The organism is Kocuria sp. cx-455 (assembly GCF_057707085.1).
The window spans coordinates 57,672-173,014 of sequence record NZ_JBYIPM010000002.1 but is presented as its reverse complement, the minus strand read 5'-3'; the positions used below and the strand labels follow the sequence as shown (position 1 = coordinate 173,014).

102 protein-coding genes, 2 tRNA genes and 2 riboswitches (2 of these 106 cut by a window edge) are annotated in these 115,343 nt (G+C 65.3%); of the genes, 72 read left to right on the top strand and 32 right to left on the bottom strand.

The genetic code is table 11. The features are described from left to right. Nucleotides 1-163 carry the 5' portion of a sugar transferase gene (locus tag AC3ENJ_RS04640; RefSeq protein ID WP_223841989.1) on the bottom strand. It extends 1,316 nt beyond the left edge of the window, so the window shows 163 of its 1,479 coding nt (coding positions 1-163); it begins with the start codon at nt 161-163; its stop codon lies off the left edge, out of view. A gap of 443 nt (nt 164-606) precedes the next feature. Here AC3ENJ_RS04640 and AC3ENJ_RS04635 point away from each other — a divergent pair, with 443 nt between their 5' ends. The 4 genes from AC3ENJ_RS04635 (at nt 607) to sufU (ending at nt 3,956) form a co-directional block, all read left to right on the top strand. Continuing rightward, nucleotides 607-1,236, top strand: a complete 630-nt coding sequence (locus tag AC3ENJ_RS04635) for a 50S ribosomal protein L25/general stress protein Ctc (protein WP_431813242.1) — start codon at nt 607-609, stop codon at nt 1,234-1,236. Between the two features lie 195 nt (nt 1,237-1,431). Further along, complete coding sequence (gene pth, locus AC3ENJ_RS04630; protein WP_431813241.1) at nt 1,432-2,016, top strand: aminoacyl-tRNA hydrolase; 585 nt, start codon at nt 1,432-1,434, stop codon at nt 2,014-2,016. 174 nt (nt 2,017-2,190) lie between these two features. Beyond that, nucleotides 2,191-3,486: an aminotransferase class V-fold PLP-dependent enzyme gene (locus tag AC3ENJ_RS04625; protein WP_431813240.1), complete on the top strand. Its 1,296-nt coding sequence runs from the start codon at nt 2,191-2,193 to the stop codon at nt 3,484-3,486. Next, entirely contained in the window at nt 3,483-3,956 is a 474-nt protein-coding gene (sufU, locus tag AC3ENJ_RS04620) for a Fe-S cluster assembly sulfur transfer protein SufU (RefSeq protein WP_431813239.1), read from the top strand. The genes AC3ENJ_RS04625 and sufU overlap by 4 nt, the downstream gene beginning before the upstream one ends. Here the strand turns inward: sufU and nhaA are convergent. Continuing rightward, nucleotides 3,953-5,233, bottom strand: a complete 1,281-nt coding sequence (nhaA, locus tag AC3ENJ_RS04615; RefSeq protein WP_308495886.1) for a Na+/H+ antiporter NhaA — start codon at nt 5,231-5,233, stop codon at nt 3,953-3,955. The two genes, sufU and nhaA, sit on opposite strands and share 4 nt — an antisense overlap. A 122-nt stretch (nt 5,234-5,355) precedes the next feature. Then, complete coding sequence (locus tag AC3ENJ_RS04610) at nt 5,356-5,853, bottom strand: DUF2505 domain-containing protein (protein ID WP_190807447.1); 498 nt, start codon at nt 5,851-5,853, stop codon at nt 5,356-5,358. 279 nt (nt 5,854-6,132) lie between these two features. Between AC3ENJ_RS04610 and AC3ENJ_RS04605 the strand changes: the two genes are divergently transcribed. The 3 genes from AC3ENJ_RS04605 (at nt 6,133) to AC3ENJ_RS04595 (ending at nt 9,163) form a co-directional block, all read left to right on the top strand. Beyond that, complete coding sequence (locus AC3ENJ_RS04605; protein WP_431813238.1) at nt 6,133-7,164, top strand: glycosyltransferase family 2 protein; 1,032 nt, start codon at nt 6,133-6,135, stop codon at nt 7,162-7,164. Nucleotides 7,165-7,298: 134 nt separating this feature from the next. Beyond that, a complete protein-coding gene (gene cobA, locus AC3ENJ_RS04600) occupies nt 7,299-8,357 on the top strand; it encodes a uroporphyrinogen-III C-methyltransferase (RefSeq protein WP_431813237.1) in 1,059 nt (352 codons plus the stop codon). After that, a complete protein-coding gene (locus tag AC3ENJ_RS04595; RefSeq protein ID WP_431813236.1) occupies nt 8,354-9,163 on the top strand; it encodes a sirohydrochlorin chelatase in 810 nt (269 codons plus the stop codon). The genes cobA and AC3ENJ_RS04595 overlap by 4 nt, the downstream gene beginning before the upstream one ends. A 104-nt stretch (nt 9,164-9,267) precedes the next feature. On the opposite strand, the gene AC3ENJ_RS04590 is transcribed toward AC3ENJ_RS04595, so the two are convergent. Next, on the bottom strand, nt 9,268-10,092 hold the full coding sequence (locus AC3ENJ_RS04590) for a uroporphyrinogen-III synthase (RefSeq protein ID WP_190807451.1): 825 nt from the start codon (nt 10,090-10,092) through the stop codon (nt 9,268-9,270). Nucleotides 10,093-10,196: 104 nt separating this feature from the next. Here AC3ENJ_RS04590 and mfd point away from each other — a divergent pair, with 104 nt between their 5' ends. Then, a complete protein-coding gene (gene mfd, locus AC3ENJ_RS04585) occupies nt 10,197-13,913 on the top strand; it encodes a transcription-repair coupling factor (RefSeq protein ID WP_431813235.1) in 3,717 nt (1,238 codons plus the stop codon). On the opposite strand, the gene AC3ENJ_RS04580 is transcribed toward mfd, so the two are convergent. The 3 genes from AC3ENJ_RS04580 to AC3ENJ_RS04570 form a co-directional block, all read right to left on the bottom strand. Then, on the bottom strand, nt 13,904-14,128 hold the full coding sequence (locus AC3ENJ_RS04580; RefSeq protein ID WP_498957830.1) for a hypothetical protein: 225 nt from the start codon (nt 14,126-14,128) through the stop codon (nt 13,904-13,906). The genes mfd and AC3ENJ_RS04580 overlap by 10 nt on opposite strands. Before the next feature lie 314 nt (nt 14,129-14,442). After that, nucleotides 14,443-14,820, bottom strand: coding sequence for a hypothetical protein (locus AC3ENJ_RS04575; RefSeq protein ID WP_190781692.1), 378 nt, complete (start codon nt 14,818-14,820; stop codon nt 14,443-14,445). A 173-nt stretch (nt 14,821-14,993) separates the two neighbouring features. After that, nucleotides 14,994-15,812 (bottom strand): purine-nucleoside phosphorylase, encoded by an 819-nt coding sequence (locus tag AC3ENJ_RS04570; protein ID WP_431813233.1) that lies wholly within the window; start codon nt 15,810-15,812, stop codon nt 14,994-14,996. A 343-nt stretch (nt 15,813-16,155) separates the two neighbouring features. On the opposite strand from AC3ENJ_RS04570, the gene AC3ENJ_RS04565 reads away from it, so the two are divergent. Beyond that, nucleotides 16,156-17,580, top strand: a complete 1,425-nt coding sequence (locus AC3ENJ_RS04565) for an NAD(P)H-quinone dehydrogenase (protein WP_431813232.1) — start codon at nt 16,156-16,158, stop codon at nt 17,578-17,580. A gap of 92 nt (nt 17,581-17,672) precedes the next feature. On the opposite strand, the gene AC3ENJ_RS04560 is transcribed toward AC3ENJ_RS04565, so the two are convergent. The 11 genes from AC3ENJ_RS04560 to AC3ENJ_RS04510 form a co-directional block, all read right to left on the bottom strand. Then, entirely contained in the window at nt 17,673-19,091 is a 1,419-nt protein-coding gene (locus tag AC3ENJ_RS04560; RefSeq protein ID WP_190781689.1) for an MFS transporter, read from the bottom strand. Between the two features lie 199 nt (nt 19,092-19,290). Beyond that, nucleotides 19,291-21,111, bottom strand: a complete 1,821-nt coding sequence (locus tag AC3ENJ_RS04555; RefSeq protein WP_431813231.1) for an acetyl/propionyl/methylcrotonyl-CoA carboxylase subunit alpha — start codon at nt 21,109-21,111, stop codon at nt 19,291-19,293. A gap of 104 nt (nt 21,112-21,215) precedes the next feature. Further along, the gene (locus tag AC3ENJ_RS04550; RefSeq protein ID WP_190781688.1) at nt 21,216-21,854 is read right to left on the bottom strand and encodes a Maf family protein; all 639 of its coding nucleotides are present in this window, start codon (nt 21,852-21,854) and stop codon (nt 21,216-21,218) included. A gap of 448 nt (nt 21,855-22,302) precedes the next feature. Further along, on the bottom strand, nt 22,303-22,773 hold the full coding sequence (locus tag AC3ENJ_RS04545; RefSeq protein ID WP_190781687.1) for a DUF779 domain-containing protein: 471 nt from the start codon (nt 22,771-22,773) through the stop codon (nt 22,303-22,305). A gap of 27 nt (nt 22,774-22,800) precedes the next feature. Next, the gene (gene exaC, locus AC3ENJ_RS04540; RefSeq protein WP_431813230.1) at nt 22,801-24,324 is read right to left on the bottom strand and encodes an acetaldehyde dehydrogenase ExaC; all 1,524 of its coding nucleotides are present in this window, start codon (nt 24,322-24,324) and stop codon (nt 22,801-22,803) included. 132 nt (nt 24,325-24,456) lie between these two features. Continuing rightward, on the bottom strand, nt 24,457-25,899 hold the full coding sequence (locus AC3ENJ_RS04535) for a dicarboxylate/amino acid:cation symporter (RefSeq protein WP_431813229.1): 1,443 nt from the start codon (nt 25,897-25,899) through the stop codon (nt 24,457-24,459). A 114-nt stretch (nt 25,900-26,013) separates the two neighbouring features. After that, the gene (locus tag AC3ENJ_RS04530) at nt 26,014-27,750 is read right to left on the bottom strand and encodes a DUF885 domain-containing protein (protein ID WP_190807455.1); all 1,737 of its coding nucleotides are present in this window, start codon (nt 27,748-27,750) and stop codon (nt 26,014-26,016) included. A gap of 55 nt (nt 27,751-27,805) precedes the next feature. After that, the gene (locus AC3ENJ_RS04525; protein WP_431813228.1) at nt 27,806-28,897 is read right to left on the bottom strand and encodes a MauE/DoxX family redox-associated membrane protein; all 1,092 of its coding nucleotides are present in this window, start codon (nt 28,895-28,897) and stop codon (nt 27,806-27,808) included. A 37-nt stretch (nt 28,898-28,934) separates the two neighbouring features. Continuing rightward, entirely contained in the window at nt 28,935-29,210 is a 276-nt protein-coding gene (locus AC3ENJ_RS04520) for an acyl-CoA carboxylase subunit epsilon (RefSeq protein WP_431813227.1), read from the bottom strand. After that, nucleotides 29,207-30,790: an acyl-CoA carboxylase subunit beta gene (locus tag AC3ENJ_RS04515; protein ID WP_431813226.1), complete on the bottom strand. Its 1,584-nt coding sequence runs from the start codon at nt 30,788-30,790 to the stop codon at nt 29,207-29,209. Before AC3ENJ_RS04515 ends, AC3ENJ_RS04520 begins: the two co-directional genes overlap by 4 nt. A gap of 153 nt (nt 30,791-30,943) precedes the next feature. Further along, on the bottom strand, nt 30,944-31,228 hold the full coding sequence (locus tag AC3ENJ_RS04510; protein WP_431813225.1) for a YciI family protein: 285 nt from the start codon (nt 31,226-31,228) through the stop codon (nt 30,944-30,946). A 117-nt stretch (nt 31,229-31,345) separates the two neighbouring features. On the opposite strand from AC3ENJ_RS04510, the gene AC3ENJ_RS04505 reads away from it, so the two are divergent. The 4 genes from AC3ENJ_RS04505 to AC3ENJ_RS04490 are packed head-to-tail and all read left to right on the top strand — an operon-like array spanning nt 31,346 to nt 34,938. Beyond that, complete coding sequence (locus AC3ENJ_RS04505) at nt 31,346-32,281, top strand: biotin--[acetyl-CoA-carboxylase] ligase (protein WP_431813224.1); 936 nt, start codon at nt 31,346-31,348, stop codon at nt 32,279-32,281. Next, the gene (locus AC3ENJ_RS04500; protein WP_431813223.1) at nt 32,278-32,871 is read left to right on the top strand and encodes a hypothetical protein; all 594 of its coding nucleotides are present in this window, start codon (nt 32,278-32,280) and stop codon (nt 32,869-32,871) included. The genes AC3ENJ_RS04505 and AC3ENJ_RS04500 overlap by 4 nt, the downstream gene beginning before the upstream one ends. Next, nucleotides 32,864-34,024 carry an adenylate/guanylate cyclase domain-containing protein gene (locus AC3ENJ_RS04495; RefSeq protein WP_431813222.1) on the top strand — a complete coding sequence of 387 codons (1,161 nt, stop codon included), beginning with the start codon at nt 32,864-32,866 and terminating at the stop codon, nt 34,022-34,024. Before AC3ENJ_RS04500 ends, AC3ENJ_RS04495 begins: the two co-directional genes overlap by 8 nt. After that, on the top strand, nt 34,021-34,938 hold the full coding sequence (locus AC3ENJ_RS04490; RefSeq protein WP_431813221.1) for a PP2C family protein-serine/threonine phosphatase: 918 nt from the start codon (nt 34,021-34,023) through the stop codon (nt 34,936-34,938). The genes AC3ENJ_RS04495 and AC3ENJ_RS04490 overlap by 4 nt, the downstream gene beginning before the upstream one ends. 65 nt (nt 34,939-35,003) lie before the next feature. Here AC3ENJ_RS04490 and AC3ENJ_RS04485 read toward each other — a convergent pair whose 3' ends face one another. Then, the gene (locus tag AC3ENJ_RS04485; protein ID WP_431813220.1) at nt 35,004-37,115 is read right to left on the bottom strand and encodes an acyl-CoA dehydrogenase family protein; all 2,112 of its coding nucleotides are present in this window, start codon (nt 37,113-37,115) and stop codon (nt 35,004-35,006) included. Further along, on the bottom strand, nt 37,112-37,792 hold the full coding sequence (locus tag AC3ENJ_RS04480) for a TetR/AcrR family transcriptional regulator (protein ID WP_431813219.1): 681 nt from the start codon (nt 37,790-37,792) through the stop codon (nt 37,112-37,114). The genes AC3ENJ_RS04485 and AC3ENJ_RS04480 overlap by 4 nt, the downstream gene beginning before the upstream one ends. 72 nt (nt 37,793-37,864) lie before the next feature. On the opposite strand from AC3ENJ_RS04480, the gene AC3ENJ_RS04475 reads away from it, so the two are divergent. The 7 genes from AC3ENJ_RS04475 to AC3ENJ_RS04445 all read left to right on the top strand — a co-directional run bounded on the left by AC3ENJ_RS04475 (nt 37,865) and on the right by AC3ENJ_RS04445 (nt 47,392). After that, nucleotides 37,865-39,190 carry an acetyl-CoA C-acetyltransferase gene (locus tag AC3ENJ_RS04475; RefSeq protein ID WP_431813218.1) on the top strand — a complete coding sequence of 442 codons (1,326 nt, stop codon included), beginning with the start codon at nt 37,865-37,867 and terminating at the stop codon, nt 39,188-39,190. A 40-nt stretch (nt 39,191-39,230) separates the two neighbouring features. Further along, complete coding sequence (locus AC3ENJ_RS04470; RefSeq protein WP_431813217.1) at nt 39,231-40,613, top strand: 3-oxoacyl-ACP reductase; 1,383 nt, start codon at nt 39,231-39,233, stop codon at nt 40,611-40,613. A 4-nt stretch (nt 40,614-40,617) separates the two neighbouring features. Then, a complete protein-coding gene (locus AC3ENJ_RS04465) occupies nt 40,618-41,691 on the top strand; it encodes a MaoC family dehydratase (protein ID WP_431813216.1) in 1,074 nt (357 codons plus the stop codon). Between the two features lie 139 nt (nt 41,692-41,830). After that, on the top strand, nt 41,831-44,152 hold the full coding sequence (ligA, locus tag AC3ENJ_RS04460) for an NAD-dependent DNA ligase LigA (protein WP_431813215.1): 2,322 nt from the start codon (nt 41,831-41,833) through the stop codon (nt 44,150-44,152). Between the two features lie 4 nt (nt 44,153-44,156). Beyond that, nucleotides 44,157-45,011, top strand: coding sequence for an inositol monophosphatase family protein (locus AC3ENJ_RS04455; RefSeq protein ID WP_431813214.1), 855 nt, complete (start codon nt 44,157-44,159; stop codon nt 45,009-45,011). 423 nt (nt 45,012-45,434) lie between these two features. Continuing rightward, complete coding sequence (locus tag AC3ENJ_RS04450; protein WP_190807465.1) at nt 45,435-46,148, top strand: LysM peptidoglycan-binding domain-containing protein; 714 nt, start codon at nt 45,435-45,437, stop codon at nt 46,146-46,148. A gap of 137 nt (nt 46,149-46,285) precedes the next feature. Then, a complete protein-coding gene (locus AC3ENJ_RS04445; RefSeq protein ID WP_431813213.1) occupies nt 46,286-47,392 on the top strand; it encodes an NAD(P)/FAD-dependent oxidoreductase in 1,107 nt (368 codons plus the stop codon). Here the strand turns inward: AC3ENJ_RS04445 and AC3ENJ_RS04440 are convergent. Further along, the gene (locus tag AC3ENJ_RS04440) at nt 47,382-49,613 is read right to left on the bottom strand and encodes a S9 family peptidase (protein ID WP_431813212.1); all 2,232 of its coding nucleotides are present in this window, start codon (nt 49,611-49,613) and stop codon (nt 47,382-47,384) included. The genes AC3ENJ_RS04445 and AC3ENJ_RS04440 overlap by 11 nt on opposite strands. Before the next feature lie 26 nt (nt 49,614-49,639). On the opposite strand from AC3ENJ_RS04440, the gene AC3ENJ_RS04435 reads away from it, so the two are divergent. Continuing rightward, entirely contained in the window at nt 49,640-50,425 is a 786-nt protein-coding gene (locus AC3ENJ_RS04435) for a CPBP family intramembrane glutamic endopeptidase (RefSeq protein WP_431813211.1), read from the top strand. Between the two features lie 68 nt (nt 50,426-50,493). On the opposite strand, the gene AC3ENJ_RS04430 is transcribed toward AC3ENJ_RS04435, so the two are convergent. Further along, a complete protein-coding gene (locus AC3ENJ_RS04430) occupies nt 50,494-51,132 on the bottom strand; it encodes a VOC family protein (protein WP_190781668.1) in 639 nt (212 codons plus the stop codon). 115 nt (nt 51,133-51,247) lie between these two features. Next, nucleotides 51,248-51,366: riboswitch (SAM riboswitch) on the top strand. Nucleotides 51,367-51,444: 78 nt separating this feature from the next. On the opposite strand from AC3ENJ_RS04430, the gene AC3ENJ_RS04425 reads away from it, so the two are divergent. Together AC3ENJ_RS04425 and metX are read left to right on the top strand one after the other, a co-directional pair. After that, the gene (locus AC3ENJ_RS04425) at nt 51,445-52,839 is read left to right on the top strand and encodes a bifunctional o-acetylhomoserine/o-acetylserine sulfhydrylase (protein WP_431813210.1); all 1,395 of its coding nucleotides are present in this window, start codon (nt 51,445-51,447) and stop codon (nt 52,837-52,839) included. Continuing rightward, nucleotides 52,836-54,011, top strand: a complete 1,176-nt coding sequence (metX, locus tag AC3ENJ_RS04420) for a homoserine O-acetyltransferase MetX (RefSeq protein WP_431813209.1) — start codon at nt 52,836-52,838, stop codon at nt 54,009-54,011. Before AC3ENJ_RS04425 ends, metX begins: the two co-directional genes overlap by 4 nt. On the opposite strand, the gene AC3ENJ_RS04415 is transcribed toward metX, so the two are convergent. After that, complete coding sequence (locus AC3ENJ_RS04415) at nt 54,008-54,889, bottom strand: SGNH/GDSL hydrolase family protein (RefSeq protein ID WP_431813208.1); 882 nt, start codon at nt 54,887-54,889, stop codon at nt 54,008-54,010. The genes metX and AC3ENJ_RS04415 overlap by 4 nt on opposite strands. 77 nt (nt 54,890-54,966) lie before the next feature. Here AC3ENJ_RS04415 and AC3ENJ_RS04410 point away from each other — a divergent pair, with 77 nt between their 5' ends. Together AC3ENJ_RS04410 and AC3ENJ_RS04405 are read left to right on the top strand one after the other, a co-directional pair. Beyond that, nucleotides 54,967-55,611, top strand: a complete 645-nt coding sequence (locus tag AC3ENJ_RS04410) for an alpha/beta hydrolase (protein ID WP_431813207.1) — start codon at nt 54,967-54,969, stop codon at nt 55,609-55,611. 88 nt (nt 55,612-55,699) lie between these two features. Further along, nucleotides 55,700-56,740, top strand: coding sequence for a DMT family transporter (locus AC3ENJ_RS04405; protein ID WP_190781665.1), 1,041 nt, complete (start codon nt 55,700-55,702; stop codon nt 56,738-56,740). On the opposite strand, the gene AC3ENJ_RS04400 is transcribed toward AC3ENJ_RS04405, so the two are convergent. Then, nucleotides 56,706-56,966, bottom strand: coding sequence for an RNA-binding S4 domain-containing protein (locus AC3ENJ_RS04400; RefSeq protein ID WP_190781664.1), 261 nt, complete (start codon nt 56,964-56,966; stop codon nt 56,706-56,708). The two genes, AC3ENJ_RS04405 and AC3ENJ_RS04400, sit on opposite strands and share 35 nt — an antisense overlap. Before the next feature lie 135 nt (nt 56,967-57,101). On the opposite strand from AC3ENJ_RS04400, the gene AC3ENJ_RS04395 reads away from it, so the two are divergent. Both AC3ENJ_RS04395 and mmsB read left to right on the top strand, forming a co-directional pair. Next, nucleotides 57,102-58,598: a CoA-acylating methylmalonate-semialdehyde dehydrogenase gene (locus tag AC3ENJ_RS04395; RefSeq protein WP_431813206.1), complete on the top strand. Its 1,497-nt coding sequence runs from the start codon at nt 57,102-57,104 to the stop codon at nt 58,596-58,598. Nucleotides 58,599-58,639: 41 nt separating this feature from the next. After that, nucleotides 58,640-59,575 carry a 3-hydroxyisobutyrate dehydrogenase gene (gene mmsB / locus AC3ENJ_RS04390; protein WP_431813205.1) on the top strand — a complete coding sequence of 312 codons (936 nt, stop codon included), beginning with the start codon at nt 58,640-58,642 and terminating at the stop codon, nt 59,573-59,575. A gap of 19 nt (nt 59,576-59,594) precedes the next feature. Here the strand turns inward: mmsB and AC3ENJ_RS04385 are convergent, their stop codons facing one another. Together AC3ENJ_RS04385 and AC3ENJ_RS04380 are read right to left on the bottom strand one after the other, a co-directional pair. Next, complete coding sequence (locus AC3ENJ_RS04385; RefSeq protein ID WP_431813204.1) at nt 59,595-60,122, bottom strand: MarR family winged helix-turn-helix transcriptional regulator; 528 nt, start codon at nt 60,120-60,122, stop codon at nt 59,595-59,597. An 89-nt stretch (nt 60,123-60,211) separates the two neighbouring features. Continuing rightward, complete coding sequence (locus AC3ENJ_RS04380) at nt 60,212-61,960, bottom strand: AMP-binding protein (protein ID WP_431813203.1); 1,749 nt, start codon at nt 61,958-61,960, stop codon at nt 60,212-60,214. A 182-nt stretch (nt 61,961-62,142) separates the two neighbouring features. Between AC3ENJ_RS04380 and AC3ENJ_RS04375 the strand changes: the two genes are divergently transcribed. The 11 genes from AC3ENJ_RS04375 to AC3ENJ_RS04325 all read left to right on the top strand — a co-directional run bounded on the left by AC3ENJ_RS04375 (nt 62,143) and on the right by AC3ENJ_RS04325 (nt 76,055). Beyond that, nucleotides 62,143-63,336 (top strand): acyl-CoA dehydrogenase family protein, encoded by a 1,194-nt coding sequence (locus AC3ENJ_RS04375; protein WP_431813202.1) that lies wholly within the window; start codon nt 62,143-62,145, stop codon nt 63,334-63,336. Between the two features lie 235 nt (nt 63,337-63,571). Next, nucleotides 63,572-64,954, top strand: coding sequence for a glycine--tRNA ligase (locus AC3ENJ_RS04370; protein WP_190807476.1), 1,383 nt, complete (start codon nt 63,572-63,574; stop codon nt 64,952-64,954). Between the two features lie 7 nt (nt 64,955-64,961). Next, nucleotides 64,962-65,921, top strand: a complete 960-nt coding sequence (locus tag AC3ENJ_RS04365; protein WP_431813201.1) for a GNAT family N-acetyltransferase — start codon at nt 64,962-64,964, stop codon at nt 65,919-65,921. A gap of 96 nt (nt 65,922-66,017) precedes the next feature. Beyond that, entirely contained in the window at nt 66,018-67,415 is a 1,398-nt protein-coding gene (locus AC3ENJ_RS04360; RefSeq protein ID WP_431813200.1) for a sugar porter family MFS transporter, read from the top strand. A gap of 65 nt (nt 67,416-67,480) precedes the next feature. Beyond that, entirely contained in the window at nt 67,481-68,845 is a 1,365-nt protein-coding gene (locus tag AC3ENJ_RS04355; protein WP_431813199.1) for a galactokinase, read from the top strand. 120 nt (nt 68,846-68,965) lie between these two features. Next, complete coding sequence (locus tag AC3ENJ_RS04350; RefSeq protein WP_431813198.1) at nt 68,966-69,772, top strand: hypothetical protein; 807 nt, start codon at nt 68,966-68,968, stop codon at nt 69,770-69,772. A 14-nt stretch (nt 69,773-69,786) separates the two neighbouring features. Continuing rightward, nucleotides 69,787-70,977 carry a tRNA dihydrouridine synthase DusB gene (dusB, locus tag AC3ENJ_RS04345; protein WP_190781654.1) on the top strand — a complete coding sequence of 397 codons (1,191 nt, stop codon included), beginning with the start codon at nt 69,787-69,789 and terminating at the stop codon, nt 70,975-70,977. Between the two features lie 4 nt (nt 70,978-70,981). Continuing rightward, entirely contained in the window at nt 70,982-72,301 is a 1,320-nt protein-coding gene (locus AC3ENJ_RS04340) for a deoxyguanosinetriphosphate triphosphohydrolase (RefSeq protein ID WP_223841286.1), read from the top strand. Between the two features lie 92 nt (nt 72,302-72,393). After that, entirely contained in the window at nt 72,394-73,800 is a 1,407-nt protein-coding gene (locus tag AC3ENJ_RS04335; protein WP_190807480.1) for an MFS transporter, read from the top strand. A gap of 128 nt (nt 73,801-73,928) precedes the next feature. Further along, a complete protein-coding gene (gene dnaG, locus AC3ENJ_RS04330) occupies nt 73,929-75,899 on the top strand; it encodes a DNA primase (RefSeq protein ID WP_431813197.1) in 1,971 nt (656 codons plus the stop codon). Between the two features lie 80 nt (nt 75,900-75,979). Further along, nucleotides 75,980-76,055, top strand: a tRNA-Asn gene (locus AC3ENJ_RS04325). Nucleotides 76,056-76,200: 145 nt separating this feature from the next. On the opposite strand, the gene mptB is transcribed toward AC3ENJ_RS04325, so the two are convergent. Continuing rightward, nucleotides 76,201-77,811, bottom strand: a complete 1,611-nt coding sequence (gene mptB, locus AC3ENJ_RS04320) for a polyprenol phosphomannose-dependent alpha 1,6 mannosyltransferase MptB (protein WP_431813196.1) — start codon at nt 77,809-77,811, stop codon at nt 76,201-76,203. Nucleotides 77,812-78,117: 306 nt separating this feature from the next. Between mptB and AC3ENJ_RS04315 the strand changes: the two genes are divergently transcribed. From AC3ENJ_RS04315 to AC3ENJ_RS04290, 6 genes are all read left to right on the top strand, one after another. Next, on the top strand, nt 78,118-79,425 hold the full coding sequence (locus AC3ENJ_RS04315) for a glycosyltransferase 87 family protein (RefSeq protein WP_431813195.1): 1,308 nt from the start codon (nt 78,118-78,120) through the stop codon (nt 79,423-79,425). Nucleotides 79,426-79,486: 61 nt separating this feature from the next. Further along, entirely contained in the window at nt 79,487-80,713 is a 1,227-nt protein-coding gene (locus AC3ENJ_RS04310; protein WP_431813194.1) for a glycosyltransferase 87 family protein, read from the top strand. Nucleotides 80,714-80,924: 211 nt separating this feature from the next. After that, nucleotides 80,925-81,803 (top strand): phage holin family protein, encoded by an 879-nt coding sequence (locus AC3ENJ_RS04305; RefSeq protein WP_190781648.1) that lies wholly within the window; start codon nt 80,925-80,927, stop codon nt 81,801-81,803. Between the two features lie 208 nt (nt 81,804-82,011). Beyond that, complete coding sequence (locus tag AC3ENJ_RS04300) at nt 82,012-82,956, top strand: DMT family transporter (protein WP_498957826.1); 945 nt, start codon at nt 82,012-82,014, stop codon at nt 82,954-82,956. Beyond that, on the top strand, nt 82,946-84,133 hold the full coding sequence (locus AC3ENJ_RS04295; protein WP_431813192.1) for a glycosyltransferase: 1,188 nt from the start codon (nt 82,946-82,948) through the stop codon (nt 84,131-84,133). Before AC3ENJ_RS04300 ends, AC3ENJ_RS04295 begins: the two co-directional genes overlap by 11 nt. 69 nt (nt 84,134-84,202) lie before the next feature. After that, a tRNA-Ile gene (locus tag AC3ENJ_RS04290) sits at nt 84,203-84,276 on the top strand. 296 nt (nt 84,277-84,572) lie between these two features. On the opposite strand, the gene AC3ENJ_RS04285 is transcribed toward AC3ENJ_RS04290, so the two are convergent. After that, a complete protein-coding gene (locus AC3ENJ_RS04285; RefSeq protein ID WP_431813191.1) occupies nt 84,573-85,145 on the bottom strand; it encodes a M23 family metallopeptidase in 573 nt (190 codons plus the stop codon). A 342-nt stretch (nt 85,146-85,487) separates the two neighbouring features. Between AC3ENJ_RS04285 and rpsB the strand changes: the two genes are divergently transcribed. From rpsB to AC3ENJ_RS04195, 18 genes are all read left to right on the top strand, one after another. After that, entirely contained in the window at nt 85,488-86,378 is an 891-nt protein-coding gene (gene rpsB, locus AC3ENJ_RS04280; RefSeq protein WP_190781646.1) for a 30S ribosomal protein S2, read from the top strand. Nucleotides 86,379-86,492: 114 nt separating this feature from the next. After that, nucleotides 86,493-87,323 carry a translation elongation factor Ts gene (tsf, locus tag AC3ENJ_RS04275; RefSeq protein WP_190781645.1) on the top strand — a complete coding sequence of 277 codons (831 nt, stop codon included), beginning with the start codon at nt 86,493-86,495 and terminating at the stop codon, nt 87,321-87,323. Nucleotides 87,324-87,494: 171 nt separating this feature from the next. After that, nucleotides 87,495-88,268 (top strand): UMP kinase, encoded by a 774-nt coding sequence (pyrH, locus tag AC3ENJ_RS04270; RefSeq protein WP_223841283.1) that lies wholly within the window; start codon nt 87,495-87,497, stop codon nt 88,266-88,268. A 90-nt stretch (nt 88,269-88,358) separates the two neighbouring features. Beyond that, a complete protein-coding gene (gene frr, locus AC3ENJ_RS04265; RefSeq protein ID WP_190781644.1) occupies nt 88,359-88,916 on the top strand; it encodes a ribosome recycling factor in 558 nt (185 codons plus the stop codon). Further along, a complete protein-coding gene (locus AC3ENJ_RS04260; protein ID WP_431813190.1) occupies nt 88,916-89,905 on the top strand; it encodes a phosphatidate cytidylyltransferase in 990 nt (329 codons plus the stop codon). Before frr ends, AC3ENJ_RS04260 begins: the two co-directional genes overlap by 1 nt. A 60-nt stretch (nt 89,906-89,965) precedes the next feature. Then, nucleotides 89,966-90,682: a DivIVA domain-containing protein gene (locus AC3ENJ_RS04255; RefSeq protein ID WP_431813189.1), complete on the top strand. Its 717-nt coding sequence runs from the start codon at nt 89,966-89,968 to the stop codon at nt 90,680-90,682. Nucleotides 90,683-90,832: 150 nt separating this feature from the next. Further along, complete coding sequence (locus AC3ENJ_RS04250; protein WP_431813188.1) at nt 90,833-91,195, top strand: DUF485 domain-containing protein; 363 nt, start codon at nt 90,833-90,835, stop codon at nt 91,193-91,195. A gap of 2 nt (nt 91,196-91,197) precedes the next feature. Continuing rightward, nucleotides 91,198-92,841 (top strand): monocarboxylic acid transporter, encoded by a 1,644-nt coding sequence (locus tag AC3ENJ_RS04245; RefSeq protein WP_431813187.1) that lies wholly within the window; start codon nt 91,198-91,200, stop codon nt 92,839-92,841. Between the two features lie 117 nt (nt 92,842-92,958). Beyond that, nucleotides 92,959-93,228, top strand: a complete 270-nt coding sequence (locus AC3ENJ_RS04240) for a GlsB/YeaQ/YmgE family stress response membrane protein (protein ID WP_431813186.1) — start codon at nt 92,959-92,961, stop codon at nt 93,226-93,228. Nucleotides 93,229-93,318: 90 nt separating this feature from the next. After that, nucleotides 93,319-94,623 carry a 1-deoxy-D-xylulose-5-phosphate reductoisomerase gene (dxr, locus tag AC3ENJ_RS04235; protein ID WP_431813185.1) on the top strand — a complete coding sequence of 435 codons (1,305 nt, stop codon included), beginning with the start codon at nt 93,319-93,321 and terminating at the stop codon, nt 94,621-94,623. 32 nt (nt 94,624-94,655) lie between these two features. Continuing rightward, nucleotides 94,656-94,770: riboswitch (SAM riboswitch) on the top strand. 103 nt (nt 94,771-94,873) lie between these two features. Beyond that, a complete protein-coding gene (locus tag AC3ENJ_RS04230; RefSeq protein ID WP_190781638.1) occupies nt 94,874-95,758 on the top strand; it encodes a MetQ/NlpA family ABC transporter substrate-binding protein in 885 nt (294 codons plus the stop codon). Further along, nucleotides 95,755-96,807 carry a methionine ABC transporter ATP-binding protein gene (locus AC3ENJ_RS04225; protein WP_431813184.1) on the top strand — a complete coding sequence of 351 codons (1,053 nt, stop codon included), beginning with the start codon at nt 95,755-95,757 and terminating at the stop codon, nt 96,805-96,807. The genes AC3ENJ_RS04230 and AC3ENJ_RS04225 overlap by 4 nt, the downstream gene beginning before the upstream one ends. Continuing rightward, nucleotides 96,807-97,463, top strand: coding sequence for a methionine ABC transporter permease (locus AC3ENJ_RS04220; RefSeq protein WP_190781636.1), 657 nt, complete (start codon nt 96,807-96,809; stop codon nt 97,461-97,463). Before AC3ENJ_RS04225 ends, AC3ENJ_RS04220 begins: the two co-directional genes overlap by 1 nt. 179 nt (nt 97,464-97,642) lie before the next feature. Continuing rightward, a complete protein-coding gene (gene ispG, locus AC3ENJ_RS04215) occupies nt 97,643-98,809 on the top strand; it encodes a flavodoxin-dependent (E)-4-hydroxy-3-methylbut-2-enyl-diphosphate synthase (protein WP_190781635.1) in 1,167 nt (388 codons plus the stop codon). 11 nt (nt 98,810-98,820) lie between these two features. Beyond that, nucleotides 98,821-99,669 carry a GNAT family N-acetyltransferase gene (locus tag AC3ENJ_RS04210; protein WP_431813183.1) on the top strand — a complete coding sequence of 283 codons (849 nt, stop codon included), beginning with the start codon at nt 98,821-98,823 and terminating at the stop codon, nt 99,667-99,669. A 129-nt stretch (nt 99,670-99,798) separates the two neighbouring features. Further along, nucleotides 99,799-100,554, top strand: a complete 756-nt coding sequence (locus AC3ENJ_RS04205) for a hypothetical protein (RefSeq protein ID WP_431813182.1) — start codon at nt 99,799-99,801, stop codon at nt 100,552-100,554. Between the two features lie 100 nt (nt 100,555-100,654). Then, a complete protein-coding gene (locus AC3ENJ_RS04200; RefSeq protein ID WP_431813181.1) occupies nt 100,655-102,484 on the top strand; it encodes a proline--tRNA ligase in 1,830 nt (609 codons plus the stop codon). 27 nt (nt 102,485-102,511) lie between these two features. Beyond that, nucleotides 102,512-103,318, top strand: a complete 807-nt coding sequence (locus tag AC3ENJ_RS04195; protein WP_431813180.1) for a TSUP family transporter — start codon at nt 102,512-102,514, stop codon at nt 103,316-103,318. Here the strand turns inward: AC3ENJ_RS04195 and AC3ENJ_RS04190 are convergent. Next, complete coding sequence (locus AC3ENJ_RS04190; RefSeq protein WP_431813179.1) at nt 103,305-104,189, bottom strand: hypothetical protein; 885 nt, start codon at nt 104,187-104,189, stop codon at nt 103,305-103,307. The genes AC3ENJ_RS04195 and AC3ENJ_RS04190 overlap by 14 nt on opposite strands. A 64-nt stretch (nt 104,190-104,253) precedes the next feature. Here AC3ENJ_RS04190 and rimP point away from each other — a divergent pair, with 64 nt between their 5' ends. From rimP to AC3ENJ_RS04145, 9 genes are all read left to right on the top strand, one after another. Then, the gene (rimP, locus tag AC3ENJ_RS04185) at nt 104,254-104,745 is read left to right on the top strand and encodes a ribosome maturation factor RimP (RefSeq protein WP_190781629.1); all 492 of its coding nucleotides are present in this window, start codon (nt 104,254-104,256) and stop codon (nt 104,743-104,745) included. A gap of 136 nt (nt 104,746-104,881) precedes the next feature. Next, nucleotides 104,882-105,859, top strand: coding sequence for a transcription termination factor NusA (nusA, locus tag AC3ENJ_RS04180; RefSeq protein ID WP_190781628.1), 978 nt, complete (start codon nt 104,882-104,884; stop codon nt 105,857-105,859). A 132-nt stretch (nt 105,860-105,991) separates the two neighbouring features. Then, complete coding sequence (locus AC3ENJ_RS04175; protein ID WP_190781627.1) at nt 105,992-106,324, top strand: YlxR family protein; 333 nt, start codon at nt 105,992-105,994, stop codon at nt 106,322-106,324. Nucleotides 106,325-106,449: 125 nt separating this feature from the next. Continuing rightward, the gene (gene infB, locus AC3ENJ_RS04170; protein WP_190781626.1) at nt 106,450-109,344 is read left to right on the top strand and encodes a translation initiation factor IF-2; all 2,895 of its coding nucleotides are present in this window, start codon (nt 106,450-106,452) and stop codon (nt 109,342-109,344) included. A gap of 162 nt (nt 109,345-109,506) precedes the next feature. After that, nucleotides 109,507-109,971: a 30S ribosome-binding factor RbfA gene (gene rbfA, locus AC3ENJ_RS04165; RefSeq protein ID WP_190781625.1), complete on the top strand. Its 465-nt coding sequence runs from the start codon at nt 109,507-109,509 to the stop codon at nt 109,969-109,971. 5 nt (nt 109,972-109,976) lie between these two features. Next, a complete protein-coding gene (gene truB, locus AC3ENJ_RS04160) occupies nt 109,977-110,978 on the top strand; it encodes a tRNA pseudouridine(55) synthase TruB (RefSeq protein ID WP_431813178.1) in 1,002 nt (333 codons plus the stop codon). Continuing rightward, nucleotides 110,978-111,355, top strand: a complete 378-nt coding sequence (locus AC3ENJ_RS04155) for a hypothetical protein (protein ID WP_190781623.1) — start codon at nt 110,978-110,980, stop codon at nt 111,353-111,355. The genes truB and AC3ENJ_RS04155 overlap by 1 nt, the downstream gene beginning before the upstream one ends. A 43-nt stretch (nt 111,356-111,398) precedes the next feature. Continuing rightward, entirely contained in the window at nt 111,399-111,866 is a 468-nt protein-coding gene (locus tag AC3ENJ_RS04150) for a hypothetical protein (protein ID WP_190781622.1), read from the top strand. 42 nt (nt 111,867-111,908) lie between these two features. After that, entirely contained in the window at nt 111,909-112,922 is a 1,014-nt protein-coding gene (locus AC3ENJ_RS04145) for a bifunctional riboflavin kinase/FAD synthetase (protein ID WP_431813177.1), read from the top strand. An 18-nt stretch (nt 112,923-112,940) separates the two neighbouring features. Here the strand turns inward: AC3ENJ_RS04145 and AC3ENJ_RS04140 are convergent, their stop codons facing one another. From AC3ENJ_RS04140 to AC3ENJ_RS04130, 3 genes are read right to left on the bottom strand one after another with little or no spacing between them, the layout of a single operon-like run. Next, nucleotides 112,941-113,804, bottom strand: coding sequence for an aldo/keto reductase (locus tag AC3ENJ_RS04140; RefSeq protein WP_190781620.1), 864 nt, complete (start codon nt 113,802-113,804; stop codon nt 112,941-112,943). 12 nt (nt 113,805-113,816) lie between these two features. Next, entirely contained in the window at nt 113,817-114,590 is a 774-nt protein-coding gene (gene mtnN / locus AC3ENJ_RS04135; RefSeq protein ID WP_431813176.1) for a 5'-methylthioadenosine/S-adenosylhomocysteine nucleosidase, read from the bottom strand. Further along, nucleotides 114,587-115,045, bottom strand: coding sequence for an S-ribosylhomocysteine lyase (locus AC3ENJ_RS04130; protein ID WP_190781618.1), 459 nt, complete (start codon nt 115,043-115,045; stop codon nt 114,587-114,589). The genes mtnN and AC3ENJ_RS04130 overlap by 4 nt, the downstream gene beginning before the upstream one ends. Nucleotides 115,046-115,237: 192 nt before the next feature. Here AC3ENJ_RS04130 and rpsO point away from each other — a divergent pair, with 192 nt between their 5' ends. Then, on the top strand, nt 115,238-115,343 hold the 5' end (the start) of the coding sequence (gene rpsO, locus AC3ENJ_RS04125) for a 30S ribosomal protein S15 (protein WP_431813175.1). Its footprint extends 164 nt past the window's final position; the window shows 106 of its 270 coding nt (coding positions 1-106); its start codon is at nt 115,238-115,240; the stop codon falls past the right edge of the window.

Genomic DNA, 115,343 nt, shown 5'->3' with positions numbered 1-115,343 from the left:
GAATCAATTCGAGGGCCAGAAATCCGTCCCCCGAACCGAAACGAATCAATTGGCTCAGCGCCAACGCGACTGCCAGACCCATGGCATCGGATATCCGGAGAGTCTGCTGGTATTTCTCACGCCACAACGCTTGCGTGTGGCGCACCATTGGCCCCTTGTACATGATCGTCGGTCCCTCCCCCTGAAAACGATCGACGAGAGTGCGTGATGACCCGCACGGCGTCGGCACGGCCGTGATGTGAGGCGGCCGCACTATGGAACCTCCCCCGAGATTCACGTTCTCCACACTAGCGCGAAAACCGCGCGAAAAGCTTCTGTTTACGACCAATGGGTGCATAACGGGGGACGAAAATAGATTCGGCGACCGCCATAGCGCCACGTGCTATTCTGTGCAGGTTGCCAAGGCGAGGGGGCGGTTTATTTTGCTGCCCCGTTATCGACGACGGCTGGTGGGATCGTGAACTCCCCGGTTCCTCTTGAGGAACGGTGGACCGTGCGGTGCCGCACCACGTCGGTTTGCTGACCGGTTCAACGAATGGTGCGAGCGCCTTCCGGACGGTCAGTGTGGTGACGAAACCGATACCCCACGATCAAAGGAGTTCCACCATGGTGGATATCATCAATATCCCCGGTACCCTGCGCACCGAGTTCGGTAAGGGATATGCCCGCCGCGTGCGTCAGAACGACCAGATCCCCGCAGTGATTTACGGCCACGGTGCCGAGCCCCTGCACGTGATCCTGCCCGGGCACGACATGATGCTGGCTTCCCGTAACCCCAACGCCGTTCTCGAGATCAACGTTGACGGTGAGGGTCACTTGGCCATGATCAAGGAAGTTCAGCGTCACGCCGTCCGCCCCGAAATCCTGCACATCGACCTGCTGACCGTTCGTCGCGGCGAGCGCGTGGAGGTGGAGATCCCTGTTCACGTCGAGGGCGAGGTTGCCCCCACCGCTGTGCACAACGTGGAAGAGAACGTTCTGGTCATCGAGGCCGACGCACTGAAGGTGCCCGAGTCCGTTGTGGTCAACATCGAGGGCCTCGAGCCCGGTGAGCATGTTTACGCCAAGGACATCACGCTGCCCAGCGGCGTGACCCTGGTCTCCGAAGAGGAACTGCTCGTGATCAACGTGTCCGAGCCGGTTCAGCAGGATCTGGGCGAGGAGCCTGAGGAAGGCGAGGAGACCGCCGAGGGTGGGGAAGCCGCTGACGAGGCTTCCTCCGAGGACGCAGAGTAAGTACGCCCCCCGCGCCGCGCACTCGCTGGGCGGCGCGTGCACGTGTGTGAACGCGGCGGTAGGTACCCACGGGTGCCTGCCGCCGCATTTTCATGAGCGAAGATTGTGGAAGCGCACCGTGGAAACGGGGTGCTCCGTCTCGACACAAATGAGTGCAGTGCCAGGGGCGCTGCACCGAACCGAAGGAGGCCTTCCGTGGCTGATCGCACGTTGGTGGTGGGGCTGGGCAACCCCGGTGACCGTTATGCGGGAACACGACACAACGCCGGTGCCATGGTGTTGGCCGAACTGGCTCACCGCGCGGGGGCCAAAATGTCCGCCCATAAGACCCGAGCGGCGGTGGCGGAAACCCGGATGAGCCCCGGCGCTCCCAGACTGGTCCTGGCCCAGCCCATGAGTTACATGAACGCCTCCGGTGGGCCCGTGTCCTCATTGCTCAAGTACTACGATCTGGGCCTCGAGAACCTGGTGGTCGTCCACGACGAGATCGACCTTCCGTTCGGCACGGTCAAGCTCAAACGCGGCGGGGGTGAAGGCGGCCATAACGGGCTACGAGACATCACCAAGGCACTGGGCACCAAGGATTACATCCGCGTTCGCGTGGGTGTGGGTCGACCCCCGGGTCGTATGGACACCGCCGATTACGTGCTCAAGCGATTTTCCGGCGCCGAGGCCAAAGAACTGCCGCTGGTCATCAGTGACGCCGCGGACGCCGTGGAAATGCTGAGTAATAGGGGACTGACCGACACGCAACAACATTTCCACGCCAGGTTGTCCTGACACCCCGCAGAGTTCTCCCGCCCGGCCCGCGCCGGCCGGTGACACTGCGGGCCAGGCCCGTAGCTGCGGCGGGCTCAACACTGCGTAACCACCATTCGTCACCGCGCTCGCACAGGACTACGGTGGAGACGCCCTCAGCGTTCGTCAAGGAGCGAAAGCTCATAAGTAGGAGTCATGACCACAACCCCCCTGGACAACGAGCAGGTCTTGCAGCTGAAGCAGGATTTCCCGCTGCTCACCGAATCGCAGGTGGCGGGTCATCCGCTGGTGTACCTCGACACCGGTGCCACCTCCCAGGTGCCCCTGAGGGTCGCTGACGCGGAACGAGACTTCACCCTGCGCCATCGTGCAGCGGTCCACCGTGGCGCCCACACGCTGGCCGTCGAGGCCACGGATCTCTTCGAGGACGCACGGGCCACGATCGCAGGCTTCGTGGGTGCCGACCCTTATTCACTGGTCTGGACCTCCAATGCCACCGAGGGACTGAACCTGCTCAGTTACGCGATGTCCAACGCAACCGCGGGTTCCAATGGTTCCGAGAACGCGGAGCGGTTCCGCGTGGGGCCCGATGATGAGATCGTCACGACGCAGGCGGAGCACCACGCGAATTTGATCCCGTGGCAGGAACTGGCAGCCCGCACGGGTGCGAGCCTGCGCGTGGTCCCCGTGGACGAGTGCGGCCTGATCACGCCCCAGGCGGTTGCCGACACGGTCTCGGAGCGCACCAAGCTCGTGGCGTTCACGCACGTGTCCAACGTGACCGGCGCGATCACGGATGTTCAGGCCATCGTGGAGGAGGCCCAGAAGGTCGGCGCGCTCACGGTTCTCGATGCGTGCCAATCCGTACCGCACATGCCCATGGACTTTCCCGCGCTCGGCGTGGACTTCGCCGTGTTCTCCGCGCACAAAATGCTGGGCCCCACGGGCATCGGCGCGCTCTACGGTCGCCGCGAGCTGCTCAATGCGCTGCCCACGTTCCTCACCGGCGGCTCCATGATCACCAAGGTCACCACCGAGCACGCTCGATACCTGGACTCGCCCGTCCGCTTCGAGGCCGGTACCCAGCGCATCAGCCAGGCCGTCGCCTGGGCGGAGGCCGTGCGATACCTGCAGGCGATCGGCATGGACCGGATCGAGGCGTGGGAGGCCGAACTCGGCCGTCGGTTGGCACGGGGTGTCACCGAGATCGACGGCGTTCGTCTCCTCGGTCCCGAACCCGGGGTGGAGCGCGTGGGCCTGGTCAGCATCGACGTGGCAGGGGTTCACGCGCATGATGTGGGTCAGCTCCTGGATGTCGCGGGAATTGCCGTGCGGGTGGGTCACCACTGCGCCCAGCCGCTGCACCGCGAACTGGGCCTCACGGCCAGCACGCGGGCAAGCACGTATTTGTACAACACCACCGACGACGTCGATAGCTTCCTCAACGAGCTTTCGCGTGTTCGCGGCTACTTCCGGGCGGAGGGCGCATGAGCGCTGAATTGGACCAGCTGTACCAGACCATCATTTTGGAGCACTCGCACAAGCGCAGTGGCGAGGCGAGCCAGGACGTTTCATCGGCTGGTGAGCGCAGCGCAGTGTCGCATCAGTACAACCCCACGTGCGGTGATGAAATCACCGTGCGGGTGACGGTGACCGGTGGGGAGACCCCCACGGTGGAGGCCGTGGAATGGAACGGCGAGGGCTGCTCGATTTCCATGGCGGCGGCGTCGGTCTTAGCGGAAACGGCACCGGGAATGAGCCTGCCCGAGCTCGACACGTTGATCGAGCACTTCCGTGACATGCTGCGATCGCGCGGCCAGGTGGCTCCGGATGAAGAGATCCTAGGCGATGCCGCTGCCTTCGCGGGGGTGTCCAAGTTCGTGGCGCGCGTGAAGTGCGCGATGCTCAGCTGGGTGGCCGTCGAGGACGCCGTGAACCAGGCGGCGTCCAAGACCGTCTAGTTGTCGTAGACGTCCGGGTCCACGCCGTGGGCCCGGACCTTCTTGTACTTGGCGTTGCGGGTCAGCAGCATGGTGCCACCAATGACCGCGGCCAACATGGAGCCGAACAGAATACCCACCTTGGCGTGGTCGTTGTGGGGGCTGCCGATACCGAAACTCAGTTCGGCCACGAGCAGGGACACCGTGAAGCCGATACCGGCCACGAACGACATGCCGAACATGTCGGTCCAGGTGTAGTCCTTGTCCTTGACCGCTGGGCTGAACCGGTCCATGAGCCAGGCCGCGCCGAAAATCCCCACGGGCTTACCGATCAGCAGGCCGGCCACGATACCCAGGGCCACGGGATCCGTGGCCGCGGACTTGATGCCCTCGATGCCACCCACGGCGACGCCGGCGGAGAAGAACGCGAAAATGGGGATGACCAGGCCGTTGGACAGCGGGCGGAAACGATGCTCGAGAGCCGGGGCCAGGCCCATCTCGGGGTCCTCATGACGGATGACTCGGGGAGTGGTTTTCATGACGGGCACCATGAACCCCAGCAGCACACCGGCAATGGTGGCGTGCACGCCGGCTTCGTAGACGAACCACCACGTGGCCACCCCAAGGGGCAACAGGATCACCCAGGCGGCCCAGTGCTTGGCGATGAACCAGTTGGCGTACTTGTGGGTGAGTACCCAGAAGATCGCCAGCAGCACGGCGGCGCCACCCAGGAAGAGCACGCGCACGGAATCCGTGTACACGAAAGCAATGATGATGATCGCGATCAGGTCGTCGACCACGGCCAGGGTCAACAGGAAGGTGCGCATGGCAGTGGGCAGGGCCGAACCCACGACCGCCAGGACGGACACGGCGAATGCGATGTCCGTGGCGGTGGGAATGGCCCAGCCGTGCATGGCCGTGTCCTCCGCACCGGCCGCGATGTTGATGCCCAGGTAGATCAACGCGGGCATGATCACACCGCCCACGGCGGCAACCACGGGCAGCATGGCCTTACGAATGTTGCGCAGCTCACCATTGATGAATTCGGTCTTGAGTTCCAAACCCGTGAGGAAGAAGAACACCGCCAGCAGACCATCGGCGGCCCATTCGCCCACCGTGTGGTCGAATCCTGGAACTCCGATGCCCACGTGGGCGTCACGCACCCCGAAGTAGAAGTCACCCAGTGGCGAGTTGGCAAAGACCAGGGCGGCGACCATGGCGATCAGCAACAACAGGCCGCCCGTGGTGTCCTGCCGAAGGTAGGATCCTAGCTTGCCCGCGCGTGACGGATTGTTCACGGCCACATTCAATGCCAAACTCCATTCGATCTGCCGATGTCTCGGGTCATCATATAGCTTCGAAAATAGAACCCGGGGGGCCGCGTAAGTGCCCCCCGGGTGATCACGCGGTGCGTGAATATTTAGTTCTTGGCGATCCAGGACTCGGCGGCCCGGGCCTGCAGGGTCAAGGCCTTGCCGATGTAGGGCTCCGCGGCGGCGGCGATTTTCTTGCCGACCAGCGGAATGTTGGCCACCACGTCACCGGTCACATCGACCAGCGTCTCGTCGTGGGTGGACGTGAGGGTTTGAGTGGCATTGGCTCCCACGGGCAGCCCGTGTGCTTTGATCTCGGTGCGGGCGTTGCGGGAACCGTCAGCGGCCGGAGCGTCGTAGGTGTCCACCTGGTTGAGCTTGATGGCGCCCTTGACGAACTTCTGAACCACATCGGGCAGCTTGTCCGCGGACATGGTGCGCACGGTGGTCACGGTGAATGCCGTGTTGATGTCACCGGAAACCTCGAAGGACTCCAACTGCGTGCCCGCACGATCGCTCACGTGGCGCACGAAGGCCTCGTCCACAAAGGTGTTGAGCACGGTGTCCAGCGGGGCCTTGATGGTGGTGGAGGCGTTGACAGGCATGGTTCTCCTTGAAGTCGATGTACGCGAAACGCATTGTGGCCAGCGCAACCATCCTAGGCCCATGGCGGGTGCGGATCGCTGAGGACAACCACAAATGGGGCTGCCCGATCGCGACGGGGCAGCACATGACACGTGTCCCGTGTCCGATGAAACGTTGGATTTCCCGAATTCGTGCCCCAATGAGGGGACGTATCTCCGGGGGTCAACACGCGGGTGTGTTTCTAGACTGGACGAGAGGCGCGCAGGGGAGAGCGGGCCCGGATTTCAGGGGAGAACCACGTGGACAACAACACGGGCACAGAACTCGAACAACCGCTCATCAGCGTGGTGATTGCGGTGTACAACGGTCAGGACGCGGTGGGGCGGGCCATCAGCAGCGTGCTGCGGCAGACCCATCCGAACATCGAGGTGGTCATCGTGGACGATGGCTCCACGGACAACACGTCGCGGGTTCTGGAAGGCTACGAGGCGCTGGGTAGGGCCGGCCGCGAGATCCGTGTGCTGCGGCAGGAGCACACGGGCCGCGCCGTCGCGCGTAATACGGCTCTGGAGGTGGTGAGCGGGGATTTCATCACCTTCTTGGATGCGGAGGACACCTTGTTGCCGCACCACCTCGGCACCCTTTTGGGGCGCTACGAGGACGTGGCCACGAGTGAGAGTGGCTCCCGGACGGTGGTGTGCGCCAATGCCTTCCTGTGCACCGCGGGTGGGATCAATGCGGGGCGCCTGCGGTACCGGGAGAAACTGCCGGACGTCCGGCGGCAGCGGTCCGTGATCCTGGACCGCAACTTCGGGAGTCTTTACGGCTTGTTCCCACGGTATTTCTTCGCGGAGGTGGGGGTCTTCGACCCGGAGCAAGTCTGCGTGCAGACGTGGGAGTTGTGGCTGCGGGCCATTTATTCGGGCTGGCGTGTCGATCGCGTGGAGCAGGTTACCAGCATCACGTGGTGGTCAGAGGATTCCAAGCAAAAGCATCAAGAGTGTCTGGCGGCCGGCGAAGAGCGTGCCCTGCGTCAGACCCTGCGCCGATTCGACGGCAAACTCAGCACGAGGGAACGGGCCGCAGTGCAGCGGCGACTCAAGAACGGGTCTGCGCTCGTGGCGGCGTCGCAAGCTGCGCAGGCGCTGCGCGAGGGTCGCGGGGAGGACGCCAAAGAACACCTCAGGCGCACCGCTGAGATGATGCCCACGCAGCGCCGTGTGCGGATCAAGTCCGCGATCGCGAACTTGCCCGGTGGTACACGCTGGCTGGTCAACCGGCAACGCGCGGAGGATCGGTGCGTGGGGTACACCACGCATTTGCAGTGTTGAGCCGGGATTGTCACGCGAGGTAATGCTCACCGCCGCGGACCGCGTGGCCTCGGGCAACGACAGCTCCCACCGATAGCATCGACTCCGAACCGCCCCGGGTCCCCGGGGTCCAGCTTTGAATCCCGGGAGAGTCCATGCGCGCCAACGTCGACCTCGGCTATGCGACGGTGGCCCTGTTGGGGCCTCGGCGACTGACGCAGCGGCTGCGCGGAACATACCAGCGCGCAGCGGCCGGAGTGGTGGAGTTCGGCCGCCCGGACGATCTGTCGGAAGAGTCGCTGCGGGGGGTGGGCTTCGCGGTCGTGGCGTTCCCCGCGGCTGATGCGAACAGTCAGTCCAATGCCGACGCCGACGCCGGGTGGCACCGCGCCCTCGCGGCCGCCGGTGCGGCGTTGCCGGTGGCCGTCGAACGGGTTGCGGAGACCACGAGCGGCAGTATCACCTTGGTGGGCGGTGGCCCCGGTGACCCGGGCCTCATCACCGCGGCGGGCCTTGACGCGCTGGCGCACGCGGACGTGATTTTCGCGGACCGGTTGGCACCGGAGGTCACCCACGAGCTGGCACCGGGTGTGCGGGTGGTTCCCGTGGGAAAGCGTCCCGGCCACCACCCCGTTGCGCAGTCCGAGATCCAGGCCCAGATGATTCAGGCTGCACTCTCGGGGGAGACGGTGGTTCGTTTGAAGGGCGGTGACCCGTTCGTGTTCGGACGCGGGGGAGAAGAGCTGGTGGCCTGCCGTGAGGCGGGTGTGGACGTCCACGTGATCCCCGGCATCACCTCCGCGGTCGCGGTGCCGGAGCACGCCGGAATCCCGGTGACCTTTCGCGAACTCAGCCGATCCTTCACGGTGGTCTCAGGACACGACCCCCTGGGCGAGCGGGAGTTGGAGCACCTCGCGGGACTGTCCCGTTCCGGAGCGACCATCGTGCTCCTCATGGGTGTGGCCACCCTGCCCCAGACGGTTAGCGGCCTGACGCGACACGGCCTGGCCGGTGACACCCCATTGGCCGTGCTGGAGAAGGGTTTCAGCCCCGACGAACGCAACACGTTCACCACCCTCGCCACCGCAGTGGTGGACACCGCCGGCTGCGCCTCGCCCGCCGTCACGGTGATCGGTCCGGTCGTGGATGCGCTCACCCGAGGCACCCGGACGGGTCCGACCGGACCCGGTTCCGGGTCGGTAGCGCGGTCATGACCATCAGCAAAGGACACGCCGCACAGTCCGATGGTGAGGTGCCGGCCGCGGGCCGGCCCGTGCTACTGGCCTGCTCCCACGGCACGGGAAACGTCTCCGGACAAGCCGCCGTGGCGCACCTCGTCGCCGAGGTCCGTGCGGAGCTCGAACCGGTTCGCGTGATCGACACCTGGGTCGACGTCCAGGAACCGAGCCTGACGGATCGCACCCGCCAGCTGTCCGGCCAACCCGCCGTGATCGTCCCGCTGCTGCTTTCGGCCGGTTACCACGTGTACGTGGACATGGCCCGGGCGATCAAGGGGAACCCGCAGCACCGCGTGGCTGCGGCCCTCGGCCCGGATCCGCGGCTGTCCGTGATCATGGCCCGGCGTTTGAACGAGGCCCTGCGGGGGCACGGCGCAGAGCCGATCACCGAGGTCGACACCGTGATCATGGCCGCCGCCGGGTCCTCCGAACCTGATGCGGTGCGGGACTGCCGCGTCACGGCCGAGCACCTCGCGCACGAACTGGGCGTTCCCGTTCAGGTGGCCTTCCTTTCGGCGGCGAAACCCACGGTGCACGACGCGGTTGCTGAGGCTCGCAGGTCAGCAAAAGACTTGGCCGGTCGTCCAGCGAGTGCCAGAGGGGGCAAGCACGGCCGGGTGCTGGTGGCCACCTATCTTCTGGCCCCGGGGTTCTTCCACAACAAGACGGTGACAGCCGGAGCCGACATCACGGCCGCGCCTTTGCTACTGACCGACGCGCCCACCCCGCCCGAACTCACCGAGCTCGTGGTCGAGCACTACGAACAAGCCATTCAGGAATAGCCGGGCCGGGGACCTATCTGCTCAGGACCGAGCACGAAAGACGGCATCCCCGAACATGAGTAAACCTCAAGGGCGTGGCGCCCGGTGGCGCTCGCGTCCCACAACTAACTGGCGCGGGCGTGATCGCACACCGCGCGCACCATGGCACCCAGGCGGAAGCGCTCGGGCACCACGGCCAGGACATCGGCTTCTTCCAACGGCTGAACGCACACCGGGCCGATGGCTACCGCGGTGCAATGCCCCCCTCTCAGCGCACGCAAGAGCGATTCGTACGTCCCGGCGGCGCGGGCGGCGTCGAACAGCGCATCCACCGCGGGCGCGGCGGTGAATGTCACGTAGTCCACCTCCCCGGCGGCAATCGAGCGGGTCAGATCCGCCAACCGCGAGCCCTCATCCGCGGACGCCCATTGATACGGGGCCACGGTCATGACACGGAAGCCTGCCTCGGACAGCCGCGCGAGCTGTTCGTCATCGGTGATGCCGTGCACCTGCACGGCCACGGTCCCGCGTGCCTCCCGGGACAGCAAGGTGTCCACGAGTTCGCTGGTGCGCCCGGACCGGCCGACGTACTCGCACGGGATCTCCTGGGACTGCAACTGTCCCTTGGCCTTGGCCCCGCGGGCGTACACGGCGCTGTCGCGCAACAACTGCACCAGATCCTCGTGCAGGCCCACGGTCTCGGCCACGGTCAGCCAGCGTTTCAGCCCGTACCCCGTGGTGATGACCACGGTGTCCGGGCGGGTGGCGAGAATCTCGCGGGTGGCGGCCAGAACGGCGTCGTCCTGGTCCGTGGGAACCAGCTTGAGTGCCGGCGCGTGCACCACGCGGGCCCCCTGGCGTTCGAAGGCGCCGGCCTGTTCGTCGGCGCGGCGGTGCGCGGTGATGGCCACGGTGCGGCCGGTCAACGGTGCCTCTGCGTGAGCGTTCATGTCTCCAGCGTACGAGCTGAGCGTGTCCGTGGCGGCGAGTAGGCTGGGGCGCGTCCCTCACCGTCCGTGGGGATTTCGCCGTTCACACCAGGAGTACCCCGCACATGTCCCTGACCGGTTTGCACACCGCGCTCACCGAGGACCGCACGTTCGCCAACATCTTGGCGCAGGCAGCCCGCCCGCCGGCCGAACGTTCGAGCGAGACGATCATCAGCGCCCCGGACGGCCTCCGGGCGCCCGTTCTGGCGCAGATCGTGGCGGGTGTGAACAACGACGCCGCGGGCTCGCCCGCCCCCGTGACGTTCGTGGTCACCGCAACCGGTCGTGAGGCGGAGGACCTGCAGGCCGCCTTGGCCTCGTACATCCCGGCGGACCAGGTCGCGAACTTCCCGTCCTGGGAGACCCTGCCCCACGAACGACTCTCACCGCGCTCGGACACCGTTGGTCAGCGGTTGAGCGTTCTGCGGAAACTGGCGCACCCGGAATCCGCCGCGGCTCCGTTGCGAGTGATCGTGGCCCCGGTACGTTCCGTGCTGCAACCTGTGGTGGCCGGGCTGGGGGAGATGCAGCCCGTGACCCTGGTGGCCGGCGAAGAATACGCGTTCGACCAGCTCATCAAGGATCTGGCCGACGCGGCGTACTCCCGGGTGGACATGGTGACCAAGCGCGGCGAGTTCGCGGTGCGCGGTGGCATCATTGACGTTTTCCCGCCCACCGAGGACCACCCGGTGCGCCTGGAATTCTTCGGTGACGAACTGGACGAAATGCGCTGGTTCGCGGTGGCCGATCAGCGCACGGTGACCGGTACGGAACATCCCACCCGCATCGTGGCTTCACCCTGCCGCGAACTTCTGATCACCCCCACGGTCATGTCCCGGGCGGCCAAACTCAAGGACCAGCTGCCCGGCGGCCGCGAGATCCTGGAGCGCATTGCCGGCGGCCAGTACGTGGAGGGCATGGAATCCCTCGCCCCGCTGCTTGCGGATGACATGGTCCCGGTGCTGTCCCTGGTGCCCGAAGGCTCCATGACCGTGGTGATCGAACCCGAAAAGGTGCGCGCCCGCGCCCATGATCTGGTCGCAACCAACCAGGAATTCCTCATGGCCGCGTGGGAATCGGCCTCCGGCGGCAGCGACGCACCCCTGGACCTCAACACCGCGGTGGAGTCCGAGGACGGTCAGGAGCGCAGCCTGGCGGCGGGCTCCTTCCACGAGATCGCCGAGACCCGGCAACTCGCCCTGGATCGTTCGGTGGGCTGGTGGTCGATCACCGGGCTCAACGTGAACGCCGTGGGCGCGGGTGACATCGACGCCGATTCCACGGACGAAGAAGTCCGGCTGGCGGACACGGACGCGGACACACTCAACGTTGCGGCGCGCGAACCCACGCGCTTCTCCGGCGACGTCGAGGCCATGCTCCGGTTCTTGGCCGAGCGCATGAGCGAAGGCTGGCGGGTCGTGCTGGTCACCGACGGTCCCGGTCCGCTCGACCGACTCAGCGAACTCTTGCACGGCGCGCACATCCCGGCCGCTCGCTTCGACACCATTGACGAGGCGCCGGAGGCGGGGTTGGTGGAACTCACCACCGCCCGCGCGGGCAGGGGCTTCGTGTTCGAAGGCCCTCGCATCGCGCTGCTCACCGAGGCCGATGTCCTGGGGCGTTCCACCGCCTACACCACGCGTGACATGCGCAAACTGCCCCAGCGGCGGAAACGCAACCAGGTGGACCCCCTTACCCTGCAGAAGGGTGACTACGTGGTCCACGAACAACACGGCATCGGTCAGTTCATTGAACTCGTCCAGCGCCCGATTGCCGGTGCCATGATCACCCCGGGTCAGCCCAAACCCATGCGCGAGTACCTCGTGCTCGAGTACGCACCCTCCAAGCGCAACGGCCCGCGCGACCGACTGTTCGTTCCCACCGACCAGCTCGACCAGGTGAGCACGTACGTGGGCGGGGAAGCGCCGTCGTTGTCCAAGATGGGCGGCTCGGACTGGAACAAGACCAAGCGCAGCGCCAAGAGGGCCGTCAAGGAGATCGCCAATGAGCTGATTCGGTTGTACTCGGCGCGCATGGCGTCCAAGGGGCACCCTTTCGGTCCGGACACCCCGTGGCAGCGCGAGCTGGAGCAGGCGTTCCCGTACATCGAGACCCCGGACCAGTTGACCACGATCGACGAGGTCAAGGCGGACATGGAACGGCCCATTCCCATGGACCGTCTGATCTCCGGTGATGTGGGTTACGGCAAGACCGAGGTTGCGGTGCGTGCGGCGTTCAAGGCCGTGCAGGACGGTAAGCAAGTGGCCATCCTGGTGCCCACCACCCTGCTGGCCCAGCAGCACACCGAGACGTTCACCGAGCGGTTCTCCGGATTCCCGGTGCGCCTGGCCACACTGTCCCGCTTCCAGACCGCCAAGGAGTCCAAAGCGACCCTGGAGGGCCTGCGTTCCGGCGCCGTGGACGTGGTGATCGGCACCCACCGGCTGCTGAGCAAGGAAATGCAGTTCAAGAACCTGGGCCTGGTGATCATTGACGAGGAACAGCGCTTCGGTGTGGAGCACAAGGAGAAACTCAAGGCCATGCGCACGGACGTGGACGTGCTGGCGATGTCCGCCACGCCCATTCCCCGCACCCTGGAGATGTCCATGACGGGTATTCGTGAGACCTCCACGCTGGCCACCCCGCCGGAGGAACGCCACCCCGTGCTCACGTACGTGGGCCCGTACACACAGAAGCAGGTTTCGGCGGCCATCCGGCGTGAGCTGATGCGTGAAGGACAGGTGTTCTTCATCCACAACCGGGTCTCGTCCATCGACGCGCAGGCCAAGGAGCTCGCCGAACTCGTGCCCGAGGCGCGCATTGCCGTGGCCCACGGTCAGATGAGCGAGTCCCGACTGGAGCAGATCATCGTGGACTTCTGGGAAAAGAAGTTCGATGTGCTGGTGTGCACCACCATTGTGGAAACCGGTCTGGACATCGCCAACGCCAACACATTGATCGTGGACGGCGCCGACCGCTACGGCCTGTCGCAGCTGCATCAGCTGCGCGGTCGTGTGGGCCGCGGCCGGGAACGCGCCTACGCCTATTTCTTGTACCCGGCCGAGAAGCCGCTGAGCGAGACCGCGCTGGAGCGGCTCAAGGCCGTGGCCGCGCACAACGAACTTGGTTCGGGTATGCAGTTGGCCATGAAGGACCTGGAGATCCGCGGTGCGGGTAACCTGCTGGGCGGTGAACAGTCCGGGCACATCGCCGGAGTCGGTTTTGACATGTACCTGCGTCTCGTGGGTGAGGCCGTGGCCGAGTACCGCGGCGATCAGGACCAGGCGCCGTCGGAAATGAAGATCGAGCTGCCCGTCAACGCGCACTTGCCCCACGACTACGTGCCGGGGGAGCGGTTGCGCCTGGAGGCCTACCGCACCATTGCCAATGCCGCTTCGGAAGAGGCCGTGGTGGAGGCCGGCGAGGAACTTCAGGACCGTTACGGACCACTGCCCACCCCGGTCAAGAACCTGCTGGACGTGGCGCGGCTGCGCATTTTGGCTCGCGCCTCAGGGCTCTCGGACGTGGCCACCCAGGGCAACATGATCCGGTTCGCCCCGGCCGACCTGCCGGAGTCGCGGGAAATGCGGCTCAAGCGCATGTACCAGGGCGCGCAGATCAAGGCGATCCCGGGAACTGATCGACACATGGTGCTGATTCCCAAGCCCAAGACGGATCGGATCGGCGGCAAGGATCTCGTGGACGAGGCAATTTTGGCGTGGGCGCGAGAGGTATTGGACTCGATCTTCCCCGCGGCCCAGCAGGACAGCGGTCAGGACTGAGCTGCCGCCTGCGCCGGGTAGTGAACGGCAGCAAGACTGTGCGGTGCGGGTGCGGCGGTGGCCACCTGCGGGCGCGCATTGGCGACGTAGTGGAGCACCAGCGCGCCCAACGCCACCAGGATCAGCAGCGTCACCATGGTCGTCAATATCGTGGCGGCCCGCGAACCGTGTGGGTCGTGTGCCGCGCTTTGCCTGCGGATCGTATTTTCGCTCACTTGAATCTGCCCCATAACGTGTTCTCCCCGGGATGGTCCCCTCGCCGTCCCGGGTATTCACTATGCGCCTGAATGGGTGCAGGAGCCAGGGGAAAACGCGGAATGCGAGCCAAACCCGCGCAAGTGTGGACAACCGCGAGATGGATTTGTCCACCATTCGGCGGTGGGTTGGGCGGACCGTCTCGGCCTCTCTCCCCGGTGTCGCGACCGAGAGGGGGCGATGACACCGTTCGGGCGGCGGCACCGGCAGAAAAACCCGAGCATGCAAGAACCCCGCCACCGATATCCGGTGACGGGGTTCTTCGCCGTACAACCTAGTGGTTCACCTGTGCCTGGTTGGGCACATTGGGGCGCTGGGCCATCTCATGCGGTCCGCGGGGCAGATCCAGGGTAACATCGGTGCCGCCGGCGGAATGCTTGGCGGTGGATCCGGAGATCAACGCGGTAGGAACGAACAGGGCCACCCCGTACGCGATGATGCCCAACAGGAACAACCAGAAACTATTGGGGTAGCTGGAGAACAGTAAGAAGCTGGCCACGATGGTGATCATGCCGCCGCCGAACAGGATCAAGTTCTTGATCGTTTCGCCCTCACCCGAGTACGTGCGGGACTTCACCGAATGGCTTCCGGGCTCGGCCGAGCGACGAGTAGTCTCCTGCTCGTTGACGGAGGCTTCATCTCTTCTGACCATGAGTGCACCCTTTCAGACTGCAACCGCGCGGGGTAAATAAATTCTTCGACCAGTCTAGACGGTTGCTCGTCTCCTTGCTGACATTCCGTCAGTTACGGGACGTGTGCGCCGCCGCCGGCCGGGAGAAGGTCCCGACCGTCGACGGTGGCCGGCCCACAGTTCGCAGCGGTGCTTCAGAGCTTGGCCACAATGTCCGCGAGCAGGCGCGAGATGCGCGGGCCCGCTGCGGCGCCGGCTTCGAGGACTTCCTCGTGGGAGAGCGCGGTCTCGCTGATGCCGGCGGCGAGGTTGGTCACCAGGGACATACCGAAGACCTCCATGCAGGCGTGACGGGCAGCAATGGCTTCGAGTGCGGTGGACATGCCCACCAGGTCCGCGCCGAGAACCTTGGCCATCTGCACCTCCGCCGGGGTCTCGTAGTGCGGGCCGGGGAACTGCGCATAGACACCCTCGTCCAAGCTGGGATCGACCTGACGAGCAATCTCGCGGATGCGCCATGAATACAGATCGGTCAGGTCAACGAACGTGGCGCCCTCAAGCGGGGACGTGGCGGTGAGGTTGATGTGGTCGCTGATCAGTACCGGGGTACCGGGCTGCCACGCGGGATTCAAACCGCCGCAGCCATTGGTGAGGATTATGATCTCGCCACCAGCGGCGGAGGCGGTGCGCACACCGTGGGCCACGGCGCGCACGCCCTTTCCCTCGTAGAAGTGGGTGCGGGCACCGATCACCAGCGCGTGATCACCGCCGGCCAGTTTGATTGAGCGCAGCGTCCCCGCGTGGCCCTCCAACGCAGGACGGGAGAAACCGGGGATCTCCGTTGCGGGAATCTCATGTTCGATCTCACCGATGAGCTCGGCGGCCTCACCCCACCCGGAACCCAGGGTCAGGGCAATGCGATGATTCTCCACGCCGGTGCGCTCGCGGATAGCATCAGCGGCACGGCGGGCAATGTCAAAGGGATCGGCGGCAGCCGTTGCATTCTCAGTCACCCGCACCACTCTAGAACAGGGAGAAGAATTGCATGCCCGACCTTGACACCGGGGCCGTGATCCACGGTGCGTAAGTCACCGGGTGCACAGCCGAGGCAGAGATGCGCAGGGCCGAAACGCCGGTGGACATCCTGGGCAGAGATACGTAGAGAACAGGCCCCCGTGTCTGCGAACCTGCGCCTCAGATGTTCGCGGGAGGGTCGGAATCGGTCCCCGCCGCTACCTCGGCCACCCTCGTCACGGCGATATGAGCGCAACCGCGGAGCCGGGGTTCACCGTTAACCGTGGGGTCGAGGTCCCGTTCGCGCGTCTTCCCGGTTCAATTACTGCAACAATGGGAAGCGTGAATGTGCAGACTGAATTTGCGAATCCGAAACTCGTTGTCATTGGTGGCGGCCCGGGTGGGTACGAGGCTGCACTGGTGGCTGCGTCCCTGGGTGCCGAGGTCACGGTGATCGAACAGCAGGGCATGGGCGGCTCGGCGGTGCTGACCGACGTGGTCCCGTCCAAGACCCTGATTGCTTCTGCGGACACGATGAACCGGTTTGCGGAGGCCAAGGATCTGGGCGTCCACATTGTGGGTGGCTCCGAGGACGGTGACGAGATCAACCAACTCTCCGTGGATCTGGAAAAGGTCAACACCCGCCTGTTGCGCTTGGCGGCCACCCAGTCCCGCGACATCAAGCGCGGACTGGAACGTCAGAGTGTCCACCTGGTTAAGGGGCGTGGCCGATTGGCCGGCCCGAACACGGTGCACGTGGAGACGGAGGAAGGGCTGGAGTACGATCTCGAAGCCCAGTTCGTCCTGCTGGCCGTGGGCGCCTACCCGCGTGAGTTGGACACCGCCAAACCCGACGGTGAGCGGATCTTCAACTGGAAACAGGTCTACCAGATGCGGGAGATCCCGGAAAAGCTCATTGTGGTGGGCTCCGGTGTCACCGGTGCGGAGTTCGCGTCCGCGTACAACGGCTTGGGTTCGGACGTCACGTTGATTTCCTCCCGCGACCAGGTGCTCCCCGGTGAGGACTCCGATGCCGCAGCCGTGTTGGAGAACGTGTTCGAGCGCCGCGGATTGACGGTGCTGTCCCGTTCCCGTGCGGACACGGTGGAAAACACCGGCGACGGCGTTCTGGTCACCCTCGCCGACGGTCGTAAGGTCCAGGGTTCGCACTGTCTGTTGGCCGTGGGCTCCATTCCGCACACCACCGACCTTGGCCTCGAGGACGTGGGGGTGGCCACGAGCAAGTCCGGCCACATCGTGGTCGACGCCGTGTCCCGCACCACCGTGCCGGGCATCTACGCCGCCGGTGACTGCACCGGCGTGCTGCCGCTGGCTTCCGTGGCGGCCATGCAGGGCCGCATTGCCGTGGCTCACCAGTTGGGGGACGCCGTGCGCCCGATACGCACCGACCAGGTCGCCTCCAACATTTTCACCTCCCCGGAGATCGCATCCGTGGGCGTGGGCCAGAAGGAGGCGAAGACCGATCCGTCCGTGATCGAGTACGCCGCGCTTCAACTGGGCACCAATCCGCGCGCCAAGATGATGGCCGTGGACGACGGTTTCGTGAAGATCTTCGCCCGCCGCGGCACCGGCACCGTCATGGGAGGCGTGGTCGTGGGCCCGCGCGCGTCCGAGCTGATTTACCCGATCGCCCTGGCCGTGACCCACAACCTCAGCGTGGATGACCTCGCGGACACCTTTGCCGTGTACCCGTCCCTGTCCGGTTCCATCTCGGAGGCCGCTCGCCGGTTGCACGTGCACCACTGACCCACGACGGTACGACGTTGCTCCGGTGACCTTTCGCTCGAAAGGTCACCGGAGCGACGTCGTACGTGACGCACGGCGGAGCGGGTGGTCTGTTACTTCACAAGCTTGCGTCCCACGGTGTACATGTCCACGTGCTTGGTCTCCGGGGAGAACCACAGGGCGATCAGCGTGATGACCGCCGCGAAGGACAAGTACATGCCCACCGATCCCACACCGAAGTTCGCGTTGAGGACCACCGCGATGTACGGGGTGATGGCCGCGCCCAGGATGGAGGCCACGTTGTACGCAATCCCGGAGCCGGTGTAGCGCACGTTGGTGGGGAACAACTCGGGCAGGATGGCGGACATCGAACCAAAGGTCAGACCCATCAACGTCATGCCGAGCGCGAGGAAGAAGAGCACTCGGCCCATGGAGACGTCCTCACCGGTGCCCACGAGCGCCGGGTCCATGATCAGGCCGAAGCACAGGCCGAACACCACGATCGCGGCGGTGATCACGAGCTGTGAGGAACGGCGGCCGAATTTGTCGGCGAGCCACCCGGAGATCGGCACGGTGATCGCGAACAGCACCACGGCCAACAGCTGGATGACCAGGAAGTCGCGGTACTCGATACCCAGGCCACCGTTGCCCGGGGAGCCGATGCCGAAGGACAGCACCCACGCGGTCATGAGGTAGAACAACACGTAGGTGGCCAGCATGATGAAGGTGCCCTGAATGATCTGGACCCACGAGGTCTTGAACACCTCGGCCACGGGTGCCTTGACCTTTTCGCCTTGCTGCTCAGCCTTCGTGAAGACCGGGGTTTCCTCGAGCTTCATACGCACCCACAGGCCCAGCAGCACCATGACCACGGAGGCGATGAACGGGATGCGCCAGCCCCAGACCAGGAACGGGTGGTCACCCACGGCGTGATGCTCGGCGGTGCCGAACTGCATGACGATGGTCAGGATCAAGAAAAAGCCGTTGGCGAGGATGAAGCCGAACGGGGCGCCCAATTGGGGCCACATGGCGGCGCGGGCACGCTTGCCCTCTTCCGCGTACTCGGTGGCCAGCAACGAGGCGCCGGACCACTCGCCGCCCAAGCCCAGGCCCTGGCAGAAGCGCAGGATCGTCAGGATCAGGGGAGCCCAGATGCCGATGGAGTAGTACGTGGGGAGCAGGCCGATCAAGAATGTGGCGATGCCCATGGTCAGTAGCGCGCCGATCAGGGTGGCCTTGCGGCCGATCCTGTCGCCGTAGTGACCGAAGATCACCGAACCAATGGGGCGACCGAAGAACGCCGCGGCAAAGGTGGCCATGGAGGCCAGAAGCTTGGTGGTCTCGTCCTCGCCCGTGAAGAACAACGCGGGGAAGACGGCCACGGCGGCGGTCGCGTAGACGTAGAAGTCGTAGAACTCAATGGTGGTGCCCACCAGCGATGCCACGATCACGCGAGAGCGCGGGACGCGCTGCGCGAGTGGCTGATCCGATTCGGGTCGCTGGGAACCTGAGCCCGTCACGGTTGTAGACATGATGAATCCTCACAGGGGAAGGGGATGTGAATGATTCCACGCTAGACCTGACAGTCCACTAGGTGAATTCCGTCATCCACTATGTGAGACGGGTCCTTGACACGCAACCGTGGACGGAGCCCGGACGACCGGGTGTGCGTAAACCCGAAGAACGGCGGCACTCGCAGGCGTGCCGCCGTTCTTTCGCGTCGGGGAGGTCTCAGTCCGTGATGTTCGCCAGTACCGTCCCCGCGGAGACCGTGTCACCCGTGGCGGTCGTCAGATCCTTGATCACACCGGCCTTGTGGGCCGTGAGAGGCTGTTCCATCTTCATGGCCTCGAGCACCACGATCAGGTCGCCCTCTGCCACGGTGTCCCCGTTGGCCACCGCAATCTTGACAATGGTGCCCTGCATGGGCGAGGTCAGCGAATCACCGGAAGCACCCCGGGCCGCGGCGGAACCACCGCGGTTGGCGCGCGACTTGCGCTTGGGTTGCGGGCCGCCGGTGGTGGTGGCGCTACGCCCGGCGCCGGGCAATTGCGGCAGGGTGACTTCAAGCCGCTTGCCGCCCACCTCGACCACCACGGACTGACGTTCGGGTTCCTCCGCCGAGGGTTCGACGGGTGCTTCGTACGGCTGAATCTGGTTGTCGAACTCGGTTTCGATCCACCGGGTGTGCACCGAGAACGCGGTATCGCCCTCCGGGGCGAAAGCGGCATCGGCCACGACCGCGCGGTGGAAGGGGACGACCGTGGGCATGCCCTCGACCACGAGCTCGTCCAGGGCGCGGCGAGAGCGTTGCAACGCCTGTTCGCGGGTGGCGCCCGTGACAATCAGCTTGGCGAGCATGGAATCGAAGTTGCCGCCAATGGTTTCACCGGCCTCCACGCCGGTGTCCACGCGTACACCCGGACCCGTGGGCAGCGCGAACTTGGTCAGAGTGCCCGGTGCCGGCATGAAGTTACGGCCGGCGTCCTCGCCGTTGATGCGGAACTCGAAACTGTGGCCGCGCACCTGCGGGTCTTCGTAGCCGAGCTCCTCACCGCGTGCAATGCGGAACTGCTCCCGGACGAGGTCCAGCCCACTGACCTCCTCGGAGACCGGGTGCTCCACCTGCAATCGCGTATTGACCTCAAGGAAGGAAATGGTGCCGTCCTGACCGACCAGAAACTCGCACGTACCGGCACCCTGGTACTGAGCTTCCTGGAGGATGGCCTTGGAGGCCTCGTACAAGCGGTGGACCTGATCGTCGGAGAGAAAGGGCGCGGGAGCTTCTTCCACGAGCTTCTGATTGCGGCGCTGAAGTGAGCAATCACGAGTGGACACCACCACCACGTTGCCGTGGCCGTCCGCGAGGCACTGGGTTTCCACGTGCCGTGGGGCGTCCAGGAACCGTTCCACGAAGCACTCTCCGCGGCCGAAGGCGGCGGTGGCCTCGCGGACGGCGGAGTCGAAAAGTTCCGGGATGGCGTCGCGTTCGCGCACCACCTTGATGCCACGCCCGCCGCCGCCGAAGGCCGCCTTGATCGCGATCGGGAGCCCGTGCTCGTCCGCGAAGGCGAGTACCTCATCCGCGGAGTTCACGGGGTCGGCGGTGCCCGGAACCTGCGGAGCATTGACCTTTTCGGCGATGTGGCGGGCAGCCACCTTGTCGCCCAGCTTGGAAATGGCCGCCGGGGGAGGTCCGATCCACGTCATACCGGCATTGATCACGGCCATGGCGAAGTCCGAGTTCTCCGACAGGAAGCCGTACCCGGGATGGACGGCGTCGGCTCCGGCGCGAGCGGCGGCGTCGAGAATTTTATCGATCACGAGGTACGAATCGGCGGCCGTGGTGCCGCCCAGGGCGTAGGCCTCGTCCGCCATGCGCACATGCATGGCATCGCGATCGGTGTCCGCGTACACGGCCACGGAGGTGAGGCCTTCGTCGCGTGCGGCGCGGATGACGCGTACCGCGATTTCACCGCGGTTGGCCACCAAGACCTTGGTCATGGGGCGCATGTCAGCGGAGGCCTGCTGCTCCGTGGAGGTGATTGTCACGTAAATAGCTCCTTGTCGATACTCTCCAGCAGATTAGTGCCCCGTACTGGAGATCACCTAAGCGAGGGCCCGGGTGCGGGGTTGATCTGTAGGTCTTCCACAAATCATGACGTGGTGACCTGTGGTGTTGGCCGCCACCATTGGCTCGCAGTGATGCCGCGGGCGGCCAAGAGGCGGCGAAGTGTGGAGATGCTCAAACCGATCACGGCGTTGGGGTCTCCGGACACCCGGTCGATGAACATTGATCCGCGGCCGTCGAGAGTGAATGAGCCGGCGACCTGCAGGGGCTCGCCGGTGGCCACGTAATCGTCGATGTCCTCGCGGGACAGATGTGAAAAATAGACGTCCGCGGAGCTGACCTCGCCCTCACCGTGGGTTTCACCGTTGCGGCGATCCACCAACCAGTGGCCGGTGTGCAGGGTGCCCTTCTGTCCGCTCATGGCGGTGATGCGTTCAACCGCCAGATCCGCGGTGTAGGGCTTACCGTAGCTCTCGCCGTTGAGTTCGAAAACCGAGTCGCAGCCCAGAACCACGCGGTCCTCGGCGACCTCCAGGCTCGCCACCGCGTCCGCCTTGGCGCGGGCCAGTAGCAGTGCCGTGTCCGAGGGGCTCAGGGGCCCGTGCTCGGCGAGTGCGGCGTCCTCGTCCACGCGTGAGACCACGGTGTCGTACGGGAGGTGCGCGCGCGTCAGCAGTGCTGCGCGGGCAGGAGATTGCGAGGCCAGAATGAGAACGGGACGCATGGGTTTCAATATACGAGTCGATGGGCGAAGACCCAAAGGCGGTGACGCTTGCGGTAGCGCGGCCATGCTCAGGGCTCGTCCGGCGAATGTAACCAAATAGTTACTCTAGAAATCATTGACGTGTCATATCCCTGGGGTTACTCTTGAGTAACCCCGGCGATGACGGATGAAGTGCGCACTTGACGTTCTCGCTCGGGGCATCCCGGCGGTGGTTCATGTTTCAACACCGGGGAGGCGAAGCAAGGCCTGCACTGCCGGTTCACAGGGGGTGTGGGAGCGCGCGGAGAATACGGTGCCCAGCCGTCAAAAGCTGGCGCCACGTATCAGGGGACGCAAAGTAATCCCCGCGCGCTCCCGCGTGGACCTGTGATCGAGTGAGCGCCGACTCGGTTCCGGCATGTAACGAGTGGCCTCGCCGGTCTTGAACCGCGGGGGTCGTGCGCGGTGATTACGGGCTGGATTCACCCGGCGGAACAGTGCAGAGTTCGCTGCGCGTCAGAAACCGTTTGCCCGTGGGCGCCTCCAGGGAGAAGCCCCCGCCCCGACCCGCTATCGCATCGATGATGAGGCGCGTATGACGCCACACCTCGAATTGTTCGGTCGAGATCCAGAACTCCAGGGGACCCAACTCGCCACCGGACGGTGACGGCAACCGGGCTGTGCCCAGCAGCGCATCCGCGGCGCCCGTGCGGAATTCGCCGGCGGGAAAGCACATGGGGGATGAGCCGTCACAGCAGCCGCCCGATTGATGGAACATGAGCGGTCCGTGTTGATCCCATAGTTCTTGCAGTAAGGCCACGGCGGGTGCGGTGAAGCCCACCCGGGAGGCGGTTTCGCCGGGCACCCCCGGGGCGGTCTCAAGCACCACGTGGTTCTCAAGACCGCCCCGGTCCTGCGGTTCGATGGGGTGTGCGCTCATGGCACCTCACTATCTTTCGCTCAGGATTTAGAAAAAGCCCTGCGCAGTTTCGGTGTAGGACACCAGCAGGTTCTTGGTCTGCTGATAGTGGTCCAACATCATCAGGTGGTTCTCTCGTCCAATACCCGAGGACTTGTACCCGCCGAACGCCGAGTGGGCGGGGTAGTTGTGGTACTGATTCACCCACACACGGCCCGCCTGGATGGCGCGTCCGGCGCGATAAGCAATGTTGCCGCTGCGCGCCCACACGCCGGCACCCAGCCCATACAACGTGTCGTTGGCAACACCGATGGCCTCGTCGTAGGTGCCGAACTTGGCCACCGACAGCACGGGTCCGAAGATCTCTTCCTGGAAGACACGCATGTCGTTGGTGCCCTCGAACACGGTGGGCTGCACGTAAAAACCGCCCGCCAGGTCCCCGTCGAGTTCGGCGCGCTCACCGCCGATCAGCACCTTGGCACCCTCCTTCTTACCGATGTCCAGGTAGGAGAGGATCTTCTCGAGTTGGTCGGTGGATGCCTGGGCGCCGATCATGGTGTTCGTGTCCAGCGGGTTACCGGCTGTGATCTTGGAAACCCGATCGATACCGTCGGCCAGGAACTGGTCGTACATCGATTCCTGGACCAGCGCGCGGGAGGGGCACGTGCACACCTCTCCTTGGTTCAGCGCGAAGAACGCGAAGCCCTCCAGGGCCTTGTCGTAGAAGCCGTCCTGCTGCGCCGCGACGTCTTCGAAGAAGATATTGGGTGACTTGCCACCCAGCTCCAGCGTGACCGGAATGATGTTCTCAGAGGCGTACTGCATGATCAGGCGGCCGGTGGTGGTTTCACCCGTGAAGGCGATTTTGCGGATCCGCTTGTTGGATGCCAGGGGCTTGCCGCATTCTGCGCCGAAACCATTGACGATATTGACGACACCGGCGGGCACCAGATCTTGGATGAGCTCCATCAGCACCAGGATGGACGCGGGAGTCTGCTCCGCGGGCTTGAGCACCACACAGTTACCGGCGGCCAATGCGGGGGCGAGTTTCCACACGGCCATCAGGATCGGGAAGTTCCAGGGGATGATTTGACCCACCACACCCAGGGGCTCGTGGAAGTGATAGGCCACCGTGTTCTCGTCCAACTGCGACAGGCGGCCCTCTTGGGCGCGGATGGCTCCCGCGAAGTAGCGGAAATGGTCGATCGCGAGCGGGATATCGGCGTTGAGGCATTCACGAACGGGTTTGCCGTTGTCCCAGGTCTCCGCGACCGCAATGATTTCGAGGTTCTCTTCCATGCGGTCCGCGATCTTGTTCAGCAGCAACGCGCGCTCGGTGGGGGAGGTGGCATTCCACGACGGCGCCGCGGCCCAGGCGGCGTCCAAGGCGGCGTCGATGTCCTCGGCGGTACCGCGACCCACCTCGGTGAAGGGCTGTCCCGTAATGGGAGTGATGTCATCGAAGTACTGGCCCTTGACGGGTGCCACCCATTCACCGCCGATGAAGTGTTCGTAGCGGGGCTTGAACGTGACCTTGGCGCCATCTTTGCCGGGTTGTTGGTAAACCGTCATGGTGTGAATCTCCTACGTTCGTGTGGTGATGTAGGTCACAGCCTAATGGTTGCGCGGGGTCAAACAAGGAGCGGCACGGAATGTCCGTGCCGCTCCTTACCTGTGAGTTCGCGCCGGTTTTCGGGTTCCGGCTCAGTCCACGCGTTGCCCGTCACTGGGGCCCGACGGCGCATGGGCGTGCGAGCCCTCGCCGGTTCCGGTTCGGGCACCGACCGGGGACAGTTGCTGGTGGGTGTCCTCGTCCGTGAACGGCTCACCGGAACGCCGGGCGTTGTACAGGTCCATGTCGATGATGCCCTCACGCTTGGACACGATCGCGGCCACCAGGGCTTGACCGGTGACGTTGAGCGAGGTGCGGCCCATGTCCAGGATCGGGTCCACGGCCAGCAGCAGGCCTACGCCCTCGAGCGGCAGGCCCAGGGTGGAGAGAGTCAGCGTCAGCATGACGGTGGCGCCGGTGGTTCCTGCGGTCGCTGCCGAACCCAGCACGGACACCAGGGCGATCAGAACGAAGTGCATGGGCGTCAGCGGAACACCGTAGAACTGCGCCACGAAGATTGCTGCGACGGCCGGGTATATGGCCGCGCAACCGTCCATCTTGGTGGTGGCGCCCAGCGGGATGGCAAAGGACGCATAATGCCTGGGCACACCCAGGTTCCGTTCGCTCACGCGCTGGGTCAAAGGCATGGTCCCCAGGGACGATCGGGAGACGAAGCCCAGCTGCATGGCCGGCCACACGCCGGAGAAGAACTGCTTGATGGACAGGCCGTTGATCTTGATCAGGATGGGGTAGACCACGAAACCGACCAGGAGCAGACCTACATACACGGTGATCACAAAGCTGACCAGCGAGCCCATGGAGGTCCAGCCGTACTCGAACACCGCGCGCCCGATCAGACCCAGGGTGCCCAACGGCGCCAGACGAATGATCCACCACACGATCTTCTGCATGATCGCCAAGCCGGACTGCATGAAGGTCAGGAACGGTTCTGCGGCCTTGCCGACCTTGATCGCGGCAATACCCACTACGGCGGAGATCACCAGGATCTGCAGCACGTTGAAGTTCAGCGCCGTGGTCACGGTCTCAGCGTCGGGCATCTTGGAGGTTGCTTCCAAACCCAGGAAGTTCACCGGGATGATGCCTTGGAGGAACCCGAGCCACGAACCCTCGGTGCCCGTGTATTCACCGGGTTGTGCTTGGCCGGTACCCACGCCGGGCTGAATCACCACGCCCAGCACCATACCGATGGACACGGCGACCAGAGCCGTGATCGCAAACCACACCAGGGTCTTCCACGCGAGCCGTGCGGCGTTGGAGACGTCTCGGAGGTTGGCGATCGAGGCGATCACGGCGGTCACCACCAGGGGCACCACCGCCGCCTTCAACAGCGTGACGTAGCTGGCACCAATGGTGTCCAGCGTGGTCATCAACCAGTTGGGATTCTCCTCCGGATCGCCACCCATAGAAGCGGCCAGGGAGCCCAGGAGCACGCCCAGGATCAGGGCGATCAGGATCTGCCAGCCGAAGGAGGTCATCCATTTCGGTAGGCGCCGGGTATTTTCTGCGGAATTCATATCAGCAAGCGTAGAGCGGCGAATCCTAAAGCGCACGTGCCGCATGACGAAATGTTACGTCCCGAGGGACGTCGTGGTGCCGGATCGGAAAAAAACCCGCAAGAACACGCAGGACTAGAGCGTCATGGCGTATGCGAGTGTGTCCAACCCCACGGAACCCAGGCGCAATGCGCGGCTGTGAAAATTCTTGAGATCGAACCGCTCGCCTTCGCGCGCCTTCACGTTCCGACGCAGGTCCAGCCACAGTTCCTGGCCCAGTTTGTACGACGGCGCCTGGCCCGGCCAGCCCATGTAGCGCAGCCACTCGAAGCGCAGCACGGCGGGGTCCATGATCACGTTGTGGGTCAGGAAGTCCCACCCGTCCTGCGGGGACCACACCTCACCGGGGCGAGCGCCACCGAGCAGTTCACCCAGTTCCGCCGGCACCGTGTAGCCGCAGTGGAACCCGACATCGAAGATCACTCGTACCGTGCGCAGCCGCTGCGAATCGAGCATACCCATGCGGTCACCGGGGTCATCCAGGTATCCGAGTTCCGCCATGAGGCGCTCGGCGTACAGCGCCCAGCCTTCACCGTGACCCGACACCCAGATTCCCATGCGGCGCCAGTCGTTGAGTTCGCCCGCGTTGGCCAAGGCGGTCGCGCATTGCAGGTGGTGCCCGGGAACCCCTTCGTGGTACACGGTGGTGGTTTCCTCCCACGTGGCGTGGCGGTGGGTGCCCTCGGGGACCGACCACCACATACGCCCGGGGCGGGTGAAGTCACTACTGGGCGGTGTGTAGTAAATCCCGCCGTCCTGTGTGGGCGCGATCCTGCACTCCAGGTTGCGCATGGCGTCCGTGAACTCGAAGTGAGTCGTGGACAATTCGGACACGGCCCCATCGGCGAGCGCCTGCATCCAGCGCTGCAGGGCATCGGTGGAATCCAGGCGGCGGGCCGGATCGTCGTTGAGCGCGTTCATGGCCTCACGAATGGAAGAGCCCGGCAAGATTTCGTGAGCCACCAGACGTTGTTCCTGATCCAGCTGCCGCAACTGGTCGATGCCCCATTCGTACACCTCGCGAGGTTCGAGCGTGGCACCCAGGAATGACCGCAGGTGCAGGCGGTAGTCGTCCTCCCCGACGGGGTCGGACTCCCGAGCGGACGGGGCGAAATCTTCGTGGAACGAGCGCACCAGGGCCGAGTAGGACTCGCGGGCCCCGGTCACAGCCTGCTCCAAGGCGGGCCGCAGGTGTGCGGGAACGGATTCGTGGGTCAGGAGCGCGCCCAGGGGTCCCTTGAGTTCGGAGTAGGCCTCCGCTTGCGCACCGGCCTCCCGGATCTGGGTCATCGAGGCCATTTTGCCGAGCTCGACCGCCTCTCGCAGGCCCTCCGTGTAACTGCCCAGAGCGGGAGGCACGTGATGCAACCGCTCGACGATGTGCTCCCAGTCCTGCGCGCTGCCGGTGGGCATGTTGTCGAAGATTTCTCGCACCCACTGCACCGGCGAGGCAATGTTGTTGACGGGCGACACGTCCAGGTTCGCGCAGTGCAGATCCGCCTCAAGGTTCAGCTGATTACGCAGGGCGTGGATCGTGACCCGATCCACGTCATCCCGGGGTTGTGCTGTCTCCATGGCCCGGAGGGTTTCGGAGCGCAACTGCGCCCGGTCCGCTCGACCCCGGGGTCCGTAATCAGGGTAGGCGGGTCCGTAACCGGTGAGCCCGTTCAACGTGGCCGCCAGGGGATCCAACCTCATGGAGCGTTCGAAATGTCGGTTGGCCAGTTCGTCCACGTCGGTCGCGGGGCGGTGAACCGCTCCCAACGGGGGGAGTTCACGGGTCGAACGGTTGCCGGTTTGCTTGTCAGTCACGAGAAGCCACATTAGTCCCAGTCGGCGAGATGACAAGGTCGGACGCGAGTGGCGCTCACCCGCGGGGAGCCGTGTCGAAGCGCTCCAGCAATTCGTCCAGGATCTGGTCCACGGCCGCGCCGCCCGCTGCGGGATCGCCCGCCAGCAAGCCGTCCGCGCCCAGGACCACGGCCCACGGAGTGGAATCCATGTGGAATGAGCCGGCCAATGACCGGTCCGGGTCCACCAGGGCGTGGGTGCGCAGGGACTCGGGCAGAGCCCGGAGGGAACGTTCGTGGGAGACCACGGTGTGCAGCGCCACCGGACCCAGCTCATGGGGGATGTCCCGCAACCGGTGGATGACGATCGGACCCGGGTCACTGTCCGGGTCGACGTAGAACAGAGCCCGGGCCCGGGTGTGGGCCATGATGCGCAGAGAGACGCGCCGGCCCTGGCTGTCGAGGGCCCAGCCGAAGGGGATCGGCAGCCGCCCGTTATGCTCTGCCTCGGCAACCTCCTCACCCGGGTGAGTCGTGACGGTGGATCCCGCCACCTCGGCAGTGCGCAGCGGGGAGGTCGTGTCCCGCGTGCCGACGTGCCCCGGCAACGGCGCAAGAGTGTTCAGTTGATCCGCGCGCCATCCCTGCGCGGTCACGGTGCCCCTTTCCGCCCACACGATCACGCCGATGACCAGCAGCGGAACGGCCGCCGCCACCACGGTCCACCACGGCACCGGCAGGGCGGGCCCGGGGTAGAAACCCGTGCTCGTCGCGATGAAGGCGAGGGTGGCCAGGGCCACGAAGACCAGGTTACGAACAATGGTGCGCCAGGACAGGGGAGCCCGAGACAACGAACCGAAGCACCCGCAGGACGCCGGGTCACCCCGCCGCACACCGAGGCTCACGAACACCGTGAACGCGGCGAACAGCACCACGGTCGCGGCCGTGGCCGCCCACAGGATGATTCCGGAGCTCAGTAGCAGGGAGAATGCCAAGAGGATCTCGACCCAGGGAAGCGCGGTGCGCGCGGCCCGCGTGTTCACCATGGCGGGCAACGCCATCACGTTCAGGGCGCTCTCGTCGGTTGTGCGTGTGAGTAACTTGGCCACGCCACTGGCCAGTAGTAGAAGGGCCAGGCTCCACACCACGCTCGCGACAATGACACTCACGCCCATCATGATGCGGGGGGAATCATGAGACTCGCGGTCAGCTTTCAGGCCGTGTGCGGCGCCACGCACCCCATCCGGGGCGAAGTCTCATTCCCAGTCGCATGCGACGCGACTGCACTCGCGGCACGCGAACGGGAGTGGAGTGCGCATCGCCCGCGGCGGCGTCGTAGCTCACGAAGACCGCGGTGAGCGCAGCGAGTTCCTCGGCGGTCGGGTTGCCGTGCGTGACCGTGAAAAGGGGTTCGCGCTTGTCCTGGGGATCCAGGGACTCCAACCCGGACACCGCCTCACGGGCCTTGTACTGGGCGCTCACAGCGGAATGTTCCCGTGCTTCTTGGCGGGCATGGATGCACGCTTGTCGGCCAGACCGCGCAACGCCTTGATGATCTGGGTGCGGGTCTCGGACGGGATGATCACCGAATCCACGAACCCGAGCTCTGCGGCCTGATACGGGTTCAGCAGGTCCTCCTCGAACTTCTGGGCTAGGTCCGCGCGCAGAGCGGCGGTGTCCTCGTCGTTGTCCGCTGCGGCCTTGAGATCGCGGCGGTAGAGAATTTCCACCGCACCCTGGGCGCCCATCACCCCGATTTGAGCGGTGGGCCAGGCCAGGTTGATGTCCGCGCCCAGCTTTTTGGAACCCATCACGATGTATGCGCCACCGTAGGCCTTGCGCGTGATCAGGGTGACCAGGGGAACGGTCGCCTCCGCATACGCGTAGAGCAACTTGGCGCCGCGACGAATGATGCCGTTGAATTCCTGGTCCGTGCCCGGCAGGAAGCCGGGGACGTCCACGAAGGTCAGGATCGGAATGTTGAACGCATCGCAATGGCGCACGAACCGCGCGGCCTTCTCCGACGCCGCGATGTCAAGCGTGCCGGCGAACTGCATGGGCTGGTTGGCCACGATGCCCACCGTCTGACCCTCCACGCGGCCGTACCCGACCATCACGTTGGGTGCGTAGAGCTCCTGAATCTGCGTGAAGTGACCGTCGTCCACCACGGTCTCGATCACGGTGCGCATGTCGTAGGGCTGGTTGGCGGAGTCCGGAATGAGAGTGTCCAGACCCAGGTCTTCGTCGTCGATCTCCAGGATCTGGTCGTGCTCCATGCGCGGGGAGTCCTGCAGGTTGTTGCCCGGCAGGTATTCGAGGAGTTCATGGACGAAATCAAAGGCATCCTGCTCATCGGAGGCCAGGTAGGCCGCAGTGCCGGTGCGCTCGTTGTGGGAGCGGGCACCGCCCAGGGTCTCCATGTCCACTTCTTCACCGGTGACGGTCTTGATCACGTCCGGGCCGGTGATGAACATGTGGGAGGTCTTGTCCACCATGACCACGAAGTCCGTCAGTGCGGGGGAGTAGGCGGCGCCACCGGCGCACGGGCCCATGATCAGGGAGATCTGAGGCACCACCCCGGAGGAGCGCACATTCATGCGGAAGATGTCCGCGAACATCGCCAGTGAAGCCACGCCCTCCTGAATTCGTGCACCACCGCCGTCGTTGATACCGATCACGGGGCAGCCATTACGCAGGGCGAACTTTTGTACCTTGACGATCTTCTCGCCGTTGACCTGGGACAGTGAACCGCCGAAGACCCCGAAGTCCTGGGAGTACACGGCGACCAACCGGCCGTCCACGGTGCCGTAACCGGTCACCACGCCGTCACCCAGCAGCTTTTTCTTCTCCATGCCGAACATGGTGGAGTGGTGCACAGCCAGAGCGTCGAACTCCACGAAGGAGTCCACGTCCAGCAGCATCTCAATGCGTTCGCGGGCGGTGTTCTTACCGCGGGAATGCTGCTTCTCGACCGCCGCGTCACCGGCGGGCCGCTCGGACTTCTCACGGCGCTCGCGGAAATCGGCGATCTTGCCTGCGGTGGTGGTCAGGTCGTGGCTCATGGCACCTCGCGTTGTCTCGGTCCGGTACAGGGATGGGAGTACCGGGGGTCCCAGGTTCAGGACGTCACAAGTTTATTCTGCGGGGCGGCCCATGCCTTTGTAGGGGTCCCACAATCCCGTGACGGGTTCTTTCACGTAGTCATTGCCGGTCACTCATGACCACGTGCCGGTGTTGATGCTCCATTCACGCACGCTGTGGTCGGTCACGACCCCCGCAATGACCAGCGGATCCTCGGCCAGGATGGCTCGGACCTCGTCCGCGCTCTCGGCCGAAAAGACGAGTAGGGCACCGGCTGCGCCCTGGTCCGTGAAAGGTCCCGAGCCCATGACCTTGCCCTGTTGCGCCAACTCGCCCAGGTAGGCGCGGTGAGCGGGGCGGTGCTCGTTGAGGAGCTCCGTGGGGCCGCCGTAGGAGTAGGTCACTGCGAAAATACTCATGGTTGCCTTTCACCGGCACGATGTCGGGTTGCTTCCGTTCAGCTTATGCCCCGACAGCGGCGGTAGACATAAGCTGAGAAATAACGACATGTCCGTCCCCTCGAAGGAGCCACCCGCATGGACCCCACTGCCCTGGAACCGGCAGCGGATTTCCGCGCTGACCAGTTGCAGTCCTCGCTGGCGGACTCCGGATTCACCTCCGTGACCGTGTTGGACCAGGTCGACTCCACCAATCGGTGGCTCGCCGAGTTGGCGCCAGAGGCCGGGGGTGCGGAACTGAGTGCCGTGGTCACGGGTTTTCAAACCGCGGGTAAGGGTCGCCTGGACCGGCAATGGTTCACTCCGCCGGGTGTGGCGCTCACCTTCTCTGTGGCGTGCTCGCCCCACACCGCAGCGGGTGCACCCTGGCCCGTGGAATACGTACCGTGGCTGACGCTGATCATGGCGCACAGTGTCACGCATGTGGTGCGGAACCTCGTGGGTGTTCCCGCGGTGATCAAGTGGCCCAACGACGTTTTGGTGGACTCGCGCAAGGTCTGTGGTGTGTTGGCTTCGTTGGTCTCACCTCCGGACGGTTCCGCGCCCAGTGCGGTGGTGGGCGCGGGTTTGAACGTGAGCCAGCGTCACCTTCCGGTTCCCACCGCCACGTCGCTGCTCCTGGAAGCCGGTGACGCCGAGGCCGTACCCGGACGGCAGGCACTGCTCACCGAGATCCTGCGCGAGTTCGCCCGCTGCTATCACCGAGTGAGTGTTGACCCCGGTGCCGAACTCGGACCGGGCGGTGACGTGCGCGCTCTCCTCGAATCGGAAGTGGACACCCTGGGGCGCCGCGTGGCACTGCATCTGCCCGGCTCCACCGTGCCGGAACAGGCGGTGGCCGAGGGCCTGGGGACATCGGGCGAGTTGCTCGTGCGCGGCCACGACGGCGCCGCGCGCGCGTTGTCCGCCGGCGACGTCGTGCATGTGCGGCCTACACCCGGTGAGCCCCGAACCGCGGCCGAGCAACGCGCGATCCACGCGATCCGGGACGTCACCGCGGGTGACCGGGCATGAGAAGCAAGAACCGTCTGGTGCTCGGGTCGGGTGAGGAAACCATTGTCGCCACCAGGGCCCACCCCGTGAGACTGGTGGGGCCGGCCGTGATCGCGTGGGGCACAGTGTTGCTGTATTCGGCGCTGCACCGACTGCAGGACTTGATTTGGCGGCCCTCCGAAGCACCCTGGACCACCCTGCATTCGCTGGTGGGGTGGCTCATTACCCTTGCCGCGCTGTGGGTGGCGTACCGGTATGTGTTGCTGCCGGCGTGGCGTTGGTTGCGCACCGTGTTCGTCCTGACCAATCAGCGGCTGGCCCTGACCGGTCCGCCCGCCAAGGACGGCGTGGTGGCCCTGCCGTTGGGCGCGTTGCGCAGTGCACGCGTGGTGGCGCCCACCGGGGTGTTCGCCATGCTGACACGCGGAGTGGACCGTGGAACGGTCATTGCGGACTTCGGAGCACTGGGCGGCCTCAAACTGGCGGCCTGCCCGCAACCGGACGCCATGGTAGATCTGGTCCAACAGTCCGGACGGCGCGCTGGCAATTACAGTAGTTCTGGCACCAGCACATCACCGAGAAGCAGTTTTCAAGGAGGGCCGCGTGGCTGAAGACCCCAACGACCGCTCAGACCAGCCCGTGGTCGGTCCCCAGACCGAGCAGATCAACCTCAATCTCCACAACCCGGTGCAGTCCAATCTGTACGGGTCGGAGGAGTCCAAAGCGGCCGTCAAGAACCTCGATCAGCTCCTGCTGGGCTCCGAGCGCAACCTCAAACGCCGCGACACCGCACATGCCGCGGGGCTGTCCACGGCCTCAGCGCGGAAGATCTGGCGCGCCCTGGGGTTCCCCAATCTCAGCGATGACGAGGTGTACTTCACCCAGGAAGACGTCCGGGCGCTGCGGGTGGTCTCCGACCTGGTGCAGCGGGACAAACTGTCCGAGGAAGCGGCGCTGTCCCTGGCCCGCTCGGTTGCCCAGTTGTCCGACCGCATGGTCGTGTGGCAGATCGAGGCGCTCGTCGAGGACATGGTGGCTCACCAGGGCATGACGGACGCCCAGGCGCGGCGCGAACTGCTCCGCGTGCTTCCCGAGATGGTGGATCCGCTCAAGAAACTGCTCGACTATTCGTGGCGTCGACAATTGTCGGCCGCCGTGCAGCGGCTCGCGATGCGCGGGGAACGCGCCGACGGGTCCACGGAGAGTTTGGGCGAGCACGGTACGGACGTGGGCGGCTCGTCGCTTCCGCTGGCTCGCGGCGTGGGGTTCGCGGACCTGGTCTCCTATACCTCTCTGTCGCGGCAGATGAACGAGCGCACCCTGGCCAACCTGGTGCAGCGATTCGAGAAGCGCTGCGCGGAAATCATTTCCATGGGCGGGGGCCGGGTGATCAAGACCATTGGTGACGAGGTCATGTTCCTGTCTGAGACCCCGCAGGGCGGCGCCCAGATTTCCCTGGCGTTGTCGCGACTGATCAAGAACGACCCGCTCCTCCCGCAAGCCCGCGTGGCCTTCGTGTGGGGTCGCGTGTTGCCGCGGTTGGGTGACTTGTACGGGCCCACCGTGAATCTGGCTTCCCGGTTGGTGGCGCTGACCGATCCCGGCGGAGTGGTGGTGGACGCGTCCACGGCCTCCGTATTGACGAATGACAACCGGTTCGTCCTGACACCCCAGCCCTCTCGGAACGTGCGCGGTTTCGGTGACGTGCAGCCGGTGTCCCTGACTCAGGGCGAGGGCCCGCGACTGGAAGACGAGGACGAATGAGCAGCTCGCTGGCCATCCGATCGGGCGGTGTCACCGATCGAGGGCTGCGCAGGGAATCCAACGAGGACGCCCTGGTCGTCACCGACACCATGGTGGCCGTGGCGGACGGCATGGGGGGCCACGAGGCCGGTGAGGTCGCCAGTGCGTTGTGCGTGTCCACCCTCGGCTCGTCGGAGTTGTTCACGCTCGAGGACTTCATGGACTATCAGATCGTGGAGCCCGAACCCGGCTTGGACGTGTCCCGGTTCCGCGCGACGATCGACCGCCAGCTCAAGCTCGATCCCGACGTGCCCAATGAGGCCCTGGGCGCCGTGCACCGTTTGCGGTCCGTACTCTGGGAGGCCGATCAGGCGATTCAGGCCCAGTGCGGTACCCGCGCGGGAACGACCGTCACCGGCGCCTGGCTGGTGTGCATTGCGGGACAGTGGTTGTGGCTCATTTTCAACGTAGGGGACTCCCGCACGTACGAGCTGACCGGCCCGCCCGTGGGTGAGCGCCCCACCGATCCCGAACACCCCGTGGGCGTGGTCCAGTTGACCGTGGACCATTCCGAGGTCCAGTACCTGGTATCGATCGGTCAGCTCACCCCGGCTCAGGCGCTCGTTCATCCGCGGCGCAACGTGATCACCCGGGCGCTGGGCACCGGTCAGGTGTGGGAACCGGACGTCATTGTGATTCCGGCACGTCCGGGTCAGCGCTTGCTGATGTGCTCCGACGGTCTCACCGGTGAGCTCTCACCGGCGCACATCGCCCGGGTGCTTCACGCCGTGCACCATCCCAAGGAGGCCGCGGACGTCCTGTTGCAGGCGGCGCTGCGAACCGGAGGCAGGGACAACGTGACGTTGATCGTGGCGGATGTCCTCCAGGCGGACGATCCCCGGCTCACCACGGGCACCATCAATCACATCAACTAGTTTTCAGACTGCCGACGCCGCCCGCGCGAGTCTCGCGGGCGGCGTCGGCACGCGGACGGTTCGGCCTATGCGTGGTGACCCCGGGTTTCCGCCTTGGGGTCGCGGGCGGGTTTGGCCTCCTTAGCGGGGGCGTCGCCGCTGGCGCGCAGGCGGCGGAAGTACTCGTCCGCCTCCTGTTGACGCTCCTCTTCCACGGTTCCTGCGATCTCCGCGCGCAGCAGTTCTGCGCTCAGACCGAAGGAGTTCACGAGCTCCAGGGAGTAGGGGCGCAGCCGGGAGATCAACCGGTTCACGTAGCTCTGCAGGGCGCGGCCGCGGCGCATCGAGAGCCGACCGTAGGCCAGGTACCACCCCAGGTTCTCCTCGAGCAGGTGCAGCCCGAACAGGTCACGCAACCATGTGAGAACGCGCTTGGTGCCGGGATCCTGGATCTTCTCGAGCCCCTCGGTGAAGGCCTCCCACTGCAGCAACTGGGCGTGGGAGCGGGCGGCCTCGATCAGGCGATGTTGATTGTTGTTGAACACCTCCGCCTGGTCCGTTTTGGACTTGCGGGCCACGGCGCGCATTTCGTCCGCGACGTCCTCGATGATGGTTTCCACGCGGTCCATCAGCAAAGCGCGCTGGGCAGCGGGATCGCGCAGTGCGTTGACCGATTTGCGGGCGTCACCGGTGTCCGTGAAGGCTTGGGTGAGCTTGCGCAAACCGGAACGGTTGAAACCTGCCTCTGTGGCGCGATCGGCCACGTAGCGGGCCATCACACCCACGTCGGCATTCTTGAACTCATCCGAGTAATCGGCGAGCAGGCGCTTGGCCACCAGCTGCAGCAGAACCGTGTTGTCACCCTCGAAGGTCGCGTAGATATCGAGGTCCGCTCGCAACTGCGGGATGCGGTTCTTGGCCATGAACCCGGCGCCGCCGCACGCCTCACGGGCCTCCTGCAGGGTGGCCAGGGCGCTCCAGGTGGACATCGACTTGAAGGCGGCGGCCAGGGTCTCCAAATCCTGGCGGTTGCCGTCCGAGTCGTCCTCGCCGGAGAAGACCTCCTGGAACTTGTCGAGCAACTGCTGGTGGGCGAAGATCATCGCGTAGGTCTCCGCGATACGCGGGATCAATCGGCGTTGGTGCTGCTGGTAGTCCAGCAGGGTCTGCTCGCGGATGTCCGAGTCGGTGTTGAACTGACGGCGCTGTTCCGCGTACCGGACGGCAATGGTGAGCGCCATCTGGTTGGCCAGTGTCGCGGCACCGTCCAGGGACACACGCCCCTGCACCAGGGTGCCGATCATCGTGAAGAAACGGCGGCCCGGGGAGGCAATGGGGGAGGAGTAGTCACCGTTCTCATCCACGGCCCCGTACTTGTTGAGCAGGTTGCCGCGGGGCACGCGCACGTGTGTGAAGTGCAGGCGACCGTTGTCCACACCGTTGAGACCACCTTTGCGGCCGTCGTCCTCCCCGCCCACTCCGGGCAGGAACTCACCATTGTCGTCGCGGAGGGGAACGTACAGACAATGCACGCCGTGGTTGATGCCCTTGACGATCAGCTGTGCGAAGACCACGGCGGCCCTGCCGTGCACCGCCGCGTTGCCCAGGTAGTCCTTCCACGCGGCCTTGAACGGTGTGTGGATCTCGAACTCGTCGGTGTCGGGGAGGTACGTGGCGGTGGTGCCGATGGAGGCCACGTCGGAACCGTGTCCAATCTCCGTCATGGCGAACACGCCGGGAGTGTTGAGATTGAGGATGTCCGGGAGCCACTTGAGGTGGTGTTCCTTGGAACCCAGGTTGAGCACGGCCGAACCGAACAGGCCCCACTGCACGCCGGACTTGATCTGGAGGGACGGGTCGGCGAGCACGAGTTCCTCGAACGCGGAGACATTGGCGCCGGGGCTGTTGGAACCACCCAGGTACTCGGGCATGCCCGCCAGTGCCGTGCCGGCGTCGCGAAGGATTTTGACCTGCTCGAAGGTGAGCTCGCGCTGATCCTCGAACGTCACATTGTGGTTGCTGTGCAGGCGGGGATCCAGGGCGCGCTCGCGAGCGGTTTTGCGCGCCTCGGGCCAGCGGCCCAGTAGCACTTCGCCCAGACCGGCCACATCGATGTGGGTGGGCAGCGCGGCGTCCTCGGGGACCTGCGCCATTCGGTGGGTCGAGGGGTGGGTTTCGGGACGGGATGTGGTGGTCATTGTGACTCCTGAGGGGTTGTCCGGGAGGGATCGTCTTCCGCGGAGAATTCGGTGTAAGTGCCTGGCCGTAAGCCCTGAACGGCCCAGTCGGTAATGAGGCGACCCATGACGGTCCGGTCCGGTTTGTCGTCACCGTCGGGCAGGGCGAGCCAGGCTTCCCCGGCGCCCCGGACCATGCCCACGGTGGATGCCGCCCAGCACTGCAGCAGCGCCGTGGGCATTGCTTGTTCACCCCGGTGCCGAATGTGCTGGTCCATGAGTAGTTGGCACACGGAGTCCAGGAACTGCTCGATGGCTGAATCCCCGTCCGCCGGGGCGGTCACCACAAAGCGGTAGACGTCCGCGGAGGCATCCACGGACTTCAGGTACTCCTTCACCAGGGCGTACACCGTGGCCGCGAACGAGTCCGCCTCGTGGGCCGCGGCCACCATGCGGGTTCGCATGCGCGTCACGAAGTATTCACCCACGGCCGCTTGTACCCCGGACTTGTCCTTGAAATACCGGTAGAAAACGGACTTGGACGTCCCGCACGCGGTGGCGATCTCCTCCATGGAAATGCCGGCACCGTGGGTGGCCACCGCATCGCGTGCGGCGGTGATCAATTCAATGCGTCGTTTGGCGCGGTGGCGCTGCCACCGCGAATTTCGACCATCAATGTTCTTCGAGACCTGTTTCACGATACCGAGAGTATCAGCTACTGTGGGTTTCAGGTGATTCACACCACAAAATGACCGAGGAGCAGCTCTTTCATGGACAACAGCCAGCAGAACGCACAGCAGTCCCTTCGCCGTGCCGTAGTGGTCGCGGGTAACCGCATCCCGTTCGCTCGCGCGGGTGGTGCCTACGCGAGCGCCTCCAATCAGGACATGCTCACCGCCGCCATTGACGGGCTGGTGGCGCGCGCCGGAATCTCCGGCGAACGGCTGGGCGCGGTGGCCGGTGGTGCCGTGCTCAAACACTCCCGCGATTTCAACCTCACCCGCGAAGCCGTGCTGGGTTCCGCACTGGACCCCGCTACCCCGGCGTTCGATATTCAAATGGCCTGCGCAACCGGGATGGAAACCGTGAGCACCATTTCGAACAAAATCCGCACGGGTCAGATCGAGGCGGGTATCGCCGGTGGCGTGGACTCCGCCTCGGACGCCCCCATTGCCGTGAGCGAGGGGTTGCGCCGCGCGCTACTGCAACTGCAGCGCGCCAAGACCACCACCCAGAAGCTCAAGGCGCTCAAGAACCTCCGCCCCGGCGACCTGGTGCCTTCCGCCCCCACCACTGGCGAACCCCGCACCGGACTGAGCATGGGAGAGCACCAGGCGCTGACCACCCAGCAGTGGGACGTGAGCCGTGAGGATCAGGACCACATCGCGGCAGCTTCGCATCAGAACCTGGCCGCCGCCTACGATCGCGGATTCTTCGACGACCTGGTGACCCCGTTCAAGGGTGTGTCCAGGGAGAACAACATGCGCGCGGATTCCACCGTGGAGAAGCTGTCCACGCTGAAGCCCGTGTTCGGTAAGAAGCTCTCCGGCGAGGCCACCATGACCGCCGGTAACTCCACTCCGCTCACGGACGGCGCCTCCGCCGTATTGCTCACCAGCGAGGACTGGGCCGCCGAGCACCACCTGGCACCGCTGGCCGAGGTCGTCGATTCCGAGGCCGCCGCGGTGGATTTCGTCGGCGGCCACGAAGGCCTGCTCATGGCGCCGGCGTACGCCGTGCCCCGTTTGCTGGCCCGCCAGGGGGTGACCCTGCAGGACGTGGACCTCATCGAGATCCACGAGGCCTTTGCCTCCACCGTGCTGGCGATCATGGCCGCGTGGGAATCCGAGCAGTTCTGCCGCGACCGCCTGGGCCTGTCCGAGCCGGTGGGCACGGTGGACCGTTCCAAGCTCAACGTCAACGGTTCCTCACTCGCGGCCGGTCACCCGTTCGCGGCGACCGGTGGTCGCATCGTGGCCTCCACCGCCAAGGAACTGGCGGCCCGCGCCAAGGCCGAGGGCCGCCCGCAGACCGCGCTGATTTCGGTGTGCGCCGCCGGTGGTCAGGGCGTGGCCATGATCCTGCGTTCCGTCTAGGACGCAATCCCCGCAGATTCTCAATTGTCAGGAGCTTTGAGTGGCAGATACATATGTGGACCTGGTCAATTCCGGGTTGGGCAAGCAGGTCGCGAGCAAGCTGGGCCTCCCCAAACCGGCCAAGCTGCGTCGTTACCGCCCCGGTAGCGATTTCCCCGAGGGTTCCGTTCTCGTTCTGGGTAAGGGGCAGGCCGCCGACGCCGCCGCCCACGCGATGCTCGCGTGGAACCTCGATGTGCGCCGTCATGCCCAGGAAGTGGACCGCGTGGGAGCGGTGATCATCGACTACACCGGGCTCACCTCGCCCCGCGACCTGGGCAAGGTGGCGCTCGAACTGGCTTCCGTGCTGCGCAAGCTGCGCGCCGGCGGTCGGGTCATCACGATCTCGCGACCGGCCCCGGGAATCGGGACCGGGGCGGCGTCGGGAACCCCGGCCGGCGCGGAAGCTCAGGACCCGGCCGTGGCGGCGGCCCGCCAGGGTGTGGTGGGGTTTGTGCGCTCGGTCGCGCAGGAGATGCGCGGCGGTACCACCGCCAACGGCATCCTGGTGGCGGACGGCGTGTCCGCCGACGCGCCCTCCGTGGTGGGTGCACTGCGGTTCTTCCTCTCCGGGCGCAGCGCGTTCGTGGCCGGGCAGTTCCTCACGGTGACCGACGAGCGCGTTGACTCGACCGTGGACTGGGATCAGCCCGTGGCCGGCAAGGTCGCCGTGGTGACCGGAGCGGCCCGAGGCATTGGCGCGCAGATCGCCCGGACCCTGGCGCACGCCGGCGCCAAGGTGATCGTGGTGGACGTTCCCGCCGCGGGCGAGGCGCTCGCCCGGTTGGCCAATCAACTGCATGTGTCCGCCCTGCAGCTGGACGTCACGGACCCCGGGGCGGGGGAGAAGATCCTTGACCTGGCCGCCGAGCGTTACGGCACGCTGGACCTGCTGGTCCACAACGCGGGCATCACCCGGGACAAGATGCTCGCCAACATGGACCAGGGCAAGTGGGATTCCGTGATCGCCGTGAACGTCGAGTCGCAGTTGCGGATCACCCGGGCGGTCCTGGCCTCCGACATGATGGGGGAGCGCCCGCGCATCGTGTGCCTCGCATCGACCAGTGGTGTGGCCGGTAACCGCGGCCAAACCAACTATGCGGCGTCCAAGGCCGCAGTCATCGGTGCCGTTGCGGCCACGGCCCCTCTGATCGCCGAGAAGGGCGGCACCATCAACGCGGTGGCACCGGGCTTCATTGAATCCGAGATGACGGCCAAGATCCCCGCGGCCCGCCGCCAAATCTCACGTCGCCTCAACTCCCTGCAGCAGGGCGGCCTCCCGGAGGACGTCGCACAGACCATCACCTTTTTGCTGTCGGATGCAGCCGGCGGAATCAACGGCCAGACGCTGCGTGTCTGCGGCCAGAGCCTCGTGGGAGCGTAGCGCCATGACCCGTTCACCCGACCAGCTGCCCACCGTTCCCGAGCACTACGAACTCGTTGAACCCGCAGCCAAGCCGAACCTGGGCCTGCTCTACGCCACGGCCGGTGTCAGCGCCGCCGGGGGGGTCGCGAGCGACGCCGCCGCGCGCGCCCTGCCGGCGCTGCGCAAGTCACCGCTGGGCAAGGTGCTTCCCGGCTCCCTCCTCCACCGCGGCGGAGACCGGTTGCGCGCAAGCCTGGACCTTCCCCGGGTCGCCCATGTGGTCGAGGGTCTCGTGGTGGAGCCCGAATGGCATGAGAAATTCTGCCGCGTGGTGCACGCGAGACCCAGATCGCTGGCCCCGGGCTCCTCGGAGACCGCGGTGTTCTCCGGGGCCCTGCACTCCGTGGCGTTCCCCGTGGCCATGTCCGTGTTGACCCGCCAGGACTTCCCCCTGCCCGTCATGGGTATGGTCCACCTGACCAACACGGTGCAGCACGTGATGGACGTGGCCGTGGGTGAAGAACTCACCGCAACCGCCTGGACCGAAAACCTCCATTCGCACCGAGCCGGAACCGTGGTGGACGCCGTCGTCACCCTGACACGAACGGATGGGACCGTGGCGTGGGCCGGACGCTCCGGCTACCTCGCCAAGGGCCTGACCGCCGCCATAGCGGGGGAGGACGCACGGACCGGTGAGGACGAACCGATATCGTCGTCGCTCGGCGCGCCGTTCAACGCCCCGCAGCAGACCGCGCAGTGGTCCCTGCGGGCGGACACCGGCCGCCAGTACGCCGGGGTGAGCGGGGACTACAACCCGATTCACCTGTCGGGGGCCTCGGCCAAAGCCCTGGGTATGAAGGGCGCCATCGCCCACGGCATGTACACCGCCTCCCGCGCGCTCGCGGCCACCGCGGTGCCGGCCGAGGTGCCGTTCTCGTGGTCCGTGAAATTCGCCGCACCCGTTGTGTTGCCGGCCACCGTGTCCGTGTCCGTGCACGACCACGGCCGCCGCGAGCACTGGGAGAGCTCCCGGGTCATCGCCTGGGACCCCGAGCGCAACAGGCCCCACCTGGAACTGGCGGTCGAGCCGCTGTAGGGCTCGCGAGGCCCGTGTCGCCCGACCGGCGCAGGGCGGTGCGAGAGAGACGCGAATGGTCTCGATCGCACCGCCCTTTTCGCTGTGGGCCGGTCGATGTGCGCTGCAGCATGTCCGAGCCGTGGGACACAATGGTGGAGTGAGCGAGAACAAGGTGACGAAAACCCAGCAGGCCACCGATGCCTCCGGGCAGGACCTGAATCCGGACGAGCCCAGTGAGGCGCTGCGCGAGGAGTACGCGCAGCTGTCGGATCGCGTGCGAGAGGCGCGCACCGCCTACTACGTCAACGACCAGCCCGAGATCTCGGACGCCGAGTACGACGAGCTGTATCGCAAGCTCGAGGAGTTCGAGGCCCTGAACCCGCACCTCGTGGCCAATGATTCGCCCACGCAGGAAGTGGGCGGCGAGGTCTCCGCGGCCTTCGCACCGGTCAAGCACCTCGAGAAAATGTATTCGCTCGAGGACGTTTTCTCGACCGATGAACTCACCGCGTGGCTCACCCGAGCCGAGGCCCAGATCGGCGGACTTCCCGGCGCACCCGAGGTCGAGTGGCTGTCCGAGGTCAAGATCGACGGGCTGGCCGTGAACCTGCTCTACCGCAACGGTGATCTGGTGCGCGCGGCCACCCGCGGCGACGGCACCACGGGGGAAGACATCACCCACAACGTGGCGACCATCAAGGACATCCCCCAACGGCTCACCGGGGAGAACCTCCCGCAAGAGGTCGAGATCCGCGGTGAAGTGTTCATCTCCTCCAAGAACTTCCGCGCGCTCAACGAGCAGATCGTGGCGGAGGGCCGCGCGCCCTTCGCCAATCCCCGCAACGCCGCGGCGGGGTCCCTGAGACAAAAAGATCCCCAGGTCACCGCCCGCCGCCCGTTGTCGATGTTCGTGCACGGGATAGGCGCGGCAAAGGGTTTCGACGTGCAGAGCCAGTCCGAGGCCTACGACCTGCTGGCCTCCTGGGGTCTTCCGGTGAGCCCGTACTCCAGGGTTCTGGGCAGCATCGATCAGGTGCTGGAATTCATCGAAAAGTTCGGCAACAAGCGCCACGAGCTGTTGCATGAAATCGACGGCATTGTCATTAAAGTCAACAACCGCCGCACGCAGTTCCGGCTGGGCTACACCTCCCGCGTGCCGCGGTGGGCCGTGGCGTACAAGTACCCGCCGGAAGAGGTCAACACCAAGCTCCTGGACATCCGGGTGAACGTGGGGCGTACCGGCCGTGTGACGCCTTTCGGATTGATGGAGCCCGTGAAAGTGGCCGGCTCCACGGTGGAAATGGCCACCCTGCACAATCAGGACGTGGTCAGGGCCAAGGGTGTGCTCATCGGAGACACCGTGGTGCTGCGCAAGGCCGGTGACGTCATCCCCGAGATCGTGGGCCCCGTGGCCGCGCTGCGTGATGGCTGCGAACGCGAATTCGTGATGCCCACGCACTGCCCCAATTGCGGTACCGAACTCCGCCCGGCCAAAGAAGGGGACGTGGACATCCGGTGTCCCAATGCGCAGAGCTGCCCCGCTCAGCTGATGGAGCGGGTCGCCCACGCGGCCGGCCGAGGTGCTTTCGACATTGAAGCGCTGGGCTATGAAGCCGCCAAGGCCCTCACCCAGCCCGTGCCCCAGGACGCCTCCGATGGCACCGAGTTCTCCGAACCTCCCCTGCGGAATGAAGCACGGTTGTTCGATCTCACCGCGGCGGATCTCGAACATGTCCAGATCTGGCGTGAGTCCAAGCGCACGGTCACGGACAAGCAGTCGGGGGAGAAGACCCAAGAGGTCACGCTGCAACTGGTCCCCTACTTCTGGACCAAACCCACCAAGGCCAAGCCGAGCGTGCCCTCCAAAACCACCGAGCAAATGTTCGATGAACTGGAGAAGGCCAAGTCCAAGGAACTCTGGCGCGTGCTGGTGGCGTTGTCGATCCGCCATGTGGGCCCGACCGCCGCCCGCTCACTGGCCACGGCCTTCGGCTCCATGCAGGCCATTCGAGACGCCGATGAGGAGGTCCTCGCGGGCACCGACGGAGTGGGCCCGGTCATTGCCCGGGCGGTCAAGGAGTTCTTCGCGGAGCAGTGGCGCCGCAATGTGGTCGACACCTGGGCTCGGTCCGGAGTACGCATGGAGGACGAGATCGACGATTCCACACCGCGCACCCTTGAGGGCGTGACCGTGGTGGTCACGGGGTCCCTGGAGAATTACAGTCGCGACTCCGCCAAGGAGGCGATTCTGGTGCGCGGGGGTAAGGCCTCTGGGTCGGTGTCCAAGAAAACCGATTTCGTCGTGGCCGGCGAGAACGCCGGTTCCAAATTGGACAAGGCCGAGTCGCTGGGTGTTCCCGTCCTCGACGAGGCAGGATTCGAGCGGCTCTTGGCAGAGGGGCCGCCCATCGTGGACGAGCCGAGCGCCGATGGAGACAGCGACACCGAGAAGTCATCGACACAAACGCAGGAGAACTAGCCACATGGATCGTGTACTGGAGGGCCTGGGCCCGGACACCGCTGAACTCGAGGAGCTTCTGGAGACGGCGTTCCACGCGGCCGCCGCGGGCGCCGCAGTTCTGAGTAGGCGGGACGAGTCCGAGTTCGACGCCGTGAACAAGACGTCCGCGGGGGACTGGGTCACGGCCTTCGACGTGGCGGCGGAAAACGCCGTCGCGCAGGTGCTGCGCTCGGAGCGGCCCTCGGACGCCATTACGGGTGAGGAATCCGGCACGTTCGTTCCGGAGAACCGCTCCCGGGTGCGCTGGTCGGTTGACCCGTTGGACGGCACCACGAACTTCATCAGGGACATCGTGTACTACGCCACCTCGGTGGCCGCGTGTGATGACCAGGGCAACTGGCTCGTGGGCGTGGTGCACGCACCGGCCCTGGGGCGTATTTACTACGCGGTGCGTGGGATGGGGGCGTGGGTCCGTCGCGACGGCAAGGACAAGAGACTCACGGGCCCCGTGCCTGAACGCACCGGTGCCCTCTACGGAACCGGTTTCTCCTACGACCCCGTGATTCGCCGCGAACAGTTCGGTTCGTTCCTGGACACCATGGACCACTACACGGACATGCGCAGGCTCGGAGCAGCATCTCTGGATCTGTGCATGGTAGCCGAGGGAGCACTGGACGGTTACTCGGAGCGGGCACTGCACGAGCACGACTGGGCTGCGGGTGCCTTGATCGCAGAAGAAGCCGGCGCTCACGTGCAGCGTCCGGACCTGCCCGCACCCACCGCCCTGCGCGGCCCTGACCAGGACGAACGGGTATATGCGGACGATTACGAGCGCGTGCGCAGCACCACGATCATCGGGGCGTGCGCCCGCGCGTGATAGCCGCTCCGCGCCCCCGTTATCAAATCTCTATCATCCCGTTACATGTGCTTAACCGCACATCTTGTTGACCCCGTGTCGACGAATGTCATAGCGTGGCACGCGTTGTGCTCCTCAGTGGGGCACGGCCCGTGTCCCCCAAAGGGATGCACCAAAATTTTGGGAATGGATTTGGCATAACGAGAATTGTTACGCTATCGTTATCAACGACTTCCCCAAGGGACTCTCCGACGAGGGAGTCCGCAACGCTTGAGGCGGATACGATCTGCGCCCCAAGCCATGCTGGATGCTGCTGCAACACCGTACGTCGTCTACAGGGCAGCATTCCGTAGTTACTACCCCTGAATTCGACTTGTCATGGGTAGACGACGGCGCGAAGACACCCAGGGATGGGAACGAGCGTAGGTGGCCTAACGGAGCATGATGAAGACTTCGAACATGATTCGCCGTGGTGCTGCTGCTCTCGTGATCGGCGGTGCAGCCGTGGGTGCTATGGCCATGCCGGCCAACGCAGCTCCCGCATCGACCTGGGACGCTCTCGCCGAGTGCGAGTCCGGCGGCAACTGGGGCACCTCCACCGGTAACGGTTTCAGCGGTGGCCTCCAGTTCACCCCGTCCACCTGGGCCGCTTACGGTGGCTCCGGTGATCCGTCCACGGCCTCCAAGTCCGAGCAGATCCGCGTTGCTGAGAACGTTCAGGCCGGTCAGGGCTGGGGCGCATGGCCCGCTTGCTCTGCCAAGCTGGGCCTGTCCGGCGGCGGCGGGGGCTACACCCCCGAGCAGCCCGTGGCTGCTGCCGCTGCTGTGGCTCCGCAGTCCACCCAGGTCAAGCAGGAGCAGGCTGCTCCGGCTCCCGAGGCTGAGGCTCCCGTGGCCGCACCGGCTGCTCCGGCTGAAGCTCCGGCCGCCGAGGCTGCTGCCCCCGCCGCTGTGGAGTACACCGCTCCGGCGGCTGACGTGGCCCCGGCTGCCTCGACCGGTTCTTCCTACACCGTTCAGGCTGGCGACACCCTGGGCTCCATTGCCGCCAAGCTCGATGTGAACGGCGGCTGGGAGGCTCTCTACGCTTCCAACGCCGGTGCCGTGGCTGACGCCAATCTGATCTTCCCGGGCCAGGTCCTGAACATTCCTGCCTGATTGATCTGAACATCCTCGGATGCTTGATCCCCGCCAGCGGGTCTCCGCTGCGTGATCACCGGAGGTCCCCTTCCGCATAATGCGGAAGGGGACCTTTGCATATCTTCAAATAATGATGAAAATGAAAGAATAATCACATGACGGTGGACACAGTAATCATTGGCGGTGGCATAGCTGGCTTGTCCCTGGCGTCCGAACTCGCAGAGCGTCGGGGATCCGGGGCGGGAATCACGGTGGTCGAAGCAGAGGCGGCCCTGGCCCATCACACCTCCTCAAGGTCGGCTCAGCAGCTCATCCCCAGCTACGGTCCCGAACCGGTCCTCGAACTGACCAGGCTCACGATTCCCGATCTGGTGGCGCCCGCCCACGCGGCTCCGTCCCCGCTGGCGTGGCACAGCCCCTTCGTGGTGACGGGGTCACCCGCAGACGTCGCTGCGGAGACCGTACCGGGGCTGCGCACCTTGTCGAGCGAGGAACTTTTCGAGTACTGCCCCGAGCTGGCCGAGAACCCCGATCGTTACCGGGCGGCGGTCATCGACGATTCTGCGGTACGCACCGATGCCACCGCGCTCGTGGAGTGGCACCGGCAACGCGCAGAGCAGGCCGGCGTCCGGATCATCACGAGGGCGAAGATCACCGCGGCCAGGCCGACCGGTGACGGCGCATGGGCCTTGACCGTCGGCAACAATGAGCTGAAGGCCCGCACGGTGGTCAACGCGGCGGGAGCATGGGCGGACCACGTGGCTAAATTCTTCGCAGCGGCGCCGCAGCACCTGCAGCCGCTACGGAGGACCGCGGCCTTGGTCTCCCTCAGCGAGCCCCTGGGCCCGACCCACCCCATGGTTGAGGACGCCGCGTCCGGTTGGTACTACCGCCCCGATGGGGACGGCGCCATGATCTCGTGGGGCGAGGCGGAACCCAGTCCCGCCTGCGATGCCCAGCCGCACCCGCTGGCCATCGACGAACTGATCGAAACCGTCCAACGGGAAACAGCCATGAGGGTCACGGGTGTCCGCAAGGCGTGGACCGGGCTGCGCACCGAGACACCGTCCGACGTGCCCGTCTGTGGCTGGGACACGCAGGCCGACAATCTACTGTGGCTCGTGGGTCAGGGAGGCTACGGATTCCAGACGAGTAGTGCCCTGGCTCGCGCCGCAACGGACGTGCTGGTGGACGGGCGGATCGGGGACTGGCTCAGTGCTGAATCCGCCGCCGCTCTGCGACCTCAGCCGGTCACCGGCTGACCGCCGGGGAAACCGGCTGGCCCGCAACACCCAATGTCTCGGCCAGCCACGCGTACTCCCACGCGGTGTCCTTCCACTGCGAGTAGCGACCGGAGGCACCACCGTGGCCGCCGGCCATTTCACAGCGCAGCAGCACGGTCTCCGGGTGTTCGGCGTGTTCGCGCAGCGCGGCCACCCACTTGGCCGGTTCAACGTAGAGCACCCGGGTGTCGTTGAGGCTCGTCACCGCCAAAATAGGCGGGTAGTCGGCAGCGCGGAGGTTCTCGTAGGGGGAGTAGGAGCGCATGTAGTCGTAGACCTGCCGGTCCGCCACGGGGTTGCCCCATTCCTCCCATTCCAGGGCCGTGAGGGGAAGTTCCGGCATCAACATGGACGTCAGCGGATCCACGAACGGCACCGCGGCCAACGCACCGCAGTACAGGTCCGGAGCCAGGTTCAGCACCGCGCCCACGAGCAACCCGCCCGCGGAACCGCCGAGAACCGCAATGCGAGCGGCGTCGACGTCCTGCCGTTCGGCGAGGTGGCGGGTGACCGCCACGTAATCGGTGAAGGTGTTTTTTTTGGTGAGCTTCTTACCGTGGTCGTACCAGGAGCGGCCCAGCTCGCCGCCGCCGCGCACGTGGGCCACGGCCCACACCACACCGCGGTCGAGCAGCGACAGACGGGAGATCGAGAACCCCGGATCGGTGCTGGACTCGTAGGAGCCGTAGGCGTACTGGATCACGGGAGCCGGGACGGTGGTGTCCAGGTCCGCGCGCCGCACCAGGGAGATGGGGATGCGTGTCCCGTCATCGGCCACGGCCCAATCGCGCTCCACCGTGTAATCGGTACGGTCGTACCCACCGAGCACCGTGGCTTCGCGGCGCAGGATGGGCTCACCCACACCCAACTCGTCCGCACCGTGGTGTCCAGGCCCGGCCGTGGGGATGTCGTAAATCCGCGGGGGCGTCACGAAGGACGTGTAGGACACCCGGACCACGGGGTTCTCATAGCGGGCGGAGACGAGCGAAGCGGTGAAAAGCTCCTCGTCGAAGTCCGGCTCCGTACCGGCCAGACCCTGCGCGCCGGCGGTGCCGGCCATGAGGGATTCGAGGCCCGCGCGCGGAATGAGCCGCACCCGCGGGGTCGTTTCGGCACGCAGGGACACCACCAAATGCGTGGCCGTGGGCTCACACACCTCGATCCGGGCTTCTTCGCTCACGGGGACCACGTCCACGAGATCGACATCGGCGATACTCGAACCGGCTTGGGACAACGGCATGAGACTGACGCGGGAGTTCGGCGCCTGGTAGTCGTGCGTGAGTAGCACGTAGTCGGTGCCGGCCACGGTGATGGGTTCGGCCGAGTACAGCACGCGGTCACTTTCCGGAATCAGGGTGAGCCACTCATGGTGCGGCGCGGCGACGGGGCGAATGCGGTACTCGCAGTACTCCGAGCACGCGGAGACCACCATGAGCCACTTCTTGTCCGCGGACAGTTCCACGCCCAGCCACAGGCCGGGATCGTCCTCCTGGTACAACAGTTCGTCCTGCTCGGAGGCGGTACCGATCACGTGACGGTACACGCGCCAGGGCCGCCACGAATCATCGACCACCGTGTAGATCAGCTGCGACGCATCGGGGGTCAGGAAAGCACCGTAGGAAGTTTGCTCGATCCGGTCGGGCAGCAACTGTCCGGTGGCCAGATCCTTGACGTACACCGTGAACCGCTCGTCTCCGGCGGTGTCCTCGGACCAGGCCAGATGGGTTCCGTCCTCGGAGACACTGAACGCGCCCAGGCCATAGAACTCATGGCCCTCGGAGGCGGCGTTCGCGTCCAGCAGCGTTTGTTCGCCGGGCAACGTGACACCGGGTTCCACCGTGGGGGGAGTCCAGGCGTCTTCTGAGTCGCTGATCTCGGATGCGGGGAACCTGCAGAAGACCTGATGCGCCCCACCCTCGACGGTGCGGGCGAAATACCACCAGGCTCCATTGCGGGAGGGGACGGACATGTCGGTTTCCTGCGTGCGGTCCTTGATTTCACGGTAAATGTCCTCGCGCAACGGTTGCAGGTGCGCCGTCACGGCCTCCGCGTAGTCGTTCTCACGGTTCAGGTGAGCCCGCACGTCATCCGAGTCCTTGTCCCGCAGCCACTCGAAGTGATCCTCGAACACATGATCATGGAAACTGCGGTGAACGGTGCGTCGAACGGCTACGGGGTATGCGGGCATCTCGGAACTCATGACCCCAGTCTAGGGAGCACGGCACAATGGTGTTCGTGTTGACCGATTCCCCGCAGCCACGACCCGCCCGTGACGGCCCCGCCCGCTCCGAGCTGTGGTTCCACATAGTGCTGGTCCTGGGGGTGTCATTGGGGTCTTCCGCGGTGTACGCCGCATTGAACCTGGCGGAGACGCTCTCGCGGGGCCCGCTCTCGGATGCCGAGGCGACTTTGAATCGGGTCTTGAGCCCGGTTCCGGCCATCGACCTGCTTCGGCAACTTGCGAGCATTGGCTTCGCCCTGGTGCCCGTGGCGCTCGCCCTCTACCTGCTGGCCGGTTCGCTACCCGGTATTGCAGCCGTGCTGCGGCGGATCGGCGTGGACGGTCGCCGCCCGTGGTGGGACGCGGCCTGGGGAGCCGGGTTGTTCCTGGCCATGGGTTTGGGGACCGTGGGCCTCTATCAGGTGGGCAGGGCACTGGGGGTCACGGCGGCCATCACCACATCGGCCCTGGACGAGCACTGGTGGACGGTGCCCGTGCTGATCCTGTCCGCACTGCGCCACAGTGTGGTCGAGGAAATCATCGTGGTCGCGTTCCTGTGCGATCGGTTGCGGCGCATCGGCTGGTCGTGGGTCACGATCGCGGTGGCCACGTCCCTCTTCCGCGGCAGCTACCACCTGTACCAAGGCTTCGGACCCGCGCTGGGCAACATGGTCATGGGTCTGGTGTTCGTGTGGGTTTACCGCCGCTACGGTCGACTCGCGCCTTTGCTCATCGCCCACGCGCTACTGGACATCACCGGTTTTTTGCTCCCCCAACTGCTCGCGCGCTGATCGACGACGCCGCCGCTGCCGCGGCCCTCTCGAGCGAAAGGTCGCGGCAGCGGCGTCGGCGGGAGAAGTCAGATCGTGACCAGGCCGTCCGGGGTGGCGAAGGAAACCTCCATGACACCGGGGGTGCCGTTGGGCGAGCACCAGGTGACGTCCAGGGCTGCCAGGACGTCCTCGACAGGCCCACCCAGCCATTCGGTGACGCGCTCGGGAGAACCGGCGATCTCCATGCCGGCCAACCGGACGTCCGTGAGCTGTGCTTGGGAGGGGTGCATGTCCGGCTCGGAATCAAAGTGGACCATGAACGGCAACTGAGGATCGGCGATCAGACCCTTGACCCCGATCTGGTGCCACTCCAACTGGCGGCCGTCCGGGAACAGCCGGGAGCCCGGAACGGAGGGGCGACCGAGCTTGTCCTCGTACGGGGCCAGGTCCGGTACCTCAACCACCCAGCCGAGCCAGCCGCCTCCGGCCTCGGAGCGGGCGCGCACGGCCTGACCGAACGGGGCCTTCTCCGCGGCGGGGTGCTCCAGCACCTCGACGACCTCCACGTACTGGTGGTCTGTGAGCGGCAGGATCATGTTCCGCGTGCCGAAGCGCGGGTGGATCCCGCCCTTGACCGGCTCGATCCCTAGCTGATCGGCAATCCGTTCCGTGGTGGCTTCAAGGCCATCGGATTGAGCTGCGAAAGAGACATGATCCAGTTTCATGCTGTCATGGTGGCACCGCGCGGGGTGGTCACCAAATCGGGACATAAAACATGTCCGTGTGATGCGGGTAACTCAGCTTGACGTCCGAGGTACCGGCTCCGGAGAATGAAGGGCAGGTCACGAGAGTCAGCGACAAGCCCCAGCTAGCTGACCGGCAACCCTCCCTCCGCGGTGGGGTGCCCTGGGTGAGGACCGGGCCGCATCGGAACAACTCGATGGCGGCAAGCGCGGGTCACAGGTGCCCGATCGCCGCACGGGCGCCGTGCTGCGGATCGATCACCGGGCCCCTGACCCCGAGAAAGGGAGTGCGGCATGAGCCCCGCAGCCACCCCGTCCGAGCCCCGGAACTGGGCTTTCGAAACCCGTCAGATCCACGCGGGACAGGAACCCGATCCCACCACGGGATCGCGGGCCTTACCCATCCACCAGACAACCTCGTACGTGTTCCCGGACGCGGAGACCGCGGCCAAGCGCTTTGCCCTGGCCGAACTGGGACCCATTTACACGCGCCTGACCAACCCCACGACCGAAGTGGTCGAGAACCGCGTGGCGTCCCTGGAGGGCGGGGTGGGCGCGCTGATGCTCAGCTCGGGTCAAGCGGCGTCCACCTTTGCGATCCTCAACCTGGGCGGTGCCGGAACCCATGTGGTGGCCAGTCCGTCCATGTACGGCGGCACCTACAACCTGCTGCGCCACACCCTGCCCAAGATGGGCGTGGAGACCACGTTCGTGTCGGACCCGGACGATCCCGAGGCATGGCGCGCCGCGGTCAGACCCAATACGGTGGCGTTCTTCGGGGAAACCATTCCCAATCCTCGTAATGACGTGCTGGACATCCAAGCGGTTGCCGCGGTGGCCCATGAGTCCGGTGTGCCGCTGATCGTGGACAACACGATTGCCACGCCGTACTTGATTCGACCCATCGAATGGGGCGCGGACATCGTGGTTCATTCCGCCACCAAGTTCATGGGCGGACACGGCACGTCCATCGGCGGCATGATCGTGGACGCCGGCAACTTCGATTTCGGGCAGGATCCGCAGCGCTTCCCCGCCTTCAACGAACCGGACGAGTCCTACAACGGCCTGGTGTACGCCCAGGCGCTCGGCAAGGACGGCAATTTCGGTGTGAACCTGTCCTTCATCCTCAAGGCGCGTGTGCAACTGCTGCGCGATCTGGGTTCCTCGATCTCCCCTTTCAACGCGTTCCTCATCGAGCAGGGCATCGAGACATTGTCCCTGCGCATGGACCGCCACGTGGCGAACGCCCAGAGGGTGGCCGAGTGGCTCGACGCGCGCGACGACGTTCGCGCGGTCTCCTACGCCGGCCTCACGTCGTCCCCGTGGCATGAACGCGCTGAGAAGTACGCGCCCAAGGGTGCCGGGTCCGTGCTCGGTTTCGTGCTCGACGGCGGTCGCGAGGCGGGAACGGCGTTCGTGGACGCCCTGAGCCTGCATTCCAACGTGGCCAACATCGGCGATGCCCGCTCCCTGGTGATCCACCCGGCCTCCACCACCCACTCGCAGCTGACCGACGACGAACAGCGGGCCACCGGCATCGAACCCGGGTTCGTCCGACTGTCCGTGGGGTTGGAGAACATCGACGACATCCTGGCGGACCTGGAGTCAGGTTTCGAGGCCGTGGCCGCACTGGGCGGCGCAGGGGCGCCGTCGTCGGCCGCATCCAGAGTGGGAGGAACGCGGGCGTGACCATTGTGGGAGGCGGAACCACCGACTCGCTCGTCCGCGAGGACGGCGTGATGGGTTACATCAACGTGGGTCCCCTGACCCTGGAATCCGGCTACCGCCTCCCGCGTGCGCGACTGGCCTACGAAACATGGGGGCGGCTCAACGAGGACGCGTCCAACGCGGTGCTCATCGAGCACGCCCTGACCGGGGATTCCCACGTGGCACGGGGACAATCACGCGATCACGCACCCGAGGTGGAACGCGTGGCCGCCGAGGCGGGCGGCTGGTGGGACGGCCTGGTGGGACCCGGGGCGGCCATCGACACGGACAAGTACTTTGTGGTGTGCGCCAACATTTTGGGCGGCTGCTACGGCAGCACCGGCCCGGCGACCCAGGCCCCACCCGAGGTGGACCCGGAGCAGAAGGCCTGGGGGTCGCGCTTCCCGCGCATCACCGTGCGGGACACCGTGACTGCCGAAGCGGTCCTCTCCGATGCCCTGGGTATCGAGCGCTGGCGATTGATCATCGGCGGTTCCATGGGTGGGGCGCGCGCTCTCGAATGGGCTGTGATGTACCCGCAGCGGGTGGCCGCGTGCGGTGTGGTTGCCGCGTGCGCCTCCGCCAGCGCGGAACTGTTGGCGTGGGGCCAGGCGCAAGCGCTGGCGATCCGGCAGGATCCGAATTTCCGCGGTGGCGACTACTACGACGGCGACTTTCCGGAAGCCGGTTTGGGACTGGCACGACGCATTGCCCACATCACCTACCGATCGGCCGCGGAGTTGCACTACCGCTTCGGCCGGGAGACCCAGCCGAACGAGAACGTGGCCGCAACCCACACCGCGCAGCGCGGCCGTTACCGGGTGGAGAGCTACCTGGATCACCAGGCGTCCAAGCTGGCCGGTCGCTTTGATGCAAATGCATATTTGAGCGTCAATGAGACGCTGATGTCCCACGACGTCACGCGCGGGCGCGGCAGCCTGACAGAGGTTCTGTCCGGCACCTCGTGCGAATGGCTCGTGGCCGGCGTGGACTCGGACCGGTTGTTCTTTCCCGCCGAATCCGCCGAGATCGTGCAGGCCCTACCGGGTGAGCAGCAGCTGCACATGATCAGCTCGCCCAGCGGCCACGACGGCTTCCTGATCGAAGCCCCGCAGCTGGGTCTGCTGTTGAAGAAGACAGTGCTGCGGGACTAGACCTCGGGAGTTGGTTCCGGGGCGTTCGCATGCTCACCCGCGCCCGGGATGACCGCTCGGCCGAATTGCGGGCGTTTGGCGGTGACGAAGTCCCCGGAGCTGCGCCTGGTGATGCGGCGGGCAACCCACGGGGCAAAGTGCTTGCGCGCCCATACGAGATCGTCCCTGCGGGCTTCCCGCTTGGTTCGCGCGGGCTGTGCCTGCCGGACATCGGGGACCAGTCCGTGCTCGATGCCCAGACAGTCCAGCACCTCCACGGCAATGCGCTGATGACCCAGGGGTGAAAAGTGCAGCCGGTCGGGTGCCCACATCAGCGGATCGGCCAGTTCATGAAGGCCCCACAGGTTCGTCATGACGGCGCCGTGGCGGGCGGCGATCACGCGCACGTTCTCGTTCCAGATGGCCACCCGACCCCGGATGCTGCGTAGCACCGGGGTGTTGCCCACATCGGGGCCGTCAAACATGACCACCGTGGCGCCCGTCTGCGCAATCCGAGCAATCACGCCGTCCAGTTTCAAGGCAATGGCATCGGGATCGGCGCCGGGTCGCAACATGTCGTTGCCGCCGGCGCTGATGGTGAGGAGATCCGGATGCAGGGCAAGGGCCGGTTCGAGCTGTTCGTCAATGATGGGCTGGTAGAGGCGGCCTCGGATGGCGAGATTGGCGTAGGCGAAGTCATCGGTGAGCCGGTCCAACTCCTCGGCCACGCGGTCCGCCCACCCGCGGTGACCGCCGGGCGCGTTCTCATCGGGGTCGCCCACGCCCTCGGTGAAGGAATCGCCGATGGACACCATGCGGTGCCAGGGGTGTGTCGGGGGAGCGGGTAGCTCCTGATGGTCATGAGCGTGGTGTTCAGGGGGAATGTCGGGCAATGTCATACGCGCTGTTCTACCACTGACCGCGGGCCGACGCACGGGTGGAGTGCGGGGGCGTGCGATCGTGTCAGGATGGACACATGAGTGATACCCCGTTTGTGATCTGGAACAACGAGCCCGCTGACCGCACCGATACGCCGCTGGTGGTGATGTTCCACGGGTACGGGTCCCATGAAGAGGATCTGCTGGCCATGATTCCCGCCCTGCTGCCCACGGCGACCTACGCGTCGTTGCGAGCCCCGCAGCCCGCGCAGATGGGGTACCAATGGTTTCCGTTGTCCGGGGACTTGAGTTTCTCATCGGGCGCCGTGGTCGCCGCCGTCGAACCCGTGTCCGCGTGGCTTCAGGAGCGAGCCCAGAACCACTCCAAGGTGTTCTTGTTGGGGTTCTCCCAGGGCATGGCGGTGGCCACCAGCGTGGCGCGCCACATCCCCGAGACCGTGGACGCCGTGGTGGGCCTGTCCGGTTTCGCGGTTCCGATCGCCGACGGCGACGCGTATGCGGACTTCTTCAACGACGCTTACCTCAAGGAACACCCCCTGCCGATGTTCTGGGGCCGCGATCCCGAGGATCCGGTGATCCCGCAGGCCATGGTGGACGCCACGGCGGACTGGGCGGTGGACCACGCGGAGGTCACCAAGGTGCAGTATCGGGGAATCGGTCACGGCGTCTCACCCCAGGAGCTGGGCCACGTCAAGGAATACCTTCAGCACGTGGTCAGCTGACACCCCACCCGTGCGCGGGCCGCTGCGAATACTACGAAGCATGACGGTGGATGTTCCCCACCCTGTACCCGGGGCCTAGATTGGCGCCATGAGTGTTCAGACCGAGTGGCAACCCCGGCCCTCACCAACTCCCCGCGCCCGGAAACCCCCGGTTGCCTCGGCACGCGGAGCCGCGGCGCTGACCGTGGGGTTGGTGGTCAGTCTGTTGGCGGGCACGGCCCAGGCTTTGCAGTCCAGGGTCAACGGCGAACTCGGTCATGCCGTGGGCGATCCCTACGGGGCCGCGCTCGTGAGTTTCTCCTCGGCGTTCTTGATCATCCTGGCGGTGACGGTCATGACGCCCGCCGGTCGGCGGGGCGCCTCGCGGATTCCGGAGGCCGTGAAGCGCGGTGAGATTCCGTGGTGGTACCTGGGCGCCGGTGTGCTGGGCGGATTCATGATCGTCACCCAGGCCATGACCACCGTGGTGCTGGGATTATCGGTGTACATCCTGGGACTGGTGTTCGGAAAGTCCGTGGGGTCGTTGATCGTGGACCGATTCGGGGTTGGGCCGGGCGGTGTGAAGTACCTGACGGGCTACCGGGTGGTGGGTACAGCCATCATCATCGTGGCCGCGCTGGTGGCCATGGCCCCGCGTTTCGCGGCAACGAACCTTGCGGCTTCGCTCCCGCTGCTCGTTCTCTTCGCCACCCTGTCCGTGTTGGCGGGGTGCGGCAACGCCATCATGACCGCGTGGAACGCGGGGATCGGTGCCAAGGCGGGAACACCCATTACCCCCACTCTCACCAATTTTGCCGCGGGAACCCTGGCCTTGATTGTCACGGTGCTGGTTGCGCGTGGCATGTCCGACCCGGGTCCGTGGGTCTGGCCCGGTCAGTGGTGGCTTTACACCGGTGGCATCTTGGGCATCATCCACGTCGCGGCATCCAGTGTGCTTCCCAAGCATTTCGGAGTGTTGGAGACCAGCTTGGGAATGGTGGCCGGCATGTTGATCTCGGCCCTGGTGCTGGACGTCCTGGTGCCCACGCCCAACACCATTGTCACTGCGGTCACGATCGTTGGCACCCTGGTGACCCTGGTGGGACTGGTGGTGGTTACCCTGCCGTGGCAGCCTCGTCGCCAGAACTGACGATCTTGACCGGTTCGAGACCGGAACCCAAGACCTCGATCACATCGCCGGGGTGCAACTGAGCCCCGCGGCGTTGTTCTTCCTTGCCGTTCACGATCACCACTCCGCCGGCAATCAGTTCCTTGGCGTGGTTACCGTCCTCGGCCAAATTGGCCAGCTTGAGCGCTTGACCCAGCCGGATCATGTCATCGCGAATGGGAAGTTCTTCCGTGGTCTCTTCACTCATGGGTTCATCTTCTCAGAACGTGGCGGCAAGGGCGGCGTGATCAAGCGAATTAGTTGCATGTCCAATGGTTTGTCATTAGATTATCCGTGAGATACAGGTCACAGCGCCATGCCGCAACCCTTCAGGAGAGCACCCATGACTCAGGTCCCGCACTTCATTTCCGGTCGCCGCGTAGACGGCACATCCGGGCGCTTCCAGGACGTCTACAACCCCGTGAAGGGCCAGGTCGCCGCACAGGTGCCCCTGGCCTCCGCCGAAGAAGTGGAAGGTGCCATCGAGTCCGCGCAGCAAGCCTTCGAGGCATGGTCCGCCACCAATGCGCAGCGCCGCGCTCGCGTCCTGCTCAAGTGGGTCGACCTGATCAACGAGAACATGGACGAGCTGGCCACACTGTTGTCCAACGAGCACGGCAAGACCTTCCCGGATGCCAAGGGCGACATCCAGCGAGGCGTTGAAGTGGTCGAGTTCGCCGCCGGAGCCCCGCACCTGCTCAAGGGCGAGTACTCGAGCGCTGCGGGCACCGGCATCGATGTCCATTCGCTGCGACAGCCCCTGGGTGTGGTCGCGGGTATCACGCCGTTCAACTTCCCGGCCATGATCCCGCTGTGGAAGGCGGGCATCGCCCTGGCCGCGGGTAACACCTTTGTCCTCAAGCCCTCGGAGCGGGATCCGTCCGTGCCCGTGCGCCTGGCCGAGTTGGCCCTTGAAGCCGGCATGCCGGAGGGGGCCTTGAACGTGATCCACGGTGACAAGACCGCCGTGGACGCCCTGATCCGGGATCCACGCGTGAAGGCCGTGGGCTTCGTGGGATCCACCCCGATCGCCCAGTCCATTTACCTAGACGCCGCCAAGCACAACAAGCGTGCCCAGTGCTTCGGTGGTGCCAAGAACCACATGGTCATCATGCCGGACGCGGACCTGGAACAGGCCGCCGATGCCCTCATCGGCGCCGCTTTCGGTTCCGCCGGTGAGCGATGCATGGCGGTTTCCGTGGCCGTTCCCGTGGGTGAGGCCACGGCGGACAAACTCGTGGAGCTGTTGCGCGAACGCATTGACAAGCTCACGCTGGGTCCGTCGCTGGATGAGTCCTCGGACTTCGGCCCCGTGGTCGGCAAGGACGCCAAGGAACGGATCGAGAACTACATCGGGATCGGCGTGGACGAGGGCGCCCAGTTGCTCGTGGACGGCCGCGGCGCAACCGTCGAAGGTCACCCCCACGGCTTCTGGGTCGGTGCCACGCTGTTCGACCGGGTGACCCCCGACATGCGCATCTACCAGGAAGAGATTTTCGGTCCGGTGCTGTGCATTGCCCGCGCGGCGGACTATGAGGAGGCTCTGCGGCTGCCCAGCGAGCACGAGTACGGCAATGGCGTGGCCATCTTCACGCGCGACGGTGACACCGCCCGTGACTTCACCACCCGGGTGGAGGTCGGCATGGTCGGCGTGAACGTGCCGATCCCCGTGCCCATTGCCTACTACACCTTCGGCGGCTGGAAGGCATCCGGCTTCGGCGATCTGAACCAACACGGAACGGACGGGCTGAAGTTCTACACCAAGACCAAAACGGTCACCACGCGCTGGCCCACCGGCGCAAAGGAAGGCGCCAGCTTTGTGATGCCCGAGGGCAGCTGAGCTCACACCGGAACCTTGACGTCCCACCTCGAAGGAGAGTCATGAACACTTCACCGACAGCCACCCAGCCGCGCGTCGCGTTCCTGGGGCTGGGTCACATGGGCGGGCCGATGGCCGTGAACCTGGTCCGGGCGGGGGTCCCGGTCACGGGCTTCGACGTGGTCCCCGCGGCCCTCGAAGCCGCCCGAGCGAATGGCGTCACCGTGGTGGACAGCCCCCAGGAAGCGGTGCGGGACGCGCAGGTGGTCATCACCATGTTCCCGTCCGGCCGGCATGTGAAGGACGCCTACACCGGGGTCGACGGCGCCCAGGGCCTCCTCGCCGCGGCGCCGGCAGGTGCCACATTCCTGGACTGTTCGACCATCAACATCTCCGAGGCCCAAGAGGTGGCGCAATTGGCCAGGGATGCCGGCTTCACGGCCGCCGATGCGCCGGTGTCCGGAGGCGTGGTGGGTGCCCAGGCCGGAACCCTCGCGTTCATGGTGGGCGCCCCGGACGATGTCTTCCGGGAGATCCACCCGCTGCTGGACATCATGGGGGCACGGGTCGTGCACTGCGGGGACAGCGGCATGGGCCAGGCGGCCAAGATCTGCAACAACATGATTTTGGGCGTCTCCATGGTAGCCGTCAGCGAGGCGTTCGTGCTCGCCGAGAAGCTGGGGCTCGAGCACCAGGCCATGTACGACGTCGTGTCCAAGGCCTCGGGACAATGCTGGGCGTTGACGACCAACTGCCCCGTGCCCGGACCGGTTCCCACCAGTCCGGCCAATAACGACTACCAGCCCGGTTTCGGCGGGGCGTTGATGTCCAAGGACCTCAACCTGGCCGCCACCGCGATCGAGCAAACGGGCGTGACTGCTCGGATGGGGCAGCTCGCGGCAGAGATCTACAACGAGTTCTCGGACGGCGCGGGTGCGGGCCAGGACTTCTCCGGAATCATCAACACCATTCGTGAGGACAGCGCCGGTAATAGGTAACTCATCAGAGGGCCAGGCCTTACGGAGCCGTGGGTGCGTCCTCGAAGTCGCCGGACCGGGCGCGAAAGCGGCTGAGAATGGCGATGAGGGAATCCACCTCGTCGGGTTCGAAACCTGTCCGCAGGAACAGATCCTCGTTGAGGACCCGCGTGGCCTCGGCCGCGGTCTTCTTACCCTTGGCGGTCAGCACGATGGTCATGGCGCGGCGGTCCGTCTTGAGCGGCTCACGCTTGACCAACCCGGCGTCCTCCAACCTATCCACCGCGTTGGTCACGGATGTGGGATGAACCTGCAGCAGGGCGCTGGCCCGCTTCATGAGCATTTGCTGTTCCCGCGTGAAGCTCAGCAGCGCGATGAGTTCATAGCGGGCGAAGGTCAGCTTGAACGGCTTGAGGACCTGCTCCGCCTCGGCCAACAAGATCTGCTGGACCCGCATGATGGCCGTGACGGCGGCCATGGGACCCGAGGCTTCTTCCCACCCATTGCGCACCCAATTGCGCTGGGCCTCCGCAATCGGATCTTTCGTGAGCGTACGACTATTGGACATTGGACCATTCTATTCCGGGGTTGGACAGACTCTGACCGGGGGGTGATGAGGCCGGTTGTACACGTGCGCCACCGGCCGTGGCCTGGGTTCTAGCGCGTGAGCGACAGGTCTTCCTCGCGGAATTCCGTCCCGTAGCCCTCGGGAGCCTCACCGGATGCGGAGCGTTGCTCCTCCGCCTTACGCAGCTCCACGCGGCGAATTTTCCCGGAAATCGTCTTGGGCAGATCCAAGAATTCAATGCGACGGATTCGTTTGTACGGGGGCAACTTGCTCAGGCAGAACTGCAGGACCGCGGTTGCTGTCTCCGCGGTGGGTTCGTAACCGGAGCTCAGAGTCACGAAGGCCTTGGGGACGGCCAATCGCAGCTCGTCGGGGGCGGGCACGATGGCTGCTTCCATGACGGCCGGGTGCTCGATCAAAACCGATTCCAGCTCGAACGGTGACACCTTGTAGTCACTGGACTTGAAGACGTCGTCCGCGCGACCCACGTACGTGAAAACGCCGTTCTCGTCCCGGGAGACCACGTCACCGGTGTGATACAGCCCGTTGCGGAACACATCCTCGGTCTTGGCTCGGTCGCCGTAATAACCGCGCATCAGCCCGACCGGGCGGGGATCCAAGCGCAGACACAGCTCTCCCTCCTCCGCTTCTTCATCCGTCATGGGGTCGATCAGCACCACGTCAAAACCGGGCAGGGGCACTCCCATGGAGCCGATCACGATGCGACGACCCGGGGTGTTGGCCACCTGCAACGAGGATTCGGTCTGCCCGAAGCCATCGCGGATCGTGCACCCCCAGGCCCGGTAAACCTGCTCGATGACCTCGGCATTGAGGGGCTCACCGGCGGACACGGTCTTCTGGGGCGGGGTCCGCAGCAGGCTCAGATCGGCCTTGATCAGCATGCGCCACACGGTGGGTGGCGCGCACAGGCTGGTCACGCCGATGTCGTCCATCACGCCCATGAGGGAAGCGGCGTCGAACTTGCGGAAGTTGTACACGAAGATCGTGGCCTCCGCGATCCAGGGGGCAAAGAAGTTGGACCACGCGTGCTTGGCCCAGCCGGGTGAGGCCACGTTCAGGTGGATGTCACCGGGCTCAAGTCCGATCCAGTACAAGGTGGACAGGTGACCCACCGGGTAGGACGTGTGCGTGTGCTCCACGAGCTTGGGCTTGGAGGTGGTGCCCGAGGTGAAATACAGCAGCAGGGTCTCATTCGCGTCGGTGGGGGAGTCCTGAGTCAGCTCGGGGGAGGCGGTATAGGCCTCGTTGTAGTTGAGGACCGTGCGGTCACCGGCATCCGGGGACTCGATCCGGTCGACCGGAGTGTAGGCCCCGGGCACGTAGATCACCGTGTAGTTGCCGGTCACGGGTGCGAACTTGGGGGCATCCTGCATGCCGACGATGGCCCACTTGGCTTCCGCGCGGGTGACTCGGTCCTCGAGGTCGGCCGGTCCCATTTGCGTGGTGGTGGGCACCATGACGGCCTCGATCTTGATGCACGCCAGCATGGCCTCCCACAGTTCCACCTGATTGTTGAGCATCAGGATCACGCGGTCACCGCGTTGCACGCCCTGTTCGCGCAGCCAATTCGCGACCTTGTGGGAATCGCGGCTGAGCTCGCCGAAGGTCCGGCGCAGCTGCGAGCCGTCCTCCTCGAGAATGATCAGGGCGTCCTGATCCTTGCGCTCGTCGGAGGCGGCCACCTGATCGAACCAGTCGAAGCCAAAGTTGAAATGGTCGAAACGCGGCCACACGAACTCTTCGCGGGCGCGCTGCCAGTCCTGTTGGAGCGACACCAGGTGGTCACGGGCTGAGCGGAATTCGGTCGTCACGGTCATGGCTTTCGGGGCCTCCTCGATATGCGGTCGTGATCCTGACGTGCCGTGCTCACCGGCCGGCGGCACCGGCATTGGATGTCCGTTACTCGAAAAGTGTGACTCACGACACCCCAAATATACTTGGAAGGCCTATAGTTGGAAAGACCACAATCGGAGTACCGAGAACCTTGAGGACCACGACCATGACCAGCGCGACCCTCTCCGGTGATGCACCACAGAGCCTCTTGCCGGACGTAGACCTTCTGCACGTGGAGTTCCTTCTCCATCCCGCCGAACGTGAACGGCTGACCGTGATCAAGGACCACCTGCAGGCCCACGTGCGCAAACAGACCATTGATCCGTGGAATCGCGAGCACCTACCCACCGAGCTGCTGCACGCCCTGGCGGACCTGGGACTCGGCTCGTTGTTCCTGGACGGCTCATCGCGGTTGTTCCAGGGCCTGGTGCACTCGCAGATCGCCCGCGCCGATGTTTCGTTGTCCGCTCTGATCGGGATCCACAACGAACTGATCGTGGGCACGATTGCGGAGCTGGGTTCGGAAGAGCAAAAGGCCCAGTGGCTGCCGGCCCTGTCCGAGCTCACGCAGCTGGGTGCCTTCTGTCTGACCGAGCCGAGCCATGGTTCGGACATTGCCGGCGGCCTGGCCACCACGGCCACGCTCGATGGCGACGAGTGGGTCATCCGGGGAGAAAAGCGCTGGATCGGCGCCGGCACCGTGGCGGCCATCGCTTTGATCTGGGCCCGTGACACCGCGGACGGAGTGATCAAGTGCTTTGCGGTGGACACCACCCATCCCGGCTACTCGGCCACCAAAATCGTCAACAAAATGGGTTTGCGCATCATGCAGAATGCGGACGTCGTGCTCAACGAGGTCCGCGTGCCGCGCAGCGCGCTGCTGCCCGAAGCCATTGGTTTCGACGCCGCGAATGCCCTGCTCAAGGATTCCCGCGCGTGGGTGGGGTGGCAGGCCGTGGGCGCCCAGCAGGCCATTCTGGATATTCTGCGCGATTACTCGCTGGAACGCGTGCAGTTCGGCAAGCCGCTCGCGAGCTTCCAGGTCATCCAACAAACCATAGCGGAGGTTGCGGGCAACCTGGCCGCCAGCTCCGCCATGATGGTCCAGATGGCCCGCCTGCAGGAGACCGGCGAGCTGGAGATGATGCACGCGGCGATTGCCAAGTCCACCACCACGCGCCTGGGGCGACAATCCGCGTTTCTGGCCCGCGATGCCCTGGGCGGCAACGGCCTGTTGAGCGATTACGAAATGTCCAAGGTGCTGGGCGACCTGGAAGCCATTTACACCTACGAGGGCAGCTATCACATCAACGCGCTCATTGTGTCCCGCGCGCTGACCGGTGTCTCCGCCTTCGTCTGAGTCCATATCACCGCACGCCACGAGGACTCGTGTTCGGAGCCCACGAGTTAGGCGAGTTTTCCGCGTAATGGCTACCCTGGAACCAGGACGTCGTATTGGGCGTCTCGTTCGTGGTGCCCAGCGCACGTGAGCCGTCCCGCGGCGGCGTCGTCAGCGGGGCCCTCAAGAACCACCCAATGGATTCCACGCGCGCGGCCGCAGCCAGCGGTCGGGCGAGAAACGGATGTGAGAACGCATGGCTGCCAAATCCACCCTGGACAATGTCATTTCCTTGGCCAAGCGCCGAGGCTTTGTCTTTCAGGCGGGTGAAATTTACGGCGGTTCTCGCTCCGCATGGGATTACGGACCCCTGGGCGCGGAACTGAAGGAGAACATCAAGCGCGAGTGGTGGCAGACCTTTGTGCGCGGCCGCGCAGACATGGTGGGACTGGACTCCTCGATCATTCTGCCCTCGGCCGTGTGGGAAGCCTCCGGCCACGTGGAAACCTTCACCGATCCGCTGGTCGAATCGCTGCACACCCATAAGCGCTACCGCGCCGACCACCTGCTCGAGGCCTACGAGGCCAAGCACGGTCATCCGCCGGTCAACGGCCTGGCGGACGTCAAGGATCCGGAGACCGGCCAGGACGGGAAGTGGACCGAGCCGCAGCAGTTCTCCGGCCTCATGAAAACCTTCCTGGGCCCCGTGGACAACGAAGAGGGCAAGCACTACCTGCGTCCGGAAACCGCGCAGGGCATTTTCGTGAACTTCCTGAACGTGCTCAACGCATCGCGTAAGAAGCCGCCGTTCGGTATCGGTCAAATCGGCAAGGCGTTCCGCAACGAGATCACCCCGGGTAACTTCATCTTCCGCACGCGTGAGTTCGAGCAGATGGAGATCGAATACTTCATCCACCCGGACGAGGCAACCACCTACTTCGACGAGTGGGTCGAGGCGTGCTGGGACTGGTTCGTGGACCTCGGTGTGAACGCGGACAACATGCGCCGCTTCGACGTTCCCGCGGACGAACGTGCGCACTACTCGGACGGCACTATTGACATCGAGTACCGCTTTGGTTTCCAGGGTTCCGAGTGGGGCGAGCTCATGGGCGTGGCCAACCGAACGGACTTCGACCTGACCAACCACACCGAGCACTCCGGCGACAAGATGCAGTACTTCGATCAGGCCTCGGGCGAGCGCTACACCCCGTACGTGATCGAGCCGTCCTTCGGCCTGACCCGCTCCATGATGGCGTTCCTGGTGGACGCGTACGTCGAGGACGAGGCCCCCAACACCAAGGGCGGCGTGGACAAGCGCACCGTGCTCAAGCTCGACCCGCGCCTGGCTCCGGTCAAGGCGGCCGTGCTGCCGCTGTCCAAGAAGGACGACCTCAAGCCCACCGCGGAGAACCTTGCCGCCCAGCTGCGCCGTCGCTGGAACATCGACTATGACGACGCCGGCGCCATTGGCCGTCGCTACCGCCGCCAGGACGAGATCGGCACGCCGTTCTGCGTGACCGTGGACTTCGACACCCTCGAGGACCAGGCCGTGACCATCCGTTCGCGCGACGAAATGACGCAGGAGCGCGTGGGCCTGGATCGCGTGAGCGGCTACCTCGCCGAACGTCTGGAGAAGTAAGGACCGCATGAGCATCGAGTACCGTCCGTGGCGCGAAGACGACGACCTCCGTCTCCTGGAGGTCTGGCCGGATGCGCCGTCGGCCCCGGCCCGAGCCTTCCGTGCCCGTTTGGGTGCCAGTGAGGGCACCGCTTTCTCCCGCACTCTGGTGGCCGCCGATTCCGGCGTGCCCGTGGCGGCGGGGGTCGTGTACGAGTCCCGGTGGCACCCGCAACGGCTGTGGGGCTACGTGGAGGTTGCCGCGGATCGGCAGCGCGAGGGGATCGGCCGCGAGCTCGTGGCGCGGTTGCGAGCCGAAGCCGAGCGGGCGCCGTCGGGCGTCAGCGCCCTGCGCACCCGCGTGACCCCCGGGTCTGCGGGGGAGCAGTTCGTGCGGGCCCAGGGTTTGCGGCCCGCGATGCGCTCGCGGGTGATCCGCGTGGCCGCCGGTGCGCTGCCGATGCCCACCCTGGGACAGAACGCGGACGGCACTCCCGCTCAGGCCGTGGCGGACCTCGCGACGGGCTCCGTGGAACTCACGCGCGCCGTGTGGGAGTTCTACCGGTCCGTGCACGAATGGGATCCCGTGGGCGAGATCGGGATCGGAGCCGTCAATCAGCAGTTGCTCTCGGACAAGGCCGGCGCGTTCGGTGCCGTGGTGTTGCGTGACGGTGCGGCGGCCGCCGGTGGCAAGGAACCCATTTCGGCCTTCGCCGTGAGCTACCGCCCCTTTGACCCGCACAATCCGGATCAGGAACCGGCCGAGTTCGAGGCCGCCGACGTGCTGCTGGGCTACGTGCCCGGTGCCGCGGGCGACGAGACGGAAACCGGGGAGGCCGTGGAGAAACTGCTCGCCCTCCTGGTCAATGACTACCCGGTGGAACTGGAAGTGGACGATTCCATGACCCCGCTGGTTGCCGTGGTGGACAACCTGCTCGAGGCCGGTGTGGCGCACGTGGTCACGGAGACGGTCACGCTGGTCGACTAATCGTCGTCGGGGCACAACCAGTGTGATCCTAATGCGGTGGAGTTTCGCCACCGGGTGACTGGCAATGGTATGACGTTCTATGGAGAAAGGACGGCCATGTCATTACACACGGTGCACTCGGGGCCCAAACCACCCATGAACGGGCGGCTCAGGTTGATCGCCACGGTCGCCACGTTCGGTGGGTTGCTGTTCGGTTACGACACCGGCGTGATCAACGGTGCGCTGCCGTCCATGGTGGAGGACCTTCAGCTGACTCCGTTTCTGGAGGGTCTGGTGGCGTCCATCCTGCCCTTCGGCGCGGCGTGGGGTGCGGCCTTCGGCGGTAAACTGGCGGATCACTTCGGACGCCGCGGGGTCCTGGTGGTTCTGGCGGTCATCTTCGTGGCCGCAACAATCGGATGTGGGACCGCGCCGACCGTCACGATCCTCGTGGTGTTCCGTTGCATTCTGGGCCTGGCCGTGGGAGCGGCCTCCGTGATCGTGCCCGTGTTCCTGGCAGAGCTCGCGCCGGCGCAACTGCGTGGCCGGGTGGTGGCCCAGAACGAGCTCATGATCGTGGGTGGGCAGGCTCTCGCGTTCGTGTTCAACGCCGGTCTGGCCACCGCGTTCGGTCACGTTCCCCACGTGTGGCGTTACATGCTGGTGCTCGCCACCGTCCCCGCGTTGATCCTGTGGGTGGGCATGATCATTGTGCCGGAATCCCCGCGCTGGCTGGCCCGCAACGGTTCCGTGGACCGCATGTTCGACGTGCTGCGCCGGATCCGCGAAGATGCATATGACCCGGGTGAGGGCCAGAGCGTGCTCCAGTTGGCGAAAGAGGACGAGGACCGCCCCACCGCGCGGATCACGGACCTGGTGCGCGTGCCGTGGATCCGGCGCATTTTCATCCTGGGCGCGTCCATGGCCGTGATCAACCAAATCTCCGGTATCAACGCCATTCAGTACTACGGCGTGAGCGTGCTGCAGGACGTGGGCTTCGGCGGTAACGGTGCCTTCTACGCCAACATCATCCCCGGTGTGGTGGGTGTGCTGGCGGTGGCGCTGGCCATGTACCTGCTCAGGTACGTGGGCCGCCGGAAACTGTTGCTGACCGGGCTCGTGGGCACGGCGACGTCGTTGACCGCCTTTGCGCTGTCCTATCTGCTGATTCCCGAATCCAACCCAGCGCGCGCGTGGGTCGTCCTGACGTGCATTGTGGTGTTCGTGGGGTTCATGCAATGCTGCATCGGCACCGTGACGTGGCTGTACATGTCCGAGATCTTCCCGCTCAACGTGCGCGGCGTGGGTATGGGCGTGTGCGCGTGGATCCTGTGGATGATGACGTTCGTGGTGGGTCTGACGTTTCCGATACTCACCGACTCGTTGGGCGTGGGATACACGATCCTGATCTTCGTCGTCCTGCAGGTCATGGCGTTGGTGTGGGTGTACCGGGTGGCGCCGGAAACCAAGGACAGGACCCTGGAGGAGCTGGAGCATTATTTCCGCACCGGGTAGGGGACAATAGTTTGTCAGCCCCGTCCGCCGTACCCCGGTGTCAACGCCATGTGAGGAATCCGCCCGTGTCCTGTGAGCTCAGCGAAACCGCCACGCCGGAAGACTTCGCGCGCCCGCGCTGGGTCGCCCAGCCGGACGTTCGCGAGCGAGCGCGGCGCTTGAGCCAGAAATTCGAAGAGGCCTACGGTCGCGCGCCGGTGGGTGTGTGGGCGGCGCCCGGGCGAGCCAATCTCATGGGCGAGTACGTGGATTTTTCCGGCGGCATGTGCCTCCCGTTCGCCCACCAGTACGTCACGCTGACCGCCGCGGCGCCTCGCGAGGACGGGGTGCTCAATGCGCAGTCCATGCAGGACGCGGACGAGTCCGTGGCCGATGACCGCCCGCAATCCACCCGCATTAGCGCCGTTGCACCCGGGGCCGTCCCGGGTTGGTTCGGCTACGTGGCCGGCGTTGCCTGGGGGATGAACCGGGTGGCGCACGGCGAGTCCGCGCACCCGGTGGCGGTTTCCGAGCTCGAACTGGCCGCCGACTTCGGGGCGGATCTCATGGTCGACTCCACGGTACCGATCGGGGCCGGATTGGCCTCCTCCGCCGCTCTCGAGTGTTCCGTGGCGCTCGCGTTGTTCTCACTGAACACTGGCCGGGATCACCCGGACGATCCCCAGCGCCGCGCCCTCGCCCGCGCCTGCATAGCGGCGGAGAACCATATTGTGGGCGCCAACACGGGCGGCCTGGACCAGACGGCGTCCCTGCGTTCCCACGCGGGGGAGATCCTGGCGCTGGACTGCCGGGACTTCGACGTGGCCCGCTTGCCCGCCGATCCCGCGCTCGCCGGTCTCACCTGGCTGGCTGTCGACACGCGCGCACCGCACAAGCTCGCGGATGGTCAATACAGTTCCCGCCGCGCCGAGTGCGAGGCTGCCGCTGCGGTCCTGGGCCTGCCCACCCTGCGCGATGCGCTCCCGGAACACCCCACACCGGACGACGCCGCTGCCGTCCTCGCGCGCTTCGATCGCCTTCTCGAATCTGGGGCGGACCTCACCGAGGACCGTGAGAAGACCCGGCTGCGGTTGCGCCACTCCATGACCGAGATGGTCCGTTCGGTCCAGATCGCCCACGAGATGCGCAGCGACGCACCGAACTGGTCCCGCGTGGGTCGACTGCTGGTCGAGGGTCACGAGTCCATGCGCGATGACTGCCAGGTCACCGTGCCGGAACTCGATACCGCGGTGGACGAATGTCTGCGCGCGGGTGCGCTGGGCGCCAAGGTGGTCGGCGGTGGATTCGGAGGGTCCGTGATTGCCCTGGTGCCGTTGGAGTCCGTCGCCGGGCTGGCCGCCGCCGTGCAATCGTGCTTTGCCCGCAACGGGTTCCGGGAACCGCTGTTCCTGACCCTGCAGCCGTCCGAAGCGGGCCGCAGGGTCCTCTGAAGCGCCCGCGTCCCGTGACACGGGCCCGGCGCTGAACATTTCCGGCGGCGGTTCGCCACAATGAGGCGAGAATCAGTGCGATCCTCTGCCATGAATGTCACTCACCCTTAGGAGCCACCCGTGTTCGCAGCGGCCAGTGCCACACGACGACTCAAGCACGGACTCGCGGCCCGTGACTCCGGGGACACGGCGGCGGCCCGGGAGGCCCTCGAGACCGCGCTGCGCACCGCGCGCCTGGGCGAGGTGTGGCTGGTGGCCGGGGATGCGGCGTCGGCGTTGGGAGACCTGGCCCGGGACACCGGCGACTTGCCGGGCGCGGAACACCACTACCGGCTGGCCGCGACCCAGTACCGGCGAGCCCGGCGTAGCGCTCGTTCCGTGGGCGGACACGTGCGGAGCCTGGAGAATCTGGGGGATGTCCTGCTGCTGGAAGGGCGCCCGTGGGATGCCTATCGCGAGTTCCAGGAGGGAGCCACGGCGGCCGGAGTCGACCCGTTGCGACCCACGGGTACCGGAGCCGGTGTGGAGTTCGTCTCACGCGAGGACCTGCGGTGGACCTCTCACCTGGCCACGGCCGCACAGGCTGCCGGCCGGCGCAGGCTGGCCAACGACCACTACGAAACGGTCCTCGCCGGTTGCGAACTGCGCGGGGACGTTGCCGGTCAGATCATGTGTTGGAAGGGCCTCGCGGCGCTCGCGCAGGACATGATGGCCTGGAACGACGCCGCGCACGCCCTGTACACCGCCAGTAACCTCTATCCCGCGCTCCCGGCACCGGAGGCGCACACCCGGGAGTGGGTGCAGTGCCTGCGTGATTTGGGGACCGTGTGCAAAACCCTCGGTCGCCGCGACGAACAGGTGAGGGCCTTCAAGCTCGCGGTGCGCCTGGAACACGTGGACAGCGCGGCGCGGCACCCCGAAGAGTGAGACAATGGCGCACGATGAGCACCACGAATACTGAGACCGCGGACCGGGAACCGGCCGTGTTGAACCTGAAACCGTTGCAGCTGGGACCGTTGACCATTGACGTGCCCGTGGTTCTGGCACCCATGGCGGGGGTGACCAACAAATCCTTCCGCACGCTGTGCCGCGAGTACGGCGGGGGACTGTACGTCACCGAAATGGTCACCGCGCGGGCCCTGGTCGAACGCCGCCCGGAGTCGCTGCGCATCATCCACCACGACCCGGATGAGACCCCGCGTTCGATCCAGATCTACGGTGTGGACGCGGTCAACGTGGGCAAGGCCGTGCGCATGGTCGCGCAGGAGGATCGCGCGGACCACATTGACTTGAACTTCGGGTGTCCGGTGCCCAAGGTCACCAAACGCGGTGGTGGTTCTGCCCTGCCGTGGAAGACGGACCTGTTCCGGGCAATCATTCGCACGGCGGTCCGGGAGGCCTCCGAGGCGAATATCCCGGTGACCATCAAAATGCGGATCGGCATCGACGACGAGCACCAGACCTACCTGGACGCGGGCCGCATGGCGCGTGACGAGGGCGTGGCTGCCGTGGCCCTGCATGGCCGGACACTGCAGCAGCACTACTCGGGCAAGGCCGACTGGGAGTCGATCGCCCGGCTGCGCGAGGCGCTCCCGGACATCCCCGTGCTCGGTAACGGTGACATCTTCTCCGCCGAGGACGCGGTGCGGATGGTTGAGCAGACGGGTGTGGACGGCGTGGTGGTGGGCCGCGGTTGCCAGGGCCGCCCGTGGTTGTTCGGCGACCTGCAGGCGGCCTTCGAGGGCAGCCCCAGGCGCTACAGGCCCGGAGTCCGCAAGGTCGCGGACACCGTGTACCGGCACGCCGAGTTGCTCGCCGAGGAGTTCGGTGACGAGGCCAAGGGGTGCCGAGAAATTCGCAAGCACGTGCCCTGGTACTTCAAGGGCTACCCGGTGGGCGGCGAACTGCGCGCTCACATGGCGCAGGTGCCCAGCCTGGCCCGACTGCGTGAACTGCTCGACCAGCTGGACCTGGACCTGCCGTACCCGGGTCAGGACGTGGAAGGCCCTCGTGGCCGCGCGGGCAACCCGCGTAAACCCCACCTCCCGGACGGCTGGTTGGACTCCCGCATTCTGGGCGACGCCGAACGTCTGGGACTCGTGCACGCCGAACTCGATGTTTCCGGAGGCTGACCGATTGCACACCCCTGACCGTTTGGGCATCCTGCCCGCCGGATACGCCCACGAGGACGCCGAACGGTACGTGGCCGAGAACCACCACAACCGGCACCGCTCCCACTTCGAACGCGACCGTGCGCGTGTGCTGCACAGCTCCGCTCTGCGGCGGTTGGCGGCCAAGACCCAGGTGGTGGCCCCCAGCACGGATGATTTTGTCCGAAACCGCCTGACCCACTCCCTGGAAGTCGCCCAGATCGGACGCGAACTGGGTAAGGCTCTGGGGTGCGATCCCGACGTGGTGGATGCCGCGTGCCTGTCCCACGATCTGGGGCACCCGCCCTTCGGCCACAACGGTGAAACGGCGCTCGCGGCCATGACCCGGGAGATCGGCGGTTTCGAGGGCAACGCGCAGACATTGCGACTGCTGGTGCGCCTGGAACCCAAGATCGTCAGCGGGAGCGGCCACCCGGCGGGCCTGAATCTCACGCGCGCCGCCCTGGACGCCACGTGCAAGTACCCGTGGAGCGCCACGGACGCGCCACCGCGCCCGGACGGGAAACCCAATCGGAAATTCGGGGTGTATCAGGACGACCTGCCGGTGTTCCGCTGGATGCGAGAAGGTGCGGTGGCGGGTCGCAAGTGTTTGGAGGCCCAGGTCATGGACCTGGCCGACGACATCTCCTACAGCGTGCACGACGTGGAGGATGCGATCGCCTCCAACGCCTTGCAACTGGGCCAACTCGCGGACCCCATAGCTCGGGCTCGCGTCATTGAATGGACCCAGCGCTGGTACCTTCCCCGGGCCACCGCGGAGGAACTGGACGCCGCCCTGCGCCGGCTGGAGGACTCCCCGGTGTGGATTCCGCTGATGAACGGTTCTCGCACGGACCTGGCGCGGCTCAAGAACATGACGAGCCAGTTGATCGGCCGGTTCGCCATGTCCGCGGTGGAGGCCACACGCGACGTGGCCGGTGACGGTCAGCTGACCCGTTACGGCGCGCAGCTCGTGGTGCCGCACGAGACCGACCTGGAGATCGCCGTACTCAAGGGCATTGCCACGGCGTTCGTGATGACGGTGCGCGATGCGCAGCCGCTCTATGAGAATCAGAACGAGATCCTCACCATCCTGGTCAACGCGCTCATGGAGACCGACGGCCGTTTCCTCTCCCCGGAATTCACGGGGGATTGGCGCGAGATCGGTGACGGCCCCGGCGCGGAGGCGGCCCGGTTGCGGCTGGTCGTGGATCAGGTCGCCTGCCTCACCGACACGTCAGCGGTCGCACTCCACGACAGGATCCGCGGTGCCAACTGGCGCACCGGCGACAAACCACTTTGGTGAGGCGTGTCTCATTCAATGGGATTGTGGCCTGGGCAACACCAACGTGGGATTAGTATCACTGTGATCTGTCGCCCTATCGGAAGAGATTCCCCGTGAGCCCTACAGCTTCCTCACCCCGCGCCGGCACCTCGTCCGGCAAGGGCCTCATCCTCAAATCCCCCCGGTGGGTCGCGCCCCTGTGCTGGATCGCGGTTCTGCTGGACGGCTTTGACGCCGTGGTCCTCGGCGCGGTCATGCCCGCACTGCTGGAGGACAAGGCCTTCGACATGACCACCGGCGAAGGCACCGCCGTGGCCACCGCCGGTTTGTTCGGCATGATGGTCGGTGCGCTCGCCATGGGGTGGCTCACCGACCGTCTGGGGCGCCGCAAAATGCTGATCGGCGCCGTTGTCATTTTCTCGGTCCTGACCTTTGCTGCGGCCTTCGCTCCCACCGTGCTGTGGTTCGGTACGTTGCGTTTCCTGGCCGGCCTGGGGCTGGGCGGATGCCTGCCCACCGGCATCTCCATGGTCAACGAATTCGCCCGCAAGGGCCGCGGCTCCAACGCCACCACCGTCATGATGACCGGATACCACGTGGGTGCCGTGCTCACCGCGGCCCTGGCCATCTGGGTACTCACGCAGTTCTCGTGGCACACCATGTTCATTGCCGGTGCGCTGCCGGCCGTGATCCTGGTCCCGCTCATGTACTTCTTCCTTCCCGAGTCACCGTCCTACCTGGCGGCCAAGGGCGATGACGACGCCGCTCGCGCGGTCGCCGCGCACTACAACGTGGAACTCGAACTCCCGAACACCGCGAACGCGACGCGCGGGGCCGGAGCGGACCGCGCGGCGTCGTCGACCGCGGCCGGTGAGAAAACCAGGCCCGCGAAACAGGGCGCGGCTCTGCTGCTGAGCGGCACGTACGCGCGGAACTCGACGTTCATCTGGATCGCGTCCTTCATGGGCCTGCTGCTGGTGTACGGCCTGAACACGTGGCTGCCGCAAATCATGCGCGCGGCGGATTACGACCTGGGCAACGCGTTGGGTTTCCTGTTGATCCTCAACGTGGGTGCCGTGGTGGGCCTGTGGATCGGCGGCCGCGTGGCTGATCGCATCACCCCGCGAGTGGCGGGCATCCTGTGGTTTGCCGCGTCAGCCGTGCTGCTGGCGGCCCTGGCCATCAAGCTGCCGGTGCTCGGCATCTACATCATGGTGTTCCTGACCGGTTGCTTCGTGTTCTCCTCACAGGTGCTCGTGTACGCGTTCACCGCCGCCAACCACCCGCCGCAGGTCCGCGCCACGGCGCTGGGCATGTCCGCCGGCGTGGGCCGTCTGGGCGCGATTAGCGGCCCCATTCTGGGTGGCACGCTACTGACCGCGGGGCTGGCCTACCCGTGGGGATTCTTCGCCTTCGCCCTGGTGGGTGCGCTCGGCGGCGCGTCCATGCTGGGGACCAAGACCGTGGACCCGGTGGACACGCGGGTCGTGATCGATCCCGAGGAGCCTCCCGCGCGCTAGGTGCCGCGCGCTCCCGCGACTGGTCAGAGCGGCGTCGTCCCGAGGTGCGACGCCGCTCTCTCGCGTCCGGGCTGCACAGGCCCGCGGCTGGGTCTCGCGAGTTTGACGCGTTGCCTAGGATGAGAGGCGTGGCGGGACTGATCAGGCGAGAAGACATAGACGAGGTGCGATCACGCACCGACCTCAAAGAAATCGTCGACCAGTACGTGACCCTCAAGCCCGCCGGCATCGGTTCCTACAAGGGTCTGTGCCCGTTCCATGATGAGCGCACGCCGTCCTTCCACGTGCGCCCGCAAATGGGCACCTACCACTGCTTCGGCTGCGATGAATCCGGGGACGTGATCGCGTTCCTCATGGAGATGGATCACACGCCGTTCACCGAGACGGTGGAACGGCTGGCAGCGCGCATTGGTTACGAGCTGCGTTACGAGCAGGGCTCGGGGCCCAAGCGCGAAGAAGTGGGCCGCCGGCAGCGGCTATTGGACGCCCACAAAATCGCGGCGGAATTCTTCCAGCGCAATCTCTACACCCGGCAGGCAGCGGCCGCCCAGCAGTTCCTGGGGGAGCGCGGTTTCGACGACGACGCCGCGCGCACTTACGGCATCGGATACGCACCCAAGGGCTGGTCCAACCTGCTCAAACACTTGCGGGACCGGGGTTTCACGGATCAGGAACTCAAGCTCACGGGCATGTTTTCGGAGGGCAATCGGGGACTATACGACCGGTTCCGCGGCCGGTTGATCTGGCCCATTCACGCGGTGGCCGGCGAGGTCATCGGCTTTGGCGCGCGCAGGCTCTACGAGGACGACCAGGGGCCCAAGTACCTCAACACCCCCGAGACGCAGCTCTACAAGAAGTCTCAGGTGCTGTACGGCATCAACCTGGCCAAGCGGGCGATCGCGAAAGGTAAACAGGTGGTGGTGGTCGAGGGGTACACGGATGTGATGGCGTGCCATTTGGCCGGTGTCGAGACCGCGGTGGCCACATGCGGTACCGCCTTCGGAGCGGACCACATCAAGGTCGTGCGTCGCTTCCTCTCCGACGATTCCGCCGGGGGAGAGGTCATCTTCACTTTCGACGGCGATGCCGCCGGGCAGAAGGCCGCGCTGCGTGCGTTCCAAGAGGACCAGCGGTTCGTCGCGCAGACCTATGTGGCCGTGGGACCGGACGGCATGGACCCGTGCGACCTGCGCCTGACCCGCGGCGATGCCGCCGTCCGAGACCTGGTCAGTACCCGAACTCCGCTGTTCGAATTCGCTCTGAAGGCGACCATTCGCGACTACGACGTGAGCAGTTTGGAAGGTCGGCTGCGGGCGATGCGCGCGTGCGCACCCATCGTGGCGCAGATCCGTGACTCGTCCCTGCGCCCGGCATATGCCCGGGAGCTGTCCGGGTGGCTGGGCATCGAGACCGATGAGGTGATGCGGGCGGTGGCGGCCGCGGCCAGGCGGGGCTCGACCTCGCAGCACCGAGGGCAGCAGCGCGCGCCCCAACACCGTGAGTCACAGCAGTTCTCGTCGGCTCGTGAGGGATCCGGGCGTGCCCGGGGCGATGGTGGGCGTCATGCGGATCCCCACGGAGACGCTCGGGAGCAGGAACGGCCGGCCGAGGTTCAGCTGCCCAATCCCCGTGAGCCGGTCGCCCGGATGGAACGCGAGGCCCTGGAGGTCGTTCTCCAGGTTCCGGATCTGGTGCCCGACGCGTATTGGGGTCATTTCGACTCCGCCGAAATGCGCTACCCGGTGCACCAAGCGCTCCACGACTCGATCGTTGCCGCGCGGCCCGAGTACAACGTCAACGACCCGCGTGGTGGGCGGGGCTGGCTCGAGCGCGTGCGCGGGCAACTGCCCGAACCGCTGTACGGATACCTGGCGCAGCTGTCGGTGACCCCGCTGCCCGCGTCCTCCGAGCAGCAGGTCCGCAACTACGCCGTGGGGGTGCTGACCAGCCTGGTGGAAATGCACATCAACCGCGCCAAATCGGACAAGCTCGCGCACCTGAATCGCACCGATCCGCAGCGGGAATCCGCGCTGTACCAGCAGCTGCAACGGGAGCTGCTGGACCTGGAGATGCAACGGCGGAGCCTGCTGGGCAATTGAGGTGCGCGTATCGGCGGGCTGGATTTGAGGAACCGGCACAGGGTCTGTAAAGTAACGTCTCGTTGCACAGATGTGCACGGTCCCCCGTAGCTCAATTGGCAGAGCATTCGACTGTTAATCGAAGGGTTACTGGTTCGAGTCCAGTCGGGGGAGCCAGCATCGACAAAAGCCCCGGTCCGCCGGGGCTTTTGTCGTGTCCGGGCCCGACGCGCGATCGGGGTGGACAATCACGGCGGTGTTGCGCTCCCATTGGCATCTGAGCACAGCCTCGCAGCCGGAGCACGTGGTGTGTGGCGGGCACTCACCGGACGCGGTGTCGTCGGCGTCTTTCGAACCACCCGCGAGGCCCGCCCTCAATGAGCACGTGCTTGGTGTGCGGGTCGAGGAACATGAGATAGCCGGTGAAGGCGAGAGCAACCACGTAGGCGATGGTGGACACGTTGAAACTGACCTCGATGTAGGGCCACACGGACAATTGGTCCTGCGCCCCGAAGATCACGAAGAACCCGGTGACCACGTAGTGCACGCGCACCTGCCAGTTGTCCTTGATGCCGGTGACCGCCAGGAACGGCAGGAACCACAGGATGTACCACGGCTGAATGATCGGGGAGAGCATGACCACGGCGGCAAAGGCCAGCCCCATGCGTCGAACCACCCGGTGGCTGCGCCGACCTTCTCCCCAGAACATCAAGAGCACCACGGTGCCGATGCCCAGGTATTTCAGAGTGTTGCGCAAGGCCGCCGCGATGTCTCCGCCGGGCAGCCCCAACGCGTCGGCAACGCGGTTGACCTGCATGCTCAGGAACCCGGATGGCGAATAACCCGTGAAACCCGGAGTGGGGTCCAGGATGGCGAGGATCCATCCGGGGCCCAGATCGTAGGGAATACCGCTCAGCAGGAGCAGCCCGAAACTCAGGATCGCCGTGCCGGCCCACGTGGCGAATTTGCGGGGCCACGAGGCGTTGGTGCCGGCCCACAGCAACCCGATGAAGGGGAGCAGCAGAATCGTGATGGGTTTGATGCCGATGGACGCGGTGACCAGCAGAATGCCCCGGATCGGCCTGCCGGTCGCGGCAAAATACGTGCCCGCCACGGCAAGGCCGACCATGAGACCGTCGTTGTGGGCGCTGGCCACAAAACTGATGAGGAACAAGGGATTGGCGACCGTGAGCCACAGGGCGCGAGCGCCGTCGAACCCGTGCATTGCCGCGAGTTTGGGCACGTACAGCACGCACAGTGCGACACCCGCACACGAGAGAAGTCGGAACAGCAGGACGGAAAGATCGGGTTGGGCCCCGGTGACCTCGACCACCAGGTGCGCCAACCACAGGAAAACGGGCCCGTAGGGGGTGCGGGACTCTGCCCAGGCCGGATCGGCGCCCAGCATGAACCAGTTGTCGAGAGTCGAGATGCCGGTCGTGTACGGGTTCTCCCCGGCCTCCATGAGGCGCCCCTGGCCGATGTAGGCGTACACGTCGCGAGAAAAAATCGGCACGGCCAGCAGCAACGGCAGTGACCAGGCGAGCACGGCTATGACGACGGCGCGCAGCGACCCTTTCGGCCACCCGGTCAGTCGCTGCCCCAGCCGAACCCACGAGCGCATCAGGAGCATGGCCCCGAAAGTCAGCAGCACCGTGGAGATGACGATCCCCCATCCCTCGGTGCGCATGGCGATCACCAGGGGATTGCGAACCATGGGGGAGCCCAGGGCGATCCACCCGATACCAATGGACCCCACGAACATCATGAGGGAGCCGATGAGGCCCTGGACAATGGCGATCAACGGGCGGGGAACCCGCGGTGTACCCGGAACGGAACGGGCCTCGGCGGGAAGCGGCTCCCCGTCGGCACGCGGGGTCGCTGGAGTGCTGCCGTGGGCAGTGAGCTCCGGGGGCAAACCACTTTCCGACATGACCTGTGTCGTTTCCCTACTTGTCAACATTTTCGGGTGCCCAGGCACTGTGGCCCGCGGGACATCATTCAGGAGCCTGATCCTAGCAGCCGGACGTGCCGCAACCGGGGTTTCGGGTGCGATTCCCAGGGGGAGTGGCCATGGCCGGTGCCCCGGTGTACTGCACCCATGACTCATGAGTCCACGGGGACCGGTCCGCGGCACGTAGCATGAGTACGCATCCGTGCCCTGCTCCACCGGATACGGAACCGATTTCCTGAGGCCGCCCGCGGTCTCGTACCGCTGCGCACCTGACGAGGATTGATCATGTCCACGCACAAGCCGTTGACCCAACAGGACCGATTGAACGTTCTGGATCGGCCCCAGAACCTACCGGGGTGGTTGACCTCTCCGCGTGCGCTCCTGGCCGGGTTCGTGGCCCTGCACCTCGTGTTCCTGATCTTTGCGCTGATCGTCTCCCTCAACGGCAACGCCTTCAGCGACACCAACATTTACCGGGAGTGGACGCGCATCGGCTTCGATCAGGACGCCCTGGCCGGTGGACCCAGCCCGTGGGTGTACCCGGTGCTGGCCCTGGTGCCCATGGCGCTCGCGGGCATAGCGGGCCCGGGGCCCTTCTTCTTCCTGTGGGTCCTGACGACCACGGTGCTCAACGGCTGGGCCGTTCTCAAACTCACCGATCGCGGCCGTAACCCGCACGCGATTCCCGCCGCCTGGTGGTGGCTGGGCTTCACGTTCCTCATGGGATGGTTGGGTTTCGCCCGGGTCGACGGCCTGACGGCCCCCATTGTTCTGGTGGCCCTGGCCTACGGTGTGGCCCATCCCTTCATTGCCTCCACGCTGCTGAGCATTGCCACGTGGATGAAGGTCTGGCCGGCAGCCATCGTGCTCGCCCTGTTCACGGTGGTGCGTCGGCGTGTTCAGGTGGTCGTCGCGGGACTGACCGTGAGCGCGGTGGCCGCGGGCGTCGCCGCAGCCATGGGCGCCTTCCCGCTACTGTTCAACTTCCTCACGCAGCAGGGCGACCGCGGTATGCAGCTGGAAGCCACGTTCACCACCCCGTGGCTGTGGTCTTCGGTGCTGGGCGTGGGCGGCTCCCAGATGTACATGAACACGGACATCAACTCGATGCAGGTGGACGGGCCGGGTACCGAGATCATGTCCTCGCTCATGCAGCCGTTGCTGATCGCGGCCGCCCTGGCCGCCACGGTGCTGCTCATCCGCGCGCTGCGCCACGGCGTGCGCACCGGCGGAGCGGATCGCACCGAACTGTTGCTCGCCGGCACCCTGACCCTGGTCTCCGTGTTCATCGTGTTCAACAAGGTGGGCTCCCCGCAGTTCATGGTGTGGCTGGGCCCGGCCGTGGCCCTGGGACTCGTGCACCATTGGCGCTCGTGGCGGACCCCGGCCATCATGCTGATCGCGATCGCGGTTCTCACGTTCTTCATCTACCCGCTGTTCTACAACGCGCTCAGTCACGACAACCCCGCGATGGCGCTGGTGCTGACCGCACGCAACGCCCTGCTCGTGGTGTTGCTGTTGTGGTCAGCGCGGCGCCTGTACTGGTTGGGATCCAAACGCCCCACCGACGAGCTCGTCCCCAAGGAGTCCTGACATTTCCGCCGCATTCTTCGACCGGCTCCGCGGTGCGCGCGACGGCCTGCTCCCGGACCGCGTGATCGCCTGGTTCTCCCGCCCCTCCAGCGTGTGGTGGGGTTTCGCCGTGGTCCACCTGTACTACCTGGGATGGATGGCGTCCTTCTTCCTCAACGGGTGGGCCTTCAGCGACACCGAGCAGTATCGCGAATGGGCCATGGCGGGTTTCTCCACCGACGTTGCCGACCAGTCGATCAGCCCGTGGGTTTATCCGGTCCTGGCGCAGATCCCCATCCACCTGGCGGGAATCGCCGGTCACGATCTGTATCTGTTGGCCTGGACACTCATCATCACCGCGCTCAATGCCGTGGCGATCTGGTTCCTGACCCGCCGCAGCATGGGCGGCCGCGGTGTGGCACCGGCCTGGTGGTTGCTGATTTTCCTGGTCTTCCTGGGCTACCTGAGCTTCGCCCGTGTGGAGGGAATCGCCGCGCCCATCGTGTTGATCGGCATGCTCTACGCCGCCCGCCGGCCCGTGGTGGCCTCCGTGTTGCTCAGCATCGCCACGTGGATCAAGGTGTGGCCGGCCGCCGTCATCCTGTCCTTGCTGATCGCGGCGAAGAAACGCGTGCAGGTATTTCTCGCCGGAGTCGCGGTCACCGCGGTGGTCGTGGTCGGAACGTGGCTCTCCGGCGGCCTCACCCACATTGCCGATTTCATGGCCAACCAGGGCTCGCGCGGCATGCAACTCGAGGCCACGTTCTCCACCCCGTGGGTTTGGCTGAGCGTGCTGAACATTGCCGATTCCGAGATCGCGGACAACACGGCCATCAACTCCTCCGAGGTCTACGGCCCCGGCACCGAACTCGCCGCCCGCCTCATGCAACCGCTGCTCGTCGTCGCCGTGGTCGTGGGCACCGCGCTACTGATCCGTTCGCTGCGCAGGGGAGCGGATCGCGGTGAACTCTTCTACGAGGGCGCCCTCATGATGACCACCGTGCTCATCGTGTTCAACAAAGTGGGCTCGCCCCAGTTCATGATCTGGCTCGCGCCCGTGATCGTGGCGGGCCTGGTCTACGACTGGAGGCGTTGGCGCACCCCCGCAGCCCTGCTCATGGGCATCGCGGTGGTCACGTTCGTCATCTACCCGCTCTTCTACACCCCACTCATCCACGCCAACCCGATCATGGCCGGCGTGCTGAGCATCCGGAACATCCTGCTGATCCTGCTGCTGGCCTGGTCGGTCAAACGTACGTGGGATCTCGGGGCCAAGCCCCGGCCCGCCCGCGAGGTGGCCCGGGGCTGAGGCCCGGCGCTCGCCGGGGCATCCAACGCGACCGGAACGACGTCGTACCGGGCTCGATCTGCGGGCCGACCGCCGCGCCCCGGGTGAAATGCCACGGATTTCTCACTACGTGTCCTGCCGATACGCGCAAGCTGCCGTGCCTGCCGCGGCCTCGGTGGTAGTTTTGATTTAGGAAACACCCATAGGAAGATCAAGCATCATCGGAGGCGGCATGAGTCATGCAGTGGGCCCGGAAAGCGGCCACACCCCCGGCGCGCGCACTCGGGCAACCAAGAAACCTGGAGCGGCATCCATTCTTGATGTCACCAAGGTCTTTGCCCGTTTGCTGCCCAAGCAGCTCAAGGACGAGGCGCAGTTAGCGGCACTCGAACTCAAGGACAAGGGCATCAAACTGGGTGTGGGCGCAGCCCTCGCCGTGGTGGGCCTGGTATTCCTCGGCCTGGCCGTCATTGCGCTCATCGGTGCGGCCATTGCCGGGCTGTCCAACCTGATGCCGGCATGGTTGGCGGCCTTGCTGCTGGCCCTGCTCTTCATCGTGATCCTGGCCATCCTCGTCCTGGTGGCGTTGGCCAAGATCAAGAGCGCTATGCCGCTCAAGCCGGAGAAGACCCTGTTCGGGCTTCGTTACGACCTGGGTGTCGTGAAAGAAGGCTCCGCTTATACAGAGGGCCGCGTGCAACGCGAGATCAACGAGGCCGAGCAGCAGAAGGAACGCGAGCAGGAAGCCGCCGCCAACGACCCCAATCAGGTCAAGCCGGTCAAGCCCACCGAGGAACAGCTGCGTCACCGCCTGAAACTGCGCCGCGAGCACTTGAAGAGCCTGCGCGATGATGCCCAGAACCGTGCGGACTCCGTCCAGGCAGCAGCCCAGGGTTTCGTGGGTCGAACCGCCGGCACCTTCAAGTCCACGCAGGATTCGGTCAAGCAGACCTTCGCCACCCGCGGCGGTTCGCAGGGCGTGCCCACCGCAGACTCCACCTCGGCCACGGCCGGAAAGAGCAGCCTGAGCGATCGGTGGCAACCGTTGGCCGTGGCCGCAGCCGCGGGCTCCGCTTTCTTGGTGTTCCTGCGCAAGCTCCTCAAGAAGTAGCGCCCGTCGGGTAACCGACGACGCCGCTGCGTCGCCTCCGGAAGGCCGGGTCACCACGGTGACCCGGTCTTCCTCGTGCCCACCTCCTACGGGGGTATGGGATCGGTCCTCCGCGGGGCTGATTTTCACGATGTAGTGAGGAAAAGGTCACGGTGGCGCCCTACGATGATGCTGTGGTGGAAGACGTGATGAACCGGTGATGCAGTGGGTGGCAGTTTCGTTGGCCCTCATGGCCGCCCTGTGCTTGGCACTCGGGACCCAGACGCAGTCTGCGGCCGTCACCGCGCACACCCAGGAGGCCTTGAAACCCTCGAACCTCGGGTCCCTGGTGCGCAATCCCAAGTGGGTGGCCGGGCTGGTGCTGCTGGGGCTGGGAACGGCATTCAATGTCGGGGCACTGACGCTGGCCACCGTCACGGTGGTGCAGCCCATCGGTGTGATCGCGCTGGTCATCACCACCCTGTTGCATGCCAAAAACAAACACCTGGACATCAATGCCCGCACCTGGGGTGCCATTTCACTGTGCACAGCGGGCGGCGCCGTGTTCGTGGTGGCCGCTGTTGCCGGCACAGACCCCAGCTACCTCGCCGATCCGCTGGCGGAAGTCATTCTGGTGGCCATCCTGATCGCTCTGGTCCTCTCCTTCTGTGTCGCAGAGCTGTTCTTGCGCCACCGCCGCATCAGCATGTTTTACGTCCTGGCCGCCGGAATTCTCTACGGGTTCGTCGCGGTGCTGGTGCGATTGACCATGACTCACACACTGGCCCACGGCCTGGGTCAGATCCACTGGTTCACGGTCATCATGATTGTGGTGGCGTCCGTGGTGGGCGGTTGGATGGTGCAATGTGCTTACTCCTGCGGGCCGCCGGATCTGGTCATCGCGGGCCTGACGGTTGTCGACCCGATTGTGGGCGTGATCCTCGGTCTGTCCGTTCTGGGAGAGGCCGGCCCGGGCTTCACACCGGGAGTCGGAGTGATCATGTGCCTGGCGGGGAGCGTTGCTATAGTCGGCGTCGTATTGCTTTCTCGCCACCACCCCGAAGTGATCGAGCGCAGGGAACGGGCGAAGCGATTAGAGTATGAACTTTCGAGTAAATCTTCACCCCATGCGACCGAGCACAGGAAGACTCTGAACAGCACCCGTGAGCACTGAGCATCCTGAAGAACAGCGTCCCTTGAAGATCTTGATCATTGCGGAGACTTATCCACCGGACATCAATGGCTCCGCCCAGTTCGCACGGCGGCTCGCTCGGGGAATGCTCGGCCGAGGGCACGAAGTCCACGTCATGGCTCCCATGACCGCCAAGGGCACATCCCTCACGGTTGACAAAGACGGCGTGATCGAACATCGAATCCGCTCGCATCGAGCCTTCACGCACCCCTATTTCCGGTTCTGCTTCCCCTGGGAGGTGTACCGCGAGATCAAGCGGGTGCTCGATGAGGTCCAGCCCGATGTGGTGCACAGTCAGTGCCACTACATCCTGGGGCGTCTCGGTATTCAGGAGGCTCAGCGCCGCGGGATCCGGTTGGTGGGTACCAACCACTTCATCCCGGAGAACATTGAACCGTTCCTGCCGTTCCCGGACTGGTTCATCCGCGGGTACCGGAAAGTCTCCTGGTGGGACCTTGCGCGACAGTTCCGCCGTTGCAACGTGGTGACCGCACCGACTCAGCTGGCGGTGGACACCATGGTCGCCAACGGGGTGGACGACACTGCCGTTCCCGTATCCAATGGGATCCAAGTGGGCGACTACGAGCAACATGAGGGCGAGCACCTGAAGAAGCCCGACCATCACACGGTTCTTTTCTGCGGCCGGCTGGCGGTGGAAAAGAACGTCAATGAACTGATCGAGGCCATTTCCTTGATCCCGGTTGAAAAGAACATTCACGCGGAAATCGTGGGGGAGGGCGAACAACTGGATTCGCTGGTCTCCCTGGCTCACGCCTTGGGCGTGGCCGAACGAATCCATTTCCGCGGTTTTTTCACGGATGAACAATTACGGGTGGCCTATCTCAACGCCGATGTGTTCTGTCAGCCCGGCACCGCCGAGCTGCAGTCCCTGGTCACGCTGGAAGCCATGTCCGCGTCCACACCGGTGGTACTCGCCAATGCCCGGGCACTGCCGCACCTGGCGGACGAAGGGGTCAACGGCTACCTCTTCGAACCGGGTAACCCCCGCGATCTGGCCGACAAGCTGCAACTGGTGTTGGACGCCACCCCGCAGCAACGCCGGGCCATGGGCGAGGCGAGCCACCGCATGATGGCCCGCCACTCCTTTGCGAAAACCTTGGACACTTTCGAAAGCATTTACCGCGGCGAACCCGCCTGATGCCCGGCGCCACCGCGCGGATGCGGTAGCGTAGAGCGGCGGCCACGGCGATGTTCCGTGGTGGCGCAGGGGGCGGTAGCTCAGCTGGTCAGAGCAGAGGACTCATAATCCTTTGGTCGTGGGTTCAAGCCCCACCCGCCCTACATGAATGACCTTCTCACCAGTGGAAACACCGGTGAGAAGGTCTTTTGGTTGTGGGCGTGGGTGCGCAACCCATCAGCTACGCACCTCATGCCCCCGAAGAACCTCCCAATGCATCTCATGCACCGTTAGAGCCCTCGGAGGAGCGGAAAAGGGTCGCAGCGGCGCCTGAGGGGTCCGGGACGGTTCTAACGGCACCTGGAGCGCTGAGAGTCGCGGGGGCAAGCACACGATGCACGGCGTACGCCGAACTGTCATGGCGCCACGTGAGTGAGGGGCACCGGATGGGTCGGCAGGATCACCGCGGCACCGGCAGCAGCACCGAAGGGCGCATGTCCTGAACGAACTGCAGCGGGTTCACGTAGTCGCCGTCTCTGCGCACACCCCAGTGCACGCAGTTCGCGGGCGGACAGTGCCCGGCCTCGGCAATCGTGCCGATCACCTGGCCGCGGGCCACGCTCTGGCCTCGTTCCACCGTGGCCGCAACGGGTTCGAAGGAAGACTTCAAGCCAGCACCGTGATCCACGGTGAGGACCGGCCGGTCCACCACCACTCCCGTGAATGACACCGTGCCGGCAGCGGGGGAGCGGACCTCCGTACCAGGCGCGGCCCCAAGGTCCACACCGCGGTGCCCGGAGAGCCACTTCTGAGCCGGTGGTTGGAATGACCGAGTCACCGCGGGTTGGGGTTTGACTGGCCAGGTCCACCCTCCGGCGGCCCGCGCCGGTGGTGGACCGGCCACGCCACCGCCCACGACACCCCCGAGGAACAAACACAGGGCCAACACAAGGGTGAGCGTCCGCGCACGGAAACCGAGCGGTGCGCGAGAGGCGCGCGGACACGGTGCGAGGGCGGCGTCGTCGGACATCATGAGGCCAGACTGGCCCGGGAATCGATCCGGAACCAGGTGCAAGCACCCGATGTGGAGCGAGATGCACCGTGCATGAGGTAAGCTGATCCGTGCAGTGTCGACTGCTCTCATTCTTCATGCCCGTGACCCGGGTGCGACCGTGAGGCGGCCACTGACTTCGCGCGCGAAGGAACACATTGACGTGTGTGCGCACTCCTCGGTCCACAACTCGTTGCGGATGGGGTGCGTTGATCGGGTCCGTAGGGCCGGGTCACGAATCGCGCCAGGGATCGTCCCGATCGATCGATAACCGTAAACCCATGGCGGTCGCCCTAAGGCCGCCAGCAATCAACAGGAGACGACATGCCCGTCGTAACCATGCGCCAGATGCTCGACAACGGCGTTCACTTCGGCCACCAGACCCGCCGTTGGAACCCCAAGATGAAGCGTTTCATCTTCACCGAGCGCAATGGCATTTACATCATTGACTTGCAGCAGTCGCTGGGCTTCATTGACCGCGCGTACGAGGCTGTCAAGAACACCGTGGCTCACGGTGGCACCATCTTGTTCGTGGGTACCAAGAAGCAGGCTCAGGAAGCAATTGCCGAGCAGGCCACCCGCGTGAACATGCCCTACGTGAACCACCGCTGGTTGGGCGGCATGCTCACCAACTTCTCCACCGTGTCCAAGCGCATCGATCGCATGAAGGAACTGGAAGAGGTCGACTTCGACGACGTCGCCGGTTCGCAGTACACCAAGAAGGAACTGCTGCTGCTGCGCCGCGAGAAGGAAAAGCTGGAGCGCACCCTGGGCGGTATCCGCAACCTGACCAAGGCCCCCTCGCTGGTGTGGATCGTGGACACCAAGAAGGAACACCTGGCCGTTGACGAGGCGCAGAAGCTCGGTATCCCGATCGTCGCGATCCTGGACACCAACTGCGACCCGGACGAGGTTGCCTTCCCGATCCCCGGCAACGACGACGCCATTCGTTCCGTCTCGCTGCTGACCCGCGTGATCGCGGACGCCGTGGCCGAGGGTCTCATGGAGCGCAACAACGCCAAGTCCGGCGGTAACACCACCGACGAGCCGATGGCCGAGTGGGAGCGCGAGCTCCTCGAGCAGCACGAGGCTGGCAAGGCCGAGGGCGCGGAGAAGACCGAGTCCGCCGAGCAGGCCGAAGCGCCGGCACCCGCCGCCGAGACCCAGGCTGCTTCCGCGGAAGCTCCGAAGGAAGAGACCCCCGCAGCCGAGTAAGGCCGCGAGTTTCGTTCACCTTCCATTCTTTCGGGTGGCCCATCATGGCTACCGACGTTGGCCGGGCGTGTATCCCACGTTCGGCCAACCCCAAACGACAACAGAGGAGTTCACATGGCGAACTACACCGCTGCTGACATCAAGGCACTGCGCGAGCGCACCGGTGCCGGCATGCTCGACGTCAAGAAGGCCCTGGATGAAGCCGATGGCGACGCCCAGAAGGCCCAGGAAATCATCCGCGTGAAGGGTCTCAAGGGCGTCACCAAGCGTGAAGGCCGTTCCACGGCCGAGGGCATCATTGTTGCTCGCGTCGAGGGCAACGTGGGCTACATGGTCGAGCTCAACTCCGAGACCGACTTCGTGGCCAAGTCCGGCCCGTTCGTGGAATTCGGCGCCAAGGTTCTGGACGCGGCGGTTTCCGCTGACGCCCAGGATCTGGATGGTCTGCTTGCCGCTGATTCCGAGGGCAAGCCCGTCTCCGAGCTCGTGACCGAGACCGGCGCGCTGCTGGGCGAGAAGGTCGTCGTGCGTCGTTTGGCTCGTGTGGAGGGCGATCACGTGGCCGTGTACCTGCACAAGACCTCCAAGGATCTCCCGGCTCAGGTGGGCGTGCTGTTGGCCGTGTCCGGCAGCGACGCCGAGCAGGCCGCTCACGACGTGGCCGTTCACACCGCCGCGATGGCCCCCAGCTTCCTCAGCGAGTCCGACGTCCCGGAAGAGACCGTCGAGAACGAGAAGCGCGTGGCCGAAGAGACCGCACGCAACGAGGGCAAGCCGGACAAGATCATCCCGAACATTGTCCAGGGTCGTCTCAAGGGCTTCTACAAGGACGTCGTTCTGGTCGATCAGGACTTCGCCAAGGATTCCAAGAAGTCCGTGGGCCAGGTGTTGTCCGAGGCCGGCGCAACCGCCACCGCCTTTGCACGTTTCCGCGTGGGTGCCTGAGCTGATGAGCTAGACCACGTCGGACGACGCCGCTCGTGAGCGGCGTCGTCCGAGGTCACCTCGGCGGGGTGTCACCAAGTCATCGGTGACACCCCGCCGTTTCTGTAAGCTGTAAAGCGGTCTGCCACGTGTGGGCCCGCACCTCGACCGACGTCTTCCTGGGGAGAATCTATGCCCACCACCAACGAATCCGAACTGCATGACGAAGCTGTGCGGTTGAGCCGGGATCCCCGTGTGGAACCCAAGCGCCGCAGGGTGCTGTTGAAGCTCTCCGGCGAGGTTTTCGGCGGCGGGCAGGTGGGTTTGGACACCGCCGTGGTCCGCCGGATCGCCGAGCAGATCGCCGCGACCGTCGGGCAGGTGGAAACGTCGATCGTGGTGGGCGGCGGCAATTTCTTCCGTGGCGCCGAACTGTCCCAGGCGGGCATGGACCGCTCCCGCGCGGACTACATGGGCATGCTGGGCACCGTGATGAACTGTCTTGCACTGCAGGACTTCCTGGAGCAGTGCGGGGTGGACACGCGCGTGCAGTCGGCCATCAAGATGGAACAGGTGGCCGAGACCTACATCCCTCGCCGAGCCATCCGACACATGGAGAAGGACCGCGTGGTCATTTTCGGTGCGGGTGCCGGCCTGCCGTATTTCTCGACCGATACCGTGGCCGCCCAGCGCGCGCTGGAGGTGCACGCCACGGAGGTCCTGATGGCCAAGAACGGCGTGGACGGTGTGTACACCGCGGATCCCCGGAAGGATCCCACGGCGCAGCGTTTGACGGGGCTGACCTACGACGAGGCACTGGCCCGCGACATTCGTGTGATGGACCAAACCGCCTTCAGCCTGTGCCGCGACAACAACGTGACCATGCGCGTGTTCGGCATGGAGGGCGAGGGCAATGTCACCAGGGCCGTGTTGGGCGAGCAGATCGGCACGCTGGTCACCCCGTAAATCGTGGGTTCTCGCGGACACGGCTAGAGTGGAAGTTAGTACCACGCCCGCCAGAACCCCTGGCTTTTCCACGCATAAGGAGCGATACACGTGATTTCTGACATCCTTTCCGATGCCACTTCCCGGATGGCCAAAGCGGTGGATGCGGCCAAGACCGACTTCTCCACGGTTCGCACCGGCCGCGCCAACCCGGCCATGTTCTCGAGTCTGACAGTCGAGTACTACGGCACGCCCACACCGCTGCAGCAGTTGGCGTCCTTTCAGACGCCCGAGGCGCGCACCCTTCTGATCACCCCGTACGACCGATCCGCGCTCAACGACATCGAGAAAGCGCTGCGCGACTCCGACATCGGCGCGAACCCCGCCAACGACGGCAACGTGATCCGGGTGGTCATGCCGGAGCTCACCGAGGAGCGCCGCAAGGAGTACGTGAAGATCGTTTCCACCAAGGCCGAGGAGGGCCGTGTGTCGGTGCGTAACATCCGCCGCAGCGCCAAGGAAGCCATGGAAAAGGCCATCAAGGACGGCGACGTGGGTGAGGATGAGGGCAAGCGCGGGGAGAAGGATCTCGACGCCGCCACCAAGAAGCACATTGATCAGATCGATGAGCTTTTCAAGAACAAGGAATCCGAACTGCTCGGTGTCTGATGGCAGCAGCGCACGCCCCCAAAGGATCTGACAACCGTTCATCCGCCTCCTCCCAGGGACAGGCGAGTGGGCGGCGTGACCCGGTGGGGAAACCGTCCCGGGTCGAATTGCTCAACACGGGCACCCTGAGGGAAGTCATCAAGCGGCCGTGGACTCGTAGCGAGGAACATCGTGCGCCGTCCAAGGCCGGACGCAACCTACCGGCAGCCATTGCCGTGGCGGTGGTGCTGATTGCCACGCTGCTGGTGGGGCTGTTCCTCTTTCCCCTCGTGCTCGCCCTGTTGGCGGGCACGGCCGCGGGAATCGGCGTGTGGGAGATCGCGCGATCGCTGAGTTACCGAGGGATTGCAATTCCCCGAATTCCCGCCGTGATCGCTGCGCTGCTCATGCCGCTGGCGGCCTATCAGGGCGGAGCCCAGTACCTGTCCTTCGCCGTGGTGCTGTCCGTGACGCTCGTGGTGGTGTGGCGGGCCTTCGGACCCAGGCAGGGCATGCTGCTCTCCATCATGGGTTCGGTCTTCGGTCTGGTCTGGGCGTCGTTGCTGCTGAGCACGGCCCTGTTGCTGTACCACTCGGAAAATGGGTCCCTGAAGATCCTGACCGTTGTGCTGCTGGCCGTCAGCTCCGACACCTTCGGGTACGCGGTGGGCGTGGTGTGGGGTAAACATCCCATGGCGCCCAGGATCTCTCCCAAGAAGTCCTGGGAGGGCTTCGCGGGCTCCCTGGGGGGCGCGGTGATCGTGGGTATTCTGTGCTCCGTGTTCCTGCTGGGGGACACGTGGTGGCAGGGCGCGATCCTGGCCGCGGCCATCGTGGCCGTGGCCACGCTGGGTGATTTTTCCGAGTCGATGGTCAAGCGCGAACTGGGTATCAAGGACATGGGCACCTTGCTCCCCGGACACGGCGGCGTGATGGACCGGATCGATTCCATTCTCTTCGCGGTGATCACCGGATACGTGCTCTTCGAGCTGTTCGCCGTCCTGGCATAGACAATGACCCCGGTGATGCGGGGCGCAACCGCTTCGGCCGTTGGAAAGGTAAACACCACAATGAGCGAGAACACCCCCGGTTCTTCCCCTGCGGACCGGCCGACCCGGGCGATCAACGGCCTGGATACCAGCACAGGGTCCCAGCAGGCCCCCGCACACGATGCTCCCGCTGCGCAGACCGCAGGCCGGGTCAAGGCCGCCCGCGATGCCGGCCGGAGGTTCTCCAGGGTCAGCGAGGAGCAGTGGGGTTATGACCCCGCAGAGGTCGACGACTTCCTGGACCGGGTCGACGCCGTTCTGCTCACCACCTCCGGTGACCTCCGGTCCGCACCGGGTGTCAGCAGCCGACAGGTGCGGGAACGTGTCTTCGACCGTGTGCAGGGTGGCTATGATTCGGCGCCCGTGGATGCCCGGCTGGACGAGCTCGAGGACCAATTGGCGGATCGCGAACGGGATGCGTTCATTCACGAACACGGACCGCAGCGCTGGGAGGAGCACCTCGAGCTGCTGGGGCAGACACTGCTCGGACGGTTGAATCGCCCCCACGGCGAACGGTTCCGCCAACCCTCACAGCGCAAACAATTGGGCTATTCGGTGGCGGACGTGGACGTGTTGTGCGACCGGCTCACCGAGCACTTCCGTTCCGACGAAGACCTGGATCCGTCCCTTGTCCGTAAGGCGGTGTTCCGTCAGGCACAGGGCCAGCGCTGCTATGAGGAGCAACAGGTGGATGCGTTCCTGGATCGTGCGGTGGAGCTCATCCTGGCATTGCGCTGATTCCCAGGCTGCTGCGTGTTTGTATACAAAGCGGGCCTAACTAGCGACACGATCGCGAGTTAGGCCCGCTTTTTCGACTTTTTGCGTGTTGCTGTTGTGTTTGTGGATACAAAGAGCTTAACGTGGTCTTCATCACACAAGGAGGCTCTCATGGCGTCTACGCCCCCTGTCGACTCGGCCAGCTCCACGGCTTTCGACTTCACTGACGCGCAACGCTCGGACCAGTTCCAGCGGTTGCGTAAAACCCATCGTTCGTTCGTCTTTCCCATGGCCATTGCGTTCCTGGTCTGGTACCTGCTGTACGTGGTGCTGGCCATCTACGCCCCCGATTTTATGTCCCAGCGAGTCTTCGGGAACGTGAACCTCGGGTTGCTCCTGGGGCTCCTGCAGTTCGTCACCACCTTCGGCATCACAGCGGCGTACGTGTCCTTTGCCAACCGGAAACTTGATCCCCAGGCCACTGCTCTGCGCGAGCACCTCGAGGCCTCCGGTGCGGGACGAGGGGAAGCGTAACCATGATCAATATCACCTCTGCGGTTCTTCCCGCGGTCCACGCAGCGACCGACGCGGACACCGAAACCGTCGGCACCCCCTGGATCAACATCAGTGTGTTCCTGGCCTTCGTGGTCATTACGTTGGTCGTGGTGATCCGCGCGTCCAAGTCCACCTCGACCGCGGCTGATTACTACGCCGGCGGCCGCTCATTCTCCGGTACGCAGAACGGGCTCGCCATTGCCGGTGACTACCTTTCGGCGGCGTCGTTCCTGGGCATCGTCGGAGCCATTGCGCTGCAAGGCTATGACGGGTTCCTGTATTCCATCGGCTTCTTCGTGGCCTGGCTGGTTGCGTTGCTGCTCATTGCCGAGCCGCTGCGTAACACGGGCAAATTCACCATGGCGGACGTCCTGTCCTTCCGCCTCCGCCAGCGCCCCGTGCGCGTGGCCGCATCCATTTCCACCCTGGCCGTGACGTTCTTCTACTTGTTGGCGCAGATGGCCGGTGCCGGGGCGCTCGTGTCGCTGTTGCTCGGTATTGGTTCCAAGACGGGTCAGTCCCTGGTCATCGTGATCGTGGGTGTCATCATGATCGTCTACGTCCTGGTGGGCGGCATGAAGGGCACCACGTGGGTCCAGATCATCAAGGCGTGCCTGCTGGTCACGGGTGTTGCCGTCATGACCGTGTGGATCCTGGCGCTGTTCGGCTTCAACTTCTCGTCCATCCTGGGCGCCGCGGTGGAGACCAACAACAACCCCGCCATGCTCGATCCGGGCTTGAAGTACGGCTTGAGCGAGATCACCAAGATCGACTTCATCTCGCTGGGTCTGGCGCTGGTCCTGGGTGCCGCCGGTCTGCCGCACGTTCTCATGCGCTTCTACACGGTTCCCACCGCCAAGGAAGCCCGTAAATCCGTGGTGTGGGCCATCACGCTGATCGGCCTGTTCTACCTGTTCACCCTGGTACTGGGGTTCGGCGCAGCCGCAATGATCGGTTCCGACCGGATCCTGAACGCCCCCGGTGGTGTGAACTCGGCGGCTCCCTTGCTTGCTTACGAGCTGGGCGGCTCCATCCTGATGGGTTTGATCGCCGCGGTGGCCTTCGCAACCATCCTCGCCGTTGTCGCGGGCCTGGCCATCACGGCCTCGGCGTCCTTCGCACACGACATTTACACATCCGTGATCAAGCACGGCAATTCCGATCCCAAACAGGAACTGCGCGTCGCCAAGACCACCGTGGTGATCATCGGTCTGGTGTCGATTATCGGCGGTATCGGCGCCCAGGGCCAGAACATTGCGTTTCTAGTGGCGTTGGCCTTCGCGGTCGCCGCGTCGGCCAACCTCCCCACGATTCTGTACTCGCTGTACTGGAAGCGCTTCACCACTCGCGGTGCCGTGCTGTCCATGTACGGAGGTCTGATCAGCTCCGTGGTCCTGATCATCTTCTCGCCGGTGATGTCCGGCGCTGAGACGTCCATGATCCCCGGCGCAGACTTCGCCATTTACCCGCTGTCCAACCCGGGCATCATTTCCATTCCGCTGTCCTTCCTGTTGGGCTTCCTCGGTTCCATGTCCGAGCGCCGGCCGGAGGACCCCAGGAAGCAGGCCGAAATGGAAGTTCGTTCCCTGACGGGTGTCGGTGCAGAGAAAGCAGTCAACCACTGATTGAGTGTCCCGGCGATTTCTCCTGTAACCTGGTAAAAAGCTGGCAGTCAGTACGCTGACCAAGGCATACGAACGCGACAGCCTCGTGTTCAAGCCAATAGCTAAACTGGAGGAATCATGGGCATTATCAGCTGGATCGTCCTGGGCCTGATCGCTGGCGCACTCGCCAAGCTCATCATGCCGGGTCGTCAGGGTGGCGGCATCATCGTCACCATCATCCTGGGCATCATCGGTGCCATCGTGGGCGGCTTCCTGGGCAGCCTGGTGGGCATTGGATCCTTGGATTCGGTGTTCGACATCGGAACCATCATCACCGCAGTCGTGGGCGCACTCATCGTGCTGTTCATCTACGGTGCAGTGACCGGCCGCAAGGGCGCTCGTCGCTGATCCACGGCATCACTGAACAAGGGCGTCACCTCCGGGTGGCGCCCTTGTTGTCTGTCCCGAGCTCTTTCCTTCCACGAGATACTGGTGACCATGTCTGACGCACCCCTGACCATGACCCCCGAATTCGACAGCGCCACTCGCGAGCATCCCCGGCGCGTGGTCATTCTGGGTTCCACGGGTTCCATTGGTACGCAAGCGCTCGACGTCGTCGCCTCCGCGCGCGGGCTGCGGCGACCGGGCGGTAACGACGCCGCTGCGGGGCACCCGCCGCTGTCGGTCACTGCCTTGGCCGCGGGGACGTCCAACCTGCCGGTGCTGGCGGAGCAGGCCGTCCGAGAACGTGTGGCCGCGGTCGGGACCAGTGGCACGGGCGAGCACGCACGGCAGCTAAAGGAGCTCATTGCGCAGCGAGCCTCGGGGGAGGGCCTGGCGGGTTTCACCCCCGAGATCTTCCACGGGCCCGAAGCCGCGACGCGCGTGGCGGAACACTCGGACTGTGACGTGGTGCTCAACGGAATTACCGGGTCCATCGGGTTGGCTCCCACGCTCGCCGCACTACGCGCGGGGACGCCCGTGGCACTGGCCAACAAGGAGTCCCTCATCGCGGGTGGTCCGCTGGTCAAACGGGCGGCGGCCGCCACGGGCCTGGAGACCGCGCTGATCCCGGTCGATTCCGAGCACTCGGCTCTGGCGCAGGCGCTGCGGGGAGGCCGCTCCAACGAAGTCGACCGCTTGATCCTCACCGCGTCGGGCGGGCCCTTCCGCGGGATGTCACGGGAGCAACTCACCACGGTCACGCCCCAGGAGGCGCTGAAACACCCCACGTGGGACATGGGGGTGATGGTCACGACCAACTCCGCCACCATGGTCAACAAGGCGCTGGAGGTGCTGGAAGCATCCCTGTTGTTCGACGTGGCCCTGGAGCGGATCGACGTGACGGTGCACCCACAGTCCGTGGTGCACTCCATGGTCCAGTTCGTGGACGGCTCCACACTGGCTCAGGTATCACCGCCGGACATGCGACTGCCCATTGCCTTAGGGGTGGGGTGGCCCCACAGAATTACCGGCGCGGCGGCGTCGTGCGACTGGACGCACGCGGCGCAATGGACCTTCGAGCCACTCGACGCCGAGGCGTTCCCCGCCATCGAGCTGATGAAGCACGCCGGGAAGCTGGGCGGCACCTGGCCGGCGGTGTTCAACGCGGCCAACGAACAGGCCGTGTACGCCTTCCACCGCGGTGAGGTGAACTTCACGACCATCGTGGACATTGTCGCGGCAGTGGTTGATGAACACGAGGGTGAAAAGTCCCCGCGGCTCGAGGACGTCCTGGGTGCCGAGGACTGGGCCAGGAACCGGGCGGACCAGTTGATTGCGCAGCGTTTCAGCGCTCGCTGACTACCGTCGACCCCGTGTTAGGATGGACCGTGGATGACGAGATCCGGCGTCAAGCTCTGGCTGGCCGGACGGCAACCCTCTCCCGTAGCGGGGTGCCCCAGATGACCATCCGGCCGCGGTTAACGTAGCTCCCGGCAAGTGCGGATTTCCGAATCACCCAGCACGAGCCCTGCGACTGCGGTGTGTCCTGGAATGCACCGCCTTTCACTGTTGACCGCCCAGAACATTCCACTCCTCGGAAAGGCACATCGTGCGATCTCACCGTTTGATCCCCCTTGCGCTGGCCACCACCCTTGGCCTCACCCTGACCGCGTGCGGCGGAGACTCTGAATCCTCCGATCCCGCTGCAGACGGCACCATCACCATTGGCATTGTCGGTTCGGAACCCGCGCACGACGCCCTCAAGGAAGTCGCTGCGGAGAACGACATCACCGTGGAATACGTGGACTTCAGCGATTACAACCAGCCGAACCCCGCCACCAAGAGCGGCGATGTGGACATGAACTGGTTCCAGCACATCGCCTACCTTGCGGATTACAACAACAACTCCGGGGACACCATCACCCCGGTCGGTTCCACCGCGATCTACCCGCTGGGCATGTACTCCAGCACGTACGACTCCCTGGACCAGATCAAGGACGGCGACGAGATCGCGATCCCCAACGACTCCATCAACCTGGGCCGCGCGTTGAACCTGTTGAAGCAAGAGGGCCTGGTGGAATTCACCAAGGACACGATCGCCCCGACCGAAGGCGATATCGACACCGAGAAGTCCAAGGTCTCCGTCCGCCCGGTATCCGCCGAGCAGACCGTTCTATCCATGGATTCCGTGGCCGCGTCCGTGATCAACAACGACTTCCTGGGCCGCGCCGACATTGATCCGAAGTCCGCCCTTGCCTCGGATGACCCCACGCAGGACAGCGCCAAGGTCTTCGACAACATTTTCGCCGCCACCGAGGCCAACGCGGACAACGAGACCCTCAAGAAGGTCGCGAGCTTCTACTACGATCCCAAGGTCTTGAAGGCCGAGGACGAGGAGAGCAAGGGTACTGCTGTACCGACCGAGGTCGACCAGCAGGAACTCAAGGACCTCTTGACGCGGTACCAGGAAGATCTGAAGGAACAGACCCAGTGATTGCCGAATCCAGTGAGCGTACCCTGGTGCGCTTCCGGGATGTGAGCAAGGTTTACACCGGCGGATCCAAGCGGGCTCCTCGCGTGGTCAACGCCGTGGACACCGTGACCCTGGACATCACCAAGGGCGAGATCTTCGCCGTGATCGGGTACTCCGGTGCCGGCAAGTCCACCTTGGTCCGTCTGATCAACGGCCTGGAGCCCATCAGCTCCGGATCGTTGGAAGTGGCGGGCAACCGGGTGGACGGCAAGTCCGAGACTCAGCTGGCCCCGATTCGTCGCAAGATCGGCATGATCTTCCAGCAGTTCAACTTGTTCAATTCGCGTACCGTGGCGGGCAATATCGAGTATCCGCTCAAACGCGCCGGGTGGAAGCCCGAGGAACGCGCCCAACGGGTCACGGAACTGCTGGCCTTCGTGGGGCTCACGGACCGGGCGAAGAACTACCCGGAACAACTGTCGGGCGGTCAGAAGCAGCGGGTGGGCATTGCACGCGCCTTGGCGTCCAACCCGGAATTGCTGCTCGCGGACGAATCCACCTCGGCGCTGGACCCGGAGACCACCCAGGAGGTGCTCGGCCTGCTCAGGCGGGTGAACCGTGAGCTGGGGATCACCATTGTGCTCATCACCCATGAAATGGACGTGGTCCGTTCCATTGCAGACCGCGTGGCGGTCATGGACAGTGGCCGCGTGGTGGAGGTGGGTGCCACCTCGGACGTCTTCGCTCATCCGCAGGCGGAGACCACTCGGAAGTTCGTGTCCTCGGTGATGCGTACCGTTCCCCGGGGGCACGAGATCGCCAAGGTTCGCCGGGAACACCCGGGTCGGTTGATCCTGGTGGATGTCACGGACCAGAACAGGATCGGTTCCGTGCTCTCGCAGTGCGCTCGTGACGGCGTGACGTTCGAGATCGCGTTCGGCGGTATTTCGATGCTGCAGTCCCGATCATTCGGCACTCTCACGCTGTCGCTCAACGGCCCGGACACCGCCGTGGACAACACCATTGTCCGACTGCGCGAGATCACCAAGGTAGAGGAGGTGGCCCGCTGATGGATTGGTCAGTCTTGGGACCCCAGTTACTGTCCGCCACCGGCCAGACCCTCTACATGGTGTCCGTGACCCTGGTGCTGGCCGGGCTCATCGGTTTGCTCGTGGGCGTGGGTCTCTACGTCACCAGGCGTGGCAACATCCTGGAGAACACCGCGGTCTTCACCGCCCTGAACCTCCTCGTGAACTTCATCCGCCCCATCCCGTTCATCATTCTCCTGGCCGCACTGGGCCAGGCCACGGAATCCGTCGTGGGCACCCGATTGGGGCCCAATGCCGCGATCTTCGCCATGACCATTGGCGCGACCTTCGCGGTGGCGCGCATCGTGGAACAGAACCTGATGACCGTGGATCCGGGTGTGGTCGAGGCAGCCCGTTCCATGGGCGTGTCCCGGTCGAGGATCATCACCACGGTGATCCTGCCCGAGGCTCTCGGCCCGCTGGTACTCGGCTACACCTTCTTGGTCATCGGCATCACGGACATGTCCGCCATGGCCGGTGCCATTGGCGCCGGTGGTTTGGGCGACTTCGCCCTGCGCCTGGGGTACCAGCGTTTCAACGACGAGGTCACGTGGGCCGCTGTGATCGTCATCATCATCCTGGTGCAGTTGGTCCAGTTCTTCGGCAACTGGTTGGCGCGCAAGATCATGCGCCGCTAGCGACAACTCCCGCTTCGATCCCCGCCCCGGGCCTTCCCACGGAAGGCCCGGGGCGGCGTCGTCGAGCGTTCGTTTGCTCACGTCCGGCCGCAGCGTTCCCGCGAAGTGGCACAATGGAAGGTGAATGAATCGGGGAGCACTGTTCAGCGACCCGGCCAACCATCCCCTGGAGGAAATTCGTGAGTTCGGTCAGTCTCGGTATGCCCGCTGCACCCCAACCGGTCCTGTCACCTCGGCGAAAGACCCGTCAGATCCAGGTGGGCTCCGTGGGTGTCGGATCGGATTTTCCGATCAGCGTGCAGTCGATGACCACCACGCCCACCACCAACATCAATGCCACGTTGCAGCAGATCGCGGAGCTCAACGCCGCCGGCTGCGACATCGTGCGCGTCGCGTGCCCCTCCCAGGACGACGCCGATGCGCTGCCCATCATTGCCAAGAAGTCGCCGATTCCGGTTATTGCGGACATCCACTTCCAACCCAAGTACGTGTACGCGGCCATTGACGCCGGTTGCGCGGCCGTTCGGGTGAACCCGGGCAACATTCGCAAGTTCGACGATCAGATCGAGGGCATTTCCCGCGCGGCGGAAGCCGCGGGCGTCTCCATCCGCATCGGGGTCAACGCAGGCTCCCTGGACAAGCGCTTGCTCGAGAAGTACGGCAAGGCCACCCCGGAGGCGCTCATGGAGTCCGCCGTCTGGGAAGCATCCTTGTTCGAGGAACACGACTTCCACGACTTCAAGATCTCCGTCAAGCACAACGACCCCGTGACCATGGTGCGCGCCTACCAGCTGCTGGCCGAGCGCGGGGACTGGCCCCTGCACCTGGGCGTCACCGAGGCCGGGCCGGCTCTGCAGGGAACCGTGAAGTCCGCCACGGCCTTCGGCATCCTGTTGGGGCAGGGCATCGGGGACACCATACGGGTCTCCCTGTCCGCACCCCCGGTCGAAGAAGTCAAGGTGGGCACACAGATCCTGCAGTCGCTGGGTCTGCGCCCCCGCAAGCTGGAAATCGTCTCGTGCCCGTCCTGCGGACGCGCCCAGGTGGACGTCTACAAGCTCGCCGACGACGTCACCAAGGGACTCGAGCACCTCACCGTGCCGCTGCGCGTGGCCGTGATGGGTTGCGTGGTGAACGGACCGGGTGAGGCCCGGGAGGCTGACCTGGGCGTGGCATCGGGTAACGGCAAGGGGCAGATCTTCGTCAAGGGTGAGGTCATCAAGACCGTTGCCGAGGACCAGATCGTGGAAACGCTGCTGGAGCAGGCGAACCTCATGGCCGAGAACATGGAGTTGGACGAGAACGGTCAGCCGGTCGAGGGCGCTCCGGTCGTGACGGCCGGATGACCCGATACCGGGTGACGCGTTTGCTGGTTCCCGGGGCCGTACCGCAGGGACAACTGGACCGGCTCCTGGCGCGTCACGCGGTGTCATCGGTGTTCGTCGCCGCGCACGTGGACACCGTCCGGGCGTCCCGGCGGCGTCGACCCGCGCCCGTACTGGGCATCATGAGTCCCGCTCAAGAACTGGTCGGCGCGTGCTGGGTGGGTACCAACGTGGTCCCGATCGCCCTGGATGAGACCGGCCAGGACCTGGTCGCGGACCACCTCGCGCGCGGCGGTTCCCGCTACGCTTCCCTGTTCGGACCGGCGGAGCCCGTGATGGGGCTGTGGAACCGGCTCAAGGACTCATGGCCCCTACCCTTCGACGTACGCCCCGACCAGCCCCTGCTCGCGATGGACACCGACCCGGCGGCCGAGCAATTCAGCGCTGTTTCGGATCGGGTGCGCTGGGCCGGGGTGTCCGAGTTCTCCCGTGTCCTGCCCGCAGCCGCGGCGATGTTCGAGGAAGAGGTCGGTTACTCCCCGTTCGTGGACGGCGCCCAGAGTTACCGCAAGCGCATTGAACAGTTGCTGCGCGATCGTCGCACCGCGGTACTCACGGACGACACGGACGGCACAGTTATTTTCAAGGCGGACATCGGAGCCATGAGCGGGCGGGTGTGTCAGATCCAGGGTGTGTGGGTGCATCCGGCGCATCGCGGCCGGGGACTTGCGACCCCGTGCATGGCGGCGACGGTGGCTCTGGCCAGGACCTACGTTCCCGTGGTGAGCCTGTACGTGAACTCCTACAACCGGCCCGCGTTGGCCACGTATCGCAAAGTCGGTTTTGAACGGTCGGGTACTTTCGCCACGGTGTTGTTGTAGTCGGCGCGGAAGAGACTTCACAATTTTCGGGATGACCCTGCGTGAGGTGTGCGCCGGGTTACATTTGGTGCGCGGCACCATCAGCCGCTCAGTCAACTGATACAACCGGCGAAAATTAGGTGATTTCCCATGGGCTCCACCACTACCCCCACGTTCTCCTCCCGTCGACCGTTCGTAGTGCGACACGCCGCTCGGTCGGTAACCGCCGTCGCGGTCGCCGCGTTGGCACTCACCGCATGTTCCGCGGGAGGCGGAGGAGGCGGAGACGAACCCGACCCCCAAGCCAGCTATTCCCAGGACCAGGTGGTCAGTGCGCTCAACAGCGTGGAGGTCGAGGGCCAGACGTTGTCTGCCGAGCCCATGGACGGGGAGAACGCCGGCAGTCAGATGGAGGACCTGGAGCAGGTGATCGATCAGGCCACGATCGAACCGGCACAGTGCAAGGACCTGGTCAAGGAGGCAATGGACACCTCATCCGGGCACGTGGAGGACATTGTCGTGGCCACTCCTTCCGAGGGGCAGTACGCGGTGACCGCCTTGCCCATGGGTTCGTCCGATGAAGCCGCTGAGCATGCCCGAACGGCAAACCAGCAGAACGAGGACTGCCGCGAGTTCACCATGGAGCTCATGGGTAACAAAATCGAAGCGAGCATTGAACCCCGCGATCTCGATCTCGACAAGGCCACCGAGGCAACGCTGATGAACATGACCATGGACATGGATGGGCAGTCCAACACGATGACCCAGGCGTCCGCCGTGGTGGGAAACACGTTCGTCGTGGTCAGCGGGCAGGGTGGCTCCAGTGGCGCCGCGAGCCCGAGTGCCGCGGCCCCGGACATCGAAAGCATCCTGCAGGAATCCGTCACCAAGATTTCCGAGCAGTAAGCACCCATCTTGGTCTGAGAGGCTGGTATCCGGGGGATAGAATCCCACCAGATACCAGCCCCTCTTTATTTGGCCCGTTTACGGGCGGTTAGGACTCTTCGTGCCGCTTCGTCTGAGTTCCCTGTTCCTCCGCACACTGCGCGAGGATCCCGTTGATGCAGATGTGGCCAGCCACCGTCTGCTGGTCCGCGCCGGTTACATCCGGCGCGCCGCGCCGGGGATCTACACGTGGTTGCCACTCGGGCTCAAAGTGCTGCGCAAGGTCGAGACCGTGGTCCGCGAGGAAATGGACGCCATTGGTGCCCAGGAGGTTCATTTCCCGGCACTGTTGCCGCGTGAACCCTACGAGGTCAGCAACCGGTGGACGGAGTACGGCGAGAACCTGTTCCGGCTCAAGGACCGCAAGGGCGCCGACTACCTGCTCGCCCCCACGCACGAGGAAATGTTCACGCTGCTCGTCAAGGACATGTATTCGTCCTACAAGGATCTGCCGGCCATTCTTTATCAGATCCAGACCAAGTACCGCGACGAGGCCCGCCCCCGCGCCGGCCTGCTGCGCGGGCGCGAGTTCATCATGAAGGACTCTTACTCCTTTGACGTCGACGACGCCGGGTTGGAGGACTCCTACGCCCAACACCGCGCCGCGTACGTTCGGATTTTTGAACGTCTCGGTCTGCCGGTGGTTGCGGTCTCGGCCCAGTCAGGGGCCATGGGCGGCTCGCGCTCGGAGGAGTTCATGCACCCCACGCCCATTGGTGAGGACACGTTTGTGCGTACGGCCGGCGGGTACGCGGCCAACGTCGAGGCGGTCACCACGGTGCCGCCGGAACCCATTGGTTACGACGACGCCCCGGCCGCCCAGGTGAACAGGACACCGAACAGCCCCACCATTGACACCCTGGTGGAACGCTCCAACGAGTTGCATCCGCGTGAAACGGGGGAGTGGAAGGCGGCGGACACCCTCAAGAACGTGGTCCTGTCCGTGATTCTGCCGGACGGTGAGAAGCAGCTGGTCGCCGTCGGTCTGCCCGGCGACCGTGAGATCGACATCAAGCGCGTCGCGGCCGGTATCGGTGAGGCTCTCGGTGTGGGCGGCGAACCGGATGTGGAACCCGCCAGTGACGAACAACTGCGGGCTCGCCCCGAAATCGTCAAGGGCTACTTGGGCCCGGGGATGACACTGGACGACGCCTTGTTGGGTACGAAATCCCAGTCGGGGATCCCGTACTTCGTGGATCCCCGTGTGGTTCCCGGAACCAGCTGGATCACCGGGGCCAACGTGAGCGAGATGCACGTGTACGGCCTGATCGCGGGGCGTGACTTCACCTGGGACGGCACACTCGAGGCATGCAATGTGCGCGCGGGCGACCAGGCTCCGGACGGATCCGGCGAATTGGAGATCGCGCGCGGCGTCGAAATGGGACACGTGTTCCAGCTCGGACGTAAGTACGCCGAGGCCCTGGGACTCAAGGTGCTCGATCAGAACGGAAAACTCGTGACCGTGACCATGGGCTCCTACGGCATCGGTGTCACACGCGCGTTGGCAGCGGTCGCTGAGCACTACCACGACGACAAGGGGCTGTTGTGGCCGCGCAATCTGGCCCCGGCCGATGTCCACGTGGTGGCAACGGGCAAGGGCGGCGAGGTGCTCGAGGCCGCGGAAGAAATCGTCAAGGAGATCGAGGACGCCGGGATGAGCGTGCTCTTCGACGACCGGCCCAAGACTTCTCCTGGCGTGAAGTTCGGTGACGCAGAACTCTTGGGTGTTCCAACGGTCCTGGTGATCGGGCGCGGGCTCAAGGACGGCCTGCTGGAAATCCGAGATCGCCGTAGCGGTGACAGCCGAGACATTGCTCGGGACCACGTGGTCCAGGAACTGCGTTCGGAGCTCGCCGGCGATCCGCGCCCGGCATCGAACGAGGCCCGGTAACCGCGCGAGCGGCCGTAGGTACTCTGCATGGATGCGTGGTTCTTGGAGGGCTCGGGGTTGGAATCGGCGACCCCGAGCCTTCTGCTGCTCTTGGTTCTCACCGGTTTGGCCGCGGGATTCATCGATGCGGTCGTGGGCGGTGGCGGTCTGCTGCAGCTTCCGGTGGCCCTGATGATCCCGGGCATCTCGCCGGTCCAGGCGCTCGCGACCAATAAAATGGGCTCGATCTTCGGCACGGCGACGTCAGCGGTGACCTACTACCGGCGAGTGCATCCGGATCTTCGCACGGCGCTGCCCATGGCCCTCGTGGCCCTGGCGGCCTCCGGGGGAGGAGCGGCAGTCGCCTCGCTGTTGCCCTCGGAGGTCTTCCGGCCGATCATCGTGGCCGCACTGATCGGAGTGCTGATCTTCACGGTCGCCCACCCGACCATGGGCCAGCTCACGGCCCTTCGTCACACCGGGGTCCGCCACTACGGCCTGGCGGTTCTGCTGGGCGCGGCAATTGGGTTTTACGACGGCGTCATGGGTCCCGGGACGGGGTCGTTCCTGGTGATCGGCCTGGTCTCGGTGCTCGGTTACAGTTTCCTGGCCGCGAGCGCCAAGGCCAAGATCATCAACCTGGCCACCAACCTCGGCGCACTCGTGGTGTTCACGGCCAACGGGTCCATCGTGTGGGGACTCGGACTGGTGCTGGGGGTGAGCAACATGCTGGGCGGTTACATCGGTGCGCGCACGGCGGTGGCCAAGGGCAGCACCTTCATCCGCGCCATATTTTTCGTGGTGGTCACGGTCCTGATCGTGAAGCTGGGGTGGGACATCCTCACCGGCCGGTGACGGTGATGTCCCCCACCAGCGCGGGAACGGGGTCATGCGGTTGTAACAGGGCCTGAGCGCGCGCGGACGTCTCCAGGGAGGCCATCAGCCAGGGCCGTTCCGCGGGCGCCGACGCCGCCAGAGCGGCCGCCGCGTACTCGGAGACGTCCCCGGCAACGTGGCCCGTTGCTTCCGGAGCGTTCCCCGCAATGTTTGGGGGCAGCTGGTAACCGCCCCGGGCGGGATGGGGGTCGCACGCGTACAGCGGAGCAACTTCCGGCGCGTCGTGCAGGCGGTCGAGACCGTCCTGCCATTGCCGCAACGCCGCAGCGCTGAAATCTGTGCCGTTGTCCTCCCGTGCCTCAGCCGCTTGCGCGGTGTACCGGGCGCGATCCAGCTGCGTGGCCAGGGCGGTCAGCTCGGGGGTGCAACGCTGTGCTGCCGCCACGTCCAGGGGATCACCGGCGGCAACATCCATGGCCAGGGGCGCATCGGAATCCGTCCTGGCGGCGGTAGCGGACCACGACGCCGCGATGGCCGCCATGGTGGCCGCCAGTTCCGCATCCTCCTGGTCCGATGCCAGCTCCGTGAGCCGAGAGACGGCGGTGGGCAGTGGCCCGGGGTCCAGTTGTTCGTTCAACCGCTCGCGTTGAGCGGGAGTTGCCGCGGGACCGAGAGCGGACAGCTGGCGGTCCGAGGTCTCCTGGGGAATGTGGGTGTCCGGGGACTCGGCCACGGCGGCGACGATGTCCCGGGCGGCCAACCGGGCGGCGTCGTGATCGGACAATGAGCGCCACCTGGCCCACGCGCCGGCGGCCAGGACGAGCACCAGGACCATGGCCACCAGTGCTATCACCCACGCCCAGGCGCGAGTGGTGCGTGCAGCGGCCACGATTACCCCCTTTGGTTCCATGATGTTCCATGATAGAGACAACAACCGACACTAAGGAGAACGTATGAGCTCGGCAGACATCACCGCCATTCGCAACAGTGTGGAGCCGGTGGTCACCACCGAGGGGCTGTTCCTCGAGGACCTGGAACTGGTCCACCAGGCTGGGCAGCGGACCCTGCGCATCGTGCTGGACCTTCCGGACGGGACGGACGCGCTGAACCTGGACCGGTTGGCCGAGGTGTCTCGAGCGATCTCAGCCGCTCTGGACGAGCACGATCCCGTCCCGGGCCCGCCCTACGAATTGGAAGTATCGACCCCGGGTGCCACGCGTGAGCTGGAAAATCCGCGGCACTGGAAGCGCAATGTGGGACACCTCGTGCGCATCCGGCCCACGGAGGGAGAGCGTTACACGGCTCGTCTGCTGGAGGCCCACGAGGATCACGCGGTGGTTCAGCGCTGGCACCAGCCGAAAAAGGGTATGCCCATCAAGTACCTGGATCCCGAGCGCGTGGACTACCAGCACGTGCGCGGCGCCCGGGTCGAGGTCGAAATCTGACCGGGCACGGGGGATGTACCATAGCCCGAAGAACAATTAGCCAATACCCACGTTGCAGCGCTCCACACCTCCCATGTGTGGCGCGCTGTTTGGTTCCCGGACGGGTCCCGAATGGGCACGAAGGAAGGCCGGTCACATGGACATTGATATGAGCACCCTGCGTCTGCTCGAACGCGAACGGGACATTCCGGTGGACGTGCTGATCCCCACCATTGAACAAGCCCTGCTGCTCGCCTACCAGAAGTCCCCGGGCGCCGTGAGCGGCGCCCGCGCCGAAGTCGAGCGCCGTACCGGTCACGTGAGCATCTGGGCGGACGAGGTCGACGAGGACGGCAATAAGATCGGCGAGTTCGATGACACCCCCGCGGGCTTCGGGCGCATTGCCGCGGCCACGGCGCGCCAGGTGATCCTGCAGAAATTGCGCGACGTCGAGGACGACAACGTGCTGGGTCACTTCAAGGGCCGCGAGGGTGAGCTCGTATCCGGGCAGATCCAGCAGGGCAAGAACCCCAACATGATTCAGGTGAACCTGGGCACCGTTGAGGCCGTGCTGCCGCCGCACGAGCAGGCTCCGGGCGAGGTCTATAAGCACGGTGCCCGCATTCGCGCGTTCGTGGTCGAAGCCAAACGCGGTCTCAAGGGCCCGTCCATCACTCTGTCCCGCTCCCACCCGGATCTGGTGCGTCGCCTGTTCGAAATGGAAGTCCCGGAAATTGCGGACGGCTCCGTGGAGATCGTCGCGCTCGCACGCGAAGCCGGCCACCGTACCAAGATGGCCGTGGTGGCCACCCGGCCCGGAGCCAACGCCAAGGGCGCGTGCATCGGTGAGATGGGTTCGCGTGTCAGGGCGGTCATGAATGAACTGGGGGAGGAGAAGATCGACATCATCGACTTCACCGAGGAACCCGGCGTGTTCATCGCCAACGCGCTGTCCCCGGCCAAGACCACCCGAGTCGAGATCGTGGATGAGCGAACCCGCTCCGCTCGCGCAGTGGTGCCCGACCACCAGTTGTCACTGGCGATCGGCAAGGAAGGCCAGAACGCGCGCCTGGCCGCACGATTGACCGGTTGGCGCATCGACATCGTGCCCGAGTCGCGGGTGGCGAATCACTGACAATTCCCGCAATTCGAGGGAATCAACCCCGGCGCGTTAGACTTGTCTGTGGTCAGTTCGTGAATTGTGCGTACGCACCGGCATCGCCAGGGCGATGACCCCGTACCCACGTGAGCAAGTGCAGGAGCGAGGGTGAGCCAAAACAGCCTTCGAACCTGTGTGGGGTGCAAAAAAGTTGTATCCCCTGACCAACTCGTCCGCGTAGCGGTGGAGCACACCCAACACGGCCCGGAAGCCGTACTGGACGTGTCCCGCCGTATCGGCGGCCGAGGTGCCTGGGTGCATCCCACCCAGGAATGCGTCACTACGGCAGTGCGGCGCCGCGCATTCAACCGCGCGTTCCGCACCGCCGTCAGTGCAGAGAACCTCGGCCACCACCTCAACGTTTTACTGTCCACACGGTGGAACGGGCAGAAGGAAAGCGAGTCAGAAGACCATGGAAAACCGATGAGTGCCAAGCGATGAGTACTTTTTCGTACTCCGCCCACGGCCAGCGGGGTCGCATGTCGAGCAGCGACGCGCCCCAAGGCCGCATCAACGGAAGATAAAAGGTTCGTGCCTGTTTCGGTGCGGACCGAGACAGGAGAAATGTGGCCAAGCCCCGTGTCCACGAGCTCGCCAAAGAGCTCGGTATCACGTCTAAAGAAGCGATTTCCAAGCTTCAAGAATTAGGGGAATTCGTCCGTGGAGCATCGTCCACGGTGGAGCCCCCGGTAGCCAAGAAACTTCGCACTGCGTTCCCGGCCGGTTCCGGAGACGCCTCGGCGGAGAAGGCTCAGAAAAAGACCCCGAGCGCCAAGCCCGCGCAGCAGCCCAAGACCGAGACCAAGTCCGCCGGCACACGCCCGGTAGCAGCACCCGGTCCCAAGCCGGGCCAAGCTGCGCCCAAACCCGCGCAGGCCAAGGAGCAGACGGCCCCGGCCGCGACCCCCACGGCAGAGTCCAGGCCTGCTCCGGCTCCCAAGGCCGAAGCACCCAAGGCACAGGCTCCCAAGGCCCCCGAGTCCAAGCCGCAGTCACCCAAGTCCTCGGCTCCCAAGCCGGGCGGTGCCCGTCCGGGAAACAACCCGTACGCATCGCAGCAGGGCATGGGCCGCGGTTCCGAGTCCAATGCTCCCAAGCCCGGCGGCGCCCGCCCGGGGCAGCAGCGTTCCGGTAAGCCGGGTGCTCCTCGCCCGGGTAACAACCCCTTCGCGCCCCAGCAGGGTATGCGCACGAGCGGTTCCGGCCAGGGCGGTCCCCGCCCCGGCGGTCCTCGCCCGGCAGGGCCCCGTCCGGGTGGGCCGCGCCCCCCGCACGGCGCTCAGGGTAGTCAGGGTGGAGCCCGCACCGGCGCTCCGCGTCCGGGTGGTGCCCGTCAGGGCCAGGGACAGGGTGCTCCCCGTCCCGGTGGTCCTCGCCCTTCGCCCAACATGATGCCGGGCCACACCACCGGTGTGGCTCCCATCGGCAGCCGTCCCGGTAACGCCGGTGGCGGCGGTCCCCGCCGCGGTGGTGGCGGTCCCGGTGGCGGCGGCGGTTTCCGCGGCCGTGGTGGCCGCGGCGGCACCCAGGGTGCTTTCGGTCGTGGTGGTGGCGGCCGCGGCCGGCAGCGCAAGTCGAAGCGGGCAAAGCGTCAAGAGCTTGAGCAGATGTCAGCACCCGCCGTGGGCGGCGTCTCCGTTCCGCACGGTGACGGCAACACGGTGGTCCGCTTGCGTCGCGGTGCCTCGCTCATGGACTTCGCCGAGAAGATCAACGCCAACCCGGCCTCGCTGGTGACCGTTCTCATCCACTTGGGTGAAATGGCCACGCAGACCCAGTCGCTGGACGAGGAAACGTTCGAGCTCTTGGGCGCCGAGCTGGGCTTCAAGATCCAGATCGTCTCGCCGGAGGACGAGGAGCGCGAGCTGCTCGAATCCTTCGACATCGATCTCGAGGCCGAGGCCGAGGCCGAGGGCGATGAAGTTCTCGAATCCCGTCCTCCGGTTGTCACCGTGATGGGTCACGTGGACCACGGTAAGACCCGTCTGCTGGACGCCATCCGCAACACCACGGTGATCGAGGGTGAGGCCGGCGGCATTACCCAGCACATCGGTGCGTACCAGATCTCCACCGAGGTGGACGGCGAGGAACGTCTGATCACGTTCATCGACACCCCGGGTCACGAGGCGTTCACCGCCATGCGTGCCCGCGGCGCCAAGGTCACCGACATCGCCGTTCTGGTGGTCGCCGCTGACGACGGCGTGATGCCGCAAACCGTCGAGGCGTTGAACCACGCCCAGGCGGCCGGCGTGCCGATCGTGGTCGCGGTGAACAAGATCGACAAGCCGGAGGCCAACCCGGAGAAGATCCGCGGTCAGCTCACCGAGTACGGATTGATCCCCGAAGAATACGGTGGCGACACCATGTTCGTGGATGTTTCCGCCCGTGCCGGTCTGAACATCGAGGACCTGCTCGACGCGGTGGTCCTGACCGCCGACGGCGCCCTGGAGCTGCAGGCCAATCCCGACAAGGATGCTCGCGGTGTGGCCATTGAGGCCAACCTGGACCGGGGCCGCGGTGCAGTGTGCACCGTGCTGGTCCAGTCCGGCACGCTGAAGGTCGGCGATGCCATTGTGGCCGGTGCTGCTCACGGTCGTGTGCGCGCAATGTTCGACGAGAACGGTCAGCCCGTCGAGGCGGCACTGCCGTCGCGTCCGGTGCAGGTGCTGGGTCTGTCCGCAGTACCCCGTGCCGGTGACACCTTCTTGGCGACCCAGGAGGAGCGCACGGCACGTCAGATCTCCGAGAAGCGTCAGGCCGCAGATCGCAACGCGCAGCTGGCCAAGCGCCGCAAGCGCATCACGCTCGAGTCCTTCGACGAGGCCGTGGCCGAGGGTAAGATGGACACCCTCAACCTCATCATCAAGGGTGACGTCTCCGGTGCCGTGGAGGCCCTGGAAGACTCGTTGCTCAAGATCGATGTGGGCGGGGACGAAGTTCAGCTGCGTGTCATCCACCGTGGTGTGGGTGCCATTACGCAGAACGACGTCAACCTGGCCACCGTGGACAACGCGGTCATCATCGGCTTCAACGTCCGTCCGGCCGAGCGTGTCACCGAACTCGCGGACCGCGAGGGCGTGGACATGAAGTTCTACTCGGTGATCTACAACGCCATTGATGATGTCGAGAACGCCCTCAAGGGCATGCTCAAGCCGGAGTACGAAGAGGTGGAGCTCGGTACCGCCGAGATCCGCGAGGTGTTCCGGTCCTCCAAGTGGGGCAACATCGCCGGTGCGTACATCACCAAGGGTGTCGTCAAGCGCAACGCCAAGGCTCGCCTGGTGCGTGACGGCAACGTGGTCAAGGACAGCCTCACCATTGATTCGCTGCGCCGTTTCAAGGACGACGCCACGGAGGTCCGCGAGGGCTACGAGTGCGGTATCGGCCTGGGCTCGTTCAACGACATCCAAGAGGGCGACATGATCGAGACGTGGGAGATGCGCGAGAAGCCTCGCGCCTGAGCCACGTAACGCTCGGCGGCGGGTGCCCCGGTTTCCGGTAGGTGCCCGCCGCATCGGCCCGCCGCCCACGGCGGCGGGCCAGCGGCGTCGTCATCACGGCGGCGCCGCACCCCAGATTTCTGACACGGAACGCTCAGCGTTCCCCAGCGAAAGAGAGTCACCATGGTTGACGCCGCTCGCGCCGCACGGCTCGCCGACCGCATCAAGGTGATTGTTGCGCAGGCACTCGAGCGCCGGATCAAGGATCCCCGCCTGGGCTTCGTGACCATCACCGATGCCCGGGTCACCAACGACCTGCAGCACGCAACCTTGTACTACACGGTGTACGGCGACGAGACGCAGCGCGCGGACACCGCCCGTGCCCTCGAGTCCGCCAAGGGCGTGCTGCGTTCCGAGGTGGGAAAGAACATCACGGCTCGCCTCACGCCCACGCTCACGTTCGTGGCGGACGAGATTCCCGCCGACGCCGCTCGTCTCGAGGAACTCCTGCGCGCCGCGCGCGAAAAGGACGAGCAGGTCGCGGCGCAGGCCGTGGGCGCTTCCTACGCTGCCGGTGAGGATGCCTACCGCACGCCCGAGGACAACCCGGACGACGACGCCCCCGACTCCAACTCCGCACGGAGCTGACGCGCGTGAGTGAACGGCCCCACGTTCCGAGCCCGGCCCCCTCGCTCCCGAGGGTGGCCGGGTTCGTCATCGTCGACAAACCCCTCGGGTGGACCTCTCACGACGTCGTGGCGCGCATGCGGCGGCTGGCCGGCACCCGCAAGGTCGGCCATGCCGGTACCCTGGACCCCGCGGCGTCGGGCGTCTTGGTCCTGGGGGTGGAGAAGGCCACCAAGCTACTCACCTGGGTCACCGGGACGTCCAAGACGTACGAGGCCAGCATTCGGCTGGGTGCGGCCACGGTGACCGACGACGCCGAGGGCGAGGTCGCCGAGCGAGCGAACGCCTCGGTTCTCGCGGCCGTGACCGACGAGGATATTCATCGCGAAGTCACTGCGTTGACGGGGCAGATCCAACAGGTCCCGTCCGCCGTGAGCGCCATCAAGGTCAACGGCAAGCGTTCCTATGCGCGTGTGCGCGGCGGTGAGGACGTCGTCCTGGCCGCCCGGGCCGTCACGATCCAGGACTTCACGGTGCACGGCATTGACCGGGAGGACACGGGCATCACCGTGACCGCCACCGTCTCGTGTTCGTCGGGTACCTACATTCGCGCGCTGGCGCGGGACATGGGAAGCGCCCTGGGCGTGGGGGGTCACCTGACAGCGCTGCGGCGCACCCGCGTGGGTTCGTTCACCCTGGATCAGGCCCACACCCTGGAAGAACTGACGCGGTCCGTGAGCGCCGGTGGCACCGTGGACACCCTGGAGATCAACGCCGTCGCCGCCCAGTTGTTTCCCGTGCGCCGTCTGGACGCGAAAGAGGCCACCGATCTGTCTCACGGACGGCGAATCTCGGCCCACCCCGCGGAGCTGGCGGCCGGGCACGACCTCCCCGTGGCGTGTTTCGCTCCGGACGGCTCCCTGGTGGCGCTGGCCGAAAACCGCGGTTCCGCTGCCAACCGGTACGCGACGTCCGTGCTCGGTATCGCCGCCGGGGAAACCTTCTCACTCGGACAGGAGGTCCACTGATGCTGTGGGGTTATGACGGGTGGTTCTGGGCCTCGGTGGTGATTGGCACACTGTCCTGTCTGATCTGCGTGGTGCAGGCCCTCCGCGGGCGTGAACCGGACGACTTCTCCCAGGGCTCGGTGCTGGTCCTGGAGCTGTTCCTGATCGTGTACATGGTGGGCTCACTGTTCCTTCCCCTGTACGGGGCGGAAGCTTCCGGGAGCGTTCTCGAGTACTGGGGGTACTTGCTCACGGCACTCTTGATCCCCGCCGGCACCTTTATTTGGTCTCTCGTGGAACGATCACGGTGGTCGACTCTCATCCTGGCCGCGGCGGGACCCGTGGTGGTCGTCATGGTGTACAGGATGAATTTCATTTGGTACTACCAGAATGTCTGAGCAGGACCGCGATCGAGAACACCACGGAAAGGACAGGACTCCAGTGAGCAAGCCGACCGAGCACAACGCACTGCAGCAGCGCTTCGGCCATCGAGCGCGCACCCAACGCACGGACGCCAAATCCAGTGGGTTCGGCCGAGTCATCATCGTGATCTACGGGGTTTTCTCACTGTCCGCCGGTGTGCGTTCCCTATACCAGCTCGGCACGGAGTTCTCCCTGGCACCGTTCGCCATCATCCTGTCCACCATCTCGGCGGCGATCTACGTGATTGCCACCGTGGCGCTGAGCAAATCGGGCCCGGGGTGGCACCGGATCGCCTGGCTCGCCGTGTGGACCGAGATGATCGGCGTGCTTGCGGTGGGACTGCTCAGCGTCATGGCCCCCGGGCTGTTCCCCAAGGCCAGTGTCTGGTCCCATTTCGGTGCCGGGTACGGATACGTGCCTTTGGTGCTGCCCGTGATCGGGCTCATCTGGTTGTGGCGCACCCGACCGAACCATTCGAACGGGTAGGCTCGTTTCGTCCCGCCCGCACACTCGACCTCGAGGAGAACAGTGATCCACTGGAGATCCCGCGACGACATCACGCCGGGTTTCGGACCGTCCGTTGTGACGATCGGAAATTTCGACGGAGTCCACCGCGGTCACCAACACGTTTTCGACACGTTGCTGGAGGTGGCCGGGCAGCGCAACGCGCACTCCGTGGTGGTCACCTTTGATCCCCACCCGGCACTCGTGCACCGCCCGGAATCGCACCCGGGGGTGATCATGGGCCTCGAGGACAAACTTGATGCGCTGGAGACCACGCGTATCGATGCCGTTCTGGTGCAGCCCTATTCACTCGATTTCGCGCAGCTGACACCCGAAGAATTCGTGGTGGACTACCTGGTCAAACCCCTCGAGGCGGTCTGCCTGGTGATCGGGGCCGATGTTCGGTTGGGCAGGGACAACACCGGGGATCTCAACGCGATCCGGGCGCTGGGCGAGAAACACGGCTTCGATGTGATGGTCGTTGCCGACGTCGTGGGGACGGAACCCTCCACCCCCTTCAGGAACGGCACCCCGGCGGCTGCCGCCACGGAACGCAGATGCTCGTCCACCTGGATCCGCTCGTGCTTGGAAGCCGGGGACATGCGCGGCGCCGCCGGGCTGCTCAGCCGAAACCACCGCATGCGCGGAGAGGTGGTCCACGGGGCGGCCCGCGGACGCGAACTGGGATTCCCCACGGCCAATCTCTCGTCGGAGGCAACGGGATTCATTCCCGCGGACGGCGTGTACGCGGGCTGGCTCGTGGACGCGAACGGCAAGCGGTGGCCCACCGCCATTTCCGTGGGCTCCAATCCCACGTTCGAGGGAGTGTCCCGGCAGGTTGAGGCCCATGTGATCGATCGCCCGGAAGAGGACATCGAGGATTTCAATCTCTACGGCCAGGAGGTCGTGGTGGAGTTCGTGGAACGGTTGCGCGGCATGGTGGCCTACCGGGGGATCGATGCTCTCGTGGCCCAAATGAACGACGACGTCGAACGGTCTCGCGAGATCCTGGCCAAGGAGCCTCGCGAGACCGTCTGAGGAGGGAACCGGGCTCGGTTACAGTTCTTCGTGCTCGCGCGGATCGAATCCGGATCCGCTCAAACCGGTGTGCAGCATCTTCATGCGCTTCATCTGCTCGTCGGTCAGGTCCCAGTCGAAGACATCCAGGTTCTCGGCCATGCGTGTGACGTTCGAGGTTTTGGGAATGGGCAGAATGTTGGATTGAATGTGCCACCGCAGCATGACTTGGGCGGGCGTGCGACCCACCTTGCGTGCAATGTCCGCAATCCATTCGTGCTGCAGGATGTCGGTCTTGCGACCCAGCGGTGACCACGCCTCCGTCACGATTTTGTGCTCGGCGTGGAATTCACGCAGTAGCTCCTGCTGATACTGCGGGTGCAGTTCCACCTGGTTGATCACCGGCATTTCACCGGTCTCCCGTTCGAGACGCAGTAGGTGTTCCGGCAGGAAATTGGACACACCGATGGACCTGACCAATCCCTGATCGCGGAGCTCGATCATGGTCTGCCAGGTCTCCACGTAGCGGTCCACGCCAGGATTGGGCCAGTGGATCAAGTACAGGTCCACGTAATCGGTGCCGAGTCGTTCGAGCGATCCCTCGAGGGAACGGCGCACGGAATCGGTGCCATGGTCACGGCCCGGAAGTTTGGTGGTCAGGAAGATCTCGTCACGTGTGATCTCCGATGCCTTGATGCCACGACCCACACCGAGCTCGTTGCCGTAGTTCACGGCGGTGTCCACCAGACGGTAGCCGCGCCACAAAGCCTCCGGGATCAGCGCCTCTGCCTCGGCATCATCCATGGGGTAGGTGCCCAGGCCCAACTGGGGAATCTTGGTCCCGTCCCGCAGCACGTGGCGCGGGACATCCGGTACGGCATCCTCAAGTTTCTTGTCGCTCATGCGTTCCTCACTTCACTCGGACGTGCTTTGGCGAATGGTGCTCAGTACCTGGCATACCGCACTCGCGCTGATTTCTGCCACCAGGTCGATTTCCAGGTGGAACTGCTGGCCGGCTGCCGGCCCGCACAGGTCTGAAACACTGCGGACGGCCAGGAAAGGATACTGGCGGGTGGCGCACACCTGCGCAAGTGCCACGGTCTCCATGTCGGTGCTCAGTGCATTGGGAAAGATCTCACGCGTCGCGCCCACGTTCGCCTCCGTCACGAAGGAACCGCCCGAGAGCATGGTGCCCCGCAGCACGGTTTGTTCATCGGCCCCGATCACGTCCTCCGCGGCGGCCAGCAAGCGTGCCGCGGAGAAGTAGCTCTCCGGCATGCCGGGAACCTGGCCCGGAAGGTATCCGAACGCCGTGGCGTCCGCATCGGCGTAGCAATAGTCCGTGCCGATCACCAGATCGCCCACATTGACGTCCGACCTTAACCCGCCGGCGGATCCCGCGGAGATCACGGCGGAAGGTTCGAACCTTTCGATCACGGCGGTCAGTGCCGACGCCGCATTGACCAGGCCGATGCCGGTGCGCACGAGCAACACCGGGTCGCCCTCGAGGATCACCGCGTACACCAGAGCGGGGCCCACGGTGAGTGGTTGCGCCGCTCGCTCCGTGGCGCGAGCCAGGAAGGGCTCGGCCTCTTCGTCCATGGCGACCACCACGGCGGGTGAGCCCACGCACCGACCGAACAATGTTGCGTCCCGGTTCACCGTCTCCTGGGAGGCGTCTGGGTTCACCGGGTGACCTCGTCCCACGCGGCGCGCTCGTCCAAGAACTCCCGCACGGCTGACTGGGCTGCTTCCAGGCTGTGGTTGGCGCCCCAGCCGCACTGGACTTCGTTGGCCGCGGGGACCTCGCCGGCGTCGAGGATGTCCTGGAACGTGGCCTCCAACAGGTTCTTGAACTCGGTGTCCTCCACGCCGAGCATGATCGCGTAGAAACCGGTCTGGCAGCCCATGGGGGAGAAGTCGATGAGCGCCTCCGTGTGGTTGCGCATGTGCTCAGCGGTCAGGTGCTCGATCGAGTGGACCGCGGGCATCTCCAAATGCGCTTGGTTGGGCTGGGTGAAACGGACGTCGTACTTGATCAGAGTGTCCCCGCCGGGCAACTCCTTACGATCGGCGACCCGCACGTAGGGGGCTGCCACCGAACGGTGATCCAGATTGAAAGACTCCACGTTCATTTTCTTCATGGTGCCCATTGTCCCAGTTGAGGCAGACATCCATAACGGTGACCCGCCTAATACGCCGTATTGGATGCCGTCCGTTAGACTGGTCAACGGTCAGACTGCGGTCCGTGGCGGTCAGGCCTCGGGGAAACTCCCGAACCCCGGGCGCGAACCCCGCGCACCGGGCGGTCACGGTACTAACTCAAGGAGTTATTCATGGCACTGGATGCCGCTGTCAAGCAGGAAATCATCGAGGAGTACGCAACTCACGAGGGCGACACCGGTTCGCCCGAGGTGCAGATCGCCGTGCTGTCCCGTCGGA

Bases quoted from the DNA above. Each gene is read 5' to 3' on its own strand.
- AC3ENJ_RS04205 (WP_431813182.1), top strand. From the start codon at position 99,799: ATGGGCTCCACCACTACCCCCACGTTCTCCTCCCGTCGACCGTTCGTA.
- AC3ENJ_RS04285 (WP_431813191.1), bottom strand. From the start codon at position 85,145: ATGATGTCCGACGACGCCGCCCTCGCACCGTGTCCGCGCGCCTCTCGC.
- cobA (WP_431813237.1), top strand. From the start codon at position 7,299: ATGCGCGCCAACGTCGACCTCGGCTATGCGACGGTGGCCCTGTTGGGG.
- AC3ENJ_RS04575 (WP_190781692.1), bottom strand. From the start codon at position 14,820: ATGGTCAGAAGAGATGAAGCCTCCGTCAACGAGCAGGAGACTACTCGT.
- AC3ENJ_RS04635 (WP_431813242.1), top strand. From the start codon at position 607: ATGGTGGATATCATCAATATCCCCGGTACCCTGCGCACCGAGTTCGGT.
- AC3ENJ_RS04515 (WP_431813226.1), bottom strand. From the start codon at position 30,790: ATGAGCCACGACCTGACCACCACCGCAGGCAAGATCGCCGATTTCCGC.
- AC3ENJ_RS04625 (WP_431813240.1), top strand. From the start codon at position 2,191: ATGACCACAACCCCCCTGGACAACGAGCAGGTCTTGCAGCTGAAGCAG.
- AC3ENJ_RS04440 (WP_431813212.1), bottom strand. From the start codon at position 49,613: ATGAGTTCCGAGATGCCCGCATACCCCGTAGCCGTTCGACGCACCGTT.
- AC3ENJ_RS04435 (WP_431813211.1), top strand. From the start codon at position 49,640: ATGGTGTTCGTGTTGACCGATTCCCCGCAGCCACGACCCGCCCGTGAC.
- AC3ENJ_RS04485 (WP_431813220.1), bottom strand. From the start codon at position 37,115: ATGACCACCACATCCCGTCCCGAAACCCACCCCTCGACCCACCGAATG.
- AC3ENJ_RS04385 (WP_431813204.1), bottom strand. From the start codon at position 60,122: ATGTCCAATAGTCGTACGCTCACGAAAGATCCGATTGCGGAGGCCCAG.
- dxr (WP_431813185.1), top strand. From the start codon at position 93,319: ATGTCTGACGCACCCCTGACCATGACCCCCGAATTCGACAGCGCCACT.
- nusA (WP_190781628.1), top strand. From the start codon at position 104,882: ATGGACATTGATATGAGCACCCTGCGTCTGCTCGAACGCGAACGGGAC.
- AC3ENJ_RS04455 (WP_431813214.1), top strand. From the start codon at position 44,157: ATGGATCGTGTACTGGAGGGCCTGGGCCCGGACACCGCTGAACTCGAG.
- pyrH (WP_223841283.1), top strand. From the start codon at position 87,495: ATGCCCACCACCAACGAATCCGAACTGCATGACGAAGCTGTGCGGTTG.
- AC3ENJ_RS04400 (WP_190781664.1), bottom strand. From the start codon at position 56,966: ATGAGTGAAGAGACCACGGAAGAACTTCCCATTCGCGATGACATGATC.
- AC3ENJ_RS04255 (WP_431813189.1), top strand. From the start codon at position 89,966: ATGAGCGAGAACACCCCCGGTTCTTCCCCTGCGGACCGGCCGACCCGG.
- AC3ENJ_RS04465 (WP_431813216.1), top strand. From the start codon at position 40,618: ATGACCCGTTCACCCGACCAGCTGCCCACCGTTCCCGAGCACTACGAA.
- AC3ENJ_RS04360 (WP_431813200.1), top strand. From the start codon at position 66,018: ATGTCATTACACACGGTGCACTCGGGGCCCAAACCACCCATGAACGGG.
- mptB (WP_431813196.1), bottom strand. From the start codon at position 77,811: ATGTCGGAAAGTGGTTTGCCCCCGGAGCTCACTGCCCACGGCAGCACT.
- sufU (WP_431813239.1), top strand. From the start codon at position 3,483: ATGAGCGCTGAATTGGACCAGCTGTACCAGACCATCATTTTGGAGCAC.
- rbfA (WP_190781625.1), top strand. From the start codon at position 109,507: ATGGTTGACGCCGCTCGCGCCGCACGGCTCGCCGACCGCATCAAGGTG.
- rpsB (WP_190781646.1), top strand. From the start codon at position 85,488: ATGCCCGTCGTAACCATGCGCCAGATGCTCGACAACGGCGTTCACTTC.
- AC3ENJ_RS04405 (WP_190781665.1), top strand. From the start codon at position 55,700: ATGAGTGTTCAGACCGAGTGGCAACCCCGGCCCTCACCAACTCCCCGC.
- tsf (WP_190781645.1), top strand. From the start codon at position 86,493: ATGGCGAACTACACCGCTGCTGACATCAAGGCACTGCGCGAGCGCACC.
- AC3ENJ_RS04245 (WP_431813187.1), top strand. From the start codon at position 91,198: ATGATCAATATCACCTCTGCGGTTCTTCCCGCGGTCCACGCAGCGACC.
- AC3ENJ_RS04250 (WP_431813188.1), top strand. From the start codon at position 90,833: ATGGCGTCTACGCCCCCTGTCGACTCGGCCAGCTCCACGGCTTTCGAC.
- AC3ENJ_RS04315 (WP_431813195.1), top strand. From the start codon at position 78,118: ATGTCCACGCACAAGCCGTTGACCCAACAGGACCGATTGAACGTTCTG.
- AC3ENJ_RS04240 (WP_431813186.1), top strand. From the start codon at position 92,959: ATGGGCATTATCAGCTGGATCGTCCTGGGCCTGATCGCTGGCGCACTC.
- AC3ENJ_RS04415 (WP_431813208.1), bottom strand. From the start codon at position 54,889: ATGACATTGCCCGACATTCCCCCTGAACACCACGCTCATGACCATCAG.
- AC3ENJ_RS04475 (WP_431813218.1), top strand. From the start codon at position 37,865: ATGGACAACAGCCAGCAGAACGCACAGCAGTCCCTTCGCCGTGCCGTA.
- AC3ENJ_RS04590 (WP_190807451.1), bottom strand. From the start codon at position 10,092: ATGAACGCTCACGCAGAGGCACCGTTGACCGGCCGCACCGTGGCCATC.
- AC3ENJ_RS04370 (WP_190807476.1), top strand. From the start codon at position 63,572: ATGGCTGCCAAATCCACCCTGGACAATGTCATTTCCTTGGCCAAGCGC.
- AC3ENJ_RS04410 (WP_431813207.1), top strand. From the start codon at position 54,967: ATGAGTGATACCCCGTTTGTGATCTGGAACAACGAGCCCGCTGACCGC.
- AC3ENJ_RS04425 (WP_431813210.1), top strand. From the start codon at position 51,445: ATGAGCCCCGCAGCCACCCCGTCCGAGCCCCGGAACTGGGCTTTCGAA.
- AC3ENJ_RS04545 (WP_190781687.1), bottom strand. From the start codon at position 22,773: ATGAGCGCACACCCCATCGAACCGCAGGACCGGGGCGGTCTTGAGAAC.
- AC3ENJ_RS04195 (WP_431813180.1), top strand. From the start codon at position 102,512: ATGGATGCGTGGTTCTTGGAGGGCTCGGGGTTGGAATCGGCGACCCCG.
- AC3ENJ_RS04560 (WP_190781689.1), bottom strand. From the start codon at position 19,091: ATGTCTACAACCGTGACGGGCTCAGGTTCCCAGCGACCCGAATCGGAT.
- AC3ENJ_RS04365 (WP_431813201.1), top strand. From the start codon at position 64,962: ATGAGCATCGAGTACCGTCCGTGGCGCGAAGACGACGACCTCCGTCTC.
- AC3ENJ_RS04220 (WP_190781636.1), top strand. From the start codon at position 96,807: ATGGATTGGTCAGTCTTGGGACCCCAGTTACTGTCCGCCACCGGCCAG.
- AC3ENJ_RS04375 (WP_431813202.1), top strand. From the start codon at position 62,143: ATGACCAGCGCGACCCTCTCCGGTGATGCACCACAGAGCCTCTTGCCG.
- AC3ENJ_RS04380 (WP_431813203.1), bottom strand. From the start codon at position 61,960: ATGACCGTGACGACCGAATTCCGCTCAGCCCGTGACCACCTGGTGTCG.
- mmsB (WP_431813205.1), top strand. From the start codon at position 58,640: ATGAACACTTCACCGACAGCCACCCAGCCGCGCGTCGCGTTCCTGGGG.
- AC3ENJ_RS04595 (WP_431813236.1), top strand. From the start codon at position 8,354: ATGACCATCAGCAAAGGACACGCCGCACAGTCCGATGGTGAGGTGCCG.
- AC3ENJ_RS04305 (WP_190781648.1), top strand. From the start codon at position 80,925: ATGAGTCATGCAGTGGGCCCGGAAAGCGGCCACACCCCCGGCGCGCGC.
- AC3ENJ_RS04490 (WP_431813221.1), top strand. From the start codon at position 34,021: ATGAGCAGCTCGCTGGCCATCCGATCGGGCGGTGTCACCGATCGAGGG.
- AC3ENJ_RS04450 (WP_190807465.1), top strand. From the start codon at position 45,435: ATGAAGACTTCGAACATGATTCGCCGTGGTGCTGCTGCTCTCGTGATC.
- AC3ENJ_RS04140 (WP_190781620.1), bottom strand. From the start codon at position 113,804: ATGAGCGACAAGAAACTTGAGGATGCCGTACCGGATGTCCCGCGCCAC.
- exaC (WP_431813230.1), bottom strand. From the start codon at position 24,324: ATGACGGTTTACCAACAACCCGGCAAAGATGGCGCCAAGGTCACGTTC.
- AC3ENJ_RS04550 (WP_190781688.1), bottom strand. From the start codon at position 21,854: ATGCGTCCCGTTCTCATTCTGGCCTCGCAATCTCCTGCCCGCGCAGCA.
- AC3ENJ_RS04500 (WP_431813223.1), top strand. From the start codon at position 32,278: ATGAGAAGCAAGAACCGTCTGGTGCTCGGGTCGGGTGAGGAAACCATT.
- mfd (WP_431813235.1), top strand. From the start codon at position 10,197: ATGTCCCTGACCGGTTTGCACACCGCGCTCACCGAGGACCGCACGTTC.
- dusB (WP_190781654.1), top strand. From the start codon at position 69,787: ATGAGCACCACGAATACTGAGACCGCGGACCGGGAACCGGCCGTGTTG.
- AC3ENJ_RS04505 (WP_431813224.1), top strand. From the start codon at position 31,346: ATGGACCCCACTGCCCTGGAACCGGCAGCGGATTTCCGCGCTGACCAG.
- AC3ENJ_RS04445 (WP_431813213.1), top strand. From the start codon at position 46,286: ATGACGGTGGACACAGTAATCATTGGCGGTGGCATAGCTGGCTTGTCC.
- AC3ENJ_RS04535 (WP_431813229.1), bottom strand. From the start codon at position 25,899: ATGAATTCCGCAGAAAATACCCGGCGCCTACCGAAATGGATGACCTCC.
- AC3ENJ_RS04130 (WP_190781618.1), bottom strand. From the start codon at position 115,045: ATGAAGAAAATGAACGTGGAGTCTTTCAATCTGGATCACCGTTCGGTG.
- AC3ENJ_RS04395 (WP_431813206.1), top strand. From the start codon at position 57,102: ATGACTCAGGTCCCGCACTTCATTTCCGGTCGCCGCGTAGACGGCACA.
- rimP (WP_190781629.1), top strand. From the start codon at position 104,254: ATGAGCTCGGCAGACATCACCGCCATTCGCAACAGTGTGGAGCCGGTG.
- AC3ENJ_RS04610 (WP_190807447.1), bottom strand. From the start codon at position 5,853: ATGCCTGTCAACGCCTCCACCACCATCAAGGCCCCGCTGGACACCGTG.
- AC3ENJ_RS04510 (WP_431813225.1), bottom strand. From the start codon at position 31,228: ATGAGTATTTTCGCAGTGACCTACTCCTACGGCGGCCCCACGGAGCTC.
- AC3ENJ_RS04260 (WP_431813190.1), top strand. From the start codon at position 88,916: ATGGCAGCAGCGCACGCCCCCAAAGGATCTGACAACCGTTCATCCGCC.
- AC3ENJ_RS04155 (WP_190781623.1), top strand. From the start codon at position 110,978: ATGCTGTGGGGTTATGACGGGTGGTTCTGGGCCTCGGTGGTGATTGGC.
- AC3ENJ_RS04430 (WP_190781668.1), bottom strand. From the start codon at position 51,132: ATGAAACTGGATCATGTCTCTTTCGCAGCTCAATCCGATGGCCTTGAA.